The sequence below is a fragment of the Microbacterium tenebrionis genome (assembly GCF_903645325.1).
Lineage (GTDB): Bacteria > Actinomycetota > Actinomycetes > Actinomycetales > Microbacteriaceae > Microbacterium > Microbacterium tenebrionis.
On record NZ_CAHJXQ010000004.1, the window covers coordinates 113,722 to 228,407 of the forward strand.

Sequence of the window (114,686 nt, forward strand, 5' to 3'; positions counted from 1 at the left end):
TGCCGTCGATCCAGCCCGGATGCCGCTCGTACTGGGCGTACGTGTTCTCGAGCACCCTGCCCCATTCGCTCTCCTCGCCGAACAGGATCGCGTAGGGGAGCAGCCGCTCGTACACGTGGATGACGTCCACGCCGCCGTCGCTGCGGCGCTCGGCGCCGGAGTACGACTGCAGCATCCGCAGGCGATCGGCTTCTGCGACGCGGATGAACTCCCGCACGCCCTCGAGGTACTCCAGCTGCAGCGCGCCCTCGCGGGTGAGCACCGTGTGCCGTCGGAACGCGACGACGCTCGAGATGATCACGAAGACGCCGACGAGCAGGGTCGCGAACAGCAGCGGGGCGGCCGAATCCCGTCCCTGGATCGCGCTCCACACGGCCAGCCCGAGCATGCCGGCGAAGGCGATGAGAGCGATCGATGCGATCACGCGCGCCGTCGTGCTCCCGACTTTCTCGGTCCACCCGCGCTTGCCCGCTTCCTTCGACGACGCCTTCAGGAGCGACTGGATCCTGCCGGCGAACGCCTTGCTGTTCTTCGGCATCTTCATGACGATGCCGGTCTCATCGCTGCCGAACAGCGCCTTCAGCGACCGCCCGTCGATCGGATCGGGGATCGGCGCGTCCAGTCGACGCAGGCGCGGGCGCCGCTTCTTCTGGCCCTCCTCCGGGATGTCCTCCAGGCGCAGCATCCCGCGCACCGCCAGATGGATGATCTGCGCCGTCAGCGGGTTCTTCGCCCCCGGGATGATCGTGCTCGCCAGCAGGGGCGGCATGGCGTCGGGCACGTCGTACTGCGCGACGACGATGCCCGTGCCCCGGCGGCGGCGCCGCACCATCATGGCCGTCGCGACCCATCCGCCGATGCCGAGGAGCGCCGCGCCGCCGCCGACGGCGTAGGGGAGGACGTCGGTCGCGGGATTGGGGAGGCGTGCGGGCGGCTGTGTGACGGTGCCCGGTTCGAGAGCGATGGCGACCGTGACCCCCTCGCCGGCAGTCAGCGCGTCGGCGGCGACCGTGAAGGTCTCACCCGAGCGGTCGATGTCGCAGGGATCGGTCGACCCCTGCGGTCCCTGATAGCAGGCGGCATCGCCGGTGAGGTGAGGCGCCAGGCTCTCGTCGAAGCGGACGGTCGCGTCGAACCGGCCGATGTCCTGCGTGCTGTCGAGCGGCAGGAGATCCCAGTAGAACTCGTCGACCTTCGTCTGGGACGCCGCCAGGATCACGTCGCGCATCTCGTACTCGATGACGTAGGTCGTCGAGCCGTGCACGTAGTCGTCGGTGCCGGTGAGGACGTACAGCATGCCGTCGTCCTCCTCCGTCTCGTACGGGACGTCGTCGCCGTTCTCGTCCCGCACCGACAGGATGCGCGTGTCGAGCGACGCGCCCTGGTAGCGCTCCGGGTACCCGGCCACGATGCCGCGGTTCTGGTCGGACTCCGGGAACTCGGCCACGCGGGTCTCGGTCGCGTGGAGGGTGGCGCGCCCGTCGGCATCCATCCCCACCTCGAAGGTCGACTCCCATGACGAGAAGTCGAAGTCGTCGACGTCGGTCTCCGCCGCGGATGCCGCAGCAGCGGATGCCGTGAGCAGGGCGCTCGTCGCAACGATGGTCAGCGTCAGAGACCGGAGGTGCATGTCTTCGAGGCTACTGGCCGCCCTTCGACAGGCTCAGGGATCGGATCGCCGCCCGGTAAACTCGAAGGCGACTTTCAAGGAGCCGCCATGACCACCGCGCCCGACGCGCCCACGCCCGCCCCCGAGACCGAGGAGGACGTCCACGAGCAGAAGGCCGTCCGCCTCGCCAAGCGCGAGCGCCTGATCGAGCAGCGCGCGGGAGCCGGCGGCGGAGCGTTCCCGGTCGGCGTGCCTGTCACCCACGCGATCCCGGCGCTGCGCGCCGAGTACGGTGAGCTCGAAGCGGGTGCGCAGACCGGTGTCGTCGTCGGCATCGCCGGCCGCGTCGTCTTCAGCCGCAACACCGGCAAGCTCTGCTTCGCGACGTTGCAGGCCGGCGACGGATCGCGCATCCAGGCCATGATCTCGCTCGCCGAGGTCGGCGAGGAGTCGCTGGCTCGCTGGAAGGAGTTCGTCGACCTCGGCGACCACGTCTTCGTGCACGGCGAGGTCATCTCCAGCCGCCGCGGCGAGCTGTCGATCATGGCCGACGACTGGGCGATCGCGTCGAAGGCGATCCTGCCGCTGCCGAACGCCTACGCCGAGCTCAGCGAGGAGGGCCGGGTCCGCAGCCGGTACCTCGACCTCATCGTGCGCGAGCAGGCCCGCACCACGGTCCGCGCTCGCGCCGCCGTCAACGCGAGCCTGCGGGCGACGTTCGGATCGCACGACTACCTCGAGGTGGAGACCCCGATGCTGCAGGTGCAGCACGGCGGAGCATCCGCTCGTCCGTTCATCACGCACTCGAACGCGTTCGACACCGAGCTGTACCTGCGCATCGCGCCGGAGCTGTACCTGAAGCGGGCCGTCGTCGGCGGCATCGAGCGGGTGTTCGAGATCAACCGCAACTTCCGCAACGAGGGCGCCGACTCCACGCACAGCCCCGAGTTCGCGATGCTCGAGGCATACCAGGCGTACGGCGACTACGACCAGATGGCCGAGCTCACGCAGGAGCTCGTGCAGCAGGCCGCCATCGCGGTGAGCGGCTCGACCACGGTGACATGGGCCGACGGCACCGAATACGACCTCGGCGGCGAGTGGGACCGCATCTCGATGTACGAGTCGCTGTCGGCTGCCGCCGGACGCACCTTCACGCCGCAGGACCCGGTCGGCGAGCTCATCGCGTTCGCCGAGCAGCACGGCGTCGACGTCCCGCCGCACGCCATCCACGGCAAGCTCATCGAGGAGCTCTGGGAGCACTTCGTGAAGGGCGACCTCGTGCGCCCGACGTTCGTCATGGACTTCCCCGTCGACACCTCGCCGCTCGTGCGCGAGCACCGGTCGATCCCCGGCGTCGTCGAGAAGTGGGATCTGTACGTGCGCGGGTTCGAGCTCGCCACCGGATACTCCGAGCTCGTCGACCCCGTGATCCAGCGCGAGCGCTTCGTCGAGCAGGCGAAGCTCGCAGCCAAGGGCGATGTCGAAGCCATGCGCGTGGACGAGGAGTTCCTGCGCGCGCTCGAGCACGGCATGCCGCCGTCGGGAGGCATGGGCATGGGCATCGACCGTCTGCTCATGGCCATCACCGGGCTCGGCATCCGCGAGACGATCCTGTTCCCGCTGGTCAAGTAGCCCTCGGGCGCCGGAACGCCCAGTCCGGGAGCACCGCGGCGTCGATGAGTGTGCACAGCAGTCGCGCGAGCGAGTAGCCAGGATCGATCGCGGCAGCCTCGTCGAGGTGGTGCTGGGCGTGCGTTGAGCGACCCAGCGCCCACGACAGCCAGGCGGCGAGCGTCAGCGGTGCCGGCCGAGACGCGCGTGGCGCCCGCGCTGCGGCGCCGCGCACGAGCTCGAGCGCTGCACGCAGACGCGCCGGATCCGGACCGTCGCCCTGGCCGATGACCAGCCGACCGAGGTCATCGGGAACCGGGCGCCCGGTCGCAGAGAACGCCAGCTGCGCATCGAAGGCGCGGATGCCGGTCGGCAGATCGGTCGCCCATTGCAGCAGTGCAGCATCGCGCAGCTGCGGACGCTCCAGGCACCACAGCAGGGCAGCCGTCATGAACGGCGGCAGATCGCCCGGGTGCTCGAGCAGGCTCTCGAAGAACATCGGCATGTCGTCGAGGAGCAGCATCGCGGCCAGCGCCTGGGGGTTCTCACGCCCGTCGTGCTGAGCGGCATCGAGCGAGGCCTCATGTGCGAGCACCTCGGTGAGGTCGCGCAGCGCGCGCCCCACCCGCTCCCTCTCGGCGAGGTCGACGTCGGGCAGTTCGCTGCCGGCATCCTGATCGACGGAGACGTCGGCGACGCCGTCGAGATCGGGCACGGGCGGCAGATCGTCGAGCGGCTCGAGCTGCGGGTCGTCGTCGAGGTAGCTCGACCATCCGCACGGCATGACGCACAGCGCGTCGACGATGCGCAGGCCCGATTCGGCGGCCACTCCCAGGAGCTCGTCCATCGCGACGGTCAACGGCAGGATCATGCCGTCGGGCGTGCACTGGGGCACGTCGTCGACGTACGCGACGGCGGCCACGGCATCCACGTCGCCCACACGGGCGAGCAGACCGACCGCGGTGTCGGCGTACTCCTCGATCTCGACGTCGTCGCGCGGAAGGTCGATGCGCATCGCGCCGTGCGCTCGGGAGGACTGGAACGGCACGAGGATGATGCTCTGCCGGGGGGTGAAGCCGGCCAGGGCCGGCACGAGGCCGAGGAAATCGGCGGAGCCATGTGCTTTCAGGACTGTGGTCATGCCGAGAGTGTGGCCGCTGCATCCTGTGCCGGACCGGGACTCACAGGTCGGGCTCCGAATCAGACCTTGTGCAGGAAGAGTGGGTCACGTAACGGGGCCCGGACCGTCGCGTGGAACGCGTACCATGGAGGGATGGACACGTTCTGGGCTGCCGTCGCATGGTCGCTCCTGCCGACCCTCGCCGTCAGCGTCGTGTTCTTCTTCGTGGTGCGGGGAATCATCCGGTTCGACCGGACAGAGCGCAAAGTGCACGCCCGGATCGAGGCCGAGGAGCGCGCAGCGCGCGGCCTCCCGCCCCGGCCCTGACCGGGCGTCCGCACCACCCACTACGCTGAGTGGATGCGCCGGATCCGACGCCGGGCGCTGGATACGGGGTGAAGCGTGGACCAGTGGCCGCTGTGGGTGCTGATCTTCGCCTTCATCGTCGACCTCGCCGTCCGCGTCATTGCGATCATCGTCATCCCGCGCAACCGACGCCCCACCGCGGCCATGGCGTGGCTCCTCGCCGTGTTCTTCATGCCGTACATCGGCGTGCTGCTGTTCCTCGTGATCGGCAACCCGCGTCTGCCTCGGGCGCGCAGGCGCAAACAGGAGCAGATCAACGAGTACATCGCCGAGACGAGCGACCAGTTGCAATTCGGCACGCTCCGCCCGCACGCCCCGCAGTGGCTGAGGTCGGTCGTGGCGATGAACCAGAACCTCGGCGCGCTGCCGATCTCGGGCGACAACGGCGCGCACCTGATCAGCGACTACCAGGAGTCGCTCGATGCCATGGCCGAGGCGATCCGCGCGGCCGAGGAACACGTGCACGTCGAGTTCTACATCCTGCAGTCGGATGCAGCGACCGACAACTTCTTCCGTGCTCTCGAGGAGACCGCCGCGCGCGGCGTCCCCGTGCGCGTGCTGCTCGATCACTGGGCGAACCGCTGGAAGCCGCGCTATCGCGCCACGATCAAGCGGCTGGACGCGATGGGGGCCGACTGGCATCTGCTGCTGCCGATGCAGCCGCTCAAGGGCCGGATGCAGCGTCCCGACCTGCGCAACCACCGCAAGCTCCTCGTCGTGGACAACAAGGTCGGCTACCTGGGCTCGCAGAACGTGACCGACTCGTCCTACAACCTGAAGAAGAACATCAAGCGGGGTCTGCACTGGGTCGACCTCATGGCCCGCGTGGACGGGCCGATCGTGCTCAGCCTCAACGCGATCTTCCTCAGCGACTGGTACAGCGAGACCGATGAGATCCTGAGCGACATCGACATCACCACGCCCGGTGTCGGAACGGGCGACCTGGACTGCCAGATCGTGCCGTCCGGGCCCGGCTACGAGGTCGAGAACAACCTGCGGCTGTTCCTCGCGCTGCTGTACGGCGCGCAGGAGAAGATCATGATCGTCAGCCCCTACTTCGTGCCCGACGAGGCGCTGCTGCTCGCGGTCAGCTCGGCCTGCGATCGCGGCGTGCAGGTCGAGCTGTTCGTCTCGGAGGAGGGCGACCAGGCCGTCGTCTACCACGCGCAGCGCAGCTACTACGAGGCGCTGCTGCGGGCGGGCGTGCGCATCTGGATGTACCGCAAGCCGTTCATCCTGCACACCAAGAGCCTCACGATCGACGACGAGATCGCGGTGATCGGATCGAGCAACATGGACATGCGCTCGTTCGGTCTGAACCTCGAGGTGTCGATGCTCGTCCGCGGCGAGGAGTTCGTCGCCGAGATGCGCGCCGTCGAGGACGAGTACCGGTCGCTCAGCCGCGAGCTGACGCTGGAGGAGTGGATGCAGCAGCCGCTGCGCTCCACCGTGCTCGACAACCTGGCCCGGCTCACCTCGGCGCTGCAGTAGCTGCAGCAGCTGCAGCTGCTGCAGCAGCGGGCGTCGGGCTCAGCCGGCGACGAGCAGCTCGGCACGGCGGCCGCGGAATCAGTGCTCGCACAGCTGCGCGGCGAGGACGCCAGCGCACGCAGCCGGATCCTCGAGTGCCCCGTGGTCTGGCGCGGCTCGGCCTGAGTCGCATCCGCGGTGTCCGAGGGCGCGAAAAGGATTGAGACGATCACCCTCCCGGTGACACCATCAGGTATGCGCCCTCTTCAGATCGTCACCTCCGGGTTCGCGCTCGCAGCGATGACGCTTCTCATCGCCGGATGCGCGAGCGGCCCTGCATCCCCCGAACCGACGAGCAGCGCGGCGCCAGACGGCTCGGGTGCGTCATCGGCCCCGGTCGTGGAGGACGACATCGAGGCAGCGTGGCTCGACGACGGACGCATGGTCGGCATCGTGACCCTGGGCTCGTCCACGTGCATCCCGATCGTCGACGAGATCACCGGGGAAGGCCAGACTGTGAGAGTCTCTCTCGTCGACGCGCCTGCCGTGGAGGGATCCGAACCGATCTGCACCGCCGATCTCGCGCCGCGGGCCACCCTCGCCGCGCTGCCCGAGGGAGTCGACCCGACGAAGGACGTCGAACTCGTCGTGACGCTCGGCGACATCACCGACGACGTCGACCTCGATGGAAACCCGGGGCTCACCGGCGTCCCCGGTGAGACAACCACCTTCGAGCCCAGCGCCGGCTGGTTCGACGACGAGGGCGTCGTGCTGCTCACCTGGGGCTCGTCCACGTGCCCGCCGATCGTCGAGGACATCGACCAGCAGGTCACCGGAGCGACCATCTCGTTCGCGACACAGGACGGTGCCTGCACGATGGACATGGCCCCGCGCGCCACCGTCATCGGACTGAGCGGTGACATCGACGACGACGTTCCGTTCGCGCTCACGCTGACCGGCGGCGGTCTCGAAGCAAAGGTCGACGTCCTCGCCGGCTGACCCTCAGAGACCGTCGACCGGGTGCCCCTCCGGCAGTGCGAGCAGCAGCGCGTCGCGGGCGACGCGGCAACGGATGCGCACCGCGAGTCCGAACTCGTCGCCGTCGAGCTCGATCGCGGTCGGCTCGATCGGAGCAACTTCGGCGGTCTGCCCGCGCAGATACCGCACCGAGGCTTCCTTACCTCGGCGCTGGAGCACGAGGCGTCCGGCGCGGAACCGCCGCAGCACCGAGTTGTCCCACCAGATCTTGCGCCACACGCCCAGCCAGCCGAGAGGTCCGGTGGGCTGGATGATCGCGACGTCCATGACGCCGTCCGCGATCGAGGCGCCCGGGATCAGCGCTATGCCCGCCGGGAGCGTGCCGCAGTTCGCGAAGAGCACGCTGTGCACCTTCGTGGAGTGCAGGCGCGAGTCGTCCATCTGGTAGACGATGCTGAACGGCTTGGCGTTCGGCAGCGAGCGCGCAGCACCGTCGACGTACGCGACCCAGCCGACGGACTTCTTGAGGTCGGGGCGGGTGTTGGCGATCATGTCGGCGTCGAGCCCCATGCCCGCCAGCACCACAAACGCGTGCTCGACCGTCTCGCCGTCTTCGCGGGTGAGCTCGGCCCAGCCGATGTCGATCGGATGCCGGATGCCGCCGAGTGCGGCGCGGATCATGCGGCCGGGGTCCAGCAGCGGCAGACCGAGGTTGCGGGCGAGGAGATTCCCGGTACCGCTCGGGACGATCGCGAGGGGCACGTCGGTGCCGGCCATGGCCTCCGCCACCGCGCGCACCGTGCCGTCGCCACCGGCGACGAGCACCACATCGGCGCCCGCGGCGATCGCATCGCGCGTGGCCTGCTGCCCGGCATCCTCGATCGTCGTCGGATAGAACAGCGGCGGCGCCCACTCGGCGTCCTTCGAATGGCCGCGCAGGGACGCGCGCAGCCTCTTCTCGTCGACTTTGATGGGGTTGAAGACGAGGGCCGCCTGGCGCTGCAACGGTGTGGGCTTCGTCATGGCGTTCACTCTACGACGGTCGCGGATGCCAGCGCCTAAGCTTGAGGCATGATCGACCTCGCACTCCTCCGCGACCAGCCCGAGATCGTCCGCCGTTCCCAGGCGGCGCGCGGCCACGACGTCTCCACCGTCGACGCCGCGATCGAGGCCGATCGATCGCGGCGCGCCGCGCTCACGGCGTTCGAGGATCTCCGCGCCGAGCAGAACGCGTTCGGCAAGCAGGTCGCGAAGGCGCCCAAGGAGGAGAAGGCCGGGCTCGTCGCGCAGGCGAAGGAGCTCGCCGACCGCGTCAAGCAGGCGCAGCAGGCGTCGAACGCGGCAGCGGATGCCGCGGCATCCGCGCTGGCGCTCATCGAGAACGTCGTGATCGACGGTGTTCCCGCCGGTGGCGAGGCCGACTTCGTCGAGCTGCGCCGCGTCGGTGAGACGCCCGTGTTCTCCTTCGAGCCGCGCGACCACCTCGAGATCGGCGAGAAGCTCGGCGCGATCGACATGGAGCGCGGGGCGAAGGTATCCGGTGCGCGGTTCTACTTCCTCAAGGGGATCGGCGCCCGGCTCGAGATCGCGCTGATGAACCTCGCGCTCGACAAGGCGCTTCAGAACGGCTTCACGCCGATGATCGTCCCGACGCTCGTGCGCCCCGAGATCATGCAGGGCACCGGGTTCCTCGGCGAGCACGCCGATGAGGTCTACCACCTCGACAAGGGCGACGACCTCTACCTCGTCGGCACGAGCGAGGTCCCGCTCGCCGGTTACCACAAGGATGAGATCGTCGACCTTTCTGCAGGCCCCCTCCGCTACGCCGGGTGGTCGACGTGCTACCGCCGCGAGGCCGGCTCGTACGGCAAGGACACCCGCGGCATCATCCGCGTGCACCAGTTCAACAAGCTCGAGATGTTCGTTTACACGACACCCGAGGCGGCCGAGCAGGAGCACCTGCGCCTGGTCGCGCTGCAGGAGGAGATGCTGACCGCGCTCGGGCTGTCGTACCGGGTGATCGATGTCGCAGCGGGCGATCTGGGCTCGAGCGCCGCGCGCAAGTACGACATCGAGGCCTGGGTGCCCACGCAGGGAGCGTTCCGCGAGCTGACATCGACCTCCAACTGCACGACGTTCCAGGCGCGCCGGCTCGACATCCGTCACCGTGCCGAGGCCGGCGGGCGGACCGAGCACGTCGCGACGCTGAACGGCACGCTCGCCACCACCCGCTGGATCGTCGCACTGCTCGAGACTCACCAGCAGGAGGACGGCTCGGTGCGGGTGCCGGAGGTGCTGCGGCCGTATCTCGGCGGGCTCGAAGTGCTGGAGCCCGTGGCGTGACCTCCCCCTGGCTCGTCGGGCTCGACGTCGACGGCACGATCATCCTGCAGGACGAGACGATGAGCCCCGGCGTGCCCGAGGCGGTCGCACGCGTGCGGGATGCCGGGCACGTCGTGACCATCGCGACCGGACGCAGCTGGGCGGCCACCGAGCGCTGGGTGGATGAGCTGGGCATCACGGCCGAGTACGTGGTGTGCTCGAACGGCGCCGTCACGATGCGCCGTGTCGGTTCGGGAGAGAGCGGCGGTTGGGAGCGGTGGCACGTGGAGACCTTCGACCCGAGCGCGGTGCTCTCGCTGCTCACCGAGCGACTGCCGGAGGCCCACTACATGGTCGAGCTCGATGACGGCACCCGCCTGTTCACCGGCGAGCTGGCCGATTGGACTCTCGACGGCGGCCGCAAGGTGGCGATCGACGAGCTGGCCGGTGAGCCGGTATCGCGCGTCGTCGTGGTCTCGCCGGGCCACGACGAGGACGACTTCCACCGCATTGTGGCCGAGACTGGTCTCAACGAGGTCTCGTACGCGATCGGCTGGACGGCGTGGCTCGACATCGCCCCGCAGGGCGTCGACAAGGGCAGCGCCTTGGCGCGGGTGCACGCAGAGCTCGGAACGTCGGACGGTCACGTGCTCGTCGTCGGCGACGGCCGCAACGACGTCGGCATGTTCGAATGGGCGCGGGCACAGGGCGGTCGCGCGGTCGCGATGGGCCAGGCGCCGGACGAGGTCAAGGATGCTGCGACCGAGGTGACCGGCGACGTCGAGGCCGGCGGGCTCGCGCACGCCCTGGACTCGCTGCTGTAGCATCCAGGGCGTCCCCAGGTCAGGCCGAGATAATGAATGCGGCTAGACTCGACCACTGATCGGCGGATTTCGTCCGTCGATGGAGGGCTGTCCGAGCGGCCGATGGAGCTGGTCTTGAAAACCAGTGGGCAGAAATGTCTCGTGGGTTCGAATCCCACGCCCTCCGCAGATGTGAAAGGCACCGAGTGAGCGCGAAGATCCGTCGCCGGAAGACCGTGGCGCGCCACGGTCAACTGCGGACCCCGGGTCCGATCGGTCAGCTCCTGAAGATCGTCGGAATCGCCATGGCGGTCGTACTCGTCAGCGGCATGAGCGTCGCCGCCTTCGTGGCGAGCGACCTGCTCAACACGGCCACCGCCGACGCCGTGGAGCTCGAGGGGCAGAAGCCCGTACCGCCGGACCTCGGCGAGCTGAAGGGCGGCTTCAACCTGCTGCTCGTCGGCACGGACAACTGCGAGAGCGAGTATGCGCACCTGTTCGGGGAACGGTGCACGGGCGCGGACTCCGAGGGCACGCTCAACGACGTCAACATCCTCATGCACGTCTCCGAGGAGCCGCGCCGTGTCACGGCGGTCAGCTTCCCCCGCGACCTGATGCTCCCGATCCCGGAGTGCACGCGCGAGGACGGCAGTACGACGTATGCGATGAGCAAGCAGCCGCTCAACAGCGCGTACATGGATGCCGGGCTGAGCTGCGTCGCGAAGACGATCACCGAACTCACCGGGCAGGACATCCAGTTCGCGGCATCCGTCACGTTCGGCGGCGTCATCGAGATCACCGACGCCATCGGCGGCGTGGATGTGTGCCTCGCGAACCCGATCAAGGACCGGTACACCCGTCTCGATCTGGATGCCGGCACCCACACGGTGCAGGGCCTGGAGGCCCTGCAGTTCCTCCGCACGCGCCACGGTGTCGGCGACGGCAGCGACCTCGGCCGCATCGGCAACCAGCAGCAGTACATGTCGAGCCTCGCCCGCAAGCTCATCAGCGGCGAGGTGCTCGGCAACGTGCCGGTCATGCTGCGTCTGGCGCACACGGCGCTGAGCAACCTCGAGGCCAGCACGTCGCTGACGAACCCCACGACGCTCGTTCAGATCGGTCTGGCTGTCAAGGACGTGCCGTTCGAGGACATCGTGTTCCTGCAGTACCCGACCTTCGAGGACCCGGCCGACGCGAACAAGGTCGTGCCCGACTACGAGAGCGCGACGACCATGTGGGACGCGATCGAGGCGAACAAGCAGCTGCAGGTCACGCACCAGAACACGGCGAACGACGGCGTCGTGATCGAGGACCAGCCGTCGACCGAGACGGGCGGCGAGACCACGGCTCCGACACCGACCGACACGGCCACACCGACGGACGACGGCGTGGAGGCGCTGCCGGACAACATCAAGGGCAACTCGGCCGCACAGCAGACCTGCTCGAACGGCAACGTCCGCCAGTAGGCAGATCCGGATTCTGCGTCTGCACCGCGACCCGTTATGCTTGCTGAGTGCGTTCGACGCGTCGGGCGCCTGGAGACGTCGCATAGTCAGGCCTAGTGCACCACCCTGCTAAGGTGGAGTCCCCTCACGGGGACCGAGGGTTCAAATCCCTCCGTCTCCGCCAAAACCCCTGGTCAGAGGGCTAAATCCCGAGTCCGCTCAGACACATGTAACGGGTGCTCCAGCTTCGAGAACCAGTCCCGACACCCCGCGATCCGCCAGGTCCCACCCTGGGTGGTCTCGAACTCGCTGAAATCCAGCTGCCACACCTGGTTCGGCCCGGTCGGGGTTCTCGCGAACGCCGCCTTGCGGTCCTTCGCGAGCTGGCGGCGCTGCTTCTGGTACTCCGAGGGCAGGATCAGCCCGTCATCGCGCAGCAGCCGCAGCACGGTCGCCTGCGACACCCGGTGCCCGTCGTGCCGGGTCAGCGCCCAGATCTTCCGGTGACCCCACTCCGGCTTCGCCAGCGCATGCTTTGTCACCAGCGGCCGGGCGGCGTCCTTCGCCGGCTGCGGCCACGGACCCTTCGGCCTGGCGCCGACGCGAGCCTTCGCCTGCCAGCGGCGATACGACCGCTCGGGCATGCCGATCAGCTTCACGAACCTCGCGGTCGGCATGCCCGCATCCACGCGGATCACCTCGAGGTCCTCGAAGGGCCCAGCCGGCCCTCCGCGCTCTTCTTCCACACCCGGATCTCGACCGCGGCCTCACCGAGAGCCTGGGTCAGCTCCGCGACCTCGTCCTCAAGCTGCTGCTCCCGGGTCGATGGGCCGGACTTGCCCGCGACCAGCGCGGTCTTCCCGCCCTCGAGGAAGTCCAGCTTCCACCGCCCGACCGACTGCTCGGACACCTTCTCACGCCTCGCAGCCTCCGCGATCGTGATCTCATCAGCGAGGACGCTCAGCACGGTCCTCGTCTTCTTCTCCACCGGAATCTGAGGTGGTCTTCCCCTGTCGGACTCTCCGTTCATTACTCAACTAGCAGCCCTGCCACATAGTCTGACGCGCGACATCAGTACACCTAGGCCCCGATCTGCAGCCCGAGGGGAAGCATCGTGGAGTCGGCCGGACGGGTAAGGTATTGGATGCCGCGGGGCGAGAGCACCTGCTCGATGCCCGAGATCATCCCGCCAATAAGTCCGGCCTCGTTTCCGAGCGAGCTATGCGTGATGGAGAGGTCGCGGGTTGCCAGCGGTTGAGCCTGCTGGTACACAACACTCCGGATCTGCGAGAGCACGTCTTCGGTGCACTCGGTGACATCTCCTCCAATCACGATCCGGGCCGGATTGCAGAAGTTCACGAGGTCGGCGATCGCTCGCCCGAGCGTCGCGGCGGTCTCCCGCACGACACTCACGGTCGTGGCGTCGCCAAGCACGAGCCGACTGATGAGATCCTTTGACACGATGGGAGTGGCGAGCGCCTCCGACACGCGATCTGCCATGGCACCGACTGATGCGATCGCCTCGAGGCATCCGCGGTTCCCGCAGCTGCAGAGTACGTCGCTCATGTCTCGCATCTGTATGTGGCCGATGTCTGCGGCCGCCCCATCGGCCCCGTGTAACAGCAGACCGCTTTCACTGACGAATCCGGCGCCGACTCCGGTGCTGATGTTGATCATTAGCAGGGGAAGGTGGGCGCCCCCGTCGGCGCGCGCCTCGCCCAGTGCCATCAGGTTGACATCGTTGTCGACGATGACGTCGCAGACGAAGCGTTCCGCCATGTACTTGCAGACGCTGAAGCCGTCCCACCCCGGCATGAGCGGGGGGCGAACGGCAAAGCCGCGACGCGAATCGACCGGCCCGGGGAGTCCGACGGATATCGCCAAGGCATCGTCGGCGACGAGCGAGTTGGCGTGCAGCATCTCAACGAAGGCGTCGCAGATGGTGTCGAGCAGCACCGTGGGGCCCACTTCGACGTGCACACCGATGTCGCGCCGCTCGACGACCACCTTGTCCAAGGTGGTCAGCGCCAGGCGGGTGACCTCGATCGACACATCGGCCACCAGCACGACCCCCTTGGCTGCACTGATATTGAAAACTTGGGCGGGTCGGCCCCGGAGATTACCCCCGCCAAGACCGCCGACTTCAATGAGGCCATTCTCGAGCAAGACGGCGAGGTGCCCATCGATCGTCGACCGCGCGAGCCCCGTCACTCTTACGATCTCCCGTCGGCTTACCAGTCCGCCGTCTGCGATCATCCGAGCGATGACGCTGCGGGCGGCATGTGCATCGGGTGCGAGGTTGCGGTCCGGCTTTAGAAGCTGAACTTCTGTCCATAGTGTCCCCATTGGCGTAGCTTCAACCCTTCACTAGCCCCGAATTATGCCGAAAAGAAAATAATTCGGGCGCTTTTTTCTGTTTGCGACTCTATCTACAGTAGAAGCAGTCAGCAATAAGACAGTCACGGACGACTGCCGAACGAAAGAGGTCGACGATGACGCTCCGACTTGAGGTGAAAGGGCTCTCAAAGCACTTCCTCGGAGTCCAGGCATTGGACGACGTGAGCTTCGGTATCGAGCCCGGACAGGTAGTCGCTCTGATCGGTGAGAACGGAGCCGGGAAGTCCACGCTGATCCGAATACTTTCAGGTGCCCATGCTCCGGACGCCGGCGAGATCTTCGTCAACGGACGTCGCGCGACGATCAGCGGTCCCGCAGCCGCGGAAAACCTCGGCATTGCGACTGTCTACCAGGAGCTCAGCCTCTTCCCTGACCTCTCGGTCGCCGAGAACCTTCTCTTCGGGGCGTACCCCGGAAAGGGAATCATCAACTGGCGGGCGGCCAACAAGGAAGCTGCCGCGTTCCTGAGCGATCTCGGACTGGCCGTCGACGTCACCATGAAGGTGCGTCAGCTCGGCATCGCGGAGAAGCAGATGCTCGAGATCGCGAAGGCGCTGCACAGGCGGGCGCAGATCGTGATCCTCGACGAGCCCACGGCGGTTCTCGGCGGAGAGGACGTCGACCATCTTCTCGCGCTCGTCCACGGCCTCAAGGAGCGCGGGGTCAGCGTAATCTTCGTCTCGCACCGCCTTGAAGAGGTCTTCGGGCTCGCGGATCGCTACGTCGTGCTGAAGGACGGCAAGCTGACCGGAGCCGGAAAGATCTCCGAGACCGACCATGACGACCTCGTCTCGAAGATGGTCGGCCGGGACTTCACCCGGGCGCCTCGCGCGGTCAACCAGTCCTTCGGGGACGTGGCGCTGGAGGTGAAGAACCTCTCGCGCGCGGGCGTGCTGGATGATATCTCGTTCTCCGTCCGTTCGGGGGAGGTGCTGGGCATCGCGGGCCTGCGCGGCGCGGGACGCACCGAACTCGCGCGCGTTATCTACGGCGCGGATGCCATCACGAGCGGCACGGTCGCCGTTGCCGGCACCAAGACCACGATCAACAGTCCACTGCGGGCGATCCGTGCCGGAATCGGGCTGGTCCCGGAGGAACGGAAGAGCCAGGGCCTGTTCATCGCACTCTCCACAGCCGCCAACATCCCGATCGTGCGGATGCTCAAGCGCGGAGCCGTGCGGTCTCAGCCCGCGGCCGATCGCCGCACCGCGGCCGAGTACGTCACGAAGCTGCGCATCAAGGCCGGCGACGTCGGCGCGCCCGTCGGCACCCTGTCCGGGGGCAATCAGCAGAAGGTCGTGCTTGCGAAGTGGCTGGAGGCGGGGGCCGACGTGCTCATCCTCGATGAGCCGACACGCGGCATCGACATCGGTGCGAAGCAGGAGATCTACGAGCTCATCCAGACGCTCTGCGCGCAGGGTCGTGCGGTGATCGTCATCTCCTCGGAGCTGCCCGAGGTGCTTGCGCTGAGTCACCGGATCCTCGTGATGTATCACGGCGGGATCGCGGCCGAGCTCGACGGCGCGACCGCAACCGAAGAAGAGATCATGTTCCACGCAGTGGGAGGAAACCGATGAACACGTCTACCGCAGGCAACGGCGCCCTGAATACTTTGTCGATGAAGGTACGCGCAAACTGGCTCCCCATCGTGATCTTCATCGGGATCGTCGTGCTCGTCGCGATCTTCGTCCCGGCCTTCTTCCAGCCCAGCAACCTCCTGAACGTCGGCCGTCAGTCGGCCATCGTCGGGGTGATCGCGATCGGGATGACGTTCGTCATCCTGACCGGCGGGATCGACCTGAGCGTCGGATCGATCCTGGCGCTCTCGGGTGTCACGACCGCCATGCTGATCAACAACGGAATGGTCGTCCCCCTCGCCATGATCATCGCGTTGCTGGTCGGCCTCGGCGTCGGCATCCTGAACGGGATCGGCGTCGCGGTTCTGGGCATCCAACCCTTCATCATGACGTTGGCGACGATGGTCGCCATCCAGGGATTGTCGCTGCGGCTGACCAACGGCGGACCCCAGCAGTTCAGCAATGCGGCCGAGATCTTCCGGGTGATCGGCAGCGGAAACGTGCTCGGCATCCCTGGGCCCTTCCTTGTGTTCGTCATCGTCGCGATCGTCGGCATCCTGGTGCTCCGCTATCTCTCCTTCGGGCGCTACATCTACGCGATCGGCGGAAGCCTCGAGGCCGCACGCCTCTCGGGCGTACGCACCAAGCGCACGCTGGTCATGGCGTACGCGATCAGCGGCCTCTGCGCGGGGCTGGCCGGAGTGATGACGGCGTCACGACTCGGCGTCGGCGACCCCACCGCAGGCAGCCTTGCGAACCTCGACGCCATCACCGCGGTCGTCATCGGCGGGACGAGCCTGATGGGCGGCTCCGGCGGCGCTGTCGGGACGGTGTTCGGCGCTCTCCTGCTCGCGGTGCTTTCGAACGTCATGAACCTGATCGGCATCTCGCCCTTCGACCAGCAGATCGTCAAGGGCGTCGTCATCGTCATCGCCGTGCTGGTCGCGGTGCAGGCGACGAGGCGACGAATGAGCGAGAGGAAGGAGTCCGCGCCGAAATCGGGAGCGAAGCCGACCTCGCCCCAGTCCGGTTCAGACGACACGCGCGGCGCCATGGCAGGCACGTAGCGAAGCACTTCCCCGAGCCCCGGGCTCACGAGAAGATCCCCCACCACCGCCAAGAAGAAAGGTGCAACGATGCACGCCCTGAGAAACAACAGAGGAAGTCGGCTCGTCCTAGCGGCGGCCATCGGTTCCATCGCCCTGATGACCGCGGGTTGCACGTCGAGCGGGTCTGCAGAATCCACATCGGAGAACGAGGCGGTCGGTGACGAACTCGCTCCGAGCATCTATTGCGGCGAGGAGTGCCAGGAGCAGCTCGCGCTCGAGGCGGACCCCGCGTCGATCGACTGCTCGGTCGGCGTCTCGTGGAGCAGCGCCTCCTTCCCGTACGGCGCGAAGTCGACGCAGCAGATCCCCGAGTTCGCGGAAGCGTTCTTCCCGGGCATGGACGTCACCGTGAGCGACGGCCAGGGGGATTCCACGGTCCAGTCCGGTCAGGTCGACGACATGATCGCGCAGGGCATCGATGTGCTAATCATCTCCCCGCAGGACGCAGCGGCACTGGCCGGGGCCGTTGACCGAGCGACCGCCGCCGGCATCCAGGTGATCGCGGCCGATCGCGCCGTCGACACCGAGATATCGACCTACATCGGGTCCGACAACGTCGAGGCCGGAATCGTGAGCGGCGAGGCCATCGTCGCCGACTTCCCCGACGGCGCTAGCGTCGTCGAACTCGCGGGCAGCCTGGGCGCATCGCCGACGATCGATCGCGGTGACGGATTCCGCCAGGCCCTCGAGGGCTCGAACGTCGAGATCATCGCCACCCAGACGGCGAACTACGATCGCGCCGAAGGTCTGCAGGTGATGGAGGACTTCCTCCAGCGATACGGCTCCGGCGAGATCGACGCCGTCTTCACGCACAACGACCAGATGTCCTTCGGCGCCATCCAGGCCATCAAGGAGGCCGGTCGCGAGGGCGAGATCAAGGTCTACGGGATCGACGGAGAGTCGGGCGCCCTCGACCTCGTTCAGGCGGGGGAGTACGCGGCGACAGTCGGATACCCGCTCGTCGTGAAGGAGTCGGTCATCGCCGCCGCGAAGCTGTGCGCCGGCGAGCCCATCGACGAGCGCATCGTGCTCGATTCGACCCTCATCAACGCCGACAACGTCGAAGAGTACACGGGGCGCGCTCCCCAGTGATCGCGCCGGGGCCGGATGCGTCGGTGAGCGTCCGGCCCCCACACTTCTCCCTGAAAGGACACACGCAATGAAGATCTCCTACAACACCTGGGCCTACTCCAGCTTCTTCGTCTGGGTTCCGGCCTACACCCTCGACGAGACGATCAAGCGCATCGCGGGACTCGGCTACGACGGAATCGAGATCGGCGCCGCTGCGCCGCACGCCTATCCTCCGCACCTCGGCGCAGACCGGCGCAAGCAGGTGCGGGAACTCCTCGACGAGCACGGCCTCCAGCTCTCCAGCATGCTGCCCGCTCCGTCCGGGGGGCCCGGGAACAACCCCGCCTCGCCGTACATCGAAGAGCGCCGCGCGACGGTGGAACACTATAAGGAGCTCGCCGAGATTACCGCGCAGTGGGGCGGCAAGACCCTCATCTACCTGCCCGGCTGGATCATCTTCGGCACCACGCGTCGTCAGGCCTGGAAATGGAGCCGCGAGGTTCTCACCGAGGTCGCCGACGCGATCGCGCACACCGGGGTGACGCTCGTGATCGAGCCGACCTCGCACGATACCAACCTGTGCATGAGCGCCGACGACGCGATTGAGCTGATGGAAGACGTCGACCGCCCCAACGTGAAGCTCATGTTCGACACTTTCCACATCATGTACAACAAGGAGGTCTTGAGCGACTACGCCTACAAGATGGGCGAGAACCTCAAGCACATCCACATCTCCGACAACGACCGGCTTCCCCCCGGGTCTGGTGTGGGCGACTTCCCGTCCCTGATCGACGCACTGATCGATGTGAAGTTCGACGGGTTCCTGACGATGGAGACCGGATTCCACCGCCGTGGCATCGAGCCCGACGAAGACGCGCGCACCTCCATCGAGTACTTGCGTCCGCTCGTCGAGCAGAAGCTGGCAGCCCGCGCGAACCTAAGCGCGTAGTCCGGACGACGAAAGGCAGTTATGATGACCAGGTCGACGTTTCACCCCGACTTCGCCCTTCTCTTCCTGAATCCGCGGGAAGCCGCGACCATCGACGCGATCGTCGGCCACATCATCCCCTCCGAGGAGGGGTCGCCGGGGGCGCGGGAAGCCGGGGTCACGGAGTACATCGATCGTGCGTTGTCGGGGTTCATGCGCGACCTTCAGCCGGTCTACCGGGAGGGGCTCGCGGAGTTCGAGGCGTTCGCCGTGGAGACCGCGGGAGCCACATATCTCGACCTCGACGGCGAGCAGCAGCTCGCGGTCATCGCAGAGCTCGACGAGCTCAGCGGCGCTCGACCGGACGCCTTCCTCGGGCAGTTCTACCGCATCATCCGCGAACACACGGTGCAGGGGTTCTTCGGCGATCCGGCCTACGGCGGCAATCGTGACGTCGTGGGCTGGAAGCTGGTGGGCTTCCCCGGCGCGCAATGGGGGTATACGCCGGAGCAGATGCACCCCGGGGTGGACTCTACGAGCATCCCCATCCTCACCGTCAAGGATCTGTACTCCCGGATAGGAAGCATGAAATGAGAGCGGAATACGACGCGATCATCGTCGGAATGGGTTCGGCCGGAGGAATCATCGCCGAGCAGCTGACCAAGGCCGGTGCACACGTGCTGGCACTCGAGAAGGGTCCTGACTACACGCAGGAGGACTTCATGGTCAAGCAGGACGAACTGCGCTACTACCAGCGCGGGGCGATCGTGGCCGGCGTGAACGTCGATCCTGTTACGTGGCGTCCGAACGAATCGTCGACCGCGCGTGTGCTGCCCTGGTCGGCGGGCGCGCTCGGCACCGACGAGCCGCTCTACGGCCTGCCCTCGATCGGCACGGGGGGCGGGACCCTGCACTGGGGATGCGCCGCGTACCGGTTCCGCGAGGCGGATTTCCGGATGCGGTCGGCCATCGCGGAGAGGTTTGGGGAGGCCGCGCCGCCGGAGGGGTCCTCGCTCGCCGACTGGCCGATCAGCTATGCCGACCTCGAGCCCTACTACGAGCGGGTCGAGCAGGAGCAGGGCCTCTCCGGGCGGGCAGGGAACGTCGGGGGCGTGCTCCAGGAGGGCGGAAATCCCTTCGACCCGCCCCGTGAGCGCGATTACCCGATGCCGCCTGTCGCACAGGGACCGGGAGACGTGCCGTGGGTGGCGGCGACGGAGCGCCTCGGCTTGCATCCGTTCCGTCAGCCCCTCGCCATCAACTCCGAGGAGTATCGGGGTCGTCCTGCGTGCGTGAACTGCGGGTTCTGCCATGGCTTCCCGTGCCATGTGAAGGCGAAGTCCACGACACAGGTGACGTCGGTGCCCGCGGCCAAGGCCACGGGCAACCTCGAGCTCCGCGCGCGCAGCCGGGTGCTGCGCATCAACCGCTCTCCCGACGGGCGCGAAGTGCGCGGGGTGACCTACGTCGACGCGCTCGGCGAGACGCACGACGTGTTCTCGAACACCGTCGTGCTGACGGCGTACGCGCTCGAGAACGTTCGGCTGATGCTCATCTCCGGCATCAATTCGAACGGTCAGGTCGGTCAGCACTTCATGACACACAATTTCGGCTGGTTCACCTCGGTGCTGCCGGAGGTCACCAATCCGTTCATGGGGACGTTCAACGCGTCCAGCGCGATCGACGACTACACTTCCGAGCTCGTTCCCGACAACGACCTCGGTGTGCTGTGGGGATCGCCGATCATCAGCGTCACCGGTGACCTTCAGCCGATCGAGGCGTATCACAACATCAACCCGGGCGTCGCGAAGTTCGGCCTCGAGTTCAAGCACTGGATGCGCGACAAGTACCGTCACATGCACCGCATGTACTCGCAGACCACCAACTTCCCCTACGCGCGTCACTACGCGGACCTGGACCCGGTGGTCAAGGACCGCTGGGGTCAGCCGGCCCTGCGCATCACGCACGATTGGGAGGACCACGACGCGAACTCCGTGACTCTGATGGGTCGGTACAAGGAGCGCATCGCGAAGGAGATGGGCGCGACGGAGTACTGGATGGACTCGCCGAGGCCGCCGTACCACCTGTCTACCCACGACGTGGGTGTGCACCGCATGGGTCTCGACCCGGCGACATCGGTGACGAACGTGTACGGCGAGGTCCACGAGTGCCGCGGCCTGTTCGCCGTCGGCGGGGGCCAGTTCGTCAGCTACGGCGGATACAACCCGAACCAGACCGTGCAGGCACTCGCGTATCTGAGCGCCGAGGGTCTGCTCGCCTCGAACGGTGTCCGGCTCGCCAGCTCGACGCCGATGGTCGCATAGTGGGCGACCGCTTCAGCGGCCGGGTCGCGTTCGTGACGGGCGCGGGTCGTGGGCAGGGTCGCAGCCACGCGCTTCGGCTCGCCCGCGAAGGAGCGGATGTCGCGCTCGTCGACCTCGGAGGCGCCGGGGCGATCGATCACCCGCCCTATCCGACCGCGACGAGCGCCGACCTCGCCGCAGTGGCCGCGGAGGTGCGCGCGATCGGTCGCTCCGCCGAGGTCTTCGAGGTCGACGTGCGCGATCCCGCCGGGCTCCAAGCGGCCGCCGATGCCGCCGCCGAGAGGCTCGGCGGGATCGACCACCTCGTGGTGAACGCGGGCATCACGGACCGTTTCCACAACACGTGGGAGCTCCCCGTCGAGAACTGGCGCACGATGATCGACGTTACGCTGTCGGGGGCCTTCTACACCTGTCGTGCGGTCGTGCCCCATCTGCTGCAGAGGGCGGAGAACGCATCCATCGTCCTCATCGGCTCAGGGGTCGCGATCAAAGCAGTGCCCGGACTCAGCCACTATGTGGCGGCCAAAGCCGGTCTCGTGGGGCTGGCGGAAGCGCTCGCCGCGGAGCTCGGACCCTACGGCATCCGGTGCAACTCCGTTCACCCCGCCGGGGTCGACACGGACATGACGACCGCGATGGTCGAGCTGAACGGGATTCCGCGTGAGGAACTGCTGAGCGGGTTCCGCGAGCGACAGCTGATCGCGCGGAACGTCGAGATCGAGGACGTCACGGCAGCGGTCACCTGGTTGCTGTCGGACGAGGCACGCCGCGTCACCGGGCTCGCGATGACCGTCGACGCGGGAGAAACGAAGAAGTGAGCAGCTCCGTCGGAGCAGGAAAGGACGAGAACATGGCCATCAAGGACGTGTACCGAGTGGGCATCGTGGGACTGGAATTCGGTGCGGAGTTCATCCCCATCTACCAGCGGCACCCGAATGCCGAGATGTATGCCATCTGCCAGCGCACGCAATCGAAGCTCGACGAGGTCGGGGACCGGTACGGCGTGGAAGTCCGCTACACCGACTACGACCGGATGCTGGCCGACGCATCCATCGACATCATCCACATCAACACCCCGCTGCAGTTCCACGCCGACCATGTTGTCGCCGCTCTGGAGGCGGGCAAGCACGTCGGCTGCACCATTCCGATGGCGATCTCCGTCGAGGACTGCAAGCGCATCGTCGACGCCCAGCGTCGCACGGGCCTGACGTACATGATGATGGAGACGACGGTGTACAGCCGTGAGTTCCTCTTCGTCCAGGACCTCTATCGCTCGGGCGCGCTCGGCAAGCTCCAGTTCCTGCGCGCCTCGCACCACCAGGACATGACCGGGTGGCCGTCGTACTGGGACGGCATGCCGCCGATGTACAACGCGACGCACGCGATCAGCCCCACGCTCGCGCTCGGCCGCCACCAGGCCGAGTACGTCCAGGCGCTCGGATCGGGCTCGGTCTTCGAGCGGATGAAGTCCGCCTACGGCTCGCCGTTCGCGATCGAGTCGACCCACATCAAGTTCCTCGACGCCGATCTGGGCGCGGAGGTCACCCGGCATCTCTGGGCCGTCGCCCGGGAGTACCGGGAGAGCTTCGACGCGTACGGTGCGATCCGTTCCTTCGAGTGGTCGCAGACGGAGGACGGTTCGCACGTCGTCTACCTCGGCGAGCGTGCCGAGCGGATCGAGGTGCCCGACTTCGCGAGCCAGCTGCCCGCCGAGATCCAGTCGTTCACGACCGCGGGCGTCTACACCGATGAGGGCGAGTCGGAGCACCGGTCGTTCGTGCAGGGCGGCGGTCACGGGGGTTCGCACCCGCATCTCGCCCACGCGCTGCTCATGGCGGTCGCCGGCGAGGGGGAGACGTTCCCCAACGCGGTGCAGGCGGCGAACATCACGTGTGCGGGCATCCTGTCGCACGAGTCGGCCGTCAACGGTGGCCAGAAGACCTACCTGCCGGAGTGGACGCTGAGCGATCAGAAGCCGTTCGATGTACCTCTCGACGAGGGACGCGAGCCGGCCTGGGAGGGCGAGACCGAGCTCGTGCCCTCCTAGTAGTACTTGGTTACGTTGGCCCAGCTCGTTGGCAGTAGGGGCAGCATGACATGAGACGGATGATCGCGGTCTGGAGCTCGCGGAGGGTGCGTAGAAGCTCAGGCTGCCCCCGCCGCTTTTGGGTCGGCGGTGAGGCGCTGGGTCGTGATGAAGAGGTGCGCGGCGGTGACGAGGGCGACGTGGTGGTGCCAGCCGGGCCAGGTGCGGCCTTCGAAGTGGTCCAGGCCGAGGCCGTGCTTGAGTTCGCGGTAGTCGTGCTCGATGCGTCACCGGATCTTGCCGAGCCGGACCAGCTCGGCGATCGGTGTGTTCTCCGGGAGGGTGGAGAGCCAGTAGTCGGTCCGCCTCGTGATGAGGCGACGCGGGGGCAGCGGATCAGGTATGCGTGGGTCGAGGCTTCGAGGTGATCTCGCCGCGGACAGCCGCGGTGTTGCCCTCGAACACTATGAAGGTCTTGCCCGGGGTAGGCGGGGTCCTCGAAGGTGAACGGGTCGCGGAAGTTGAAGAACTCGTTCTGCTCGCCGTTCTGGTAGTACTCGCCGTCGGCCTGGAGCATGTCGTGCTGGTCGCGGAATCCAGTCAGCCACACGCCGTCCTCGTCGGCGTAGATGCGTCCTTCGCTCTGCACGATGCGGGGGTCGTAGGGCTTGATGTTCGAGCCGTCGGCGTTGCGGTAGAAGGCGACGTCGGTGTAGAAGATGCGCAGCTTGTTGTTGCCGTCGAAGATGCGCGTCGAACCCGACCATTCGGTCTGGTGGCTGAAGGACTGGTCCTCGAAGATCGCGCCGGATGCGCCGTCTGGGAAGACGTGGCCGCCGTAGGTCCAGCCGCCGTTCTCGGGACGCTCCTCATCGGACACGTCCGCCTTGCGGAAGAAGTACCCGAGGCGCGCGTAGGTGTGGCGGTCGTCGAAGCCGAGGTCCCGGTCGGCGACCAGCGAGAAGACGACTTCCCAGCCCTTGAAGCTCGGCTGGGCGGCCGAGCCGTCGGTGAGGGTCCAGCTGTCCCAGACCCACACCTCGCCGGTGGACATGTCGGGGAAGTCCTGCGACACCGTCGGCATCGTGTACCCCTCCGGCATCGAGTTCTCGCGCGATGCGGCGTCGGGGTCGCTCATCGCCTGCAACTGCATGGCGTCGGCGCGGGTCCACTTCGCGGTGAAGTCTTCCTCGGGGGCGTATGCCTCCTGGGTGTGCTCGGTCGGCGCGGCGAAGCCCGCGCCGGCATCCTCCTCGGCGGCCGATGCCGGCGCCGCGGCGAGGACGCCGCCGTCTGGTCTCGAATCCATCACGACGTGCGGATCGCGTTCCGCATTGAGTGTTGACACCGGTGCGGAGTGTCAGCTAAACATGACCTGTTCAATCGATTTAGCACAAGGAAGTGCATCATGGTCAAGGTCCGCATCTCAGACGTGGCGGCGGCCGCGGGGGTGTCGGCGTCGACCGTTTCCCTGGCGCTCAACAAGTCCGATGCGCGCATCCCCGACAGCACCCGGCAGCGCGTGCGGGAAGCCGCCGAGGCCCTCGGGTACGCGCCGAGCTCGCTCGCCCGGGGGCTGCGCACGCAGCGCACCCGCACCGTCGGCCTCATCTCCGACCAGATCGCGACCACCCCCTTCGCCGGACGCATGCTCGCGGGGGCGCAGGACGCGGCGCGTGAGCAGGGGCACCTCGTCTTCCTCGTCGATACGCAGGGCGACGCCGTGATCGAGCAGGACGCGATCGCGGCGCTCTCCGCCCAGCAGGTCGACGCCATGATCTACGCCTGCATGTGGCACCAGGTGATCCCGGCACCCCAGGGGCTTCCCGCCGGCACCGTGTTCCTGGACTGCCGCCCCGAGGAGGGCGGCTACCGCAGTGTCGTCCCCGACGACCGCGCCGGGGGCATGGCCGCGGTGCGCGAACTCGTCGCCGCCGGCCACCGCCGCATCGCCTATCTCGACACCGACGATTCGCCGATCGCATCCACTCTCCGATACGAGGGCTACCGCGCGGTGCTGGCCGACGCCGGCATCGAACTCGACCCCGCCCTCCACGTCCGGGCCGAGACCTCGGCGATGGGCGGGCGCGCGGGTGCCGAGGCGCTCCTCGACCTCCCCGTCGATCGCCGACCGACGGGAATCTTCTGCTTCAACGACCGCATGGCGATCGGCGTGTACACCGCCGCTCATCACCGCGGCATGGAGATCCTCCGCGACTTGTCCGTCGTCGGCTACGACGACCAACAGCTCGTCGCGGCGGAGCAAGACCCTCCGCTGACCACAATCGCGCTGCCCCATTACGACATGGGACGCTGGGCGATGGAGGTCGCGCTCGGCGTCCGCGCGAGCGGAGAAGAGGACGCCACGCATCTGATGGAGTGTCCCGTCGTGAGGCGGAACTCCGTGGGCCCGCCGCCGGCGCAAGTCGCCAAACCCAGCCGACGACGGGCAACACACAACCGAACGGCCGCCGAGGGCGGCCCCGATCTGTGACCGACGTCGCCGTCGATCACAAGAACAGGAAACCACAATGAAGCGAGCCACTGCGCCGATCTTCGTATCGGCGGGTCTGGTGGGGGCACTCGCCCTGACCGGATGCGGACAGGCCGGCCAGGGGGATCAGACCTCTGCGGACGGCAGGACACAGCTGACGATGTGGACCCACTCGGCGGGAAATCCTGCCGAGCTCGAGGTCTACGAGCGGATCATCTCGGACTTCAACGAGTCGCAGGACGACTACGAGGTCGTCCACGAGTCGTTCCCGCAGGGCGCCTACAACGACGCGATCGTCGCGGCCGCGGCATCCGGAGATCTGCCGTGCCTTCTCGACCTCGATGGTCCGATCATGCCCAACTGGGCCTGGGCTGGCTACCTGCAGCCACTGGGCCTGCCAACCCACATCACCGACACGCTGCTGCCCACAGCTCTAGGTGTGTGGGACGACGAGATCTACTCGGCCGGCTATTGGGATGCCGCGCTCGGCATCTTCGCGCGGAAGTCGGTGCTCGACGCCAACGGCATCCGCATCCCCACGGTCGAGGAGCCATGGACCGCGGACGAGTTCGACGCGGCGCTCGCCACGCTGAAGGACGCAGGCTACGAGACCCCGATCGACATCGGCGCCGAAGACACCGGCGAGTGGTGGCCGTACGCGTACTCGCCGTTCTTGCAGAGCTTCGGCGGCGACCTCATCGATCGCGACACGATGCTCTCGGCCGACGGCGCCCTCAACGGGCCCGAGGCCGTCGCGTGGGGCGACTGGTTCGCCGGGCTGTTCGCCGACGGATACGCCGGCAACGGCGGCACGGTCGGCAACCAGGAGTTCATCGACGACGAGGCGGCGCTCAGCTACACCGGCGTCTGGAACGCCGTCGCTGCGCTCGACGCGGTCGGCGACGACCTGCTGATCCTGCCCCCGCCGGACCTCGGCAACGGCCCGAAGATCGGCGGCGGGTCGTGGCAGTGGGCGATCTCGTCGGAGTGCAACGATGCCGATGGCGCCCGCGCGTACCTCGAGTTCAGCTTCCAGGACAAGTACATCACCGAGTTCGCCGACAAGCAGGTCGTGATTCCGGCAACGGATGCCGCCGCTCAGGCGTCGGTGTACTTCGGCGACGATGGCGCCCTGCGCCCGTTCGTGGAGTTCTCCGAGCAGTACGCGGTGCTGCGCCCCGAGACGCCCGCGTACGCGGTCATCTCGACGACGTTCGAGACGGCCGCGAAGGACATCATGAACGGCGCCGACGTCCAGGACACGCTTGATCGCGCGGTTTCTGAGATCGACGCCAACATCGCCTCGAACGACGGCTACGGCTTCCAGTGATCCACCTTGCCGGCGGGGACCACGCGTCCCCGCCGGCGCACTCTCCGAGAGATCTGTCATGACTGTCACTGCACCGACGGTCGCCGCCGAGGAGCCTCGGCGCGCCTCCCGTCGCTTCCGCTCAATCAAGGGCCGCGAGACCTGGGCAGGGCTGGGGATGATCGCCCCCGCAGGCATCCTCCTCGTGCTGTTCCTCGTCATCCCCGTGATCCTGGCCTTCGGGCTATCGTTCACGAACGCCCGCCTCATCTCGCCGAACCCGCCCAGGTTCGTCGGCTTCGACAACTTCATCCGTGCCTTCACTGCCGACCCTGTGTTCGTGCAGTCGGTGGGAAACACCGCGGTGTTCGCGCTCGTGGTCGTACCGGTGCAGGCCGCGCTCGGACTACTCCTCGCGGTGCTGGTCAACCGGCGCATGCGCGGCGTCACCGCGTTCCGCGTGATCTTCTTCATCCCCGTCGTGACCTCGATCGTCGTGGTCTCGATCCTGTGGAAGTTCATGTACCAGCAGGACGGCCTCATCAACGCGATGTTCGATGCGCTCACCTTCGGAGCGTGGTCGAATGTCGACTGGCTGAACGATCCGAAGACGGCGCTCGGCTCGATCATCGTGCTGTCGATCTGGCAAGCCGTCGGCTTCCACATGATCATCTGGCTCGCGGGACTGCAGACGATCCCCGAAGAGCTGTACGAGGCCGCCAAGATGGACGGCGCGAGCCCGTGGCGCCAGTTCACGAACGTCACCTGGCCGGGCCTTCGGCCCACCATGGTGTTCGTCCTCGTCACGATCACCATCGCCGCCCTCGGACTGTTCGTGCAGATCGACGTCATGACCCAGGGTGGACCCGTGAACTCGACCTCGACCATCGTCTTCCACGCCGTGCGCAAGGGCTACGAGCAGCAGGAGATCGGCTACGCCGCGGCGATCTCGCTGGTCTTCTTCGTCGCGGTCCTCGCCATCGCGCTCATCCAGCGCCGGATCACGCGAGAGAAGGATTGACGTGACCGCTACCAGAACCCTCACCACGGCCCCTTCTGGATCCCGCCGTAGGCAGCCGTCACTGGTTCGCAGCGAGAAGTCTCTGCGCGTCAGAGGCAAGGTGTTCCTCTACATCACGCTGTCACTGTTCGGCATCGTGTTCCTGTTCCCGCTGGTGTTCATGTTCGTGTCGAGCCTCAAGCCCGACAGCCAGATCCTGCAGGACATCGACTCTCCGGCGGCGTTCCTGCCGGTCGGCGACATCAGCCTCGACAACTACTTCGGGGTTTTCGACCGGGTGCCGGTCGCCCAGTTCCTGTTCAACTCCGTGCTCGTCACGGTGCTGACGGTCGGACTCGGCCTCATCGTGAACTCGATGGCCGGCTTCGCGCTCTCGCGGTTGGAGTGGAAGGGCCGGATCGTCGTGCTCGCGCTCATCATCGCGACGCTCATCGTCCCGTTCGAGACGATCGCGGTGCCGATGGTCTACTGGGTCGCGCAGCTTCCCACGCTCGTGATCGAGGGCGGCGTGCTGAAGTACGACTTCGGATGGCTGAACACCTACGAGGTGCAGATCGTGCCGTTCATCGCGAACGCGTTCTCGATCTTCCTGTTCACGCAGTACTTCTCCACAATCCCGAAGTCGCTCGACGAGGCGGCGCGCATCGACGGCGCGAGCTGGTTCACGATCTACCGGCGCATCGTCGTGCCGCTGTCGGGTCCGGCTTTCGCGACCGTGGCGATCCTCACCTTCCTGCCCGCGTGGAACCAGTACCTCTGGCCCCTCATGGTCGTGCAGAAGGAGGAGCTGCGTCCGGTCATGGTCGGCATGCAGTACTTCTTCCAGCTGAACACCGCGTGGGGCGAGGTGATGGCCTACACCTCGCTCATCACGATCCCGGTGCTCATCGTCTTCCTCATCTTCCAGCGGGCGTTCGTCAGCAGTATCGCCGCGAGCGGGGTGAAGGGATGACGGAACGGATGCTGCGCCTCGTGGTCGTCGGCGAGGCCGTAATCGACATCGTCCATCGTGCGGACGACGTTGTGGACGAGGCGCCCGGTGGCAGCCCCGCGAACACCGCGCTGACGCTGGGAAGGCTCGGGAGGCGCCCGACGCTGATCACCCGCCTGGCTGAGGACGTCTGGGGTGCTGGCGTGCGGCGGTGGCTCGAGGAGTCCGACGTCGAGGTGGACGCCGTCCCCGCGCCGCGCACGTCGACGGCCGCCGCCCACGTGGATGCGAACGGCGCCGCCTCCTACGACTTCGACCTCGAGTGGGATCTCGGGGCGGACATCGCCCGTCTCGAGGCGCTCGTGGGCGCCGCCGACGTCGTGCACGTCGGCTCCATCGCCGCGGTGCTCGAACCCGGCGCCGACCATGTCGCCGCGCTCGTGCGGTCCGTGCGCGGACGGGCGATCGTGACCTACGACCCCAACATCCGGCCGTCGCTCGTCGACGACCCCGACCGCGTCCGGCAGTGCGTTGCCGCACTGGTCGAGCTCTCTGACGTCGTGAAAGCGAGCGACGAAGACCTGCGATGGCTCCACACGGGGTGTGATCTCGTGGAGGTCGCCCGGGACTGGGTCGCGCGCGGGCCCCGGCTCGTCGTGGTCACTCTCGGCTCGGACGGTGCGATCGGCGTGACCGCCGACGATGTGGTCGCCGTGCCCGCCGTCGTGACCTCGGTGATCGACACGGTCGGTGCCGGTGACACGTTCATGGGCGTGCTCATCGACAGCATCGCCGGCAGCGATGAACTGCGGGCGTCGCTGTCGACAGCGGGGCACAGCATCCACTCGTCCGCCGTTGAATCGCTCCTCCGGAGATCAGCCCACGCAGCGGCGATCACGGTGTCGCGACCCGGCGCTGATCCGCCCCGAAGTGCCGACCTCGCCACTCCCGCGGCGCACTAGCCGCCGCTTCAGCCATCACCTCCCCGCCCACCGGGCGAGGGGCACAACCATCGCGCGATCCACCGCGCACGACTCTCGAAGGAACTCTCGTGTTCGACCTCCCCGATTCCTGGGTATGGGACTACTGGTTCGCCGACGACGGCGAGCGCTACCACCTCTTCTTCCTGCACGCCTCGCGGGCACTGCACGACCCCGAAGCGCGCCACTACCGTGCCTCCATCGGCCACGCGGTCTCGACGGACCTCGTCGAGTGGACGCAGGTCGCCGATGCGCTGGTGCGCAGCGACGCCCCCGCCTTCGATGAGCTCGCCACGTGGACCGGATCCGTCGTTCGGCATGCGGACGGCACGTGGTTCATGTTCTACACCGGTGCGACTCTCGCCCCCGACGGGCAGAACGTCCAGCGGATCGGCTATGCCACGTCGCCCGACCTGTTCACCTGGACGAAGGCGGGCGCGCCGGTGCTCGAGGCGTCGGGACCATGGTACGAGAAGCTCTCGAGTGGCGCGTGGCACGACGAGGCGTTCCGCGACCCATGGGTGTTCGCCGACCCGGACGGGAACGGCTGGCACATGCTCATCACCGCCCGTGCGCCGGAGGGGCCGATCGAGGGACGGGGAGTCATCGGACACGCCTGGTCGGCGGACCTTCGCACCTGGGAGCTGCGCGAACCGCTTAGCGCACCCAGTATCGACGGGTTCGGGCAGCTCGAGGTGCTGCAGGCCGAGATCGTCGATGGGCGCCCGGTGGTGATCTTCTCGTGCCTGAAGGGGCAGAGCACTCAGTCCCGTCGCGCGGCAGCCGGCGGCACGTGGGTGGTGCCTGCGGAGAGCCTCCTCGGACCGTTCGACATCGACGCCGCATACCCGCTGACCGATGAGCGCCTCTACGTCGGGCGCCTGCTGCAGCGACGCTCGGATGGCGAATGGCTGCTCTTCGCCTTCCGCAACCTCGGCCAGGACGGGCGGTTCCTCGGCGGCGTCACCGACCCGATGCCGGTGCAGTGGGACGGCGATCGACTCGTCCGCCGCGAGGAAGTGGGCACCTCCATCTGACGCCGGCGGCCGGGGCTTCGGGGGTGTTTCCTGATCGGCGCGCGTGGCGGCCCCGCTCAAGCTCAATGGCTACAGCACGGCAGCGTGCGGCAAGTGGCACCAGACCCCCGTGTTCGAGCTGAGCGCTTCCGGTTCCGAATCATGGGAGCGACCCTTGCGAACGGTGGGGTGCAACCGGCGACCGGTGCGCAGGTAGTAAGCGCAGCAGTTAGCCGCGACGTACTCGCCGTCATGGCGACTACCGGCTCGCCGTCAATCCTCTCGGCCGCCTGGCCGCGTGCCCCGAGTATCGGATGGAGGAGCTCAAGTTCCCGTGTCCCGCATCTCTGTATGCTTCCCCCATGTCACGAGCAGGAACAGGAAAAGAAACCATCGGACGATGGATCCGCACCGAATCGGGCTCGGCGGTGCTTCTGGTCCTTGTGGCAGTTGTCGCGCTGGTGTGGGCCAACTCCACCTTGTCGAACACCTATTTCGAACTGTGGCACGTCGAGCTCGGTTTCAATGTCGGCCCGTTCGGGCTACATATGGATCTGCACCACTGGATCAACGATGGCCTGATGGTTGTCTTCTTCTTCGTCGTCGGACTCGAAGTGCGCCAAGAGTTCGCACACGGCTCCCTCCGAGATCGCGCCGCGTCCGTCTAGCCCTCATCGCCGGCGTTGCCGGCGTCGTGCTGCCAGCGGTCGTCTACGTCTCAATCGTCGCGGCGTCAGGTGGGGAGGGACTCGAGGGGTGGGAGCCGTGGTGGGGACAGACACGGCCTTCCTCCTAGGAGCGCTCGCGATCGTCGGTCCACGCCTCTCTGGACAGCTCCGCGTCTTTCTGCTGACGCTGACAGTCGTGGACGACTTCCTCGCAGTGTCCATCATCGGCATCGTATACAGCGAAGAGGTTCGGCTGATACCGCTGCTGATTGCATTTGGGGTGCCTGGTCGCACTTTGGGCGCTGGGACGCACACGTCAGTGGAGGGCAGCACCATACGTATTCATCGTCGTCGTGCTGTGGTTCGCGACGGTGACCTCCGGTGTGCACGCCTCCCTCGCCGGGATGCTCGCAGGGCTCCTGATCCCCGCCTACGCGACGCGGCGACACAAGGTTGTCGAAGCCCGACAGCTGTTCCGGGACTTCTGGCAATCCCCGAGCGCCGCTTCAGCCCGCGCGGTGAACCGTGGCCTCGCCCAAGGTATCTCGGTAAATGAGCGCATGCACGAGGTTCTGCGGCTCCCCACAGCCTTGCTGATTGTTCCCATCTTCGCCCTGGCCAACGCCGGCGTGGACCTGCGAGGAGGTGTGCTTGCGGATTCCTTCAGGTCGCCAGTTACATGGGGCGTCATCGCCGGGCTCGTCCTCGGAAAGCTCTTGGGCATCGGATTGGCGACGTTCTTCGCCGTGAGGCTCGGGGCCGGCCGATTGCCAGAAGGAGTCGGCATGGGAAGCGTCTTCGGTGGTGCGGCGCTCTCAGGGATAGGGTTCACGGTGTCGTTGCTGATCATCAGCCTCGCTTTCGGCTCCACGTCCGAGCTCGGGCGCCTGGCGACCGTTGGCGTGTTGGTGGCCATGGTGCTTGCAACGCTCCTGGGATGGTCGATATTCAAGGTCGCTGCGAAACTGTGGGGGGAGGAAACAGCGGATCTCCCGATGCTTCTTACGCCGCCGGTTGACCCCGAAGTGGATCACATCCGCGGGCCGGAGGACGCTCAGCTCACACTCGTGGAGTTCGTGGACTTCGAGTGTCCGTACTGCGCGCATGCGACTGGGTCCTGGGAGGATCTGCGTGCTCGCTTTGGCGACGACCTTCGTTACGTCGTGCGACAGCTTCCGCACCACCCGCACGGACCCATCGCCGCACGAGCGTCCGAGGCAGCATCGAATCAAGGAATGTTCTGGCCTTGGCTTGACTTCGTCTTCACTCGTCAGCATGCGCTCGAACGTGATGACCTGATCGGTTACGCAACGGATCTCGGACTCGATGTTGACCGTTTCGTCCATGACCTCGACAGTGATGAGGTGAGACAGCGTGTCGAGCGAGACCTGGCGAGTGCAGAGGCCAGCGGTGCGCACGCGACCCCCACGTTCTTCATCCAGGGCCGTCGCCTGCTCGGTAGTTACGACGCGCGAGCTCTCACTGCCGCACTTGAGACCAGTCGCCGTGGTACGCGCACGAAGCAGATTCCATCCTCATCCTGAGCGCGGGAACACCGCGCAACGCCGGCGGTACTCGCCGACGTCCGGATGGTCGTGCACTTGTTGCGCTAGATGTATTGACCTCGACCGTTGTTGATTCGGTCGATGGGGGTGTTGCCTCCGATGCCGAGGTGGGCTCTGTCTAGGTTGTAGTGGTCGAGCCAGGTCGTCAATGCTGCTCTGCGGTCGTCGTTGGAGGCCCAGGGGCGGGCGTAAGCCCATTCGGCGGCGAGGGTGCGGTTGAGGCGCTCGACCTTCCCGTTGGTCCAGGGGCAGTGCGGGCGGATGAACTTCTGCGTGATGCCGTGTGCGTCGATCACGCCTCGGAACGCGGTCGAGTGGCGATAGGCGAAGGCGTTGTCGCTGATCACTCGCTCGACCGTGACGCCGAGGGCCTGGTAGAACGCGATAGCGCGGTCGAGGACACCGGCGGCGGTGGTGCCTTTCTCATCACCGTGGATCTCCGCGTAGGCGACCCGGGAGTGGTCGTCGATGACGGTGTGGACGTAGTCATAGCCCAGTCCCCGTTTGCTCGCGGGGCGTCGCCCGCGGCCGTGGAGACGCCACCCGCCGCCATCAGGGATCCGACCGAGCTTCTTCACATCGACGTGGATCAACGAGCCTGGATGGTCGTGTTCGTAGCGTCTCGCCGACCGGCGGGTCGCGCGGATCACCGTCCCGGTAATCGGGTCCAGCTCCCGCAGCAGCGGCACCTGGTGACGGCGCAGCACCCGCCCCACGGTCGAGGCCTGCAAACCCAGTTTCCCCGCGATGAACACCGGGCCACGACGGGTGAGGTGACGCACGATCCGCACCCGCGTCTCCACGCACGCACCCGTCCTGCGCGGGTGAGAGCGGGCGACGCTCGAACGGTCCTGCAGACCTGCCAGGCCGTGTTCCCGGAACCGACGCCACCACCGCCACGCGGTCGTGCGCGAGATACCCATCTCCGCGGCGACATGCGCAACCGCACGCCCCGACCCGATGCGCTGAACCATGATCAACCTGCCAGCTGGCGTCAGCCGGGCATTAGCGTGGGACACGAGAGACCTCCGTGGACTCGACGGAACCTAGACAGCTCCAACTCGACTACGGAGGTCTCTCCTACGTCAACAACGATCCGGGTCAGTACAGCTAGATAGCGCCGGCTGTCGCTCAGCAGGCCGAAGAAGGGTCGGGCATCGCAATACTCGGAGCCGATTCCCCGCTGGCCGCAGGGTCGGCGAGTCTCCCTGATAGGCTCCGCGGCATGCAGCAGCAGACCGAATCTTCTACCGACATTCAGCCCGACGTTCGGGTGCGCGGAGCCCGCGAACACAATCTGAAGGATGTCGACCTCACAGTCCCCCGCGATGCAATGGTGGTCTTCACGGGTGTGTCGGGATCCGGGAAATCGTCCCTTGCGTTCGGCACCCTGTATGCGGAATCTCAACGTCGATATCTTGAGTCTGTTGCACCCTACGCTCGGCGTCTTATCGATCAGGCGGGGGTGCCGGATGTGGACTCCATTACAGGTATGCCCCCCGCCGTCGCGCTCCAGCAACAGCGTGGTGGCCGAAGCGCCCGGTCGTCAGTCGGCAGCATCACGACGCTGTCGTCTTTGGTGCGGATGCTCTACTCGAGGGCCGGAGATTACCCCGACGGGCAACCGATGCTCTATGCCGAGGATTTCTCTGCCAACACGGTCCAAGGAGCGTGCCCGGAATGTCACGGTATCGGTCGCGTGTATGAAGTGACGGAGCAGCAGATGGTCCCCGATCCATCGCTCACGATCAGGGAACGAGCAATCGCGTCATGGCCGACGGCGTGGCACGGCCAGCAGCTGAGGGACACCCTGGTCTCCCTCGGCTACGACGTCGATGTTCCGTGGAGGGACTTGTCGCGGCAGGACCGGGACTGGATCCTATACACAGAGGAAACTCCGATGGTCCCGGTTTACTCCGGCCTGACCCTGCGAGAGGCGCGAGCGGCCATCCAGAAGGAGATGGAGCCCAGCTACAACGGCACCTTCGTCGGCGCACGGCGCTACATTTTCGACACCTTCGCCAATACGAAAAGCGCATCAATGAAGCGGCGAGTGGCGCAGTTCCTCACCGCCGGGCTGTGCCCGGTGTGCCACGGGAAGCGGCTGAAGCCGGAAGCGCTGACGGTGAGTTTCGAGGGGCTCGACATCGCCGAGTTTTCCGCACTGCCGTTGCGTGAACTGGCCTCGCTGCTGGAGCGAGTCATTACGGAACTTGACTCGGAAACCTCGGCGACCAGCGGAAGCGCACTGGATGAGAACACACGGCAAGAAGCGGTGGAGCAGCGCGCCGCCGCAGATGGTTCTGCCCACTCGGCGGCTCCCGATGTCCGTCGAACGCCCAACAGGTCAGCAGAGAAGCGCGCCGCTGCGGGGCGATTGGGAGCTGAGCTATTGGGCCGATTGCGCCCCATCATCGACCTCGGTTTGGGCTATCTGTCGCTCAGCCGCACGACACCGACACTCTCAGGCGGCGAGCTTCAGCGGTTGCGCCTGGCGACACAACTCACATCGGAGCTTTTTGGAGTCGTCTACGTGTTGGACGAGCCTTCGGCGGGACTGCACCCGCACGACATCGACGCTTTGTTGGGAATCCTCGACGGGCTCAAGAGACGCGGCAACAGCCTCTTCGTCGTGGAACACTCCGTCGACGTGATGCGCCACGCTGACTGGCTCGTCGACATCGGACCGGGGGCAGGAGAGCGCGGCGGCCGCGTGATCTACAGTGGGCCCACCGACGGGCTCGCAGAAGTCGAGGACTCTGTTACACGTGGATACATTTTCGGGGGTAGCGGCCTTGCGCCGCACATCCCCCGCACGCCGAAGGGATGGTTGAGGCTCGAGCACGTCACCCGCAACAACCTACGAGACGTGACAGTCACGCTCCCGACGGGGGCACTCACCGCGGTCACCGGGGTATCAGGATCCGGGAAGTCGAGCCTGGTAAGTCAGGCTCTGCCCGCGTTGGTCGGTGAAAAGCTGGGACGGCCTCCTCTCACGGACGTCGAGGTGCCGGAGACGGAAGATCTGCTTCTCACCGACGAATCCGACGAACTTGACGGTTCAGTTGCTGGTGATCTCGCCGGAGTTCGTCGTGTCGTCAGCATCGACCAGAAGCCGATCGGACGTACCCCGCGTTCGAACGTCGCAACCTACACGGGTCTGTTCGACCACGTTCGGAAGCGGTTCTCTGAGACACCGGAGGCACGTGCACGCGGATACAAGCCAGGGCGATTCTCCTTCAACGTCAATGGCGGTCGTTGCCCGACCTGTGAGGGTGAGGGATCAGTCATGGTCGAGCTGCTCTTCCTGCCCTCGGTCTACACCGTCTGTCCGGATTGTCACGGCACGCGATATCAATCAAGCACCCTGGAGATCACGTGGCGTGGCCGCAACATAGCCGAGATCCTCGCGATGAGCGTCGAGGAAGCCCACGTCTTCTTCGCCGGCGAGTACGACGTCATGCGGTCCCTCACAGCGCTCGTCGACGTCGGCCTCGGATACCTGAGGCTCGGGCAACCGGCGACAGAGCTTTCCGGCGGAGAGGCGCAGCGGGTCAAGCTCGCCAGCGAACTCCAGCGTGCTCAGCGCGGGGACACTTTATACGTTCTTGATGAGCCAACTTCCGGACTGCACTGCGCCGACGCCGACCGACTCGTCACCCATCTGCAGACACTTGTCGATGCGGGAAACACCGTGGTGATGGTCGAGCTGGACATGCGTGTGATCGCTGCCGCAGACCACGTCATCGATCTCGGTCCAGGAGCCGGCGACAACGGCGGGAGCGTGGTCGCATCGGGCACGCCCGCGGAGGTCGCGGCTTCAACCGACAGCGCGTCTGCCCGGTATCTCAGCGTCGCGCTCGAAGCTGCCGCGGGTGTGCCCGCCGTGTCCGAACGGTAACCACAACATGACGCACGGAGATCTCTCCCGCCCCCCGGGGCCGGCCTGGCGGTGGACCCCGAGCGGATCGGCATCGTCGGCTGGTCCCTCGGCGGCTACTACGCGCCGCGCGCGCTCGCGTTCGAGAAGCGCCTGAAGCTCGGAGTCGCGTGGGGCGCCAACCACGACTGGTTCGAGGTGCAGGAAGGGCGTCGCCGCCGCGAGGGGGAGAACCCCGTCCCGCACTACTGGGATCACGTCTTCTGGGTGTGGGGTGCGTCGGACATGGACGACTTCATCGAGAAGACCCGCGGGATGCATCTCAACGGCGGCACGGAGCACATCTCGATCGACAACATGCCGTATGTCGCCGGCATCATCGCCGACTGGGTCGCCGAGACGTTCGACGAGCTCGCGGCTTCTCAATCCGCCTGAGGGTCGCGCGCCGGGGGCGCGGGCGTGGAGCGGGAGATCACCCGTCCCGTCGCGCCCCCTCCCCGGGCGTGACGGGAAACACCCGAGGCGCCGCATACCCCGCCGCAGCGAAAGCCGCAACCGCATCCGCCACAGCCGGCACGGCATCCTGCTCGACGAGCGCGATCGCCGCGCCGCCGAAGCCGCCGCCGGTCATGCGCGCGCCGAGGGCGCCGGCGTCCAGGGCGGACTGCACCGCGGTGTCGAGCTCGGGGACCGAGATCTCGAAGTCATCGCGCATGGACGCGTGCGACGCGGTCAGCAGATCGCCGATCGCGCGGGCACCGTGCTCGCGCAGCGCGCGCACGGTGTCGAGCACGCGCTGGTTCTCGGTGACGATGTGACGGACCCGTCGGAACGTGATGTCGTCCATGAGTCCGTCTGCGCGCGGGAGATCGGCTGTCGACAGATCGCGCAGCGCCGGCACACCCATGATCGCCGCACCCTTCTCGCACGATGCGCGGCGCTCGCGATATCCGCCCGTCGAATGCGCATGGGCGACGCGAGTGTCGATCACGAGCACCGCGAGCCCGGCCTCGGCCATGCCGAGCGGGATGCTCTGCGCCTCGAGCGAGCGGCAGTCCAGGAACAGCGCCGCATCGGCCTCGCCGAGCATGGACGCCATCTGGTCCATGATCCCGGTCGGAGCGCCGACCGCCTCGTTCTCGGCACGGCGTCCGATCGACGCCAGCGCGGTGCGGTCGAGTCCGGCACCCCACAGCTCATTCAGAGCGGACGCCGTGGCGCCCTCGATCGCTGCCGAAGAGGAGAGCCCTGCGCCGACGGGCACGTCCGAGGCGATCGCGATGTCGACGCCGCGCCCGCTCGCGCCGGCCAACAGGAGCGCCCACGCCACGCCCAGCGGGTACGCCGCCCAGGCGTCCTGTTCGGCGGAGATCGGGAACGTCGATTCCAACTCGGAGAGCCCCGCCTCGACCGGCTCCTCCGCGAATGTGGACACGACCCGGATGCGCTCGTCATCGCGCATGCCGAGAGCGGCATACGTGCGATGCGGCGTCGCGAACGGCAGCACGAACCCGTCGTTGTAGTCGGTGTGCTCGCCGATGAGGTTCACACGGCCCGGCGCCGACCAGACGCCGTCGGCATCATGGCCGGTCAGTTCGCGGAACAGCCGGGTCGCGGCATCCTGCGCGCTCACTCCGCGGGCTCCTCGGCGCGGGCGATCGCGTCGCGCAGCCGCTGTGCACCGAGCTCGGGCGTCACCTCGGTCGCCCAGGCGCCCATCGCTGCCTCGGACCCCGCGAGGAACTTCAGCTTGTCGGCTGCCCGGCGCGGGCTCGTCAGCTGCAGGTGCAGCCGGACGGCATCCCGGCCGACGTTCACCGGCGCCTGATGCCACGCGGCGATGTACGGCGTGGGGGTGTCGTAGAGCGCGTCCACGCCCCGCAGCAGCCGAAGGTACAGGGGCGCGAGTTCATCGCGCTCGGCGGACGTGGTCTCGGCGAGGTCGGGGACGTGCCGGTGCGGCATCAGGTGCACCTCGAGCGGCCAGCGCGCGGCGAACGGCACGAACGCCGTCCAGTGCTCGCCGCGGAGCACGACGCGCTCGGATCCCTGCTCCTCGTCGAGGAGGTGCTGGAAGAGCTCCGGCGCCGTGCGGTCGATGCTCTCGAGCACCCGCCGCGTGCGGGGCGTGACGTACGGGTAGGCGTAGATCTGCCCGTGCGGGTGGGGGAGCGTGACCCCGATCGCCTCGCCGCGGTTCTCGAACGGGAAGACCTGCTCGATGCCCGGCAGCTGCGACAGCGCGGCGGTGCGGTCGGCCCAGGCCTCGATCACGGTGCGTGCGCGCGTGACGGTCTGCGTGCCGAATGAGCCGGAGTGGTCGGGGCTGAAACACACGACCTCGCAGCGCCCCGTCGCCGTGCGCGTACGGCCGAGACCCAGTGCGTCGAGGTCGTCGAGCCCGCGCGGAGCGTTGGCCGCCGCCGGAGCATCTCCGGTCGCCTGCGCGAGAGCGGGGCCGAAAGCGGGCGAGCGGTTCTCGAACACGGCGACGTCGTAGCGCGACGGCACCTCGGACGGATTCTCCGGCGTCTGCGGCGCCAGTGGGTCGGCGTCGGCACCCGGCATCATCACCCGGTTCTGGCGGTTCGACGCGACCGTGATCCAGTCGCCGGTGAGCACGTCGAGGCGCATGCTCGCCGTCTCGGGACGCGGGTCGAGGGAGCGCGCATCGACGGCCCGGTCGGGACCGAGCGCGGTATCGGTGTCGTCGTAGTAGATCAGCTCTCGCCCGTCGGCGAGGCGCGTGGATCGCTTGACCACGCCCGCACCGAGCTCGACGGTGTCGGCGGGGCGCAACTCCGGAGATTCGTGCATGTTCACGTAAACACGGTAGCTCCACCGCGGTGATAACGTCAACACTCAGGAGTTGTGAACACTGCGGAGTCGTCAACACTGCGCGGAGTCGTCAACACGGAGCAGAAGCGAGGGATGCCGGTGACCGATGACCTTTCCGGCCTGATGCCTGCGCGGCGGCCCCGCCGCGGCGCGCCGTCCGGTCGCGTCTCGATGGCGATGGTCGCCAGCCGCGCCGGGGTGTCCGGGCAGACCGTCTCGCGCGTCGTCAACGACAGCCCGCGCGTCGACCCGGAGACGCGTGCACGGGTCGAGCAGGCCATGGCCGAGCTCGGTTACCGCCCCCATCGCGCGGCCAGAGCGCTCCGCACCGGGCGTTCGCTCACCCTCGGTATCGTCGCCACCACGCTCGCGACCACCGGCAATTCGCGGATGCTGCAGGCCACGGCCGAGGCCGCGGCCGAGCGCGGCTACGCGCTCACCGTCGTCACCGCGGCGGACGGCATCGGTGAGGCGTTCGCACGCCTGCGCGACCAGGGCGTCGACGGAGCCGTCGTCCTGAACGAGGCATCCGCCCTCACTCACGCCTCGGACCAGCTCGAGGGGCTGAGGGTCGTCGTCGTCGACGCCGCAGCCGACAGCGGACTGCGGACGGTGTGCAGCGACCACGCCGGCGGTGCGATGGCCGCCACCCGGCATCTGCTCGACCGCGGCCACCGGACGGTCTACCATGTCGCCGGTCCGGCCGATTCCTTCGCCGCAGCCGAGCGGGAACGAGGATGGCGCGAGGCCCTCCATGCGGCGGGCGCCGACGTGCCGGAGGTCGTGCGCGGCGACTGGAGCGCAGCGTCCGGGCACGACGCGGCCGGGCGTCTGAGCGGCGCGACCGCCGTCTTCGCCGCCAACGACCAGATGGCGCTCGGGGTGCTCAGGGCGCTCGCCGAACGCGGCGACCGCGTACCCGACGACACCGAGGTGATCGGGTTCGACGACGTCCCCGAAGCCGCCGACTACCTGCCCCCGCTGACGACCGTGCGCCAGGACTTCACCGCGCTCGCCGAGGCCGCCGTGACCGCACTCGTCGCGGACCCGTCGACGCCGCTGGGCGACGAAGCCACGATCATCCCGACACGGCTGATCGTGCGGTCGAGCAGCCCGGAGCGATCGGGCCTGATCACCCCGCGAACACGGCCCCCGGGTTCATGATCCCCTGCGGGTCCAGCGCCTTCTTGATCCGCTCGTTCAGTTCGAGCACGTCGTCGCCCAGGTAGTCGCCGAGCCACGGCCGCTTGAGCCGTCCGACGCCGTGCTCGCCGGTGATCGTCCCGCCGAGCGCGATCGCGAGCGCCATGACCTCGCCGTACGCGAGGTGCGCGCGCTCCCGTTGCGCGTCATCGGCCGGATCGAACACGAGCACCGGATGCGTGTTGCCGTCGCCGGCGTGTGCGAGCACCGCGATTGTCTGTGCTGCGGCATCCGCATGTCCGTCCGACTGGATGACGAGCATCGCCGCCGCGTCGACATCGAGCCCCGTCCGCGTCGCCGCCTCGACCGCGCGGATCGTCGGGTTGTCCATGAACTCCAGCATCTACGGGCGAGCGCTGCGGGTCGCCTCGATGACGGCGCCGGTGGCGCCCTCGAGAGTCGGGACGACCGCCACCAGCGTCGTGGGCGGTAATTGCGGCGGCACGAGGCGAAGGATCACCTCGGTGATCACCCCGAGCGTCCCCTCGCTGCCGACGAACAGCTTCGTCAGCGACAGCCCCGCGACATCCTTCACCCGCGGGCCGCCCAGGCGCACGGCCCGCCCGTCAGCGAGCACGACCGTCATGCCGAGCACGTCGTCCGTCGTCACCCCGTACTTCACGCAGCACAGCCCGCCGGCGTTCGTCGCGACGTTCCCGCCGATCGAGCAGAACTCGAACGATGACGGGTCGGGCGGGTACCAGAGGCCGTGCGCGGATGCCGCGGCCTTGACCTCTGCGTTGAATGCACCGGGCTGGACGACGGCCATCCGCGTGTCCGCATCGACCGAGATCGACCGCATCCGATCCAGAGACAGCACGATCGCGCCGTCCACGGCCGTGCTCCCGCCGGACAGCCCCGAGCCCGCGCCGCGCGGGATCACCGCGGTGCCGGTCTCGGCCGCCAGTCGCACGACGGCCTGCACGTCCTCGGTCGAGGTCGCGCGCACCACCGCGAGCGGAACCCCGGCGGCAGGATCGTTCGCACGATCCCAGCGGTACGCGTCCATCGACCCTGGATCGGTGATGACCGCCCCGTCGGGGAGAGAGGTCTTGAGCCGCTCGATCACGGAGCCGGTCGCCTCTGACATGCGTGTCCTTCCTGACAGCGATCACCCTACGCGAACACCGATCCGAGGCGTTCCGGTAAGGTCGGCTGACATGAGTACGGCAACGACGCGCGCACCGAAACGCGAGGCCTTCGGCTCTCGCAACGTCTTCATCCTCTCGGCCATCGGCTCGGCCGTCGGCCTCGGAAACATCTGGCGCTTCCCGTATGTCGCATACGAGGGCGGCGGCGGCGCCTTCCTCATCCCGTACCTGTGCGCGCTGCTGACCGCCGGCATCCCGCTGCTGTTCTTCGACTACGCGATCGGACACCGCTTCCGCGGCTCTGCACCGCTCGCATTCCGCCGCCTGCACCGCGCGGCCGAGCCGCTCGGCTGGTGGCAGGTGCTCATCTGCGTCGTGATCTCGGTCTACTACGCGGTCATCATCGCGTGGGCGGCGATGTACACCTGGTTCTCGGCGCAGCTCAGCTGGGGCCCCGGTAACGAGAACGACTTCTTCTTCGGCGACTTCCTCAACATGGGCGATGTAGCCGGGGGCATCTCGCTCGAATTCGTCCCGCAGGTCGGCATCCCGTTGCTCGTGGTCTGGGTCGTGACGATCGTGATCATGGGCTTCGGCGTCAAGCGCGGCATCGGCGCGGCGAACTCGGTGCTGCTGCCGCTGCTGACGGTCATGTTCATCGTCCTCGTGGTGCAGTCGCTGTTCCTCCCGGGGGCCATGGACGGGCTCAACGCGTTCTTCACGCCCAACTGGCAGGCTCTCGGCGACCCCGCCGTGTGGGCCAGTGCGTACGGGCACATCTTCTTCTCGCTGTCCGTGGCGTTCGGCATCATGGTGACGTACTCGTCGTACCTGAAGCGCAAGACCGACCTGACCGGCTCCGGCCTCGTGGTCGGCTTCGCGAACTCGGGATTCGAGATCCTCGCCGGCATCGGCGTCTTCGCCGCCCTCGGCTTCATGGCACAGGCGCAGTCGGCCCAGGTGTCCGACGTCGCCTCTGCCGGCATCGGCCTTGCCTTCGTCGCCTTCCCGACGATCGTCTCCCAGGCCGCCGGTGGCCCGCTCATCGGCGTTCTCTTCTTCGGCGCGCTGACGTTCGCAGGGCTCACCTCGATGATCTCGATCCTCGAGGTCATCGTCGCCGCGATCCAGGACAAGCTCGGCTGGGGTCGCATACGCGCGACGCTCATCGTCACGATCCCGCTGGCGGTCATCTCGATGGCGTTCTTCTCGACGACCACCGCGCTGGCGGTGCTGGACACGACGGATGCCTTCGTCAACGCCTTCGGCATCATGGCGGTCGCGCTCGTGGCGGTCATCGTGGTCGCCTGGCTGCTGCACAAGCTCCCCGTCTTGAGCGAGCACCTGAACCGCCGCTCGAGCTTCCGCACCGGCCTGACCTGGAAGCTGCTGGTGGGGCTGCTCGCCCCGATCGTGCTCGGCTACCTGTTCATCAGCGAGCTCGTCGCCAAGATCAACACCCCGTACGAGGGCTATCCGGACTGGTTCCTCTCGATCTTCGGGTGGGGGATGGTGATTTCGCTCGTGATCCTCGCCGTAATCCTGTCGCTCGTACCGTGGAGCAGGCGTTCGCACGCCAAGGACGACCCCGAGTACGACGAATTCCTCGTCGAGGAGAGCTACGAGCCGGATGCCGAGACCGGAACGATCCGGACGGCCGAGGGGGCGGGAGCATGACGACGCCGGCAATCATCTTCATGATCATCGCGATGGTCACGGTGTGGGGCGGCCTCGTCGCCGCGATCGTGAACCTCGTGCGTCACCCCGAGCAGGTCGACGACGAACCGGCGCCGCCGGTCGAACTCTGATCCGCAAGGGGGTTTCCCGCCTCGGCATCCCCGGCGCATACTGGGGTCTTCACCGAACCGTGAGGAGACATCCATGTCGTACAAGGTGGGCTATTTCATCGGAAGCCTCTCATCCACGTCCATCAACCGCACCCTGTCGAAGGCGCTCATCCGACTCGCGCCCGACGACCTGGAGTTCACCGAGATCCCCATCGGCGGCCTTCCGCTGTACAGCCCCGACGCCGACGACGACTACCCGGCCGAGGCGCGCGAACTGAAGACGTCGATCGAGGCGACCGACGCTGTGCTGTTCATCTCGCCGGAGTACAACCGCTCGATCCCGGGCGCGCTCAAGAACGCGATCGACTGGGCGTCGCGCCCGTACGGCGAGAACTCCTTCGACCACCTGCCGGCCGCGATGATCGGCGCCTCCATCGGCGCCATCGGCACGGCCGTCTCTCAGCAGGCGCTGCGCTCGGTCCTCGCCTTCTGCAACACCCGCCTCATGACTGCCCCCGAGGCCTACATCCACTTCACGAAGGACGTGTTCCAGGAGGACGGCACGATAACCAAGCCCGAGACGGAGGAGTTCCTCCGTGACTACATGGCGGAGTTCCGCGAGCACATCGTGCGCGTACTCACGGTTCTTCCGCGTCGTTGACGCCGGTCGCGGATGCGGCCAAGGTCACGTGCACGCTGTACGGGACGATGCCTCCGGACCGCCGAGCCGATGCGCACGGCATCCGCGGTCAGGGCGAACGTGAACCGATCGCCATCGCGCGTGACGGTCAGGTGCGGATCGCCCGCACCCCACTCGGCATGCGTGGTGGTCGGCTCGTAGGGGGCGTCATCGTGAGAATTCATCGCGGTGTCCTCTCGTCGCTCGGATGAACTCACGCTAGGGGAGACGCGCCGGGGCGGAAGAGGGGTTGACCGGTGCGACGGCGCGTGTCTGATGCGTACGCTACGACCATGGGCAGATTCATCTACGAGGGCGGGGTCAAGGTCGAGGTCGACGACCGCGCACTGACGCATCTGCAGCTCGTCATCAGCGCCAAGCTGCGCCGCGGCGAGCCCTTCGCGTTCAGCTGGCGAGACGACGCCAGCGTCGGCGGCGGACGCACGACCGTCTGGGTGCACCCGGGCAGCTCGATCGTCTACAAGTACTACGGCGGCCGTCAGCCCACGATCAACCGCGCCTGGGTCGACGCCCTCGCGTTCACCGCCAACGCGCGGACCGGTCTCTACCTCGTTCCCGAGCCGCCCGAGCCCGGCGGCGAGCCGGCCTCGTCGGAGCTGCCCGGCTGAGCCCCGAGCCCGAGCGGCCGCTCGATGATCGAGTCGATGCCGGTCACGGTGATCCAGCCGTCTGCGAGGTTCGCCGCATCGCTGTGGGCAGTGGGGACGTTGGGCAGCTCTTCGACGGCGAGCCGAAGGTAGCTCTCCTCGCTCTCGGCCACCGTCATCTGGACGATGCCGAACGGCGCGAGCGTCGATTCGCGGATACCGCGGGCGCTCTCGCTGTTGGGAACGTTGACGTTCATCACCGTGCCCTCCTCGCGGGCCAGCAGTTCCGGGATCAGGGCGATCGCGGCATCCGCCCCGCTCTTCCAGTGGAACCGTCCGGGATTCATCCCGACATCCAGCGACACGGCCATCGCGCGCGCGCCGTTGAGCCCGCCGGTCAGGGCGGCGCCGACGGTACCGGAGTGCAGGATGGCGCGGCCGACGTTCGCGCCGTGGTTCACGCCCGACAGCACGACATCGGCGGGATCGCCGAACGCCCCGCGCGCGGCGATCAACGCGATCAGGCCCGGTCCGCCCTGGATGGCGAACGCCTTCACCTCGGGGATCGGCGCCAGCGTGCGGTGCTCCACGCCGATCCGGCCGTTGGTCTCGGCCGCCACGATCGACGCGCTCGAACCGCTCGACTGCACGGCGGGTGCGGCGACGGTGACGTCGAACCCGGCGCCGAGTGCGGCCTCGGCCAGCGCGCACAGCCCCGGCGCGTCGATGCCGTCGTCGTTGGTGATGAGTACGCGGGTCATCGCTCGTCCTCCTCCGGCTCGGCGAGTGCAGCCAGCCCGTCGGGGCTCACCCTTCCCTCGGGTTCACGGTCATCGGCGTCCCCGGAGGGAAGCTCGCGGACGGCGACCTTCTCGCGCAAGCTCTCGATCACGTCGGCATCGCCGGTGCCCAGTCCGTGCCGGGTCACGTTGAGCGCCCCGGCCGCCGCGCCCAGGGTGATCGCGTCCCGCAACGGTTCATCGCGGGTGAGCGCCGCGATCACTCCCGCGGTGAGGGAGTCGCCGGCGCCGCGGGTCTCGTTCTCCTCGAACGGGGGCGGGGTCACCTCGAGGATGCCGTCGGCATCGGCCAGTAGCAGCGGGTCGCCCGCTCGCGTGACGATCACCGCGCCTGCGCCCTCGGCGCGGAGCCGCTGCATCGCGGTGACGATCTCCTCATCGGTCGTCTCGGCGACCAGGCCGTCGGCCTTGAGCTCCTCGTGGCTGACCTTGAGCACGTCGACCGCGCCGGCTACCACCGCCTCGAGCCGTTCGCCGGCCAGGTCGGCGACGACGGTCTTGCCGGCCGCGCGCAGATCGATCGTGAGGCGCCGGTAGAAGTCGGCGGGGATCGTGTGTTCGCCGGCGGGGCCGCTGAGCACCACGACGGACGCGTCCTCACTGCTGCGCAGCATCGCCGCGTAGAGATCGTCGAGGTCGTGCCGCCCGATCGGGTCGCCGTCCTCCTCGTCGACGACGATCCGCTCGCCGCCGCGCCGGTCGTGCACGTACGCCGAGCCGCGCCCGTCGCGGGTGAGCGCGTGGACGGTGACGTCCTCGTCCTCCAGCAGGTGCTGCATCGTGCGCCCGACCTCGCCGGTGAGCAGGCAGCACACGGTCACCGGCACCTGCAGGCGCCGCAGCATCCTCGCCTGCCAGACGCCCTGACCGCCGGCGTGCACATGGATCTCCGAACCCTGCGGATGGTCTTCGACCGTGACCGTCAACGTGGGCGACGGGGCAAGAATCGTGACGCTCATGTCGACTCGCTTTCGTCCGGTGGCTCAGCTCTCTCGTTCGATCCTCCAGTGTCTGCCGCCGGGACGGGGAGGTGTCAACCCCCTTGGTCAGAAGCATCCCGTAGAAGAAGGTGGAACCACACCCCCTGACGCTGAAGGAGCGGCCCGCATGGCAGAGAGCACCGCCGACCCCCGACACGCACATGAGGACGACGGGTTCCCGGCCCAGACCCAGCGCCAGCCCGGGCAGACCGAGCAGATGCGCCCGGAGCCCGATCACGGCGAGACGAGCTACGTCGGCCACGGCCGGCTCGAGGGGCGCAAGGCCCTGATCACCGGCGGCGACTCCGGCATCGGTCGCGCCGTCGCCATCGCCTTCGCCCGCGAGGGCGCCGACGTCGCGATCGCGCACATGGCCGAGGAGCAGGGGGATGCCGATACCACCCTCGAATTCGTACGGGATGCCGGCCGCACCGGGCTCAGCCTCGCCGGCGATCTGCGCGACGAGGGCTTCGCCACTGAGGCCGTGCACCAGACGCGCGAGGGCCTCGGCGGCCTCGACATCCTTGTGCTCAATGCCGGCTACCAGCACGACATCGACGGGTTCGAGAACCTGCGCACCGACGAGATGCGCCGGGTGTTCCAGACCAACCTCGAGGGGCTGATCTTCTCAGCACGGGCCGCGTTCCCCGGGCTCGAGGCCGGCGCGAGCATCATCGTCACGGCATCCATTCAGTCGTTCAACCCGTCGGCCGGCCTCATCGACTATGCGATGACGAAGGCCGCCCAGGTCGCCTTCGTGCGTGCGCTCGCCGACGAGGCAGGGCCTCGCGGCATCCGCGTGAACGCCGTCGCGCCGGGGCCGATCTGGACACCGCTCATCCCGGCGACCGGCTGGGACGACGAGAAGGTCCAGAACTTCGGCAGCGACACTCCGCTCGGCCGGGCGGGTCAGCCCGCCGAGCTCGCCGGCGCCTACGTCTACCTCGCATCAGGGGAATCGTCTTACACCTCGGGGACCGTCCTCGCGGTGACCGGGGGGAAATCACTATGACAATGACAGCACCGGAGCCTCCGCGACCCGCATCGGTCTGGGAGGTCATCCCGATCGCCCGCACCGCGTGGCGCATCTGCGACAGCGCGCTCACCGAGACCGACGCCTCGCGCCTGGTCGCGTACGTCGACCGCAACGAGACGGGAACCTACGACGTGCTGTGGCTGCGCAGCCCCTGCCCGACCCGGTCGCGCTACCGCGACCTCGACGAGCTGCTCGCCGATCTGGATGCCGCGGACGCCGCCGGCCCGGTTTCGCGCGCCACACGGCCGAACAGCATCCCGCACTTCCCGCCGAGGTTGTAAGCGGCTCACCCGAGGATCACGAGCTCCGCACGTCCTCACCGCGGCGGTGAATGGATGTGCGGGAGGATGGAGGCATGGCCTCTCCCACCCCGCAGATGCAGCGCAACGCACTGGCCCCCGGGCTCCTCGCCGCGATCGCCCTGTTCCTGTCGCCGCTGTTCAACGGTGACAACATCGTCGCGACGATCATCTTCTACCTCGTCCCGATCCTCGCGCTGATCGTCGCGTGGTTCGCCTGGCAGGCGCGGCAGTGGTGGTGGACCATCGTGTTCGTCGCGATCGCGGTGATCTGGAACCCGGTGTTCCCGTTCGGCTTCACCGGCCAGGTGTGGACGGCCGCGCAGTTCGTGGCCGCGCTGCTGTTCATCGCGGCCGGCATCCTCATCCGGAACGAGCGCGAGGCGTAGCGCCGGAGCGCGGTTGGGCGTAGCGTGCGGGTATGGATGATCGCCTACCCGACCCCGCAGAAGAGATCCGCCCCGACGAGACGGCGGAGGCCCTCGTGGGCGGCTCCGACGGCGCGCCGGTCGGTGGTGACAAGACGACCGAAGATCAGCTGGATGCCGACAACGCGGTCGAAGAGGATCAGTTGAAGTCCCTCGACCCCGACGACACTCCCGCCTGAGCCGGTCGTCTGCGGCGCGACCCCGCGTAGCCCGGCAGATGAGAAGCTTGAAGGATGAGTTCGACCGCGGCACAGACGGATGCACCCCTGACGGATGCCGAGGTCCTCCGCATCCGCGAGGACTTCCCGATCCTGCACACCGAGGTGAACGGGCATCCGCTCGTGTACCTCGACTCCGGGGCGACCTCGCAGCGTCCGATCGCCGTGCTCGACGCCGAACGCGACTTCGCGACGACCCTGAACTCCGCCGTGCACCGCGGCGCGCACACCCTCGCCGCCGAGGCGACGGAGGCCTTCGAGGACGCGCGGGGCGCGCTCGCGCGCTTCGTCGGAGCCGAGGAGGACGAGATCGTCTGGACGTCCAACGCCACCGAGGCGATCAACCTCGTCGCCTACGCCTTCTCGAACGCCTCGGTCGGCCGTGGGGGAGCGGAAGCCGAGCGCTTCCGGCTCGGCGCGGGCGACGAGATCGTCACGACCGAGATGGAGCACCACGCGAACCTCATCCCGTGGCAGGAGCTCGCCGCCCGCACCGGCGCGACGCTGCGGGTCATCCCGCTCGACGATGACGGTGCGCTGCGTCTCGACGAGCTCGAGTCGCACATCACCGAGCGGGCGAAGATCGTCGCGTTCACCCACGTGTCCAACGTGCTCGGCGTGATCAATCCCGTCGCCGCGCTCGTCGACCGCGCTCGCGCTGTCGGAGCGCTCGTGCTGCTCGACGCGTGCCAGTCGGCGCCGCACCTGCCGCTGGACGTGAAGCAGCTCGACGTCGACTTCGCGGTGCTGTCCGGTCACAAGATGCTCGGACCCACAGGCATCGGGGCGCTCTACGGCCGCCGTGAGCTGCTCGCCGCGATGCCGCCGTTCCTCACCGGCGGGTCGATGATCACGACCGTCACGACGACCGAGGCGGAGTACCTGCCGCCGCCGCAGCGCTTCGAAGCGGGTACGCAACGCGTGTCGCAGGCCGTCGCGCTCGCCGCCGCCGTGCGCTACCTCGACGAGGTCGGGATGCCGCGGATCGCCGCCCATGAAGAGATCCTCGGTCGCCGGCTCCTCGCCGGGCTCGCCGCGATCGACGGCGTCCGCGTCCTCGGCGCAGGCATCGACCTGCCCCGGGTGGGGCTGGCCAGCTTCGACATCCCCGGCATCCACTCGCACGACGTCGGCCAGTTCCTCGACGACCGCGGTATCGCCGTGCGCGTCGGGCACCACTGCGCCCAGCCGCTGCACCGCAGGCTCGGCGTCACGTCGTCCACGAGGGCGAGCACCTACCTCTATTCGACCGAGGCCGAGATCGACGCGTTCCTCGATGGCGTCGCCGCGACCATCGACTTCTTCCTCGGCGGCGTCGCCGCCACTCGCGACATCGGAGTGCGCTCATGACCTCCCAGGACCTGCAGAACCTGTATCAGGAGCTCATCCTCGACCACTCGCGCACGCCGCACGGCTTCGGGCTGCGCGACGAGGTCGCATCCCAGTCGCACCAGCTCAACCCCACCTGCGGCGACGAGATCACCCTTCAGGTGCATCCCGCCGGCGACGGCACGATCGAGGCGATCGCATGGGAGGGGCACGGCTGCGCCATCTCGCAGGCCTCGGCCTCGCTGTTCGCCGACCTCGTCGAGGGCATGACGGTCGCCGAGATCCAGCAGCGCATCGACGTGTTCCGCGAGGCGATGCGCTCGCGCGGAAAGATCGAGCCCGACGAGGAGCTCCTCGGTGATGCCGCAGCCCTCGGCAGCGTCTCGCGCTACGTCGCCCGGGTGAAGTGCGCGATGCTCGCGTGGGTGGCCGCCGAGGATGCTCTGCGCAAGCTCGACTGACGGAATACCGCCGCACCGACGGCGTTGCATCTCGGCATGACAACACTCGGAATCATCGGTGCAGGACACATCGGCAGCCAGATCGCACGCGCCGCGGTCGCGACCGGCTACGACGTCGTGATCGCGAACTCGCGAGGACCGGAGACGCTCGGCGATCTCGTCGCAGAGCTCGGGCCGAAGGCGCGCGCGGCGACGCCCGCCGAAGCAGGAGAGGCCGGAGATGTCGTCGTCGTGACCGTGCCGCTGCACGCCCTGTCGCAGGTGCCCGTCGAGCCGCTCGCCGGCAAGATCGTGCTCGACACCAACAATTACTACTTCGAGCGCGACGGACACATCGACGCCCTCGATGCCGGTGAGACCACGACCTCGCAGATGCTGCAGGAGCACCTGCCGACCTCGAAGGTCGTGAAGGCCTTCAACCACATCCGCTCCGGCGAGATCACCACCGACGGCGCGCCCGCCGACACGGAGAACCGCCGCGCACTCGCGATCGCCAGCGACTTCGACGACGCCGCCGCGTTCGCGACGAGGTTCTACGACGAGGTCGGCTTCGACGCCGTCAACGTCGGGCCCCTGACCGAGTCGTGGCGGGTCGAGCGCGACCGCCCGGCGTACGTCGTCCGGCAGAACGCCGCCGAGCTCACCGAGAACCTGGCGAAGGCGAACCGCCTGCCCTGATCGACCACCGCGGCGCTGTCGCGGCGGCAGAATCTGCGCCGCCGCGGCATCGACGCCGTCATACCACGTTCTGTGCGATTGCCCCGTTGGGTGGCACAATTGCTCGAATGGGGGAGAAATCTGGGGAATTGGAGTCCGCACGCGTCGCGCGCGTGCTGCGGGATGACATCGTGACGGGGCGCAGGAAACCGGGGTCCAAGCTCGTCGAGCGCGACATCGCCGCGAGGCTGAACGTCTCGCGGCTTCCCGTCCGGGAAGCCATCCGCGCACTCGTCACCGAGGGGCTCGTCGTCTCGCGTCCACGCACCTATGCCGTCGTCCGCGAGTACACCCGGGACGACGTCCGCGAATTCGCCGAGGTGCGAGGCCCGCTCGAGACGATGCTCTTCACCTACGCCGCCGAGCGTCATGACGAAGCCGGTCTCGCAGGACTCCTGCGAGTGCTGGAGCGCGAGGAGCAGGCCGCGCGCGACGGCGATCTTCTCGCGGCGCAGAACGCGGCGGTCGACTTCCACGCCTATATGACCGTCCTCGCGCGCAACGCCGTGCTCGTCGAGCTGGTGGGCGTGTTCGGTACGCGCCTGAAGTGGATCTTCGGGCTGTACGAGGAGCCCGACACGATGGCCGTGTCGCATCGCGAGCTGTACACGGCGATCGCCGCCCGCGACGTGGAGCTGGTGCGCAGCCTCGTGGCTGCCCATCTCGCCGAAGGATTCGTGGCGGCCGAGCGCCGCTTCGGACTGCCGGACGAGGCATCCGCCGGCTGAGACCGCTCCGGGCTCACCGTACCGGCGTCGTCGTGTCGGTGACGTCGCGCAGCTGACCGCGCATCGCCCGCCAATAGCCCGAGGGCGCCGCGCGCACGATGAGGTCGATCAGTCGCGCCTCGCGGCCGACCATGGTCCTCGCGCGGCGCATTTCCGTCGCGCGGATGATCCGCGCCGCGGCATCCGCCGGTTCGGTGTGGTGCATCGCGGCCTGTGCCGACGCCGCACGCGCCGCGACCGCCGGGTCGATCGCGGCGGCGTACCGGCCGTGCAGGATGATGCCGGTCCGCACGCCCGCCGGATAGACGGCGCCGACCGTGACCGGGCTGTCCTCGAGCTCATGCCGGAGGGCCTCCGAGAACCCGCGCACGGCGAATTTGCTCATCGCGTACGGGATGCGCCCGGCCGGGGCGGCCAGCGCGTAGACGCTCGCGAGGTGGGTGATGTGCGCGGCCGGCTGTGCGCGCAGCGCCGGCAGCAGGGCCTTGGTGATCGACACGGTGCCCCACAGGTTGACGTCGAGGAGCCATCGCATCTCCTCCATGGTGAGCTGCTCGATGCTGCCGAGCATCGACGACCCCGCGCATGTGATCAGGGCGTTGATGCGCGGATGCGCTGCGATGATCTGCGTCGCGGCATCCGCCACGGCGGTGTCCTCGCGCAGGTCGACCACGTGCGTCGTGACGCGGCCGGGAAGGCCCGCGGCGAGGGATGCAAGCGCCTCGGCGTCGCGGTCGATCAGTGCGAGATCGACGCGTGCCGCCGCGAGCAGACGCGCGATCTCTGCGCCCATTCCGCTGGCGGCACCGGTGATCACGGTCGTGTTTCCGGCCAGGGTCAGCCGTCGCATCGCATCCTCCTCCAGCACTCGGGTCGTGCTGTTCGCGTCATTGCAGGTGGGGAGAACCTGTCGGTTTCCATTGTGGCCCCAGTCGCGTCGGTTGGTGACGATACGATCGGGAGAGAGGAGGCCGAGGTGGGAAAGACAGCGGATGCGATCGCCGAAGGGGTCGCGATCGCCACTGCCGCCGCACGGCTCGCCGTGAAGAACCACATTCTCGTCGGAACGATCGCTCAGGGCGGGGCGTTCGACGCCGAGCAGTACGTCGACGACGCCCGCGAGGCGCTGCTGGCCATGGCCCGCGAATCGGAGCATGGAGCAGAGGCCATGACGCGCCTGCGCAAGCGCGCCAGGGGACGCTATTCCGACCCGGCCGGAACGCACGACTACCGTGACCGCGATGTGCGCAATCTGCGCAGGCGCGCCAAGCAGTATGCCGCCGTCGCCGAGCGGCTGACGGCCATGGCTGCCGATTCCGACGCTCTCGGCTCGCTCGTCGAGGCCGCCCGCGAGGCGGCATGGGCAGACGTGCGCAGCAACCTCGACCGCCGGCTCATCGTCGAGGGCATGCGCCCCGATCAGGACCCGGACTACGACACCATGCGCGAGGCGCGGATGCAGGCGCTGCGCCTCGTCGACCTCCAGGCGCTGTCGTCGCAGCAGCGGGCCAAGCGCAAGCGCGAGACGGCGTCCTGACGCCCGGTTTCGCGTTCGCGTGCTCCGTCATGTATTCTTGCTGAGGCCCGTTTCGCCGAAACAGGCCGCGAAATGCGCCACTAGCTCAATGGATAGAGCATCTGACTACGGATCAGAAGGTTAGGGGTTCGAGTCCCTTGTGGCGCACACTGTGTTGAGACAGTAGTCGAGCCCCGTCGCGAAAGCGGCGGGGCTCTTTTCTTCCCTGCGTTTCGACGTCGCCAGCGTAGCCTGGAGGAGTGACTGCGTACGTCTCGGCCTTCGACCTGTTCTCCATCGGCGTTGGACCGTCCAGTTCCCACACCGTCGGCCCCATGCGCGCCGCGCTCGACTTCGCACAGCGGCTGCGTGCGGACGGGGCGCTCGCGGATGCCGCCAGGGTCACGTGCACGCTGTACGGGTCGCTGGGCGCCACCGGGATCGGGCACGGCACCCCGGATGCCGTCATCGCTGGGCTCCGCGGACTGGCGCCGGAGACCTGCGACCCGGCCGAGGTCCGTTCGGCGTGGTCCGCGTACCCGGAGGGCGCTCCGCTGCTGCTGGCCGGCGAGCATCCCGTGCCGTTCGTGAAGGACGACATCGAGTTCGCCCCGCGCACGCGACTGCCCGGCCACCCGAACGCCATGACGCTACGCCTGCACGACGCCGCCGGCGACGTGATCGCCGAGCACACGTACTATTCGATCGGCGGCGGGTTCATCCGGCGCGACGGCGAGGAGGCGCAGATCGCCGCCGGGGGATTCCCGCTCGACTACACGGATGCTGCGACGCTGCTCGCGCTGTGCGACGAGCGCGGCATCACGATCGCCGACGTCGCCCGCGAGAACGAGATGGCGCTGCGCTCCGAGCAGGAGGTCGCGGCCGGTCTCGACGCGATCTGGGATGCTATGGCCGGCTGCGTGGATGCCGGACTCCACACGGTCGGCGTGCTGCCCGGCATCCTCAAGGTCAAGCGCAGGGCCGGGGCCATCCGCGAGCAGCTGGATGCGATCGAGGCGGACGGCTCGCCCGCGATCCCGGGGGAGTGGCTGGGCGCGTTCGCGCTCGCCGTGAACGAGGAGACCGCGGCGGGCGGACGGGTCGTCACCGCTCCCACCAACGGCGCCGCCGGCATCCTCCCCGCCGTCGCGATGTATTGGTGGCGGTTCCTCGCCGACTCCGGGCTCGGCTCCGGTAACGCCGTCACCCCGTACGGCGAACTCGTCGGCAGCGCCCTCCTCGGCTTCTGCGGGGGCGACGCGCGTGCCCTTGACGGGTCGTTGAGCGCCCTTCGACTCGCTCCGCTCGCTCACGAACCGCTACGTGAGACGAAACGGCTTGAGCGACCGGAGGGACCCGAAAGCGAACCGTCCCCCGAGCAGATCGCCGAGGCGAACCGGCGCCGCGGAATCCGCCGGTTCCTCCTCACGGCGACCGCGCTCGGTTCGCTCTTCAAAGCGAACGCGTCGATCTCGGGTGCAGAGGGCGGTTGCCAGGCCGAGGTCGGCTCGGCGTGCGCGATGGCGGCGGGCGGTCTCACGGCTGTCATGGGCGGCACGAACCGGCAGATCGAGAACGCCGCCGAGATCGCGATGGAGCATCACCTCGGCCTCACCTGCGACCCGATCGGCGGGCTCGTGCAGATCCCCTGCATCGAGCGCAACGCGATCGCGGCATCCACCGCCGTCACGGCGTCGCGGCTCGCGCTGCGCGGCGACGGCGAGCACTACGTCTCACTGGACGCCGTCGTCGAGACGATGCGGCAGACCGGCGCCGACATGTCGACGAAGTACAAGGAGACCAGCGAGGGCGGTCTCGCGGTCAACGTCATCGAGTGCTGACCGCGGTGAACTCCGGCGGTCGTAGGCTGTCGGCATGGTGAGCAGACGCGGCAGGGGGCGCCCTCCGGGCGACTCGGATGCCCGCGAACGGATCGCGGCTGCGACGATGCACGAGTTCGGTGAGCACGGCTACGACGGCGCGACGATGCGCGTCATCGCAGCACTGGCTGCCGCTGAGCTACACGATCGACGCGATCGACGCGATCGGCGCCGTCGCGGCGGGCGACGAGGGCTGGGACGTCTACGGGCCGCTGCTCGTCGTGCTCGCCTTCGCCGTCGGGCGCCCTGCTGCTCGCCTCGCTGACGCGGCGGCGGCGGACGCGATAGGCGGCTTCGACACGTCGCCTCCGGCTCCCCGCTCAGCGCGTCGAAGCATCCCGTTTCTTCGTATGCCGGGTCGGTGCCGCCGCCCACGGATCCTCCGGCCACGGATGCTTCGGGTACCGGCCGCGCATCTCGGCGCGCACCTGTGCGTACGCACCCGACCAGAACGAGGCGAGGTCGTCCGTGACGGCGAGAGGCCTGCCGGCAGGAGAGAGCAGGTGGAACAGCACCGGCACGCGGCCGCCGACGATGCGAGGCGTCTGCGCCCAACCGAAGCACTCCTGCAGCTTCACGGCGACGACGGGCCGCGCATCCGGGTCGTCGAAAGGCGGATAGGCGATGCGGACCCGCGACCCGCTCGGCACCTCCAGACGCTCCGGCGCGAGCGCGTCGAACTCCGAGGCGGCCGGCCACGGCAGCAGCCGGCGCAGCGCCGGCGCGAGGTCGAGGCGAGCGACCGGTGCGCCGCCTGCGAGCGCTGCGAGCTCCGGACCGAGCCAGGTGTCGAGCGCCGCGAGGAGCCCGCGATCCGAGACGTCCGGCCAGGGGTCGCCCAGCTGACGGTGCAGCAGCGCGAGCCGGCGGCGCAGGTCGTCGGCGGCATCCGACCAGGTGAGGATGCCCAGTCCGCCCGACTCGACGGCCCGGCGCACAGCATTCTGGCCGTCCTGCGCACTCACCCGCACCGGGACGGATGAGCGGACGATCGCGCCGATGCGTCGCTCGCGGCGCGCGACGACGCGGCCGTCCGCGAACTCCGCCTCGACGCGGTCGGTGATGAGGTGGCTCGCCGCCTGCTCTATGTGCCGCTCGTCGATCACCGCCGCCGAGCGGATGATCGCGCCGGTGCCGGCGGCTGCACGCCCTGAGGCGCGGGCGACATCGGCGACGGCCAACCACTCGGCGTCGGCGAGCGGTCCCGTGATCCCGGCGCGCGTGCCGGATGCGAGCAGGAACGTCGCGCCATCGGCACCGCGCGTCACGCGGCGGGCGATCCGCTCGGGGAACGCGAGCGCGATGACGAGGCCGACGTCATCCGTCCCGCGATGTGCGGAGTCCTCGGAGGCCGTGAACCGCTGCAATCGGCGGGTCTCCTGCTCCCAGGCGCGATGGTCGCCGCCTCGCCGTCCGCGCAGAGTCACGAGGGCGGCAGCGGCGTCGGCATCCGCGATGCGCGCCTGCCCGCCCAGCAGCGCGACGACCTCGGCGGCGAGGCGCCCGCCGACCAGGGAACCGCCGTCGCGCAGCGCGCGGGCGAGGCGGGGATCGGCAGGAATGCGGGCGAGCTGGCGCCCCTCGTCGGTCGCCCGCCCGTCGTCGTCGATCGCGCCGAGACCGCGGAGCACGGATGCGGATCCGGCCAGGCTGTCGGCGGGGAGCGGGTCGAGCAGCCGGAGGCCGGTTCCGCCCGGCGTGCCCCAGCACGCGAGCAGCAGCGCGGCCTCGGTCAGGTCGGTCGTCGCGATCTCGGGTGCGGGCCGCGCGGGGGCGGCGGCGTAGGTCCGTTCGTCGACGCAGCGGACCACGGTGCCGGGTCCTTCGCGGGTCGCGCGTCCGGCGCGCTGCACGGCCGAGGAGCGCGAGGTCGGGACGGTCACGAGGCCGCTCATCCCGCGGGCCGCGTCGCGCTGCGGCTGCCGCGACAGGCAGGTGTCGACGACGACCCGGACGCCGGGAACAGTGAGGGAGGATTCGGCGAGAGAGGTCGTCACGATGATGCGGGGCGGGTCTGTGGCTTCGCGGCCGCGGATCACGGCATCCTGATCGGCGGCGGGAAGCTGGCCGTGCAGTTCACGGATGTCGAAGTCGCCGCCGGCACCGCGCAGACGTCGCGCGATCTCGGCGACCTCGCGCGCGCCGGGTGCGAAGACCAGGGTGTCGGCAGAGGCGCCGGCGTCTCGTGCGGCGGATGTCGCGACCTGCGCGACGTGGTCGAGGAAGCTCCGCGTGACGCCCCGCTCGTCCAGCCGTGGCGCGGCGCTCGGCGCCCAGCGCTCGGTGAGCGGATGCTGTGGCACGGTCTGTGCGACGATCGGTGCGGGGGAGTCCGTCGTCCCGACGGCGGCGGCGACCGCGTCGGCGTCGAGCGTCGCGGACATCGCGATCAGGGCGAGGTCGTCACGGAGCTCTCGCACCTCGCCGAGCAGGCCGATGAGCAGGTCGGTCTCCAGAGCCCGCTCGTGCACCTCGTCGATCACGACGGCGCCGACGCCGTCGAGTGCAGGATCGGCGAGCAGGCGGCGCAACAGGATGCCGGCCGTGACGACCTCGATACGAGCGGTGTCGCGGATCTGCCGATCGCCGCGCACCGTGAAGCCGACGCGCTCGCCGAGCGGCGAGCCGTCGAGGTCTGCGAGTCGGCGCGCTGCCGCGCGGGCGGCGACGCGGCGGGGCTGGGTGACGATCACCCGTCCGCTCGTGCGGTTCGCGAGCATCGGGGGAACCAGCGTCGTCTTGCCGGTGCCGGGCGGGGCGCTGACGACGGCGCCGTCGCTGCGATCGAGTGCTGCGTCGAGGTCGCCGACCGCTGCCGCGAACGCCAGGCCGTCGCCGATGCGGGCGAGGTCGAACGGCGCGGTCTTCACTCGTCTATTGTCGCTGGCCGCTGCGACTGGCGGGCTGAGCGACCGGAGGGAGTCGAAGCCTACTCTCCGGCTGCGGCCGCCTCGTCGCCGGCATCCTGCACTCCGGCATCCTTCGCCGCAGCCCGCGTGCGCGGAGTCTCCGGAGCCGTCGCAGCGGGGGCGGGGGTGTTCGCGGTCTGAGCGTTCGCGAGGCTTTCACCGATGCCGCGTCCGACGGCCTGGCCCTGGATGATCGCGGCGAGGTCGAGGCCGGTCGCCGAGCTGACGCTGTCGAACACCGACTTCATCGCCTTGGCGCTGTCGGCTCCGACGACGTTCGATGCGCCGTCCTCGCCGCTGCCGCCGATGATCGAGACGCGCCGATCGCCGCGTAGCCCTTGGCGAACTCGCCCATGACCGTCGGCAGCACCTCGAGCACGCGCTGCGAGAGGAACGCCTCCTGGTTCGATGCGATGGCCTTGGCCTCAGCCTCGACGGCGGCGGCGCGGGCCTCGCCCTCGGCGCGGATGGCATCGGCTTCGGCGCTGGCGCGCAGACGTCGTGCTTCGGCCTCGGCGTCCGCAAGCGCACGGAGCGCGTTCGCCTCACCGGTCGCCTTGGCCTCGGCGGCAGCTGCTTCACCGGCGGCACGGGCGCGGTCGGCCTCGGCCTGCTGCTCGGCGATGCGGGTGCGGGCCTCGGCCTGCTTGACCTGCTCGATCGCGGCGGCCTCCGCGGCGCGCTCTCGGGTGTACAGGTCGGCCTGTGCGCGGGTCTCGGCCTCGTAGCGCTGGGCATCGGCGACGCGCTTGACGTCGGCATCCAGCTGGGCCTGGCGGTTCTCGGCCTGCTGCTGGAGGACGGCCTGCTCGGCCTGGGCGCGGGCGAGGTGCTCGGCCTGCTCGGCCTCGGCGCGGGCGCGGCCGATGCCGGCGTTCGCGTTGGCCGTGTTCGTGTCGAGCGCGGTCTGCTCGACCAGGTTCGACTCCTGGTTGGCGATGTTCTTCTGGTTGATCGCGCGGTCGGCGTTGGTCTGCGAGATCTCGGCGGCCTGACGCTTCGACTGGATCTCGGGGGCACCGAGTGACTGGATATAGCCGACCTTGTCGGTGATGCCCTTGATCTGGAACGAGTCGAGGATGAGGCCCTGTTCGGCGAGCTCCTGCGAGACGTCGGCGGCGATCTGGTCGGAGAACTTCTTGCGCTCGCGCATGAGCTCGACAACCGACAGAGTCGCGACGATGCCGCGCAGCGCTCCTTCGAGCTGCTCGGTGGTGAACTGCTCGATGGCCTTGTCCTGCGAGGCGAAGCGCTCGGCGGCCCGGCGCACGTAGAGCGGGTCGGATCCGATCTTCACGATCGCGACTCCATCGACGTTGAGCGTGACGCTGTCGAGCGACTGCGCTTCGGCGTTCAGCGACACCTGGCGCGAACGCAGCGAGATGATCTCGTGGCGCTGCGTGATCGGGTTGACGAGCGACTTGCCGTTGACGATGACGGTCACGGGGGAGTCGACGATCTCGGAACTGCTCGTGCCGTCGGCGCTGACGATTGCGCGCTGCACTTTCTGCTTGCGTCCCGAGATGACCAGCGCCTCGTCCGCCCTGGCGACCTTGATCCAGCTCCGGGCGAACAGAAGAATCACCAGACCGATGACGATCAGAACGACGACCGCTATGCCGACGAGAACCAGAATGCCGACGAGTCCGGCGATCTCCATGTGACTACCCCCTAATGAGTGCGCTCCGAGCGGAGCAGGCACCCCCGACTATGCCAGAGATGGCATGTATCGCGTCAGGGCAGGGGCGGGTGCCGTGGAGTCAGTGCCCGCGCAGCTTGTCGGTCAGCGTGCGAAGCTGACGGAGCTCGTCCTCGTCGAGCGCTGACATGCGGTCGATGATCGAGCGGCTGTGCACGGTGGCGACCTCGCGGAAGCCTCGCGCCCCGGCATCCGTCGCCTTCAGGACGGCGCCGCGGCCATCGGCCGGGTCGCCGGTCTTCGTGAGCAGTCCGCGGGCGACCATCCGGTCGACCAGTCGCGAGACGCTCGGCTGGCTGATGAGCATGTGCGTCGTGACGTCGCGCAGACGCGCGGTCATCTCCGGTGCTCGCGTGACCGTGAGGAGCACGTCGTACTCGGCCTGCGTGATCGGGGTGCCCACGAAGTCGGCGCTCATCGCTTCGAAGAGCTCGTGCTGGGCGCGGAACAGGCCCTCCCATGCTTCGAGCGCGAGCTTCCGGTTTGACATGGATACAGAGTAACGGAACGGTGAAGGGCCGGTCGGAGAGGCTCCCGACCGGCCCTTGTCCCTTGCACCAAGAGTGTCCTGCAATCACATGAGGTGGATGCCACAGCAAACATTCACCGTGCGATCACTCTATAACGGCGAGGTAACGAATGCAACGGTTTGATCACGAATGTTCTGGGGCGACTTGTCCTGTCCGATTGTCCGTTGACAGTGATTCGGCACTCCGTGCCATTGATCTTGTTCCTGCGTCGTTGATTCGATGTTCCCTGCCGGTGATTCTGTGACACGCGGGCGCGGCCTTCGCGGTTGCCGACGGCCCCGGTCGTACTCTGGCGGCGTCAGGTTCATGTTCTCGTTCTCCAACTAAACACTCGTCACGGAGATTGGAGAGAGCATGACGCGGGCCACGCAGCTGGCCGAGGTTTCGGTGACGGGTCTGCATGCGCAGATCGAGTTCACATGCGATGGTGACTTGAGCCGGCTGGATGCCTCCGATGTGCTTGAGGTCGCGTTCGAGTCCGTAGGTCGTGTGCGCACTCCGGCGTCGTGGAAGCACAAGCGGAACTACCAAGGCCTCTACTGGGCGGCGACGATCGAGGGGCATGTCTGGTTCGAGTCGTTGTACGAGCGTGCGGCGGTGATGAGGCTTGATCGGGACCGGGATATCGTCGGGATCGCGGCGCAGCCGATGTGGATCCACTGGGCGCTGGGAGGCAAGCACGCTCCGGACTACTTCGTGCGCTACCGCGACGGGCGTGGCCTGCTGATCGACGTGAAGCCCGACCGCAATATAGGCGATGACGATGCGAGGACCTTCGCGCTCACCGCCGACCTTTGTGACCGACTGGGCTGGGGCTACACGGTGGTCAGCGACATCTCGATAGCGGAACATCGGAATCTGCGTTTCCTCTCCGGCTACCGGTATCGACGGTGGGCGCCGGAGCTGGTGAGGAGCCGTCTCTATGAGCGCACGGGAGAAGGTCGTTCTCTGGCGGAGTGGGCGGATTTATTCGAGGATGCCTGCGAGCAGCCGCTCGGTGCGGTGTATTCCGCAATGTGGTGGGGAGACCTGGACTTCGACGTCCGGGTGCCGCTTTCGTTGAGTTCCAGGGTGGCGGCGGCGTAGTCATGCGGGCCGGGATCGGGACGAGGTTGACCTGGGGAGATCAGGATTTCGTGGTGATCGCGGTCGACTATCGGCTTGCCGTGCTGCGATCGCTGGCAGAGGACAGCGTCCGGGAAGTGGCGATCGAGGAGCTGCTGCGCATGCCAGACGTTGTCTGGCATGACCTCCGTCCTCCGGCCACGGCGCCTGCTGACGTGCAGCTGCTTGACGGGCTTCCGAAGAAGGAACGGCGCATCGTCGAGGCATGGGCGGAGCAGATCGAGATCGTGAAGACGCGGGTCGAATCGGGGGAGGATGCCGGGCCTCTGCTTGAGGAGGTCCGAGTCGCGATGTCATCGCTTGTCGAGGTTGGCTCGATCCAGACCGTGCGCCGCAAGCTCCGGCGGTATCGGGAGGAGGGCCTGCTCGGTCTCATCGACAAGCGTCTGTACAACGGACGCAAGCCGGCACTGGACCCGCGGGTCGCTTCCGCGTTGAGCGAACTGGGCGCGGCGGGCAAGCTGCGATCGTCGGGCACCCGTCGCCGCACGGTCGATCAGGTGAAGTGGATGCTGGAGGAGGAATACGGGGAGCAGTTGGACCTGCCGAGTGATCGGACACTATACCGGCGGATCGCGGAGCATCCGACCGCGGGCAAGCTGAGCGGTTCGGCGCGGGCGAGGGCGGTCGAGGCGAACAAGCCTGCTCGGGCGTTCGGCTTTCATGGGTCGATGCGGCCGGGGGAACACGTTCAGATCGACTCCACCGTGATCGACGTGCCGTCGCGGCTGCTGGACGGCCGGCTCAACCGTGCCGAGCTGACGATCATCCACGACGTGGCCACTCGCTCGATCCTTGCCGCTGTCGTGCGTGCGATTGCGACGAACAGTGCCGATCTCGCGGGCGTTCTGGCCCGGGCGCTGGTCCCTTACGAGCACCGTCCACCTGGTGCGCGGGAGCAGCGGCGGAGGATGTCGGCGACCTGGGCGGGACAGTTCATGATCGATCAGGAGCGTCTGGACCGGCATCGGCTGGCGCAGCCGTACGTCTTCCCGGAGAACATCACCACGGACAACGGCAAGATCTTCCGATCTCGGGCCTTCAGTCGCGGTTGCGCCCGCCTGGGGATCTCACTCACGTTCGCGGCGCGACAGACGCCGACGGACAAACCGCACGTCGAGCGCACGTTCGAGACCATCGCGACCCGCTTCGTGCAGTATCTCGAGGGTTTCACGGGCGGGAGCGTTGAACGGCGCGGGCGGGAGGAGCCCACCGACGACACACTTGCACTGGCCCAACTGCAGGAGCTGTTGGAGGACTGGGTCGCCATCGAGTGGCAGAACCGTCCGCACGCCGGACTCATCGACCCGCTGCTCCCGGGCAGGACATTGACGCCGAACGAGATGTTCCGCGCATACCGCCGTGTCGCCCCGGAGATCCACGTGCCCTTCGAGCTGGACGACTTCATTGGCCTGCTCCCGGCGAAGACGTGCACGCTGCAGGATTACGGCATCAACCACGCCCGCCGGGTCTACAGATCGAACCGCCTCACCGAGCTACGCGCCGTCGGCGCAGGGGGCGAAGGGGCGACCCGTCCGTGCACGATCCGTTACGACCCGCACAACCCGCTGTTCGTCTGGGTCGAGCACGACGGGGAGTTCGTCCCGTTCCGGGCTGCCCGAGACAGTCTCGACGACCCGATGGGCGGCGACGTGTGGCGCGAGGCATGGGCAGGTGACGTGGATGGGGAGCGGGAAACACGCGAGGACGCCGAGTACCTGTCCGATCGGATGAAACGTGCCCAGTGGGTGCGCCCCGGTTCGAAGCGCAATCGCGCGGTGCGTGCCGCCGAGGTCGATCTCGACCCGCTGCACCTGACGGGCATCACGAAGTCGGTGTCTCGCGAGGAGCCTGCGGAGGAGCCGGACGATGATGAGGTGATCTGGGAGCGCGGCGGAGGCTTCTCGCTCCTCTCCGACGACGACGGTGTCTGGGACCGGTTGACATGACTCGGGCCATGAATACCAAGCAGGGTTGGGCCGGATTCGTCGACGAGATCCTCGACCGGCCGGTGCCGATGCGCCGGGAGGAGTTGGAAGCGCTGTCGCCAGGAGACCGGGCGCTGAACCGGGAGGCGCGTAAGCAGTTCATGATCCGCGGGAGCGTGGTGCACACCGCACAGTTCAAGGCGATCGAAACGGAGATCCTGCGTCGGTTGATGCTGAACCGGTACAAGTCGCACGGCAAGCTCGGAGTGATCGTGTCGGGGGAGCCGAACATCGGCAAGACGACCACGATCACGCAGATCGCCCGCCGCTTCGAACGCCGCCGCCGGGGCATCGGCGCGGTCGGGAGCAACGCGATCCCGGTGATCTACGTGTCCGTGCCGCCGTCGTGCACACCGAAGCTGATGCTCGGGGAGTTCGCTCATTTCCTGGGACTACCCGAGCGTGCCAGATACAACACAGGCGAGCTGATGAACACGATCGCCACCCTGATCGGGACGTGCGGGACAGAGTTGATCGTCGTGGACGAGATCCACAACCTGAACCAGAGGTACCGGCAGATGGCGGAGGCATCCGACACGCTCAAGCAGCTGTCCGAGAAGTGCCCCGGGACCTTCGTCTACGCCGGCGTCAACGTGGAGGCCAGCGGCTTGCTAGACGGGACCCGTGGCCGACAGATCAGCAGCCGCTTCCAGATCATGAACCTGCAGAAGTTCCCTCGCACAGGGAAGGCGAAGAGGTCCTGGGCGGATCTGCTGCTTGCCGTCGAGGGATCCCTCGGACTGCTCGAGCAAGAACCCGGCGCGATCCTCCGCCACGAACGCGAGCTGCATGACGTCACCGGCGGGATCATCGGGGACCTGACGAGCACGCTGCACATGCTCGCCATCGACGCGATCGACTCCGGCGCCGAGCGCCTCGATCTGGACGTAGTGTTCGGCACCAAACCGGCAACTGCGGCTGCGGCATTGGCATGAGCAGGACGCCGGTCTCGCCGGACCAGGTGCGGCCGCTCCCAGTCACAGTGCGACCGCTGGCAGGGGAGACGGTCACCGGATATCTTCCGCGACTGGCGGTCGCGAACGCCCTCACACCGACGCTGTTGCGGATCCACACGACCCGGATCTCCGGGATCCCTCCGTACCGGCCTGATCTGGAGCGCGCGGCGGCGTGGGCGGAGCGCCTTGGAGGGCTGCCCGCCGGGCATTTCGATAGGGATGCACGACGCAACGCGATGTATGTCCGCTGCCACCACCACGACTGGGCGCCGCACCCGTGCCGGCACTGCGGATACACGCAGCAGCCGCGGGTTGCGTGCCGGCGCTGCGCGCAGGGGGAGGAGACGACCGTACGCAGCCGCGGCGGGGCCGTCTGCAACCGGCACCGCCGCTGGCATCTCGACGGCGCCGACATCGACCTGACCGGGTTCCCCGAATACACCCGTGCCGAGCGGTGCCTGTCCGGATCGCTCTGGAAACGCGGCGTCGGCCTGGCGACCGGGGAGTTGCAGCTGGCCGCGACCCTGATCCGGTACTGGGCCGCCGACGCGGACCTCCCGCCGCGGTTCCACGAGCGCATGACCGCGTTCGGCATCGATGCGGTGGACCAGGACAATGTGTTCCTGACCGCGTATCCGGAGATCGTCCGTCTCGCCACGGTGCTCACCGACCTGTCCTTCGCCAGTTACCTCCTCACTCCGCGGTTCCGGCTGGCACAGCAGGTCTGGGTCCTCGAGGCCGCCGTGGTCACAATCATGAACAGTTCCACGACCGACCAGCTCCATCGAGTCGCCGAACGTATCGTCGCCCAAGGGAAAGCGGCGGTTGAGACGGCGAATGGGATGCGTCAGAGCAAGAAGAATCAACGGCCGGCGAGGTTGGAGAAGGCTCTTGTCGCCTCATCACAACGCCACCGCAGCTGCTTGCTGCGCCACCTCAGCACCGTCCGCATCCAAGTGCAGCCCTATGTACCCGGCGTCGCCGCACCTGCCAACCGCGTCCTCGACCGTCGTCGGCCGATGCCCGACACCCTGCTCCACGGATGACGCGGGCGGCGTTAGGCTGGCTCGATGTCGCCCGCTGAGGTGTCGAGGGCGTCGAGGAGTTTGCCGAGAACGATGCGGAACTCGTTATATCCCTGCTCGTAGATGACTGCGTCCATGCCCGGCCGCTCCTCGTTGTCGAAGCCGGTGATCACCTGGCGGGCTTCATCGATAGCGGCCTCGAGGCGGGTCTGGATGCCGGGGATGGTGTGGATCCACTCGTCGATGACCGTGAACGGAATCGGGGCGTAGCCGTGGGCGTCGACGCCCACGGGGAACTGGTGCCCGTTAGCGCCGTGGTCGCGGGCGTGGGTGTGCCCGTGCAGCAGCGGAACACCGTCATCCCAACGGGGCCGGTGTGCCGTGTGCCGGTCTGCGTCTTGCGAGTCCCCGGCGTAGGGGTAGTGGGAGGCCAGCACCCGATACCCACGACGGGTGCCTTCGATCACCTCGGGGAGGATCGTCCACCCTGCCGCCTCGTACAGCGGCCGAAACCGTTCGATCGCTCGTTTCGACTGCGTCGCCGGCGAGACCCGGTCATGATTACCCGGCACCAGGAATCGGCGCCCGTTCAGCTGGGCCGTCAGGGCCATGGACTGCTCGAGCGGGCCGAGCGCCAGATCCCCGAGGTGCAGCACGACATCATCAGGACCGACCGCGGCGTTCCACCGGGCGATCAGTTCCGCATCCATATCCTCCACCGTGCCGAACGGGCGGCCGGCGAGCTCGTTGATCCGGCCATGACCGAAGTGCGTATCGGAGGTGACACAGTCGACCTGATCGAAGTCGAACCAGGGATAGTCACTCATCGCGGCCCACCAGTTCGTCGAGGTCGATCCCGAACCGGCGAGCGACATCCGCCAGCGGGACGCTTTCCCCGGACGCCGTGCGCTCCCGCACGATCTGCGCGATCTCCGCTTCCTCGGCGGCGGCGTCCGTCTCATCGACGCTCGCGGCGAGCTCGGCCAGCAGCACCGCCGGGTCGACACCGTGCTCCTCCGCCCGGCGGCGGATCTCGACGGCCGCGATACTGAGCATGCACACCCGCTTCCACGTATGCTCTCCATTCCTCACGGCCATCCACTGTTCGCTTGACAAAGAACCCTACTTAGGTGACGCTTACCAAGTAATTTCTTCCGTCGTCGCGCCCTGGCAGTGGCGATCCCAACTCGTGGAAAGGGCCACCGTCAATGCGTCTGCCAAGAACTACCAGTAAGACTGTTCTCTCGTTGTTCGCGATTGTTGCGGCATTTGCTTTGGTAACCACTTCCCCTGCGACCGCGTCCGAGTATGGTGCACCGGCTGACGCGACCGTCGATGATGATGAGGGCGTGATCTTTTCGGTTCTCGGTGACGTCGGAGACGGCGTTGGTTCGGTTGTTACGGATGCAGATCTCGCGGAACTCGGGATCGAGGTGATCCCAGGTACAGCCTCAAGCGCACCGAAGGTGCAGGTTGAGGCTGCGCCCACCGCGCAAGCAGCGGCAACCAACAACGTACTCTTCCGGTGGAATGACTTCGGTAACCGCAAAGTTGTGTTGCGTTCCCTTCCTTACAACAAGATCCTCACCAAGCACAACTTGACGTACCGCACCCCACGCGTCGTCACCCAGAAGGCCTCGACACGAACCCCCGACGGTGGCACATCATGGCGATACCGACTTGCGGCCAAGGAGGTCAAGTGTGATTTCTGGGGGAATAACTGCAAGGTCGTGCGCACGGTCTGGGTGCGAACCGTCGTGGACTTCCGTTCGTATCAGGGGGATACATACGGAGTGGTGACCGCGTACTGTGAGGGCATTAACGGCAAGTGCCCCGATTTCGTGAAGAACGCCCTGAACCAGTGACGACGACGCACCGACAGCCGGATGACGTCGCGCTCTGGCGCGACGCCATCCGGGAAGCTTCGACCTTAGAGAACCTTCGCCCGGACGACGGTCTCATCCGGCAGATCCTGCTCGGCCCAGAAACGCTCGAGTTCACCCTCGTCGGCGGTGAGGTATTCACCGTTCCGGCCTCGGCAGATCGAAACGTGATCGCATCCGCAGCCTCGAACGCGCTGGGCCGTAGTGTCATCGCCAACCAGGCCGCGGAGTGGGAGCCCCCGGCGCAGACGGTGAACTATTGGTGGGCAGAGACTCTCTACAACTTCGGCATGCTCGCTCCCGAGGGAATCGTCATGAATCCCACGGTCGTGTTCGCCCGGATCTGGCGCGAAGGGACGGTCGCAAAGATCGAGGCCTACGACGCCGACCGGACCGCCGTTGCAGAGTTCGATCTAGAAGCAGATCACCCGCCGGTAGACACTGTCACCGACGTGCTCGAGGCCCTTCGCGCATAGGGGCAGAGAGCACCGTCACGACGGACATCGTGCCAACACGGCACACAAGAAGACTTGACCCCCTCTGCCCCTGCTTGTCCGGCGGACTGCAGAATTGATGGCACTGAGTCCGAGATCAGCGGCATCGGTGGTGAGGCTGAGTAAGCGAGAACTCGCGGATCTCGATCACAACATCATTGGCACGAACTACAGAATCACTGTCACCGGACACCGATCTCACGAAAGGTGGCGGAATCTCACGAAGTTGGCGGATCGTCTCACGAAACCTGTCGGAATCTCACGGAGAGTGTCGGACGGTGATCGGCGGCACCGCCATCGGTACCTGCCGAAAATGATCGTTTCCGGCGAGCTCGCATCCCACGTCCTTAGACGCCTGCCGCTAGTGCTCGCCGGTACCTGCTTTCGGCAGGCGTTTCTGGCTTGTCCCCCCATCGGGCATTATCCACTCGGAGCCTCGAGGGCTCGAATGGCGATCCATCGACTCGGAACCCGTCATCGCCGCTACGCCAATACGTTGAGTCCCAGCCCGATCGTGAAGGCTGCGAGGAGCACGACAGCCACGATGCCCGCGAGAGTCCGGGTGCTAAACGTGGTGCGCAGGAGAGCGAGCATTTTGACGTCGACGAGGGGGCCGACGAGGAGGAGGGCGACGACTGATCCTGCGGAGAAGAATGACGCGAACGACAGGGCAAAGAACGCATCCACGTTCGAACAGATCGATACGACCATCGCGATCAAGATCATTGCCACGATCGACATGACTGGATTGGATCCGACAGACAGGAGAACCTCACGGGGGATTAGCACCTGAATGGCACCGGCTAGTGCGCAGCCGATCACGAGTGCGGGCATGACTGCGCGGAACTCGACGACGAACTGGGTGAGGCTGCGCCGACCGCGGCCACGGCTGCCTGACTCGTGGGCGGCTCTGTCGCATGTATCACGGAACTGGTCAGTGAGTAGAGTTCCCGGATCGGGGTGACGGCTGTACAGCCAGCCGATGAGGTTGGCGATCGCGTAGCCGCCGAGAAGGCGCGCAATCAGGATGCCGTCATCGAATCCGAAGGCTTGGTGGGTCGTGAGAATGACGATCGGGTTGACGATCGGGGCTGCGATCAAGAATGTGAGCGCATCCGGGACAGTGAAGCCGCGCATCAGCAGTCCCCGAGCAAACGGCACGTTGCCGCATTCGCAGACCGGGACGAACATGCCCAGGAGCGAGAGCACCATCCGACGCAGCCATGCCCATCGCGGCATCCAACGTTCGAGCACCCCGGCGGGAATCCACACCTGCACGATGATCGACAAGACCACGCCGAGCGTGACGAATGGCATCGACTCAATGAGGACGCTGACAGCGAGTGTGAGGCCGTCCTGCGCGCGGGTCGGGAGGGAAACCGGGAAGAACGTCGGCGCGAAAATTTCGATCAGCAATAGTGCCGCAATCACGCACACGCCGACACCGACCATCGCCCACGCAGCACGCGAGCGAGCAGCAGGAGGTGCCCCGCTGCTCGCCCTGGTGGTCACCTGCTCCGGGTCAGGCAACCGCGTCACTCGTGCTCGACTCATCGCAGCCCGAATGCGCCACCGCTAACCAGGATGAAGATGCCCAGACCGATCAGAACGAGCGGGAACAGCACGTGTTCCCAACGTTCCAGGATCTCCGCGATCGGTCGACGAGTAGCGATGAACTTTGCGACAACGACCAGGACCGCAACGAGGGCCAGGAACACCACGCAGTACGCGACGACCGCGGCGGGACCCACGCTGAGGAACACGGGGACGTAGACGCCGATGTTGTCACCGCCGTTGGCGAAGGTGACCCCGGCCACAGCCCAGACCGCGACCTTTTTTCCTTCGATCTTGCCCTCGTCGTCATCGTCGTCGTCGCGATTGCGCCACGCCTGCCATGCCGCCCAGAGACCCAAACCCAGGGGGATGAGGCCGAAGTAGGGAATGACTTCAGGAGGGAGGAACGCTCCTGCGCCGAGAGCAACGAGTACGGCGGCGCCGAGGATGCCAGCGAACCCCAAATACTGTCCGAGCAGAATCCGGGTCGTTGTACCTCGTTGGCCCGCACCTCGGGCGAAGAACAGCGAGAGCACGATGATGTCGTCGATGTTCGTTACCAGGAACAGACCAACTGCTTGCAGGATGGAGAGGAAGATCATGCGCTGACCTCCATCGTGCAGCAGTCCGCAACTGTGCACGTGGGGTCGATGCACTCGGCCTCGTGATCCACGGCCAGGGTCGTATCCAGTAGAGCGGTCAGCGCCGTGGTCAGCCGAGGATCTGCGACCTCGTATCGAGTGCGCCGCCCCTCGGGCTCTGCCACGACGATGCCGCAGTCACGGAGGCACGTGAGATGGTTGGAGACGTTCGATGGGCTCAGGCCCAGCTCGCGGGCGAGCGCCGCCGGATAGATCGGGCCGTCAAGCAGCGACATAAGAATGCGTGATCGCGTCGAGTCGGCCATAGCGCGGCCGAGGCGATTCATCACGTCCAAGCGAGTAGTAATAGTCAGCACTCAATGAATATACACGCTTGGATGTATTATCGAGTGCGGCGCCAGATCCTCCGAATGGGCGCGATCCGAAGCGTCTGGACTACAAACGCTCAACGTCAGGAATCCCCTCGTGCACACCTCATCACTCCTACCGGAGCACCGTGCTGGCGCCCGCCATACCTACCGCATGAGTGGCGCCTGGTGAGGCGGGATCGAGGTCGGAGGCTGGTTGTTGCGCTCCTGGTCGCATTCAGCATGACGGTGATCGACCAGGGTTCGAAGGCTCTAGCCCTGACCCGGCTCAGCGAGCACGAGCGCATTCCCCTAGTTGGTGACCTGTTGGGCCTCCAGCTGGCATTCAATCCCGGCACAGTCATGTCGCTCGGGTCGGGGAGCACGTGGGTGTTTACTGTGATCGGAACCACAGCGACGATCGCACTCCTCTACGCTGCGTGGCGATCCAAGTCGATCGTGTGGGCGGTCGCTATCGGATTCGTCTGGGGCGGAGCAGTGGGCAACCTCATCGATCGCCTCCTTGCCCCGCCGGGATTCGGCGTCGGTCACGTGACCGATTTCCTCGCCTACGGCAACCTCTTCATTGGCAACATCGCGGATATCTCCATCGGCATCGGCGTCGGCCTGGGCCTCATTCAGATCATCCTGAATCCCCGCCCTGAGCTTCCCCGTGGACAGTCTCCTGGTGCCTGACCTCCGCAAACTCATCTCGTCTTTACCGTAGTCATCTGTTTGCCATGTCCGCGTGAATCTCCTCCCCGTGCTGGGACGCTCGCGCTGCATGGGTCACGCGAATATGGCTTCAGCGCCCGCCGAAATCGATCGTTTCCGGCGGGCCCGCCGAGGTCGCCAGCTGACTGCACGACACGCCGGCTCGCGCACCTGCCGAAACACCCTGCCGGAACCTGTTGCGCCGAAACAGTCCGCCCGACCTTTTAGGTAGGGGTGAGAGCGAAACGCGATTACCGACAAGTTTCGTGAGACAACCGGCAGTATCGGCAGCGCACCACTCACCCGTCTTTCCGGGGATGCGCTGTCTCACCAACCGACAACTCTCGTGAGATCGGACATGTCCTGTCCGATCTCACGAAAGGTGGCGGAATCTCACGAAGTTGGCGGATCGTCTCACGAAACCTGTCGGAATCTCACGGAGAGTGTCGGACGGTGATCGGCGGCACCACCATCGGTACCTGCCGAAAATGATCGTTTCCGGCGGGGTTCAGGACTAGTGCTCAAACGACCGCCGCAACCGCCCGCCATAATCGGAAACGGGCAGGGGCCTTCGGCTGGCAGATCTGTTCCGCGGCGCGCCCGGTGGACACGGGAAGAGTCTCGTATCGCATTGGTTTGCGGACACCGAAGTTACGAGACGCTCACGTCAGCGGAGGGGTCAACTGAGGTTAGAGATCGTGCGAGCTCTCGCCGGGCCGTCTGGTATTGGGTTCGCGCTGTCGATGAGGGGATGCCGACAATGCTGGCTGCGTCGGAGATGCTGAATCCGTCCCAGTGGATGAGGCCGATCAGTTCGCGAAGCTCCGGAGCGAGACGGCTCACGGCGTCGCGTACTTCGATCGTGCGCTGGGAGTCGTCCGGAGGCGCAGCGGTGGTGAGGTGGGCACGAAGTTTGTCTGCGAGCCTCCAACGTCGTTGTGCTGCCCGCTCTGCGTTCGCGAGGACGTTGCGGGCGATCACGAACAGCCACATCCGTGCTTCTATGGTGGCGTCGGGCATGGCATCGATTCGACGCCATGCTGTTGCCATCGTCTCTGACAACAGGTCGGCCGCTTCGGCGCCGCGGGCCCGGTGCTCGAAGTACGCGAGGAGATCTGCGGCGTTCAGTGAGATGTTGTCGACGCCCCGGGACTGACGGTCGGTCAAACTACGACGGCTCACGGGATGTCCTCTCCGCAAAGAGCCTGGCCTTGGGCCGAGATCATGTTGCGCTCATCGGACATATCGAACCCTCTCTGGACGAGTTCCTGATCCACGGTCTCGAGCACCGCCCCGCGCAGCGCCATCCCGTAGATCACGTCCTCGATAGTGCCGAAACCGGGCGACTCGCTGTCGTCAACCGTGGCCTGCGCATATTCGAGTGCGGATTCCTCAGTGAGTAGTTGCTCGTTCCGCGTGGTGACATCCGACTCGGCGACGACGTCCATTGTGGTGAAGATCTCTTGGACAGCGGGCTGGATGTCGGGATTCTCTGCGTGAAGATTGCCGACGCGCTGCTCACAAACCACGCCACTGGGCAATGTGTAGGTGAACGTGCCGTCGGGTGTTTGCGCCCATGGTGCCCATAGGCCCGTTGCCATAGCAGCGGTGCCGATCCCAAATACCGCTACGACTGGGACCCCCGCAGTCAGGGAGAGCCGCCAGGCGCGCTTTCGCGCAACCGGGCGCGTTGCTCGCAACGAGGCGATCGTCAAAGATGCAAGCTCGTCTTCGATTGCCGGGGTGATCTGCGTCGTCGGAAACGCGAGATGCCGCAACGCCTGATCAAGCTCATCGTGATCTCTGGTGTCCATGTCAGTCCTTCCTCAAAGAAGCTCTCAACTTGTACATGTCCAGCAACGGTCAAAACGTCTGTCACCCGAGGATGTCGACGACAGAGGATTCGATGTGAGTCCGGTCCTGGTGTCGAGACATGCAGCGCACCACACCGTATTTAGCGGTAATGGCGCTTAAGAGGTTTGTGTCTCGTGGGCGCTCCGAATCTGACAATGAGGGCGCGATATGGGGCTAAGGCGTCGAACCGTCGTGTTGACCGTTGTTGTCAGAGTTGCTTCCGCGCCGTCATCCCATACGCAAGTATGGGGGCTGTGCGGATTGAAGCGCCCTGGCTTTGTTGGAGACTCCTGACTTTGGAAACGAGGATGGGGTCATGGTGTCGAATGAGGGATCTGGGAAGCCGACCATGCGTCGGTATTCGCCGGAGGAGAAGGCCGCAGCGGTCCGGATGGTGCGAATCCTGCGAGCGGAGCTGGGGACCGAGCACGGGACGGTCCAGCGGGTCGCGACGCAGCTTGGATACGGGATCGAGTCCGTCAGGACGTGGGTCAAGCAGGCCGATATCGACGACGGCAACGTGGCTGGCGTGACCACGGCCGAATCGCGGAAGCTGCGGGAGCTGGAGCAAGAGGTCCGTGAGCTTCGTCGGGCTAACGAGATTCTGAAGAGGGCTGCGTCTTTCTTCGGGGCGGAGCTCGACCGCCAACATCGGAAGTAGTCGCGTTCATCGACGCGAACAAGAACGACGTCGTCGAAGGCCGCCGCCTCGGAGTCGAGCCCATCTGCAGCCTGTTGCAGGTGGCTCCGAGCACCTATTACGCCGCGAAAGACCGCGCCCCCTCGGCGCGCGCGGTGAGCGACGCGGTCTTGATGCCTGAGCTGGTCACGCTCTGGAACGCGAACTACTGCGTCTATGGGGTCCGCAAGCTCTGGAAGACCGCCCGCCGCGCCGGGATCGATATCGGCCGGGACCAGACGGGCCGGCTGATGCGGGCTGCCGGCATCGAGGGCGCGATCCGGAGCAAGCGGGTCAAGACGACCCGGCCGGATCCGACGTCGACGCGGCACCCGGACCTCGTGAAACGGGAGTTCACCGCGACCGCGCCGAACAGGCTCTGGGTCACCGATCTGACGTTCGTGCCGACGTGGGCGGGCGTCGCGTATGTCTGCTTCATCATCGACGCGTACTCACGGATGATCGTCGGGTGGCGGTGCGCGTCTCACATGCGCACCGAGATGGTCCTCGACGCGATCGAGATGGCCCGCTGGTCGAGAGGTCGTCACCACGAGGATCTGAGGTGACACAGCGACGCGGGGTCTCAATTCACGTCGATTCGCTACGGCGAACGACTCGCGGAGATCGGAGCGACGCTGTCGATCGGGACCGTCGGCGACAGCTATGACAACGCCCTGGCCGAGACCGTGAACGGGTACTACAAGACCGAACTCGTCCGTGGACCCGCACGCCCAGGCCCCTGGAAGACCGTCGAGGACCTCGAGCTCGCGACCCTCGGATGGGTGCACTGGCACAACACGCAGCGCCTGCACGGCTACCTCAGCGACGTCCCACCCGCCGAGTTCGAGCAGACGTTCTATGCTGGCCAAACCACCACCGATCACCTGGTGGGAATCAAATAGCGCGAGTCTCCATCAGACCCAGGGCGCTTCAGTATCGACACTCTGCCAACGTCACGCGACCGAGGCGAGAGGTGACGTGCTCGACCCAGATCCGCCGCCTTCGGCAGCCTGACTTGACCTCGCTGGCCGACACAGATTCGCACTCCTGCCGAGCCGTAGACTCGACTGCATGTCCTCTCAACCCGGAGCCAAGCCGCGCGTGGGCGCTGCTTTGGATCGGGGAGCCGCTGAAGAATTGGCACGCACGCTGAGAGCGGTCGCTGACCCCACACGTCTGCAGATCCTCAGCATCATTCTCGGATCCGTTGACGAGCGCGCGACCGTCGGTCAGCTTGCAGATTCGCTGGGATTGCGGCAGCCGACCGTCACACACCACGTCCGAATCCTGCTCGACGACGAATTCCTCACCCGGCAGCAGGATGGAAAGCTCGGCTGGCTGTCAGTGAGCCCTTCGCGACGCAGCGCAGTTGAGGACTTCCTCCGGTGAATGATCGCTCGGCACACCGCGTCGGTCGACCACTGGACGAGCAGGCAGCGCGAGATCGCGCGGCGCAGGTCTCGGTGCTGGGCAACCCCGACACCCTGCGGGTCCTCAGTGCCATCGTGTCCGAAGTGCCGATCGGTGACGTCCCTGTCGAACTGGCGCTCGATGCTGGGGTAGTCGATGCGGCGCTCACGTCGCTGCGGATGACAGGGCTGATCCGTGACTCCGACGGAGTGACGACGCCGACGGTCGATGCCTGGGTGAGATTCGGGCGTCTGCTGGCGAGCGAGTCGATACAGCCAGCCGCCCCGGCGCCTGCAGCCACCGCGCTCCCACCCGGCGTAGCCACGATCGTCTCTGATCTCGCCTATCGGTTCAATTCGACTTTCAGTCGTGAGACGGTCGCCAGCTACGTGGCACAGAGCTTTCTGCTTCTGAGCCAGCGGGCTCGTGTGCGCGAACATTTGCTGACGATGACGGCACGGTATGCGGCTGATCGCCTCGATGCTCTCGCGACCGCGCAAGGGTTGATTCTCAGGGACACTCCGGAAGTGCTCTTCGTCTGTGTGCAGAATGCCGGTCGTTCGCAGATGGCCGGGGCGTTCCTCCGGCATCTCTCGGGCGGGAAGGTGCACGTACGGACGGCAGGTTCGTCGCCTGCGGAGACCTCTCATCCGCGGGTCGAGGCGGCACTGGCCGAGGTGGGTGTCGAGCTCTGGGGTGAGTTCCCTAAGCCGCTCACGGAGGACGTGGTGCGCGCCGCTGACTACGTCATCACGATGGGTTGCGGGGATGCGTGCCCGGTTTTTCCGGGCCGCCGATACATGGAGTGGGACCTCGCAGACCCGCTCGAGCTCGATGACCAAGGGCTTCGCGTCGTGCGCGACGATATCCGCAGGCGCGTACTGGGGCTTCTCGTTGAGCTGAGTATTGAGCCTCAGGACGCGAGCCGGTAGCCGGCGACGCGGACCGTCTCGATGAGCGCCTGCGCAGGAGCAAAGTTCGCCAGACGCGCACGCAACTTCGTCATCGCAACCCGCACTGAGGCGTGAGGGTCCTCCAGATCGGATCCGAAGGCGAGAGCAAGCGTGTCGATGCTCACGCTCTCCGGATAGGCGCGGACGATCTGATGCAGCAGCTCGAACTCCCTCGGCGGAAGCAGGAGTGCATGGTCCCGCCAGCGGAGACTCCGGTGCGGGACATCGAGGGTCAGTTCTCCGAAGCGGAGCGAGCGATCCTGCGGTCCCGTTCTCGGGTGCAGACGAGCCACTTCGCGCAGGCGATCAGGCGTGATGGGAAGGCGAACGGTGCCGCGCAATCCGGCCCGGATCGCGACTTCAATCGTTGCAGTTTCGGTGCTGTCGGAGACGCCGAGAAAGATCGAACCTCCACAAACCGGCTCAGCGATCTGCACGATGGCGGCAAGCCTCTCGAACGACTCACCACCGGCGAGGATGAGAGAGGACTCGTAGTCGTGCGCCAGATCGGCGAGTGCGTCAACGATCTCGGTGTGCACCGTAATGGGAACGCCAGCATGTCGGAACTCAGCGAAACTCCCGCGGAGGATATCCACGCTGCGCCCGTGTAGAACGAACCGCGGATCACCGCCAGAGGGAGAACTCATCCGAACCGTCCGCTGATGTAGTCCTCGGTGCGCTGGTCCTGTGGCTGTTCGAAGATGTTCTTGGTCAGGTCGTACTCGACGAGGACTCCGGTGCGGTCTCCGGTGGTCTCGTCTGCTAGGGCGGTGAAGAAGGCGGTGCGGTCTGCCACGCGTGCTGCTTGCTGCATGTTGTGCGTGACGATGATGATCGTGTAGTCCTTGCGCAGCTCGTGCATGAGGTCTTCGATCCGCGAGGTAGCGATCGGATCGAGCGCGGAACACGGCTCGTCCATGAGGATCACGTCTGGTTGCACCGCGATGGTGCGCGCGATGCAGAGGCGCTGCTGCTGACCGCCGGAGAGACCGAATGCCGACTGCTTGAGCTTGTCTTTCACCTCACCCCAGAGCGCTGAGCGGGTCAGCGCTTCCTCGACGAGATCGTCCATGTTGTCGACCTTCATCCCGGTGACGCGAGGGCCGTAGGCGATGTTGTCGTAGATCGATTTCGGGAACGGGTTGGGCTTCTGGAACACCATGCCGATGCGTCGTCGAACCTCGATGGGGTCGACACCCTTCGCGTAGATGTCCTCCTCCTGGAAGATGACATTTCCTTCGACGCGTGCGCCGTCGACGAGGTCGTTCATGCGGTTCAGGGACCGCAGAAGGGTGGATTTGCCGCAACCCGAGGGGCCGATGAGCGCGGTGATCTCGTTGCGTCCGAACTCGAGGTTCACGCCGGTGACGGCGCGGAAGTCGCCGTAGTAGACGTTGACGTCTTCGCAGCGGATGAGTCCGCTGGGCGTTTCGGCAACCCGACGCGATTCCGCGGCGTGGAAGTGTGTGTGCGCTGCCGGTGCGGCGTCGCCCGTGGAGGTGCTCATGGGTTTACCACCGTTTCTGGAACTTGTTGCGGATGAAGATGGCGAGGGCGTTCATCAGGATGAGGACGGCGAGCAGGAGCAGGCTCGTGGCGCCGGCGAGCTCATGGAATCCCTCCTGCGGGCGTCCGGTCCAGTTAAAGATCTGGATGGGGAGCGTGGTGTAGCCGCTGAGCAGACCGTTCGGATCGAAGGTGATGTAGACGAGCGCACCGAGGACGAGCAATGGGGCTGCTTCGCCGAGGGCTCGCGAGAGGGCGAGGATCGAGCCGGTGGCGATACCCGGGACCGATGCCGGCAGCACCTGCCGCCACGTCGTCTGCCATTGCGTGGCCCCCAACGCCAGCGACCCATCGCGAATCTCGCGGGGCACCGCACGCAGCGCCTCCCGGGTGGCAATGATGATGACCGGGAGGATGAGGAGCGTCAGCGCGAACGCGCCGCCGATGACGATGTTCTTGTTGGTGACTCCGAGCATCGACAGGAACGCGAGAGCGAGGAGGCCGTAGACGATCGACGGGACGGCGGCCAGGTTCTGCACGTTGAGTTCGACGAACTTGTTGAACCAGCGTTTCCGGTCGGCGAACTCCTCGAGGTGCACGGCGGCCGCGATACCCAGAGGTAGCGTCATCACCGCCGTGGTGCCGATCGCCCAGACCGAACCGAGGATCGCCGGACGAGCACCCGCCTCCTCCGGGTCCGCGGAGGGGAAGTTCGTCACGAGGTTCCAGGTGAGCTTGTTCTGGCCGGTGACGAAGATCGTGATCAGCAGGGTGATGAGCACCGCGAACGCGATGAAGAGCGACAGCCACAGGAGCATGAGGAAGATCAGCGCCGTGGGGCGCATCTCGCCGTTTCGTCCGGTATTCAGCGGCCGTGTCGCTTGAATGACGCGCCCTGGAGCGTGGGTCGATGCGGACATCAGTAGGCCTCCCGGAATCGGCGAACGAAGCGGATGCTGATGAAGTTGATGAGCAGGGTGATCAGGAACAGCAGTAGCCCGACCGCGAACAGGGTGTTGTACTCCAGGCTTCCTACACGGGAGTCTCCGAGTGCGGCGTTGGCGATGAAGCCTGTCATCGTCTGGCCTTGCTCGAGTGGATTGCTCACCAGCTGCGCCTGGCTACCGGCCGCGATCGCGACGATCATCGTTTCTCCGACAGCGCGGGAGATTCCGAGAACAACAGCGGCGACGATTCCCGACAGCGCGGCGGGGAACACGATGCGCAGAGTGGTCTGCATCCGGTTGGCGCCGAGAGCGGCGCTTCCCTGACGGAGTGCGCCCGGTACGGCGGACATGGCGTCTTCGGCGATCGAGGCGATGGTGGGGATGATCATGACTCCCATGACGAGTCCGGCGGCGAGGACGCTGAATGCGCCGGTGGGGAGCTGCAGCCAGTCTCGGAGTACGGTGCCTTGCACGAACTGGAGGGCGAAGAACCCGTAGACCACGGTCGGGATGCCCGCGAGGATCTCGAGCAACGGCTTCAGGACTTTCCGGACCCGTGGTTTCGCGTACTCGGCCAGGAGGATGGCCGCTCCGAGGCCGAAGGGCACGGCGACGAGGAGGGCGATGACCGTGGTCCACAGGGTTGCGGTGACCAGGGGCAGGACGCCGAAGGAGGCGTCGGCGAACCGGGGAGCCCAGCGTGTTCCGAAGAGGAACTCGAACGGTGAGACTTCGGCGAAGAAGCTCAGCGAGGGGACCAGGAGCGCGATGACGATGCCCACGGTGGTGATGACCGTGATGGCCGCGGCGAGGCGCAGGCCGAGCTTGATGAGGAACTCGCCGGGTCTGCGGCGTCCCGCGAAGGAGGAGGAGGAGGAGGGTGAGGGGGCCCGGCCGATTGCCGGGCCCCCCTGCCGCTCAGCGACGGTGGTCATGAGCTGCTTTCTTTGATCGAGCGTGTTCAGCCGAGCGAGGCGAGCTCGTCCGCGGCGGTGGTGACCTGCTCCTCGGTGAGGGGCACGAACAGGGCGCGCTCGGCGATGTCGAGGGAGTTGTCGACGTAGAAGTCGACGAATGCCTTCACCGGCTCCTTGTCGACGTAGGAGGCGTTGTTGACATAGATGAACAGCGGGCGGCCGAGGGGGGTATAAGTGCCGTCCTGGACGGTTTCGGTGCTCGGCATCACGCCGTCGACCGCGACAGCCTTGATGACGCCCTCGTTCTCTTCGACGTAGCTGAGGCCAAGGAATCCGATGGCCCCGACATCGCCGGCGACGCCCTGGATGGTGATGTTGTCATCCTCGGACGGGCTGTAGTCGGTGCGAATCGCGCCCTCTTCGCCGTTGATTGCGTCGGTGAAGTAGTCGAACGTTCCCGAGTCGGTGCCTGCGCCGAACAGCGTGATCGCCTGGTCGGGGAAGCTGGAGTCGACCTGGTTCCAGTTCGTGATCTCGCCTTCGGCTTCCGGGCCCCAGATCATGTTCAGCTGCTCGACCGAGAGGTCTTCGGCCCAGTCGTTCTCCGGGTTGACGATGACGGAAAGCCCGTCGTTGGCTGCGATGATCTCGGTGTATTCGATGCCGGCGGCCTCGCACTCGGCGGCCTCTTCGTCCTTGATGGCGCGGGAGGCGTTGGAAATATCCGTCTCTCCTGCGCAGAAGACCTTGAATCCTCCGCCGGTGCCCGATGTGGCGACGGAGACGTTCACTCCGGCCTCCGCGTCGCGGAACAGGTCAGCTGCGGCTTCCGTGAGCGGGGCGACTGTCGACGATCCGTCGGTGTTCACGGAGCCGGTCATCCCGCCCGATCCTTCACCGGAGCCGGCGGACTCGCCTGCGCTCGGCTGGCCACCACAGGCGCTCAGCGCGAGAGCGCCGATGACGACTAGTGCAGTGGACGCGAAGATCTTTGCTGTGGTCTTTCGCACGATTGCTTCCATTCATCTCAGGTGTTCGGGTGCCAGGCAGCCGATAAACCGCCTCGAATAGATGGTTGTCTATCCGACGTATTGATAGAAGGTCATCTATGTGAACGTGAGGTGAACGGACGCGGAAGAACTCCCGCAGCTTGCGGGCGTCAGGGGCCGGAGACTAACCATGGGGGCCCGGGAACTAGCGCCAGGAGTGCGAGTGAAGCAACGCTGAGGCCAGCGGTGGCGGTGAGGGGAACCCAGGGTGCGGCAGTGTGCGGGATGGCGACGTAGAGCAGCCGTCCGATCACCTGGCCCGCCCCGAGGAGCCCGAGGGCCCAGGCGGCGAGTTCATAGCTCATGCCCTTCTCGGTGAACAGCGGGATGAGGGCGAGGGTGACGCTGAACAGCGCGGCCGCGAGGGTGAGCATGGACAGCTCGAGCATCCAGAAGCGGCGGGTGCGCACCACGGTGCTTACCGTGTGCACCTCTGTGGTGTTGTTATGCGGGGCGGGTGACCAGGAGCGCTCGAGGCTGAACCAGTGCAGGGGCACGGTGGTGAGGAGCAGAAAGCCGGCAAGGATCAGGAACATGGCGCGCCAGTCGATGACCCCGAGAAGGCCGGCGACGATGGGAGCGAAGATGGTGGACGCGAGCCCGCCGGCTAACGTCAGAATCGTCATCGCGCCGGGGCGAGTCACCCCGTGCCGACGGGCGATGACGGTGAACGCGGCCTGGTAGAGCACCGCCGATTGCGCAACACCTGCGATCACCCACCCGATCGTGAAGACCGCCAGATCTGGTGCGAAGGCGACGACCAGGAGCCCGATGGGGCCGACGATGCTGCCGACGGTCATGGTGAGGCGGGGGTCTCGCTCGTCGAGCCACTTACCCACGAACACCCCAGCGGCGGCGGATGCGACCAAACCCGAGGAGAACGACAGGGTCACCAGGGCGACGGGCCAGCCCGTGTCATCCGCGATCGCGGGGGACGCAACGATCAGCGCATAGAACAGGATTCCCCAGCTGATGACCTGCCCCACCGAAAGCGCAGCCAATCGTCCGCCCAGGCGGGGCGGAGCACCCACTGCACTCACACCGCGCGGAGGGCGTCGGCAGCGGCATCCATCGCGTCGACGTTGAGAGCGAAGTACGCCCACTTGCCGCGCTGTTCGCGCGTGACAAGTCCAGCATCCGCCAGGAGCTTCATGTGGTGCGAGACGGTGCCCTGCGAGAGGCCGACCGGCTCGGTCAAGTCGCAGATGCATGCCTCCCCGCCTGCTCCGGCGGCAATGAGGGACAGTAGCCTGACGCGCGTGGGGTCACCGAGTGCTTTGAACACACGCGCGACGCGGTCGGCCTCCTCGGCGGTCAGCGCGGACGTGATTCGCGGGACGCAGCAGGCGGTCGCTTCGATTGTCGTTGGCAGGCTCACGGGTCTAGTCTGGCACGTATTGACAATCTTCGATAGATCGGCGACAGTCGTCATATTGAAGATTCTCGATTTGAGGAGATGTGATGTCTGAGCTTCCTGTCGTCGTCATCGGAGCAGGCCCGCAGGGTCTGGCCGCCGCGGCGCATCTTGTCGAACGCGACGAGAACGTCGTCGTTATCGAGCGCGGGCACGGTCCTGCGGCTGCCGTCTCCGAGTGGGGGCACGTGCGCCTGTTCTCGGCGTGGCCGGAGCTCACGGACGCAGCTGCGCGCCGCCTGCTCGAGCGGACGGGGTGGAGCGCACCTGCGTCGGGGTACCCGACCGGATCAGAGTGGGTCAGCGAGTACCTAATGCCGCTCGCAGACGCCCTCGGTGCGCGGATCCACTACGCGACGACCGTTACCGGAGTTGCCCGTCAGGGCCGCGACAAGGTCGTCGACGCAGGCCGCAAGAGCCAGCCGTTCGTCGTGCACACCGTCGATGCCGGCGGCACCGAATCCCGACTCCTCGCCCGTGCCGTCGTCGACGCGAGCGGCACCTGGAGTCTTCCCAATCCTGCCGGGGCAGACGGCTTCCCGGCCCTCGGCGAAACCGCAGCGTCCGAGTTGATCTCGTACCGTATCCCGGCCGATGTGTCGGACCTCGCCGGTTCGCATGTCGTGGTCGTCGGAGCGGGGCACTCCGCCACGCACGCCGTGCTGCGTCTGAGCGAGCTCGCCCGCCGGTCGCCGGGAACCCGCGTGACCTGGCTGCTGCGCAGAGGGAGCGCCGCGAACGTCTTCGGTGGCGGCATCGGGGACGAGCTGCCAGAGCGCGCCGCGCTCGGCTCCCGCGCACGCAAGGTGATCGACGACGGGGTCGTCGACCTGGTGACAGGATTCCGCGTCGCCGAGTTCCAGCAGGGCGCCGACGGTCTGACAGTCGTCGCCGAAGATGGGCGCGAGGTGCCGAATGTCGGGCGCGTCTTCGCACTCACGGGCTTCCGCCCTGACACCGGGATGCTGCGAGAACTCAGGATCGACCTCGATCCCACTCTCGAGGCGGTCGCAGGAATCGCATCCGAGATCGATCCGAACATCCACTCCTGCGGATCGGTGTCGGCAACCGGCGCGAGAGAGCTCGCGCAGCCGGAACAAGGGTTCTTCATCGTCGGAGTGAAGTCCTACGGCCGAGCCCCGACCTTCCTCGCCCTGACCGGCTTCGAGCAGGTCCGTAGTGTCGCCGCGCACCTCGTGGGCGATCACGAGGCAGCCGGCCGGAACGAACTCACCCTCCCCGACACCGGTGTGTGTGGCGGATCCGGTGACTTCGATGACAACGCAGGTAGCTGTTGTGCTGCCCCCGCGACCCTCCAAATCGGGGCGCGGCCCGTCGCCGTCGGCTGATTGCAACTCCTGAGGGGTGGGGTTCCGAGTGGAGCCCCACCCCTCAGTGTCCAGGGCGTGTCTCCTAATAGGCGGGCCCAGGTGAGGATGGCGCAGAGGGTGACGCCGGCGCGGTAGGTGATGGCGAGTTTGTCGAAGCGGGTGGCGATGCCTCGCCATTGCTTGGCGAGGGCGAAGTACCGCTCGATCACGTTGCGGCCGCGATAAGCGTCCGTGTCGAGCCCGTAGGGTCTCCCACCACGACTGCCGCGGCGTCTGCGTGCGGCGATCTGGTCCTTCTTGTCTGGGATGACGGCCTTGATCCCACGGCGGCGCAGTTCCGTCCGGATGACCCCGGTCGCGTAGGCACGGTCGGCGATCACGGCATCCGGTCGGGTCCGCGGCCGGCCCTGACCGATTCGGGGAACCCGGATCTCGCCGAGCACGTCGGCGAGCATCGCACCGTCGTTGCGCTGCCCGCCGGTGACGATCATCGCCAGCGGGCGGCCGTGCCCGTCGACGGCCTGGTGGATCTTCGTGGTCAGCCCGCTGCGGGAGCGGCCGATGCCGTGACCGGGCGGCTCAACCGCGAACCACGGCAGGTTCTTGTGATTCGATCCCGCCCCCTGTGTCCTGCTCCGGACGGGTCGTGTTCGTCGCATGCTGATGCGCACGTGCGATCGTCGCGTCGATCGACACCGCCCAATCTACCTTCCCGGCCGCGTCGGCGTCTGCGAGGATCCGCACGAGAACGCGATCCCAAGTCCCGTCGCCGGCATACCGACGGTGTCGTTTCCACACCGTCTGCCACGGACCGAACGGCTCACGCGGCAGATCGCGCCAGGGAATCCCGGTACGGAAACGGTAGGCGATGCCCTCCACGACGCGGCGATTGTCACCGAACGGGCGGCCACGACGACCCGAGTTCGACGGCAGCAACGGCTCGATCCGCTCCCACTGCTCGTCCGTGAACACCCGATACCGCGACCCCGTCGACCTCACCCCACCAGCATCCCGCGCGCCTCACCAAACATATAGGAGACACGCCCTAGCTGACGATCCGAGCCGCCAGACCGCGCACCTTCGCGTCGATAGCGTCGCGGAGCTCGCGCACGCCGTCGGCTTCCCAGTTCGACGGATCCGGGAACGACCACTCGACCAGATCTCCGCGAACCGCGCCCGGCAGCGGGAGGTTCGGCTTCATCAGGACCACGACATCGGCCGCCTCAAGATCGTCTGTCGTCACCGCGCGCGGCGTGGCCGCCGACGTGTCAATTCCGAGTTCGTGCAGTGATTCCGCGATGGCCGGGTTGATAGTCTCCGCTGGGCTGATTCCCGCACTCGTCGCTATCAGCCGCTCATCACCGACGTGCCCGAGGAGGTGAGCACCGAGTTGGGAGCGCCCCGCATTGTGCTTGCATATGAACAGAACCGTCTTGGGCTGGGTCATCTCTCGTCCTCTGGTTTCTCGACTGTTTCGGCTGCGTCACCCGCATGATCTGTTCATCAGATGACGAGCAGGTGAACTCCTTCAACGAAGGTTGCGGTCGGTATCGATAAATGTCAATATAGACACATGTCGATTCAAGCGGTTGAACTGGTCATCATCGGATCAGGCCCTGCGGGATACACCGCGGCCGTCTACGCCGCGCGGGCAGGTCTCGCCCCCGTGGTCCTTGCCGGTTCCGTGACTGCCGGCGGCGCGCTGATGACCACGACGGAGGTGGAGAACTTCCCCGGTTTCGTTGACGGCGTGCAGGGGCCCGAGCTGATGGAGTCGATGCGCGCACAGGCGGAGCGCTTCGGCGCCCGCATCCTCCTCGACGACGCGGTTTTGGTCGATCTCGACGGCCCGACCAAGACGATTGAGACGGGCTCTGGAGAGACGTTCCTCGCGCGCGCCGTGATCTTGACGATGGGCTCCGCGTATCGCAAGCTCGGCATTGCCGACGAGGAACGCCTTACCGGCCGCGGCGTCTCCTGGTGCGCCACCTGCGACGGCTTCTTCTTCCGTGAGCAGGAGATCGTCGTGGTCGGTGGCGGAGACTCTGCGATGGAGGAGGCACTGTTCCTCACCCGCTTCGCGTCGAAGGTCACCGTCGTACACCGCCGCGGTGAGTTCCGCGCCTCGAAGATCATGGCGCAGCGCGTATTCGACCACCCGAAGATCGAAGTCGTCTGGAACAGCGAAGTCGCAGGGCTCGTCGGCGCCGAGAAGGTCGAAGCAGTCACACTGCGCAACACCGTCACCGGCAACGAGCAGCAGCTGCCAGCCACCGGAGTTTTCGTCGCCATCGGCCACGACCCGCGCTCCGAGATCGTCACCGGCCTCGTCGACACAGATGCCGATGGCTACGTCCTCGTCGATCACCCCTCCACCCGCACGAACCTCGCAGGAGTCTTCGCCGCCGGCGATCTCGTCGATCACACCTACCGGCAGGCGATCACCGCCGCAGGCACCGGGTGCGCCGCAGCACAAGATGCCCAGCACTACCTCGCCGCGCTTGACGAGGCCGCACCAGTCTTGACCGAGGCTGAGGAGGTCTTCGCATGAGCGCGCCCATCACCGTCACCGATGCCACCTTCCAGGCCGAGGTCCTCGACTCCGAGATCCCCGTCGTCGTCGACATCTGGGCCACCTGGTGCGGGCCCTGCAAGCAGGTCGCACCCATCCTTGACCAGCTCGCCGCCGAATACGACGGGCGCGTGAAGATCGTCAAGCTCGACGCCGACCAGAACCCCGAGACCGTGACTGCGGTCGGAGTCACCTCCATCCCCACCCTCGGCTTCTACACGGGAGGCACGCGCGTCGACATGCTCATCGGCGCCCACCCGAAGCCCGCCATCGCAGAGAAGTTGGAGGCGCTCGTCGCATGAGCACCGCAACCGTACCCACCACCGCCCCGACCACGCGCCGCCTGTCGACCCTCGACCGGTGGCTGCCACTCTGGATCGGCCTGGCCATGGTCTGCGGCATCCTCATCGGCCGCTTCATCCCCGGCGTCTCCGACCTCCTGGCCAGCCTCGAAGTCGGCGGCATCTCGGTGCCGATCGCACTGGGGCTGCTGGTGATGATGTACCCGGTCCTGGCGAAGGTTCGCTACGACAAGGTCGCCGCCGTCACCGGAGACAAGAGACTCCTCATCTCCTCCCTGGCACTCAACTGGCTCGTCGGCCCCGCACTGATGTTCGCCCTCGCCTGGGCGTTCCTGCCCGACCTGCCCGAGTACCGCACCGGCCTCATCATCGTCGGCCTCGCTCGCTGCATCGCGATGGTCGTCATCTGGAACGACCTCGCCTGCGGCGACCGCGAAGCCGCAGCAGTGCTCGTCGCCATCAACTCCGTCTTCCAGGTCATCGCGTTCTCGCTCCTCGGCTGGTTCTACCTCACCGTCCTCCCCGGCTGGCTCGGACTCGACTCGCAGGGCCTGGACATCTCGATCGGGCAGATCGCACTGAACGTGTTGATCTTCCTCGGGATACCCCTCATCGCCGGATTCGCCTCCCGTTTCATCGGGGAGCGCACGAAGGGACGCGACTGGTACGAGGACCGTTTCCTGCCGAAGATCGGCCCCTGGGCCCTCTACGGTCTCCTGTTCACCATCGTGCTGTTGTTCGCTCTTCAGGGCGAACAGGTCACCAGCCGCCCCTGGGACGTCGCTCGGATCGCACTCCCATTGCTGGCGTACTTCTCGATCATGTGGTTCATCGGCCTCTTCACCGGCAAAGCGCTGGGGCTCGGATACGCCCGCTCGTCGACGCTCGCGTTCACCGCAGCGGGCAACAACTTCGAACTCGCCATCGCCGTCGCCATCGGCACATTCGGCGCCACATCCGGCCAGGCCCTCGCCGGAGTCGTCGGCCCGCTCATCGAAGTACCGGTTCTCGTCGGACTCGTCTATGTCTCTCTCTGGGCAGCCCGCCGCTGGTTCCACACCGATCCATTCACCGCCGAAAGGATGTAGACATGAACGCCATGCTCACCACCGAAGGCGACACCTGCAGTCCCGTCGCCAGCCACGCCATAGGCGTCGACGCGGCCACCTCGGTCGCCTCGACTCTGAAGGCGTTGTCGGATCCGCTCCGTCTTCGAATGCTGTCCGCCATCGCGTCGGACCCCCGCGGGGAGTCCTGCGTCTGCGACCTCGCCGAACTCGCCGACGTCGCCCAGCCGACGGTCTCTCACCATCTGAAGGTGCTCAAGGACGTCGATGTCCTCACCTCTGAGAGGCGTGGAACCTGGGTCTGGTATCGGATCAACCCGAACCGCCGCAGCGCCGTCACGGCCTTGCTGGAATCCTTTGCGCCCGCGACGCTCGCCCCATGGAGTGTCGCCGATGACCACCACGATGAGCCACGGCCAGACTTCGACGCGCGCGTGACCCACCTCGCGGATGAACTCGCCGCGGAAGTCACCGAGCTGGATCCCGACGTCGTGCTCACCATTGTCCGTGAGTCCTACATAGCCCTCGCGCGGACCGCACGAGTCACGTCAGCACTCGTGCCTTTGACCGAGCGCTTCGCGCGTCAACGACTCGCCGACCTCACCCGCGACCGCGATGCATCGGTCCCGCAGGTGCTCTTCGTCTGCGTTGCCAACGCCGGACGTTCGCAGCTCGCCGCCGCGCTCGTCAACAAGCTCGCTGCCGGCAAGGTCATCGCTCGCTCGGCGGGGTCTGCTCCCGCCGACGTCATGCACCCGCACGTCCGTTCGATCCTCGCTGAAATCGAAGGCGACCTGGCCGCTGAGCGCTTCCCGAAACCACTCACAGACGATGCCGTCCGCGCGGCCGACGTCGTCATCACGATGGGCTGCGGCGACGTCTGCCCAATCATCCCCGGGGTCCGTTACGACGACTGGGCCGTCGGAGACCCGGCCCTCGCCTCGCGCGACGGCGTCGCAGCCATCCGCGACGACATCGCCGGACGCGTGCGCGCGCTCGTCGACGATCTCCTCCCTTGACCAACCCTTCTCACCAGGAGCAACCATGACTGACACGACCACCAAGCCTTCCGTCCTCTTCGTCTGCGTGCACAACGCCGGACGCTCGCAGATGGCCGCAGGATTCCTGCGCGACATCGCCGGAGACCGTGTTGAAGTCCGCTCCGCCGGCTCCATGCCCGCCGACCAGATCAACCCAACCGCCGTCGAGGCAATGCAGGAACTCGGCATCGACATCACCGCCGAGCAGCCCAAGGTGCTCACGACCGAGGCCGTGCAGGCATCCGACGTCGTCATCACGATGGGATGCGGTGACGCATGCCCGTTCTTCCCCGGTAAGCGCTACGAGGACTGGAAGCTCGACGACCCGGCCGGCCAGGGTATCGACGCTGTACGCCCCATCCGCGACGACATCCGCGCGCGCATCGAGCAGCTGGTCAGCGAACTGGTCTGAATCAGACCGGTGCCTGCCGGGGAGGGGGTCGCCTCATGGCAGCCCCCTCCCTCTCCCGCTTCAGGGGCTCAGTGCCCGGCGCCGAGATTGCCGGTGAGGCGGCCGTGGAAGGCTGCCGCGGTGTCATTCAGGCCTTCAATGGTGACGTTTTTCCCGTGGTGTTCGTACTTGGTGACGATCGCATCGAGGGCAGCGACCGTGGAGGCATCCCAGACGTGAGATCGGCTCATGTCAATGACCACGGTGTCAGGGTCCTCGGCGTACTCGAATTGCGTGGTGAGGTCGTTGCTGGAGGCGAAGAACAGTTCTCCGTCGACGGCGTAATGCGCTGCGTCACCCTCGTCGCTGAGCACGCGGGTGACGCTCACGAAGTGAGCGACGCGACGCGCGAACATGATCATCGCAGCGATCACACCGAGGATGACGCCGACCGCGAGATTGTGCGTCCAAACGGTCGCAATGACGGTGATGAGCATCACGGCGGTCTCGCTCTTGGGCATCCGCTTGAGAGTGCCCCAGCGGATGCTGTGCCAGTCGAACGTGGCGATCGAGACGACAACCATGACGGCAACAAGCGCCGCCATGGGGATGATCGCAACGACGTCGCCGAGAGCGAGGATCAGCACGAGCAGGAAGACTCCGGCGAGGAAGGTCGAGATGCGGGTCCGGGCGCCGGAGGCCTTGACGTTGATCATGGTCTGGCCGATCATCGCGCAACCCCCCATGCCGCCGAACGCTCCCGAGAGGATGTTCGCGGCTCCCTGGCCGAGTGCCTCGCGGGTCTTGCGCGAGTGGGTGTCGGTGATGTCGTCGACGAGCTTCGCGGTCATGAGCGACTCGAGAAGGCCGACGACGGCCATGGCGAGAGCGTAGGGGGCGATGATCTGCAGAGTCTCCAAGTTCAGCGGCACGTTCGGGATGAACAGCTCCGGAAGGCTCTGGGGGAGCTCGCCCTGATCGCCCACGTTTGGGACGTTCCAAGCGAAGACGACGACGGCAGCGGTGAGCAGCACGATCGCGACGAGCGGCGCCGGGACGACCTTCGTGATGCGCGGCATGAGGAACATCACCAGGAGTCCGACTGCCACGAGCGGGTAGACCAGCCAGGGCACGTCGAAGAGCTGGGGAAGTTGGGACGTGAAGATCAGGATCGCCAGGGCGTTCACGAACCCGACCATCACCGAGCGCGGGATGAAGCGCATCAGCTTGGCGACGCCGAGGAGGGCGAGGACGATCTGGATGAGCCCGCCGAGAAGAACAGTGGCGATGAAGTAGTCCATGCCGTACTCGCGGGCCACCGGCGCGATGACGAGCGCGATCGCGCCGGTCGCTGCGGTGATCATTGCGGGGCGGCCACCGAGGAACGCGATCGCGACCGCCATGATGAACGACGAGAACAGGCCTACGCGCGGGTCGACGCCCGCGATGATCGAGAACGCGATCGCCTCCGGGATTAGGGCGAGTGCGACGACGAGACCAGCGAGGACCTCACGGGTGAGGAGGCGCGGGCTGCGCAGCGCCTGCATGACGGTGGGTTCGATGCGATAACGCGACGCGGAGTCGCGGGTGGGGGTGACGGCAGTCATGTGCCCTCCGGGTGGTGGGCTCTCTCGTGAGAGCGCGGGAAACGAATGGGAGCGCAGCGGTGCGCAGGCGTCGGTCAGGCCGACGCGAGAAGATGAGGGGTGGCGGCGCGAGAACCGCGCCGCGTGCAACTCTAACGTGACGTGAGTGTTGCGAGGAAATCGATTGAAGGTGGCCGTTGGGCAACGACGAAACCATGCGCATCGGTGAGGTCACCGAACGTACATCCCTGTCTCTCCGTACCCTCCGGCACTGGGAAGATGCCGGCCTCGTCGCGCCATCCGCGCGCACCGAAGGAAATTTCCGGCTCTACACGGAGAAGGATGTCGAACGACTGCTGCTCATTCGTAGGATGAAGCCTCTCGGGTACACCCTCGACGAGATGCGCGAGTTACTGGACGTCGTCGATGCTCTGGCCGTGACCCCCGACAGTTCTTCTCTGCGTGCCCGTCTCGACGACATCAGAGAGGGTGCGCGGGTTCGACGAGAGAAGCTCACTGAACAACTCGCAATGGCCGACGAGTTCGTGGGATTGCTCGGTCGCCTGTCGTTAGGAACGCCACTTCCTTAGCCCACGTTCACCTGAGTTCGGAAGCAGCCGGCTCGGACGGTGAGGATTTTCAAGCGCGGCCAAGATCGTCAATCTGAGAACCCTCGACGAGCCTGTCGAGTGCATCGACCACTTCATCATCAACGCTCATCCACGAACGCCAACCCGGCTCGTCTTTATGCAGAACGCGCTCTTCGTCGCGGTAGATCCGAGAGACAGTTCCGTCGACATCGAGGACGAGAAGTCCGCGTCCGGATTGCCGGTCTGACGATGGCACTGCTGTCGGCTCCTTCGGGTCATCGTGGGCTCAGGGCGGAGCCGTCTCAGAGCGAAGCTTCCCAGGTTGTGATTGTGAGCTCAAGCCGGTCATCCTTATTTCGAGCAGCGGTGCCTATGGCACCGTTGCGGGCGTTTCATTCCGCGTCGATCCATTGCTCGGACAACCTCACGTGAACCCCTGGATGGCGCAAGATGTAAACGGGAGGCGATGACGATGAATCTCTACCTGGTGAGGAACCCTGACGGCGTACCTGTCTGGGTTGCATTCGAGTCACGCACACGTGCCCGCAGGCGGGCTTGTCGATACGAAGTATCTGCAGGTCGTGAACTACTCATCGCTGAAGGTGGGGCAGCGGATCGTCGTGACCGCAGACGACGCCCGAAACGCAATCCGACAGGCGATGATCCTTTGCTCTATCTTGGCTGGAGAGGACCCCTCGGATCTCGCCTGACCGAAACACCGAGACACGCTCGTCGCAGATTCTGACAACTCGGGTGAGACAAATTGGCGGCGGGTCGCGCTAGAGATTTCGCGTAATTCCGGTGATCGTTCGTCTCATCTCATGACAACTCTCGCGAGATCGGACAATCCCGATTCCTCTCATGGTCGTGCCTCCTGCGCGGTACTCTACGGGTGGATCTCGGCGGTGGACATGGCGGAGGCGTGATGAATGAGTCGGACAAGGACGTGACCGACCCCGAGCTCGCGCCGCGCCTCACGGACGAGCAGTGGCACAGGCTCTGCGCCCGCGGCGCGATCCGTTACGTCGACGACAGCGAGATCCTCTTCACCACCGGGCAGCGCGACTACCCGATGATCCTCGTCGAGGACGGCGAGATCGAGGTCGTCCGAGACTCGCCCGCCTGGATGGACGAAGAGGTGATCGCCGTCATGGACCCGCGATCCTTCGCCGGCGAGCTCGGGCTTCTCAACGGTCAGCGCGCGTTCCTCACCGCCCGCGCGATCGGGCCCGGTCGGGTCCGGGAGGTCTCACGCAGCGACCTTCGCCGACTCCTCGCCGAGGACGACGAGCTCGGCGACATCATCCTGCACGCGCTGTGGGCGCGCCGTGAGTCGCTGCGCCGCGGCTCGGCCGCGATGACCCTCAAGATCGTCGGCGCCGCCGGCTCGCCGGGGTTCCTCTCGCTGCGCCGCTTCGCGAATCGCCTCGACCTCGTGCACATGGCCGTCGAGCTCGACCTGGATGCTCCGGCCCATCCGCTGCACGCGCGATATGCACCGGGCGACCTCCCGATCGTCTTCCTCGAGGGGCAGCCCATCGTGCGCGCCACACCGGGCATGCTCGCCGAGCAGCTCGGGCTGAGCTACGAACCGGGCGATGAGGACGTCGTCGACCTCGTCGTCATCGGCGGCGGCCCCGCCGGCCTCGCGTCGGCGATCTACGCGGCATCCGAGGGGCTGAGCACCGTGCTCGTCGACGCCGTCGCCCCGGGCGGGCAGGCCGCGTCGACCTCGCGGATCGAGAACTACCTCGGATTCCCGTTCGGAGTCAGCGGCGACAGCCTCACCGGACAGGCGGTCCTGCAGGCCATCAAGTTCGGCGTCCGGGTGTGCGCGCCGTGCGAGGCGGTCAGCCTGCGCAGCCTCGGCGACGACCTTGGCGCGCGGATGTCGTCCTATCTCGTGCGGCGCATCCGCGAGGAGTCGCGCATCCGGGTGCATCTCGGCGCGAACGTCACCGGTCTCGACGGCGACGCCGGTCTGTCGACGGTCGTCATCGACACCGTGGGGCCCGTGCAGGCCCGCGGCCTGTTCTGCTTCATCGGCGCCGAGCCCGCCACGGAGTGGCTCGCCGAGCTCGATCGCGACGATGCCGGATTCATCCGCACCGGAACCGACGTCACCCGGCAGTCGCTCGAACGCTGGCAGACGATGGGGCGCGAGCCGCTGCCGTTCGAGACCTCGGTCCCGCGGGTCTTCGCCGCCGGCGACGTGCGCCGCGGATCCATGAAGCGGGTCGCCGCCGCCGTGGGCGAGGGGTCGAGCGCGGTCGCATCCGTGCACCGTGCGCTCGCAGCGCATCCGGTCGCCTGAACGAGAGCGGCACGACGAAGGGGCCGCGGCTGCGCCGCGACCCCTTCTCCCCCGATCTGATTCAGCTGAACTGGTTCATCGTGTTGTCCTTGCCGCCGGCCTTGAGCGCGGCATCCCCGGCGAAGTACTCCTTGTGGTTGTCGCCGATGTCCGAGCCCGCCATGTTCTGGTGCTTGACCGTCGCGATCCCCTCTCGGATCTCGCGGCGCTGCACGCCGCGGACGTAAGCGAGCATCCCCTCGTCGCCGAAGTAGCCCTTGGCCAGGTCATCGGTCGAGAGAGCCGCCGTGTGGTAGGTCGGCAGCGTGATGAGGTGGTGGAAGATGCCCGCGCGAGCCGAGCCGTCCTTCTGGAACGAGCGGATCTTCTCGTCGGCCAGGCGCCCCAGCTCCGTGTCATCGTAGGAGACGTTCATCAGGTCGCCGCGATCGTATGCCGAGACGTCCGCGCCATCCTTCTCGAGCTGGTCGAACGCCTGCTGGCGGAAGTTGAGCGTCCAGTTGAACGACGGGCTGTTGTTGTAGACGAGCTTGGCGTTGGGGATCTGCTCGCGGATCGCGTCGACCATGCCGGCGATCTGCTCGACGTGCGGCTTCTCGGTCTCGATCCAGAGCAGGTCGGCGCCGTTGCGCAGCGACGTGATGCAGTCGAGCACGCAGCGCTCCTCGCCCGTGCCGGCGCGGAACTGGTACAGGTTGCTCGCCAGTCGCTTCGGGCGCAGCAGCTTGCCGTCGCGCTTGATGATGACGTCGCCGTTGCCGAGCTCGGCCTCCGAGATCTCCTCGACGTCCAGGAACGCGTTGTACTGGTCGCCCAGGTCGCCGGGCTCCGTCGAGACCGCGAGCTTCTGGGTGAGGCCGGCGCCGAGCGAGTCGGTGCGGGCGACGATCACGCCGTTGTCGATCCCCAGCTCGAGGAACGCGTAGCGCACCGCGTTGAGCTTCGCGATGAAGTCCTCGTGCGGAACCGTGACCTTGCCGTCCTGGTGGCCGCACTGCTTCTCGTCGGAGACCTGGTTCTCGATCTGGATCGCGCAGGCGCCCGCCTCGATCATCTTCTTCGCGAGCAGGTACGTGGCCTCGGGGTTTCCGAACCCGGCGTCGATGTCGGCGATGATCGGTACGACGTGGGTCTCGTGGTTGTCGATCTGCGACTGGATGAACTCCACCGCGGTCTCGTCGCCGGCGACGCGCGCCTCGTCGAGCTTCGTGAACAGCAGGTCGAGCTCGCGGGCGTCGGCCTGGCGGAGGAACGTGTAGAGCTCCTCGATCAGCGCGGGCACCGAAGTCTTCTCGTGCATCGACTGATCGGGGAGCGGGCCGAACTCCGAACGGAGAGCGGCGACCATCCAGCCCGAGAGGTAGAGGTAGCGCTTGTTCGTGGACTTCAGGTGCTTCTTGATCGAGATCAGCTTCTGCTGGCCGATGAACCCGTGCCAGACGCCGAGCGACTGGGTGTACAGCGACGGGTCGCCGTCGTACTCGGTCATGTCGCGGCGCATGATGTCGGCCGTGTACTGGGCGATCTCGAGACCGGTCCGGAACCGGTTCTGCGCCCGCATGCGGGCGACGTACTCGGGGTTGATCGCGTCCCAGCTCGAGCCGTTCTGCTCCTTGAGAGCCTGGATCTTCTCGATGTCGTCGGTGTACGCAGTCATTTCGACTCCTTCGTGGATGCTGACGTTGGCTGAGGTCGTTGCATCCACTCTGGGCCAAGAAAACTGCGTCTTCATGCCATTCGGGGTGTGAAGAAAAGCAATCCTTCTGCGTTCTGGAAGAAGAATCCCCGTGCGAGGCACGCGCGACGCCGGTCGGGTCTCGCGCACCGCGGAGCCGGTGCCCGCGGTCGACTGACGCTCAGCGCCGGCATCCGCATCTTCGACGTCCCGGGGGCGCCGCTACGACGGGGAGATCGTCGGGATGTACGAGGGTGCCGAGCGGAGCTTCGGCCGCATCTACCGGCCGAAGCTCTCCGGGCTCAGTACCAGTTGACGGCCTGCGAGTGGCCCCACGCGGCGCACGGGGTGCCGTAGACGCTCTTGATGTAACCGAGGCCCCAGCGGATCTGCGTGGTGGCGTTGGTCTGCCAGTCGGATCCGGCGCTGGCCATCTTGCTGCCGGGAAGCGCCTGGGGGATGCCGGTCGCTCCGGAGGGGTTGTAGGCCTGGTAGTTCCAGCCGGACTCCTTGGTCCACAGCGAGTTCAGGCAGGAGAACTGCTCGGCGCCCCACCCGTATTCGTCGGCGGCGATGAGGGCGGCGGCGTCGCGCGCGCCGTCCGGCGTGTTCGCGGCGGCGATGGCCGCGGCCTCGGCTGCCGCTTCGGCGGCGGCGGCCTCTTCGGCCTTCTTCTTCGCCACGGCATCGTCCAGGCGCTTCTGCAGCGCCGTGGTCTGCGCGGCGACCATCTGGGCCTGCGCGACGGTGGTGTCGGTGAGCATCGAGCGGACCACGCCGATCGCATCCTCGTCGGCCAGCGCGGTCGCAGCGTCTTCGAGACCCGCCGTGTCGATCGACGCGTCGATGTCGAAGCCGGACTCCTCCACGCCGGCCGCCGTGTCCGACGCGGTCTTCAGGGCGGCTTGGGCGGACTCGAGCGCCGCGTCCGCCTCAATCAGCTGTGCACGCAGATCGCCGCGATCGCTCACCGCGGCGCGGCCGGTGACGTCGGCGGCGGCCGGGGCCGCGGCGGTGAGGCCGGCGGTCGCGGCGAGGCCGAGAGCGGCGCCGGCGACCACAGTCAGGGCGACGACGCGGCGGTGGGCGCGAGCCGTTCGGCGATGGGCGCGGGTGACGATTCGGGTTTCAGGCATGACGAACGTAACGATCCTTTGACGTGAGAGGGCCGCTTCGGGGCGGCCGGTGCACCCTCGGTCGAGCGCACAAGGTAACGATTCTGTATCACGGACCCTGAGCGAGACCTCCGCAGGGCCTGAATGCGCGGTGTGAGCGGCGTCTCGGCATCCTGATCGTCGCCTACGGCTTCGCCGTGGTGGTGTACCGCAAGAAGCTGCGCTGAGACGTCCGGGCGCGATGCCGTATCACCACGGTCGGTTCTGAGCGCTGAGAGCCGGCCGAAGTGATACCGCACGGGCGCCGGGTCAGGCGAACGAGTCCTCGATCGCGACCATCCACGAGATGCCGAAGCGGTCGACGAGCATCCCGAACTCGCCGCCCCACGGGGCCTCACCGAGAGGCATGATGGCGGTCCCGCGGTCGACGAGCCCGTCCCAGGCGCGGTGCAGGTAGTCGGTGTCGACGGATCCGCCGCTGAGCGACACCGAGATCCCGGCCGGCTCGCGGTACTCCATGCCGGTCGGTGTGTCGGACGCCATGAGCACGAGCCCGCCCGGTGCGTTCAGCTGCGCGTGCATGATGAGGTTCTCCTCGCCCTCGGCGGTGCCGCTGTCGGGCATGTCGCCGAAGGTGCTGACCTCGAGATCGCCGCCGAGGACGCCCTGGTAGAACTCCATCGCCTCGCGGGCGTTGTCCTTGAACGAGAGGTAGGGGTTGAGGTTGGTCATGGTCACTCCTTCGTCGGCGGGTGCGGGTTCTGGTGCCACCAGTGTGCGCTCCGCGTGCGGTGACCTCAACCCCTTTCAGGCGCTGTTCACTCGACGAGCTTGCCCTCGCTCGAGACGTCGCGGATGAGCGTGGCGATCTCCTTCGGCACCGGCGGGATCTCCTCCCGAGTCACGCCCGTCGTGGGTGACCACACCAGGTTCACCTGCAGGGCGGGATCGGTGTCGGGGTGGTCATGCGTTCCACGCTCGGAACCTGTTCTTCATAACTCCAATGCATTATGCGCATTATCACGATAGACTGCGGGCATGAATTTGGAGCAGTTGCGGGGATTCGTCGCTGTCGCTGAACTCGGCCACTTCACCCGCGCATCCGAGAAGCTGCATCTGGCGCAGCCGTCGCTCAGCCGCCAGATCTCCACGCTCGAGCAGGAGCTCGGCGCCGAGCTGTTCCACCGGGCACGCGGCAACATCTCGCTCACCGCCGCCGGCGAGACCCTCCTGCCCCGCGCTCGCCGCATGCTCACCGACGCCGACACGATCCGCGACGAGATGGCGGAGCTCGCGGGGCTTCAGCGCGGGCGCGTACGCCTGGGGGCGACCCCGACCCTGTGCATCAGCCTGGTCGCCGAGGTTCTGCGCGCGTTCCACGACGGGCATCCCGGGGTCGAGTTGCAGCTCGTCGAGGGCGGGTCGAACATGCTCATCGATCAGCTGGCCGCCGGCGCCGTCGACATGGCGCTCGTCACGATCTCGGAGGGGCGCCCGGTCGCCGGCACCGCCCTCGTGCGCACGCCGCTGCTGACCGAAGAGCTCGTCGTCGTCTCATCGGCCGACCAGCCGCCGATCGCGGACTCGGCGATCGATCTCGCGCACCTCGCCGAGCTGCCGATGGTCGCGCTCGCCGAGAGCTACGACCTGCGCGACGCTACGGATGCCGCGTTCCGCACAGCGGGTCTCACGCCGTCGCTCGTCGTCGAGGGCGCCGAGATGGATGCCGTCCTGCGGTTCGTCGAGCGGGGGATCGGCGTCGCCGTGGTGCCCGCCACCGTGCCGGTCGACCGGCCGACGCTGCGGTCGGTGCGGCTGACGGATCCGCAGCTCGAGCGGACGATCGTGCTCGCGCACCGCAACGACGTGAATCCCACCCGCGCGGCTGCGGCGATGCGCGACGTCATCACGCACACGGCCGACTACCTCGCCGCGCGCTCTCCCGAGACCCTGCACGCCGTCTGACTGTTCCGACGCGTTCGCCGGCGCGTCAGTCAGTCCGTCGCGGGTGCAGGAGTCCGGATGCCGCACCCAGAGCCGAGCCGACGACCGTGTCGATCACGCGCTCGACGGCGACGTCCATCGCGCCGATCTGACCGGTCGCGGCTCCCGTGAGCAGCAGCACGAGCGGGGTGATGAGCATGAGCGCGAGGGCGTAGTGCCGCACGACGACGAGTTCGACGCTGAACTGCAGGATGCCCAGCAGCAGGGCGATCCACAGTCCCTGGGGGTGCAGCAGCGCGATCAGAGCGTAGACGCCGACGCCGAGCACGGTGCCCAGCATCCGGTGCAGGCCGCGCTGGAAGGCGGCCCGGCGCTCGGCGGCGAGTCCGATCACGGCGACGCCGGCGCCGACGATCCAGTAGCTGCGGGTGGGGTCCACGAACGCGCCGATCAGCACACCGAGCACCGCCACGATCGACACGCGCAGCACGAGCATGCGCGACGCATCGTCGAACGAGGGGCCCGGCATGAGCTGCGACAGCGGTCGCGGCTCGTGCGAGCGCACGCGGGGGATGAGCAGCGGCGTGATCGCGACGAGATACGAGAACGCGCAGCCGCCCGCGAAGGCGGCGACATAGGCGAGCGGCGAGATCGCGCCGGTGCTGGTGATCTGCGCCGAGAGACCGAACACGAGGACGAAGAAGATCGGACCTGGCGGGCCGAGCCGGAACCCGAAGCACAGCCCCGCCGTGACGACCGCGATGACGATGGTGCCGATGCCTGACAGCCAGTGGTCGCCGCCGGCGATCGTCCCCAGGGCGGCGCAGGCGACGAGGGCCGCGGCGATCAGGGGCAGCGCTCTCGCGCGGTCGACGACGGGGGAGGCGCCGAAGAAGAGCACCGTGAATGCGCCGGCGCCGGCGATGAATCCGAGCGTGGGCAGCCCTGCGAGCGTCATGACCGCGACCGGTATCGAGATGCCCAGGGCCGCCTGCAGGCCGAGCTGCCAGCGCGGACCTCTGGACGGGGCGAAGGCGAACAGGCTCACCGATCCATTCTGCCGTGCCGGTCGGCTGCCCCCGGCGCCCGGAGGTCAGGGATGCTGCTGCGCGACCCACTCCGCGTGACCGAGGTGGATGCCGCACTGAGGTGATCGACGGGCCGCGTGGGCCTCCGCTCTCGCGGATGCCGCCGACATCGCACCAGGCGCGATTTCAGGTTCTTCGCAGGTTCACGCTAGCCTGATCTCGAGTCGCACAGGTAAGCCTTACCTAATTCGGAATCACCTCACCGCAGAACAGGAGTCCCTCCATGTCCATGCCCAGAACTCTCGCGGCAGCAGCCTTCGGCGCCGTATCCCTCCTCGCGCTCGCCGGATGCAGCAGTGCGCCGGCCGACGCTGAAGCGCCCGAGACCGCAGCCGAGGACTACTACCCGATCACGGTGACGGACATGGCGGGCAACGAGGTGACGATCGAGAGCGCCGAGAGCGTCGCGATCACCGACAACCGCTTCTTCCAGCTGGCCGCCGACTGGGACCTGCCGATCTCGGTCGCCCCGCGCGACCTGATGAGCCCCGAGAACCCGCTTGCCGACGACGAGGAGATCCTCAACATCGGCACGCACAGCGAGCCGGACTTCGAGCAGATCGTCGCAGCCGACCCCGACCTCGTCATCAACGGCTACCGGTTCAGCGGCGAGGAGAACGCACAGGGCGTGCAGGATGCCGCCCCCGACGCCGCCTTCGTCGAGATGACCGGCCCTGAGGATCAGTCGGTCGACGAGTACGTCGCGGAGAGCCTCACTCTCATGGGCGAGGTCTTCGACCGGAAGGACGAGGCAGCCGCGCTCATCGAGGAGTTCCAGGCCGCCGTCGACGGCGCGAAGGCGGCCTACGACGCCGACAGCACCGTCATGGGCCTGATCACCTCGGGTGGCGAGATCAACTACGCCAACCCCATCGACGGTCGCGGATCGAGCATCTTCTTCGATCTGCTCGACCTCACCCCGGCGCTGGATGCCGAAGGCTCCGAGAACCACACCGGTGACAGCGTCTCGCTCGAAGCGCTCGCCGGCGCGAACGCCGACCACCTCATCGTCCTCGACCGCGACGCCGCGGTCGGCGAGGGCGAGGTCACGCCCGCGCTCGACCTCATCAACAGCTCGGCCGCGCTCGCGAACGTCCCGGCCGTGACGAACGAGAGCATCTATGTCTTCCCCGCGGACTACTACCTCACCGAGGACGTGTTCGCCTACACCACGGTGCTGAACGGCCTCGCAGACCTCTTCGCCCAGAAGTGACCTGCTGAGACTCGACGGACGGGTCGCCTCCGCTACCGCGCAGCGGCGCGGAGGCGACCCGTCATCGGAACGGTGAACATGGCCTCCTCGGCATCCCCTTCGCGCCGCGTCACCGCGGTCGACGTGCTCGCGCCCGCCCGCGCCCGTCCGGGAGCGCGCACGCGCGCGCTGCCCCTCGTCGTCGCGATCGTCCTGACGATCGGGCTCATCGTGCTGTCCCTGTTCGTCGGGGTCGCCGACATCACCGCAGGCCAGGGAGGCGGCACGGAGTTCCTGTGGATCACGCGCGTGCCGCGCACGGCATCCCTCGTCCTCGCGGGGGCGAGCATGGCGATGGCGGGCCTCGTCATGCAGCTGATGACCCAGAACCGGTTCGTCGAGCCGACCACCGTAGGCACCACCGAATGGGCCGGGCTCGGTCTGCTCGTGACCTACATCGTGCTGCCGGCATCCGGCGTCTTCGTGAAGATGGTCGTCGCGATCGGATTCGCCTTCGTCGGCACCCTGATCTTCTTCGCGTTCCTGAGGCGCGTCACGCTGAAGTCGTCGCTCATCGTGCCGATCGTCGGCATCATGTTCGGCGCCGTCGTCAGCGCGATCACGACCTTCCTCGCGTTGCGATTCGATCTGCTGCAGGTGCTCGGCGGGTGGTTCATGGGGCGCTTCACCGGCGTCGAGGTCGGACGCTACGAACTGCTCTGGATCGTCCTGGCCGTGGCGATCGCCGTGATGGTCCTCGCCGACCGCTTCACGGTCGCGGGCCTCGGCAAGGACGTCGCGACGAACGTCGGCATGAACTACGAGCGCGTCGTGCTGCTCGGCGTCGGGCTCATCTCGCTCACCACCGGTGTCGTGACCGTCGTGATCGGGATGCTGCCCTTCCTCGGACTCATCGTGCCCAACCTCGTCTCGATGGTGCGCGGCGACGACCTGCGCTCCAACCTGCCGTGGGTTCTGCTGACCGGCATCTGGATCGTGACGGTGTGCGACATCATCGGACGCGTCGTCATCATGCCCTTCGAGATCCCGGTGTCCCTGGTACTCGGCGTCGTCGGGTCCGCCGTGTTCATGCTCCTGCTCCTGCGCACGAGGAGGACCAATGCTCGCTGACTCTCAGCTCTCCGCGCCTGCCGGCGCGGGCATCGGCCGCCGGGGCTCCGGGCCTTACGCGAGTCCGCAGCACCGCATCCGGTACCTCGTCATCCTCGTCGCGCTGATCGTCGCCGCGGTCACGATCACCGTTCTGCTGCTCACCTGGGGCAACCAGTTCGAGCCGTTCAGCGAGAAGTGGTGGCGGATCTCGCGCATGCGCGTCACGACGCTCGTCGTCATCGCCGTCGTCACCTTCTGCCAGGCGATGGCGACCGTGACGTTCCAGACCGTGACGAACAACCGGATCATCACGCCGTCGATCGTGGGGTTCGAGTCGCTGTACGTGCTCATCCAGACGGCGATCGTGTTCTTCTTCGGCACGGCGGGCATCGCCGAGATCGGCCCGCTCGGCCGGTTCCTGCTGCAGAGCGCGATGATGGTGCTGTTCGCCCTGCTGCTGTACTCCTGGCTGTTGTCGGGGCGGTTCGGCAACCTGCACGTGATGCTGCTGATCGGCATCGTCATCGGCGCCGGCATGGGGGCGCTGTCGACGTTCATGCAGCAGATGCTCGACCCGAACGAGTTCGACGTGCTCGCCGCGCGGCTGTTCGGCAGCGTCGGGCACGCCAGCACCGACTTCCTCTGGATCGTGATCCCTGTGGCAGCGTTGGCGGGCGGTGCGATCTGGTTCCTCGCCAGGCGTCTCGATGTGCTCTCCCTCGGCGGGGAGATCAGCGCCAATCTCGGGCTTCGCCACCGGCGTCAGACCATGCTGATGCTGACCCTGGTCTCGGTTCTCATGGCGATGACGACCTCGCTCGTCGGACCGATGACCTTCCTCGGCTTCCTCATGGCCACGCTCGCGTACTCGATCACGAGCACGTACGACCATCGCCGCATCCTGCCGGTGGCGTGGCTGCTCGGCTACGTCATCCTCACCCTCGCCTACTTCCTGCTGCGGCACGTGTTCCCGATCGTCGACGCCGTGACGATCGTCGTCGAGCTGATCGGCGGGCTGCTGTTCCTCATCGTCGTCTTCCGGAAGGGACGCCTGTGATCCGTCTCACCCATGTCACCAAGCGCTACAGCAGCGATGTCGAGATCGGGCCCGTCTCGATCGACATCCCCGCCGGCGGCATCATCGCCCTCGTCGGGCCGAACGGCGCGGGCAAGTCCACCGTGCTCACGATGATCGGGCGGCTGCTCGCCCCCGACGAGGGGACGATCGAGGTCGCGGGACTCGACGTGCACCGCACGCCGTCGAAGACCGTCGCGAAGACGGTGTCGATCCTGCGCCAGGAGAACCACTTCGTCACCCGGCTCACGGTGCGTCAGCTCGTCTCGTTCGGGCGGTACCCGTACAGCGGCGGGCGGCTCACGCAGGCCGACGAGGACAAGATCTCCGAGGCGATCGACTTCCTCGATCTCACCGACCTCGAGCAGCGCTTCCTCGATCAGCTCTCGGGCGGACAGCGGCAGCGCGCGTACGTCGCGATGGTCCTCGCACAGGACACCGACTACCTGCTCCTGGACGAACCGCTCAACAACCTCGACGCGCAGCACTCCGTGCAGATGATGGGGCAGCTGCGCCGGGCCGCCGACGAGCTCGGGCGCACGATCGTCATCGTGCTGCATGACATCAACTTCGCGGCCGCCTACAGCGACTACATCATCGCCATGGAGAACGGACGCATCGCCGAGCACGGGACGCCGGACGAGATCATCCGCGACGACGTGCTGACCCGTGTGTTCCGCACGCCGGTGACCGTGATCGACGGCCCGAACGGACGGTTCGCCGCGTACCACCGGTGATCCCGGGCGCCGCGTGCAGCGGGGGAATCGACGTTCGCAAACTCGCCATGGCGGATGCGCTTCGTGGAGGTTAGGATGGAAACCTCCGGCCTGAACGGCTGGCGACGCCTCGGAGAGGGGCCGTCGATTTGCGGGGAGAGTTATGAACGCGGAGACGACTGCGCCCCGTCGTCGACGGTGGCGTTCGCTCATCGCGATGACGACTGCGGCGACTCTCGCCGTCGTCGGGCTCACGGTCATCGCGCCGCCCGCTCCTGAGCCGGCGGAAGCCGCGGTCGTGCAGTGGGGCACGAACTCGGGAAGCGCACCGAACTACCAGGCCAACGTGAACGGCGACTTCCTGATGTCGGGAAACGGCGTGCTCGGCTGCACAGGCTCGGGTGTTACGGGCAGCGGCACGTGCACCGACCTGCACGCGGCCTCCAGCACCAACACGAACAACGTCAACGACAACTTCACGATGGCGAACGTCAACGCGGTCACGGGTTTCACGACGAACTCGTCCAGCGCGACCGTGAACATCCCGGCCGGCGCCGCGGTGATCAAGGCGTTCCTCAACTGGAGCGCGAACACCGGCGTCTTCACCGGCGATTCGCGCGTGCTGTGCACGACGTGGAGTGCCGCGCGCGGCACCGCGACCCTGCCGTCGGGGTCGGCCACCGGCTACACGTCGCGTGCCGTGCAGTTCAAGGTCGGCAGCGGTGCGATTGCGAACGTGGCACCGCAGAGCATGATCGAGGATCCGACGTCGCAGGCGACCTACCGCAGCTACTCGGCGACAGCCGATGTCACCAGCGCCTTCGCGGGAGTCGCCACAGGTTCTGACGTCACCGTCTCGGCCGGCAACATCTGGACCCCGACCGGACCGGGTTGCTACGCGGGCTGGTCCGTCACCGTGATCTACGACTACGGCACCTACATTCCCGGGAACACCGCGTCCATCCAGCGCAACATCATCTACTACCAGGGTCACGTCCGGCAGGGAGCGTCCGATCCCGCGCTCACGGTCGCGTTCAACGGATTCACCGCGGTCGACACCGGTACGCGCGTGGGCTTCACGCTGTACGAGGGCGATCGCAACATCACGGGTGATTCGGCATCCTATTCGCGGAACACGTCGACGTCATACACACCGATCGCCAATCCTGCCGGCGCGACCAACAACATCGGCATCGGCCGTGCCGAGAACTCGATCCGATACACCGGAGCCGCGGGCACCGCCTTCACGAACCAGAGCGTCGACGTCGACACGGCACCGCTCACGAACATCGTGGCGGGGGACTCTCGCGTCAACCTGCAGCTCGGCACGAGCGGTGACTCCTACCTCCTCACCAACGCCGTGCTCTCGGTGCCGACGGCAGGGCTCCAGCTCGTCAAGTCGTTCGACGGCACGAAGGACACACAGTCGCGCACCGCCGGCGAGAACGCGACATTCACGATCCGGGTCACGAACACGGGTGCGGGCACCCTGCGCAACATCGTGATCCAGGACGACCAGTCCGACTGCAGCCGGACCCTCACCGGCGTGCAGCTCGCACCGCAGGAGTCCTACACCTTCACCTGCACCGCCAACGCGCCATCCTCGACGGGGTACGTGTCGACGGCGAAGGCGACGGCGAACACCGTGGTCGGCAACTTCCTCGCGCAGGACGAGGATTCGACCACCGTGCTGCTGTCCGCGATCGCGCTGACGAAGACGAGCACTCTGGCCGCAGGAGCCACTGGCAGGGCTGGTGATGTCATCACCTACACCTTCACCGTCACCAACAGCGGGCAGTCGACGCTGACCGGCGTCACGATCACGGACCCGCTGCCCGGGTTGTCGACCATCGTGTTCGGCGCGTGGCCCGGCTCCCCGGGAACCCTGGCCCCCGGCCAGTCGGTCACCGCGACCGCGACGTACACGCTCACCCAGACCGACGTGGATGCCGGCGCGGTCGCGAACACCGCGACTGCGACCGGAACGGATGACGACGGCGGAGCGAAGCCGACGGCCCCGGCCAACAGGGTGACGCCGATCGCTGCGGCCGCCGCGATCACGGTCACCAAGACGGGAGCGCTCGCATCGGGAGCGACCGGTCGCGTCGGCGAACGCATCAACTACACCTTCACGTTCACGAACACGGGCAACGTGACGCTCGCGAACGCGACTCTGGCAGATCCGCTCTCGGGGCTCTCGCCCCCGGTCATCACCTGGCCCACCGCGACCGCAGGCGTGCTCCCGGTCGGCCAGAAGGCGACGGCCACCGCGTTCTACACCATCACCCAGGCGGACGTGGACGCAGGATTCGTCCGCAACACCGCCACCGTCTCCGCCCGCACCCCCGCAGGCAGCACCATCTCGGCCTCTTCTCCTCAGGTCCAGGTCAACACGATCGCGTCCGCCCCGGCGCTCACGACGACGAAGTCGGGAGCCATCACCTCGGGCAGCGGCGGCGTCGGCAGCGTGATCACGTACAGCTTCACGGCCCGCAACGCGGGCAACACCACCCTGACGGGCGTCTCGATCTCCGATCCGCTCACAGGTCTGTCCGCACTCACGTACTCGTGGCCGGGCACCGCAGGAACGCTCGCTCCCGGTCAGACCGTCACGGCGACCGCCACGTACACCGTCAAGCAGGCGGACGTCGATGCGGGCTCGGTCAAGAACACCGCCACAGGCAAGGCGACGACCCCGGCCGGCGCGACCCTGACGGTGCCGAGCAGTCAGTCGACGGTGTCGACGGCGCCGGCGAACCCGGCCGTCACCCTCACCAAGACCGGTGCCCTCGCTCCCGGAAGCGCTGGGCGCGCCGGGGATGTGGTCACCTACTCGTTCGCCCTGGCCAACACCGGCAACGTGACGCTGACGCAGGTGGGCATCACCGACCCGCTCTCCGGCCTCTCAGCGCTCACCTATTCGTGGCCGGGCACCGCGGGGACTCTGGCCCCCGGTCAGAGCGTCACAGCGACCGCCACCTACACGCTCAAGCAGAGCGATGTGGATGCCGGTGCCGTGGCGAACACGGCGACGGCGAGCGCCCGGCCCCCGTCCGGTGCCGCGCTGACGCAGTCGCGCTCGGCGACCGTGCCGATCGCGCCCGCCAGCACGCTGTCCGTCCTCAAGTCCGGCTCGATCACCTCGGGCAGCGGCGGCGTGGGCAGCGTCGTCACCTACGACTTCTCCGCCACGAACACGGGCAACGTCACGCTCACGCAGGTCGCCCTGAGCGACCCGTTGGCAGGACTGTCGGCCATCACGTACACCTGGCCGGGAACCGCGGGAACGCTCGCGCCCGGTCAGGTCGTGACGGGGCGCGCGACGTACACGATCAAGCAGAGCGATGTGGATGCCGGGGTCGTGACCAACACGGCGACGGCGACCGGGCGCACTCCCGGCGGTCAGACCGTGACCGGAAGCTCGCCGACCAACCGTGTCAACACGGCCGCGGCCGCCCCGGCGTCCACGACGACGAAGGCCGCCGCGGTCTCCGGCACCGGCCGCGTCGGCGATGTCATCACCTACACCGTGCGCACGACCAACACGGGCAACGTCACGCTCACGGGCGTCTCCGTCTCCGATCCGCTGGCCGGTCTGTCCGCATTCACGTACTCGTGGCCCAGCACCGCGGGAACACTCGCACCGGGCCAGACCGTCACGGCCGTCGCGACCTACACGATCAAGCAGACCGACGTCGACGCGGGCGCGGTGCGCAACACGGCCGGCTCGACCGGGGTCTACGGCACGACACCCGTGACGAGCAGCTCCCCGCAGGTCGTGACGCCGACGGTCGCGGCGGCGCCGGCGATCGTGACGACCAAGAGCGGTGCGCTCCCCGGCGGCTCGGTGGGGCGCGCCGGCGACACCATCACCTGGACGATGACGCTGCGCAACAGCGGGAACGTCACGCTCACGGGAGTCGCCGTCAGCGACGCGCTGCCCGGCATCTCGCAGCCCGTCTACGGCCCCTGGCCCAGCGGCACCGCCGGTACGCTCGCACCGGGGCAGACCGTTGCGGCCACCGCGACGTCGGTGATCTCCCAGACCGATGTGAACTCGGGCGCAGTGAGCAACACGGCGACCGGCACCGGTCGTCCGCCCTCCGGCGACGCGGTCACGAGCTCGGCACCGGCCACGGTGTCGCTGGCCTCGACACCCGACCTGACGATGGTCAAGACCGGCGCGGTCACCTCGGGCAGCGGCGGTGTCGGCAGCACGATCACGTACACGTTCCGCTCGACCAACACCGGCAACGTGACGCTGAGCGGTGTCGCGTTCGCCGACCCGCATGCGGGGCTCTCCGCCATCTCGAGCGTGTGGCCGGGGGCGGCCGGCACGCTGGAGCCGGGGCAGACCGTCACCGGTACGGCGACGTACACGATCCGGCAGTCCGACGTCGACGCGGGCGTCGTCAAGAACACCGCCTCGGTGAGCGGTACCCGCCGACCGGCGCGCCCATCACCAAGACGTCGAGCGAGGTCTCGGTCGCGACGGTGGCGGCACCGTCGATCACCACGACGAAGTCCGCGGCGGGAGCCGGGGAGGCGTAGGCGAGACGATCACGTACACCTTCCGTGCCACCAACAGCGGCAACGTCACGCTCACCGGCGTCGCCATCACAGACCCCTCGTCGGCCTCTCGGCCCTGAGCTACAGCTGGCCCGGCGCGAACGGCACGCTCGCTCCCGGCCAGAGCGTCACGGCGACCGCGACCTACACGCTCACTCAGCGCGACGTGGATGCCGGTTCCGTGACGAACACGGCGACCGCCCGCGGCACCGGCGGCGGCACGACGGTGAGCGCCGGCTCCAGCGCTGTCGTGACCCCCACGGCGACGAGCTCGCCCGCCATCACCGTGGGCAAGACGGGGACGCTGAACGGCAGTGGTGTCGCAGGCGACACCATCACCTACGCGTTCACCGTGCGCAACACCGGGAACGTGACCCTCACGGGCGTCGGGCTGACCGACCCGCTTCTCGGAGCGGACCCGATCGCGCTTTCGGGATGGCCGGGCGCGGCAGACACGCTGGCGCCGGGACAGAGTGTCACCGGCAGGGCGACCTACACGCTCACGCAGACGGACGTCGACGCCGGTTCGGTCATGAACACGGCGACCGCCGTGGGCACGCCGCCACGGGGAGCGGCCGTGAGCGGCACGGGAAATTCCGCAGTGCCGATCGCCGCCGCGCCGTCGATCGTCGTGAACAAGACGGGTGCGCTGACCAGCGGCAACGGCGGTGTCGGCAGCACCATCACGTTCTCTTTCACGATCCGCAACTCGGGCAACGTGAGCCTGGCCGACATCGTCCTGACCGACACGCTGCCCGGTCTCCCCCGCCCGAGCCTGACCTGGCCGGGTGCGGCGGGATCGCTGGCGCCGGGCGAAACCGCGACGGGAACGGCTGCGTACACCGTGCGCCAGAGCGATGTCGACGCGGGAGCGGTGCCCAACACCGCATCCGTGAGCGGTCGCCCGCCTGCAGGCGCGCTCGTGTCGTCGTTATCCACGACGACGGTCCCGACGATCACTCCGTCGCCTGAACTCACGGTCACCAAGACCGCGAGCTCGACGACCGGCAACGTCGGCGACGTGATCGAATACACGATCCGGGTCGAGAACTCCGGCAACCAGACACTCACCGGCGTCACCGTGCGCGACGCGCTGCCGGGGATGTCCGTCCTGGCAGTCACGTGGCCGGGCGCCGCGGGGACCCTGGCACCGGGGCAGGCCGCGACCGCTCGTGGCACGTACGCCATCACGCAGGCCGATGTGAACGCGAGCACGATCCGGAACACCGCGACCGCTGAGGGACGAGCGCCCGGGGATGCTCCGGTCACGGCCAGCGCCACGAGAGACACCCCCACGGCCGCAGCCGCACCGCAGCTCGCGCTGAGCAAGAGCGCATCCCTCGCGTCGGGCGCCAGGGGCGTCGCCGGCGATGTCGTCACGTACACGTTCACGATCCGAAACGCCGGCAACGTCACCATGACCTCGGTCGGCGTGAGCGACCAGATGCCGGGTCTGTCCGACATCGCCTACTCGGCATGGCCGGGTGCGTCCGGCACGCTTCAGCCGGGGCAGAGCGTTGTCGCGACCGCGACGAAGACTCTGACCCAGGCGGACGTGGATGCCGGGTCCATCGTCAACACCGCCACTGCGAGCGGCACCCCGCCGAGCGGTCCGGCTGTCCAGCAGTCGGCGTCCGCCACGCTTCCGCTCGCGCCCAGTCCGTCACTGACCCTCGCCAAGAGCGGCGGCTATACGAGCGGCTCCGGCGCCGTCGGCGCGTCATCACGTATCAGTTCACCGCGCGCAACACCGGCAACGTCACGCTGACGAACGTCTCGATCGCCGACCCGCACGACGGCCTGAGCGCGATCACGCCGTCGTGGCCCGGCACGCCGGGGACACTCCCTCCCGGCCAGGCCGTGACCGCGAGCGCGACATACACTCTGGTGCAGGCGGATGTCGACCGGGGCTCGGTCTCGAACCGGGCACGCGTGACGGCCACTCCGCCCACCGGCCCGCCGGTCGGTGCGAACTCGCCGGCGGTCGTGCTGCCGACTGCCGCCGCCGGCCCCGGGCTCGTCACGACGAAGTCCGCCTCGGTCAGCGGTACGGGCGCGGTGGGCGACGTGATCTCGTACACGATCACGACGCGAAACTCGGGCAACGTGACCCTGAGCGGCGTCACGATCGACGATCCGCTTCCCGGCATCACTCCGCTGCAGTACACCTGGCCCGGCCCGGAGAACACGCTCGCCCCGGCGCAGACCGTGACGGCGACGACGTCCTACACGATCACCCAGGCCGATGTGGACGCCGGCAGCGTGACGAACACCGCAACCGGGCAGGCGACGGCGCCCAACGGCGCATCGGTCGCGAGCCCGCCCGCGTCGGTCACGTCGCCGACGGTCGGAGCGGCGCCGCGGATCCAGGTCGTGAAGACCGGCTCGCTCCCGGGCGGTGCGGAGGGCGTCGCCGGCGAGACCATCACCTGGACTCTGACGATCACCAACACCGGCAACGTGACCCTCACGGGAGTCGGCGCCACAGACTCGGCACCCGGCGTCAGCGCACTGATCTACGGTCCCTGGCCGGGCGGAACGGCCGGCACGCTCGCCCCGGGTGCTTCGGTCACGGCGACCGCCACCTCCGTGGTGCGGCAGAGCGATGTGAACGCCGGATCCGTCGCGAACACGGCGACGGCGACGGGAACTCCCGCACGCGGTCAGGCCGCGACTGCCATGGGATCGGCCACGGTGCCGCTCGCAGCCGCCCCCGCCCTGACGATCGACAAGGCCGGCGCGTACACGAACGGCACCGGCGCTGTCGGCGACACCATCACGTACACGTACACGGTGCGCAACACCGGCAACGTGACCCTGACCGGCATCACGATCGCCGACCCTCACAACGGGCTGTCGGCCATCAGTTACGGCGCATGGCCGGGCGGCACGGCCGGAACCCTCGATCCGACGCAGACGGTGACCGCGACCGCGACGTATGTCGTGCGTCAGAGCGATGTGAACGCAGGCAGCATCAGCGACACCGCCACCGTGTCCGGGCGGCCCCCGGCGGGCGCTGCGGTGAATGCGACCTCGCAGACGGTCGTGCTCCCGACGGCGGACGCGGCTCCTGCGATCGAGACGAACAAGACCTCGTCCGTCTCGGGCACCGGTGCCGTCGGCGACCTGGTGACCTACACCATCACGGCGCGCAACACCGGCAACGTCACGCTCACCGGCGTCACGATCTCGGACCCGCTCCCCGGGCTCAACGCGCCGGTCTACGGACAGTGGCCGGGCCCCGCCCGCACGCTGCAGCCGGGTCAGACCGTCACGGCCACCGCGACGTACCGCATCACTCAGGCCGACCTCGATGCCGGCAGCATCACCAACACGGCGACGGCGACCGGCAAGCCGCCGACCGGCGCCGACGTGAGCGACCCCGATTCGATCACGACGCCGGTCGCACCGCAGACCCCCGCGTACACGCTCACCAAGACCGGGGCGCTCGCGCCTGGAACGACCGGGCATGAAGGCGACACCGTCAACTTCTCCTTCACCGTGCGCAACACCGGCAACGTCACTCTCAACGCGGTGAGGCTGAGCGATCAGCTCGATGGCATCTCGCAGCTGGCGTACGTCTGGCCCGGTGCCGAGGGCAGGCTGGTGCCCGGTCAGACCATGACCGCGACGGCGACCTACGCGCTCACCCAGGCGGATGTGGATGCCGGAGTCGTCACGAACACGGTGAACGGCACGGCGACGCCTCCCACCGGCGCCGCCGTGACACGCACGGCGGAAGTCGACGTCTCGATCGCCGGCGCACCCTCGATGACGCTCGAGAAGACGGGCACCGTGCTCGGTGCGGGTGAAGCCGGCGACACCATCCGCTTCGGGTTCACGATCGTGAACACCGGAAACGTCACGATCGACGCGATCGCCCTCACCGACAGCATCCCCGGCGTCTCGCCCGATGTCACCTGGCCGGGAGCCGAGGGCGTCCTCTCGCCGGGTCAGCAGGCGACTGCGACTGCCGACTACGAGATCACGCAGGACGACGTCGACGCCGGCAGCGTCGTCAACAGCGCAGCGGCTGAGGGGCGATCGCGGGCCGATCAGCCTGTGAGAGCGGCCGACGAGGTCACGGTGTCGACCGGAACGCAGCGAGCCGAGCTCACCCTCGAGAAGTCCGCGTCGCCCACGACGGGCGTCGCCGTCGGGGATGTCGTGACGTTCACCTTCGATGTGACGAACTCCGGCAACGTGACGATCGACTCGATCGCCCTGGCCGACGAGCTCCCCGGGCTGTCCTCCATCACGTTCGGTCCCTGGCCGAGCGCGACCGGAACCCTCGCACCTCGTGACACCGTGACCGCGACCGCGACCTACACCGTCACGCAGGCCGACGTCGACGCCGGCGGTTTCTCGAACAGTGCCACCCTCACCGGTGAGAGTCGTGGCGGCGTGGATGTATCCGACACCTCTGCCGTCGACATCGCGACGGTGGAGGCCGCGCCCGCCATCACTCTCACGAAGACGACCGGCGCCGACGCGGTGAAGCGCGGCGACACGATCGAGTACGCCTTCAGGGCGACGAACTCGGGCAACACGACCCTGACCGGCGTGAGCATCGCGGATGAACTCGACGGTGTGTCCGCGATCGACTACGGCTCCTGGCCGAGCGGCGAGGCCGGTGTGCTGGCGCCCGGGCAGTCCGTCACGGCTACGGCGCAGTACGTCGTGACGCAGGCGGATGTCGACGCCGGGGTCGTCACGAACCGGGCGACCGCGAGCGGCGCACCGCCCACCGGCCCGGCGGTGACGGGGTCCGACAGCATCGACACGGCCGCCGCGCCCTCCGCGCCCGCCCTCCTGGTCGAGAAGTCCGGCGCCCTCGCGGCCGGATCCACCGGGCGTGCCGGAGACACCGTCGAGTACGGGTTCGTGATCCAGAACACCGGCGATGTCACCATCTCGAATGTCGTGCTCGGCGACCCGCTCCCCGGTATCAGCACCATCCAGATCACCTGGCCGCAGGCCGAGGGCGTGCTCGCCCCCGGACAGCGCGCCACGGGCACGGCGACGTACGCGCTGACGCAGAACGACGTGGACGCGGGGGCGGTCGTCAACACCGCGACGGTGACCGCAACGCCCTCGCGCGGGTCTGAGCTGACCCGGCAGGCCAGCGAGACGGTCGCGATCGCACCCGGAGCCGGACTCTCGGCGGTCAAGAGCGGGGCGCTGCTCGGCGACGGCATCGGCGAGGTCGGCGACGTGATCCAGTACGCGGTCCGTGCGACGAACACCGGAAACGTCACGATCACGGGCGGCCAGCTGATCGACCCGATGCCGGGTCTGTACGACGTCTCGATCACGTGGCCGGGGGCCGACGGACGGCTCGACGTGGGGCAATCCGTGACCGGCCAGGGCAAGCACCGGATCACCCAGGCCGACGTCGATCGCGGCTACGTCGAGAACACCGCCACGGTGGGCGGCCAGACGCCCCAGGGGCAGATTGTCAAGACCGACACGAACACCGTCCGCATCAGCACGGTCCAGCACGCACCGGCGATCGCCGTGGCCAAGTCCGGCACCGCGAGCGGTACCGGCGCGGTCGGCGACACGATCGAGTACTCCTTCGAGATCATCAACTCCGGCAACGTGACACTCACCGGGGTCACGCTGTCGGACCCGCTGCCCGGCGTCGAGCTGTCGTCCATCGCCTGGCCTGCAGCAGACGCGCCAGGGCGACTGGAGCCGGGACAGAAGGCGACCGCGACGGGTGTGCTCGAGATCACTCAGGAGCACCTGGATGCCGGACGCGTCATCAACACGGCCACGGCGACCGGCACACCGCCCGCGGGGGCCGATGTCTCGGGCGCTTCGCCCGAGAACGTGGTCACCACGGCCGCTGGCCGCCCGGCGCTGACCGTGACCAACAGCGGCGCCCTCGCGCCAGGCGCCGCCGGTCGTGCCGGTGACGTCGTCACCTGGACGTACGTGCTGACGAACTCCGGGAACGTGACGCTGAGCGGGGTCGCGCTGAGCGATGCCGTCGCCGGCATCAGCGATCCCGCGTACACGTGGACGACTCCGGTCGGCGTCCTCGCCCCGGGAGACTCGGTCACGGCGACCGCGACCTACGCACTGACCCAGGCCGACGTGGACGCCGGATCGGTGTCGAGCCTCGTGACCGGTTCCGGAAAGCCCGCGGTGGGCGATCGGGTGTCATCGACGGCCCCGGCCACCCTTGCCGTCGCGCCGGACCCCGCGCTCGTCCTGACGAAGACCGCCCGGCCGGCGCCTGCGCCGAGCGTCGGCGACACCATCACGTACGACTTCACGATCGACAACCCCGGCAACGTCACCATCTCGGTCGTGAGGCTGATGGACGAGCTGACCGGTCTCAGCGACCCGGTGTTCGCGTGGCCGGGTGCCCCGCGCATCCTCGCGCCGGGACAGCAGGCCACCGCCACGGCCACCTACGTCGTCACGCAGGCGGACGTCGATCGCGGTGGCGTGGTCAACTCGGCCACTGCCGTGGGCGCGGCGCCCGGTGGAGTCCCCGTGGAGTCCGCCGAGGTCGAGATCACCACGGCGACCGTTGCAGCCGCTCCCGCCATCACCACCCGCAAGTCGACGGTGGGCGAGACCGAGGGACGCGTGGGCGACCGCGTGACCTACCTCATCGAGGTCGAGAACACCGGCAACGTCACGCTGCACGACGTGCAGGTCGCCGACCCGCTTCCGGGTCTCTCCTCGCTGTCGCTGGTGTGGCCGGACGAGGAGGGCGTGATCGCGCCCGGCGAGATTGTCACCGCCCAGGCCACCTACCAGATCACGCAGACCGACGTCGACCGCGGGACGATCGCCAACACCGCAACGGGAACCGG

General features: G+C 67.4%; 104 protein-coding genes, 3 tRNA genes, 6 pseudogenes and 1 other annotated feature (2 of these 114 only partly in view). Of the genes and pseudogenes, 71 read left to right on the forward strand and 42 right to left on the reverse strand.

Annotated elements, in window-relative coordinates; translation table 11 throughout:
• Positions 1-1,630, reverse strand: partial view of a DUF2207 domain-containing protein gene (locus tag HWX58_RS08245; RefSeq protein ID WP_175986870.1) — the 5' portion only. It extends 164 nt beyond the left edge of the window; 1,630 of the gene's 1,794 nt are visible here — the first part of the coding sequence; its start codon is at positions 1,628-1,630; its stop codon lies beyond the left edge, outside the window.
• Between the two features lie 87 nt (positions 1,631-1,717).
• On the opposite strand from HWX58_RS08245, the gene lysS reads away from it, so the two are divergent.
• Positions 1,718-3,241, forward strand: a complete 1,524-nt coding sequence (lysS, locus tag HWX58_RS08250; protein ID WP_175986872.1) for a lysine--tRNA ligase — start codon at positions 1,718-1,720, stop codon at positions 3,239-3,241.
• Here the strand turns inward: lysS and HWX58_RS08255 are convergent.
• Positions 3,234-4,361: a DUF4192 family protein gene (locus tag HWX58_RS08255; RefSeq protein ID WP_175986874.1), complete on the reverse strand. Its 1,128-nt coding sequence runs from the start codon at positions 4,359-4,361 to the stop codon at positions 3,234-3,236. The two genes, lysS and HWX58_RS08255, sit on opposite strands and share 8 nt — an antisense overlap.
• 132 nt (positions 4,362-4,493) lie before the next feature.
• On the opposite strand from HWX58_RS08255, the gene HWX58_RS08260 reads away from it, so the two are divergent.
• The 3 genes from HWX58_RS08260 (at position 4,494) to HWX58_RS08270 (ending at position 7,175) form a co-directional block, all read left to right on the forward strand.
• Complete coding sequence (locus tag HWX58_RS08260; protein WP_175986876.1) at positions 4,494-4,667, forward strand: hypothetical protein; 174 nt, start codon at positions 4,494-4,496, stop codon at positions 4,665-4,667.
• 75 nt (positions 4,668-4,742) lie between these two features.
• Positions 4,743-6,197: a cardiolipin synthase gene (cls, locus tag HWX58_RS08265; RefSeq protein ID WP_175986878.1), complete on the forward strand. Its 1,455-nt coding sequence runs from the start codon at positions 4,743-4,745 to the stop codon at positions 6,195-6,197.
• Positions 6,198-6,431: 234 nt separating this feature from the next.
• A complete protein-coding gene (locus HWX58_RS08270; protein WP_175986880.1) occupies positions 6,432-7,175 on the forward strand; it encodes a hypothetical protein in 744 nt (247 codons plus the stop codon).
• 3 nt (positions 7,176-7,178) lie between these two features.
• On the opposite strand, the gene HWX58_RS08275 is transcribed toward HWX58_RS08270, so the two are convergent.
• Entirely contained in the window at positions 7,179-8,177 is a 999-nt protein-coding gene (locus tag HWX58_RS08275; RefSeq protein ID WP_175986882.1) for a diacylglycerol/lipid kinase family protein, read from the reverse strand.
• Positions 8,178-8,225: 48 nt separating this feature from the next.
• On the opposite strand from HWX58_RS08275, the gene serS reads away from it, so the two are divergent.
• From serS to HWX58_RS08300, 5 genes are all read left to right on the forward strand, one after another.
• Entirely contained in the window at positions 8,226-9,497 is a 1,272-nt protein-coding gene (gene serS / locus HWX58_RS08280; protein WP_175986885.1) for a serine--tRNA ligase, read from the forward strand.
• Entirely contained in the window at positions 9,494-10,300 is an 807-nt protein-coding gene (locus tag HWX58_RS08285) for an HAD family hydrolase (RefSeq protein WP_175986887.1), read from the forward strand. Before serS ends, HWX58_RS08285 begins: the two co-directional genes overlap by 4 nt.
• Positions 10,301-10,381: 81 nt before the next feature.
• Positions 10,382-10,466 (forward strand) — tRNA-Ser (locus HWX58_RS08290).
• Positions 10,467-10,485: 19 nt separating this feature from the next.
• Entirely contained in the window at positions 10,486-11,745 is a 1,260-nt protein-coding gene (locus tag HWX58_RS08295) for an LCP family protein (RefSeq protein ID WP_250646156.1), read from the forward strand.
• Positions 11,746-11,816: 71 nt separating this feature from the next.
• A tRNA-Ser gene (locus HWX58_RS08300) sits at positions 11,817-11,908 on the forward strand.
• Between the two features lie 10 nt (positions 11,909-11,918).
• Here HWX58_RS08300 and HWX58_RS08305 read toward each other — a convergent pair.
• The 3 genes from HWX58_RS08305 to HWX58_RS08315 form a co-directional block, all read right to left on the reverse strand.
• Positions 11,919-12,401, reverse strand: a complete 483-nt coding sequence (locus HWX58_RS08305; protein ID WP_250646157.1) for an IS3 family transposase — start codon at positions 12,399-12,401, stop codon at positions 11,919-11,921.
• 17 nt (positions 12,402-12,418) lie between these two features.
• Complete coding sequence (locus HWX58_RS08310; protein ID WP_250646158.1) at positions 12,419-12,712, reverse strand: transposase; 294 nt, start codon at positions 12,710-12,712, stop codon at positions 12,419-12,421.
• Positions 12,713-12,804: 92 nt separating this feature from the next.
• A complete protein-coding gene (locus HWX58_RS08315; protein ID WP_175986892.1) occupies positions 12,805-14,070 on the reverse strand; it encodes an ROK family transcriptional regulator in 1,266 nt (421 codons plus the stop codon).
• Positions 14,071-14,216: 146 nt separating this feature from the next.
• Here HWX58_RS08315 and HWX58_RS08320 point away from each other — a divergent pair, with 146 nt between their 5' ends.
• From HWX58_RS08320 to HWX58_RS08355, 8 genes are all read left to right on the forward strand, one after another.
• The gene (locus HWX58_RS08320) at positions 14,217-15,698 is read left to right on the forward strand and encodes a sugar ABC transporter ATP-binding protein (RefSeq protein WP_175986894.1); all 1,482 of its coding nucleotides are present in this window, start codon (positions 14,217-14,219) and stop codon (positions 15,696-15,698) included.
• A 41-nt stretch (positions 15,699-15,739) separates the two neighbouring features.
• Positions 15,740-16,765, forward strand: a complete 1,026-nt coding sequence (locus tag HWX58_RS08325) for an ABC transporter permease (RefSeq protein WP_175986896.1) — start codon at positions 15,740-15,742, stop codon at positions 16,763-16,765.
• Between the two features lie 138 nt (positions 16,766-16,903).
• On the forward strand, positions 16,904-17,899 hold the full coding sequence (locus tag HWX58_RS08330) for a substrate-binding domain-containing protein (protein ID WP_175986899.1): 996 nt from the start codon (positions 16,904-16,906) through the stop codon (positions 17,897-17,899).
• 67 nt (positions 17,900-17,966) lie between these two features.
• A complete protein-coding gene (locus tag HWX58_RS08335) occupies positions 17,967-18,827 on the forward strand; it encodes a sugar phosphate isomerase/epimerase family protein (RefSeq protein ID WP_175986901.1) in 861 nt (286 codons plus the stop codon).
• Positions 18,828-18,851: 24 nt separating this feature from the next.
• Positions 18,852-19,400 (forward strand): gluconate 2-dehydrogenase subunit 3 family protein, encoded by a 549-nt coding sequence (locus tag HWX58_RS08340; protein ID WP_217702962.1) that lies wholly within the window; start codon positions 18,852-18,854, stop codon positions 19,398-19,400.
• Positions 19,397-21,130 carry a GMC family oxidoreductase gene (locus tag HWX58_RS08345; protein WP_175986905.1) on the forward strand — a complete coding sequence of 578 codons (1,734 nt, stop codon included), beginning with the start codon at positions 19,397-19,399 and terminating at the stop codon, positions 21,128-21,130. Before HWX58_RS08340 ends, HWX58_RS08345 begins: the two co-directional genes overlap by 4 nt.
• Entirely contained in the window at positions 21,130-21,948 is an 819-nt protein-coding gene (locus HWX58_RS08350) for an SDR family oxidoreductase (RefSeq protein WP_156242283.1), read from the forward strand. The genes HWX58_RS08345 and HWX58_RS08350 overlap by 1 nt, the downstream gene beginning before the upstream one ends.
• On the forward strand, positions 21,945-23,177 hold the full coding sequence (locus HWX58_RS08355) for a Gfo/Idh/MocA family protein (protein WP_250646159.1): 1,233 nt from the start codon (positions 21,945-21,947) through the stop codon (positions 23,175-23,177). Before HWX58_RS08350 ends, HWX58_RS08355 begins: the two co-directional genes overlap by 4 nt.
• A 98-nt stretch (positions 23,178-23,275) precedes the next feature.
• Here HWX58_RS08355 and HWX58_RS08360 read toward each other — a convergent pair.
• Both HWX58_RS08360 and HWX58_RS08365 read right to left on the reverse strand, forming a co-directional pair.
• Positions 23,276-23,518, reverse strand: a pseudogene (locus HWX58_RS08360) (IS701 family transposase); the annotation flags it as partial.
• A gap of 173 nt (positions 23,519-23,691) precedes the next feature.
• Positions 23,692-24,465 (reverse strand): annotated as a pseudogene (locus tag HWX58_RS08365) (glycoside hydrolase family 68 protein); the annotation flags it as partial.
• A 99-nt stretch (positions 24,466-24,564) separates the two neighbouring features.
• On the opposite strand from HWX58_RS08365, the gene HWX58_RS08370 reads away from it, so the two are divergent.
• From HWX58_RS08370 to HWX58_RS08405, 9 genes and pseudogenes are all read left to right on the forward strand, one after another.
• Positions 24,565-25,650, forward strand: a complete 1,086-nt coding sequence (locus HWX58_RS08370) for a LacI family DNA-binding transcriptional regulator (RefSeq protein WP_175986907.1) — start codon at positions 24,565-24,567, stop codon at positions 25,648-25,650.
• A 37-nt stretch (positions 25,651-25,687) separates the two neighbouring features.
• Complete coding sequence (locus tag HWX58_RS08375; RefSeq protein ID WP_175986909.1) at positions 25,688-26,980, forward strand: sugar ABC transporter substrate-binding protein; 1,293 nt, start codon at positions 25,688-25,690, stop codon at positions 26,978-26,980.
• Between the two features lie 58 nt (positions 26,981-27,038).
• On the forward strand, positions 27,039-27,980 hold the full coding sequence (locus HWX58_RS08380) for a carbohydrate ABC transporter permease (RefSeq protein WP_175986911.1): 942 nt from the start codon (positions 27,039-27,041) through the stop codon (positions 27,978-27,980).
• Between the two features lies 1 nt (position 27,981).
• The gene (locus tag HWX58_RS08385; RefSeq protein WP_217702963.1) at positions 27,982-28,932 is read left to right on the forward strand and encodes a carbohydrate ABC transporter permease; all 951 of its coding nucleotides are present in this window, start codon (positions 27,982-27,984) and stop codon (positions 28,930-28,932) included.
• Positions 28,929-29,873, forward strand: a complete 945-nt coding sequence (locus tag HWX58_RS08390; RefSeq protein WP_250646160.1) for a carbohydrate kinase family protein — start codon at positions 28,929-28,931, stop codon at positions 29,871-29,873. Before HWX58_RS08385 ends, HWX58_RS08390 begins: the two co-directional genes overlap by 4 nt.
• 89 nt (positions 29,874-29,962) lie before the next feature.
• Positions 29,963-30,928 carry a family 43 glycosylhydrolase gene (locus tag HWX58_RS08395; RefSeq protein ID WP_175986913.1) on the forward strand — a complete coding sequence of 322 codons (966 nt, stop codon included), beginning with the start codon at positions 29,963-29,965 and terminating at the stop codon, positions 30,926-30,928.
• A gap of 341 nt (positions 30,929-31,269) precedes the next feature.
• Entirely contained in the window at positions 31,270-31,575 is a 306-nt protein-coding gene (locus HWX58_RS15505; protein WP_250646161.1) for a Na+/H+ antiporter NhaA, read from the forward strand.
• A gap of 100 nt (positions 31,576-31,675) precedes the next feature.
• Positions 31,676-31,789: pseudogene (locus HWX58_RS15510) on the forward strand (Na+/H+ antiporter NhaA); the annotation flags it as partial.
• Between the two features lie 61 nt (positions 31,790-31,850).
• Positions 31,851-33,119: a Na+/H+ antiporter NhaA gene (locus HWX58_RS08405; RefSeq protein ID WP_250646162.1), complete on the forward strand. Its 1,269-nt coding sequence runs from the start codon at positions 31,851-31,853 to the stop codon at positions 33,117-33,119.
• 65 nt (positions 33,120-33,184) lie between these two features.
• Here the strand turns inward: HWX58_RS08405 and HWX58_RS08410 are convergent, their stop codons facing one another.
• On the reverse strand, positions 33,185-34,159 hold the full coding sequence (locus HWX58_RS08410) for an IS481 family transposase (protein ID WP_175986915.1): 975 nt from the start codon (positions 34,157-34,159) through the stop codon (positions 33,185-33,187).
• Positions 34,160-34,365: 206 nt separating this feature from the next.
• Here HWX58_RS08410 and HWX58_RS08415 point away from each other — a divergent pair, with 206 nt between their 5' ends.
• Positions 34,366-37,041, forward strand: a complete 2,676-nt coding sequence (locus HWX58_RS08415; RefSeq protein WP_175986918.1) for an excinuclease ABC subunit UvrA — start codon at positions 34,366-34,368, stop codon at positions 37,039-37,041.
• A gap of 51 nt (positions 37,042-37,092) precedes the next feature.
• Positions 37,093-37,455, forward strand: coding sequence for an alpha/beta hydrolase family protein (locus tag HWX58_RS08420; protein ID WP_175986920.1), 363 nt, complete (start codon positions 37,093-37,095; stop codon positions 37,453-37,455).
• 37 nt (positions 37,456-37,492) lie between these two features.
• Here HWX58_RS08420 and galK read toward each other — a convergent pair whose 3' ends face one another.
• Positions 37,493-38,653 (reverse strand): galactokinase, encoded by a 1,161-nt coding sequence (gene galK / locus HWX58_RS08425; RefSeq protein ID WP_175986922.1) that lies wholly within the window; start codon positions 38,651-38,653, stop codon positions 37,493-37,495.
• A complete protein-coding gene (gene galT / locus HWX58_RS08430) occupies positions 38,650-39,837 on the reverse strand; it encodes a galactose-1-phosphate uridylyltransferase (protein ID WP_175987074.1) in 1,188 nt (395 codons plus the stop codon). Before galT ends, galK begins: the two co-directional genes overlap by 4 nt.
• Positions 39,838-40,029: 192 nt before the next feature.
• Between galT and HWX58_RS08435 the strand changes: the two genes are divergently transcribed.
• Positions 40,030-41,022 (forward strand): LacI family DNA-binding transcriptional regulator, encoded by a 993-nt coding sequence (locus HWX58_RS08435; protein WP_175987077.1) that lies wholly within the window; start codon positions 40,030-40,032, stop codon positions 41,020-41,022.
• Here the strand turns inward: HWX58_RS08435 and HWX58_RS15395 are convergent.
• Both HWX58_RS15395 and HWX58_RS15400 read right to left on the reverse strand, forming a co-directional pair.
• A complete protein-coding gene (locus HWX58_RS15395; protein ID WP_368356417.1) occupies positions 40,991-41,392 on the reverse strand; it encodes an FAD-linked oxidase C-terminal domain-containing protein in 402 nt (133 codons plus the stop codon). The two genes, HWX58_RS08435 and HWX58_RS15395, sit on opposite strands and share 32 nt — an antisense overlap.
• A 12-nt stretch (positions 41,393-41,404) precedes the next feature.
• Positions 41,405-42,151 (reverse strand): FAD-binding protein, encoded by a 747-nt coding sequence (locus HWX58_RS15400; RefSeq protein WP_368356418.1) that lies wholly within the window; start codon positions 42,149-42,151, stop codon positions 41,405-41,407.
• Between the two features lie 70 nt (positions 42,152-42,221).
• Between HWX58_RS15400 and HWX58_RS08445 the strand changes: the two genes are divergently transcribed.
• The 4 genes from HWX58_RS08445 to HWX58_RS08460 all read left to right on the forward strand — a co-directional run bounded on the left by HWX58_RS08445 (position 42,222) and on the right by HWX58_RS08460 (position 45,247).
• The gene (locus tag HWX58_RS08445) at positions 42,222-43,829 is read left to right on the forward strand and encodes a sodium-dependent transporter (protein WP_175986924.1); all 1,608 of its coding nucleotides are present in this window, start codon (positions 42,222-42,224) and stop codon (positions 43,827-43,829) included.
• Complete coding sequence (locus tag HWX58_RS08450; protein ID WP_175986926.1) at positions 43,826-43,960, forward strand: methionine/alanine import family NSS transporter small subunit; 135 nt, start codon at positions 43,826-43,828, stop codon at positions 43,958-43,960. The genes HWX58_RS08445 and HWX58_RS08450 overlap by 4 nt, the downstream gene beginning before the upstream one ends.
• A gap of 73 nt (positions 43,961-44,033) precedes the next feature.
• Positions 44,034-44,600 carry an NADPH-dependent FMN reductase gene (locus HWX58_RS08455; protein WP_175986928.1) on the forward strand — a complete coding sequence of 189 codons (567 nt, stop codon included), beginning with the start codon at positions 44,034-44,036 and terminating at the stop codon, positions 44,598-44,600.
• A 311-nt stretch (positions 44,601-44,911) separates the two neighbouring features.
• Positions 44,912-45,247: a DUF7882 family protein gene (locus HWX58_RS08460; protein WP_175986930.1), complete on the forward strand. Its 336-nt coding sequence runs from the start codon at positions 44,912-44,914 to the stop codon at positions 45,245-45,247.
• On the opposite strand, the gene surE is transcribed toward HWX58_RS08460, so the two are convergent.
• Together surE and HWX58_RS08470 are read right to left on the reverse strand one after the other, a co-directional pair.
• Entirely contained in the window at positions 45,184-45,987 is an 804-nt protein-coding gene (surE, locus tag HWX58_RS08465) for a 5'/3'-nucleotidase SurE (protein WP_175986932.1), read from the reverse strand. The genes HWX58_RS08460 and surE overlap by 64 nt on opposite strands.
• On the reverse strand, positions 45,984-46,985 hold the full coding sequence (locus tag HWX58_RS08470; RefSeq protein WP_175986934.1) for a 1-phosphofructokinase family hexose kinase: 1,002 nt from the start codon (positions 46,983-46,985) through the stop codon (positions 45,984-45,986). The genes surE and HWX58_RS08470 overlap by 4 nt, the downstream gene beginning before the upstream one ends.
• 148 nt (positions 46,986-47,133) lie before the next feature.
• Here HWX58_RS08470 and HWX58_RS08475 point away from each other — a divergent pair, with 148 nt between their 5' ends.
• From HWX58_RS08475 to HWX58_RS08510, 8 genes are all read left to right on the forward strand, one after another.
• Positions 47,134-48,018, forward strand: coding sequence for an SDR family oxidoreductase (locus HWX58_RS08475; protein WP_175986936.1), 885 nt, complete (start codon positions 47,134-47,136; stop codon positions 48,016-48,018).
• Positions 48,015-48,323: a hypothetical protein gene (locus tag HWX58_RS08480; protein WP_175986939.1), complete on the forward strand. Its 309-nt coding sequence runs from the start codon at positions 48,015-48,017 to the stop codon at positions 48,321-48,323. The genes HWX58_RS08475 and HWX58_RS08480 overlap by 4 nt, the downstream gene beginning before the upstream one ends.
• Before the next feature lie 74 nt (positions 48,324-48,397).
• Positions 48,398-48,730, forward strand: coding sequence for a DUF6804 family protein (locus tag HWX58_RS08485; RefSeq protein WP_175986942.1), 333 nt, complete (start codon positions 48,398-48,400; stop codon positions 48,728-48,730).
• A gap of 32 nt (positions 48,731-48,762) precedes the next feature.
• On the forward strand, positions 48,763-48,948 hold the full coding sequence (locus tag HWX58_RS08490; protein WP_175986648.1) for a hypothetical protein: 186 nt from the start codon (positions 48,763-48,765) through the stop codon (positions 48,946-48,948).
• A 54-nt stretch (positions 48,949-49,002) separates the two neighbouring features.
• Positions 49,003-50,337: a cysteine desulfurase gene (locus tag HWX58_RS08495; RefSeq protein WP_175986945.1), complete on the forward strand. Its 1,335-nt coding sequence runs from the start codon at positions 49,003-49,005 to the stop codon at positions 50,335-50,337.
• On the forward strand, positions 50,334-50,777 hold the full coding sequence (sufU, locus tag HWX58_RS08500; protein ID WP_175986947.1) for a Fe-S cluster assembly sulfur transfer protein SufU: 444 nt from the start codon (positions 50,334-50,336) through the stop codon (positions 50,775-50,777). Before HWX58_RS08495 ends, sufU begins: the two co-directional genes overlap by 4 nt.
• Before the next feature lie 36 nt (positions 50,778-50,813).
• Positions 50,814-51,455 (forward strand): NADPH-dependent F420 reductase, encoded by a 642-nt coding sequence (locus HWX58_RS08505; protein ID WP_175986949.1) that lies wholly within the window; start codon positions 50,814-50,816, stop codon positions 51,453-51,455.
• Positions 51,456-51,583: 128 nt separating this feature from the next.
• Positions 51,584-52,222: a GntR family transcriptional regulator gene (locus HWX58_RS08510; RefSeq protein WP_227530105.1), complete on the forward strand. Its 639-nt coding sequence runs from the start codon at positions 51,584-51,586 to the stop codon at positions 52,220-52,222.
• Between the two features lie 13 nt (positions 52,223-52,235).
• Here the strand turns inward: HWX58_RS08510 and HWX58_RS08515 are convergent, their stop codons facing one another.
• Positions 52,236-53,072, reverse strand: a complete 837-nt coding sequence (locus tag HWX58_RS08515; protein WP_175986954.1) for an SDR family NAD(P)-dependent oxidoreductase — start codon at positions 53,070-53,072, stop codon at positions 52,236-52,238.
• A gap of 126 nt (positions 53,073-53,198) precedes the next feature.
• Here HWX58_RS08515 and HWX58_RS08520 point away from each other — a divergent pair, with 126 nt between their 5' ends.
• The 3 genes from HWX58_RS08520 to HWX58_RS08530 all read left to right on the forward strand — a co-directional run bounded on the left by HWX58_RS08520 (position 53,199) and on the right by HWX58_RS08530 (position 55,579).
• A complete protein-coding gene (locus HWX58_RS08520) occupies positions 53,199-53,759 on the forward strand; it encodes an asparagine synthase (protein WP_175986956.1) in 561 nt (186 codons plus the stop codon).
• 74 nt (positions 53,760-53,833) lie between these two features.
• Positions 53,834-53,906, forward strand: a tRNA-Arg gene (locus HWX58_RS08525).
• A 92-nt stretch (positions 53,907-53,998) separates the two neighbouring features.
• Positions 53,999-55,579, forward strand: coding sequence for an L-serine ammonia-lyase, iron-sulfur-dependent, subunit alpha (locus tag HWX58_RS08530; RefSeq protein WP_175986958.1), 1,581 nt, complete (start codon positions 53,999-54,001; stop codon positions 55,577-55,579).
• Between the two features lie 359 nt (positions 55,580-55,938).
• On the opposite strand, the gene hrpB is transcribed toward HWX58_RS08530, so the two are convergent.
• The 4 genes from hrpB to HWX58_RS08545 form a co-directional block, all read right to left on the reverse strand.
• Complete coding sequence (gene hrpB, locus HWX58_RS08535; protein WP_175986961.1) at positions 55,939-58,488, reverse strand: ATP-dependent helicase HrpB; 2,550 nt, start codon at positions 58,486-58,488, stop codon at positions 55,939-55,941.
• A 59-nt stretch (positions 58,489-58,547) separates the two neighbouring features.
• Positions 58,548-58,775, reverse strand: coding sequence for a hypothetical protein (locus HWX58_RS15080; protein WP_250646163.1), 228 nt, complete (start codon positions 58,773-58,775; stop codon positions 58,548-58,550).
• A complete protein-coding gene (locus HWX58_RS08540; protein WP_250646164.1) occupies positions 58,772-60,187 on the reverse strand; it encodes an SPFH domain-containing protein in 1,416 nt (471 codons plus the stop codon). The genes HWX58_RS15080 and HWX58_RS08540 overlap by 4 nt, the downstream gene beginning before the upstream one ends.
• Positions 60,188-60,287: 100 nt before the next feature.
• Positions 60,288-60,716 carry a MarR family winged helix-turn-helix transcriptional regulator gene (locus HWX58_RS08545; RefSeq protein ID WP_175986963.1) on the reverse strand — a complete coding sequence of 143 codons (429 nt, stop codon included), beginning with the start codon at positions 60,714-60,716 and terminating at the stop codon, positions 60,288-60,290.
• A 394-nt stretch (positions 60,717-61,110) separates the two neighbouring features.
• Here HWX58_RS08545 and HWX58_RS08550 point away from each other — a divergent pair, with 394 nt between their 5' ends.
• From HWX58_RS08550 to HWX58_RS08565, 4 genes are read left to right on the forward strand one after another with little or no spacing between them, the layout of a single operon-like run.
• On the forward strand, positions 61,111-61,842 hold the full coding sequence (locus HWX58_RS08550; protein ID WP_175986965.1) for a TnsA-like heteromeric transposase endonuclease subunit: 732 nt from the start codon (positions 61,111-61,113) through the stop codon (positions 61,840-61,842).
• A gap of 53 nt (positions 61,843-61,895) precedes the next feature.
• Complete coding sequence (locus HWX58_RS08555; RefSeq protein ID WP_175986967.1) at positions 61,896-63,830, forward strand: TnsB C-terminal domain-containing protein; 1,935 nt, start codon at positions 61,896-61,898, stop codon at positions 63,828-63,830.
• An 8-nt stretch (positions 63,831-63,838) separates the two neighbouring features.
• Positions 63,839-64,804 (forward strand): TniB family NTP-binding protein, encoded by a 966-nt coding sequence (locus HWX58_RS08560; protein WP_175986969.1) that lies wholly within the window; start codon positions 63,839-63,841, stop codon positions 64,802-64,804.
• On the forward strand, positions 64,801-65,871 hold the full coding sequence (locus tag HWX58_RS08565; protein ID WP_175986971.1) for a TniQ family protein: 1,071 nt from the start codon (positions 64,801-64,803) through the stop codon (positions 65,869-65,871). The genes HWX58_RS08560 and HWX58_RS08565 overlap by 4 nt, the downstream gene beginning before the upstream one ends.
• Positions 65,872-65,882: 11 nt before the next feature.
• Here the strand turns inward: HWX58_RS08565 and HWX58_RS08570 are convergent, their stop codons facing one another.
• Positions 65,883-66,677 (reverse strand): metallophosphoesterase, encoded by a 795-nt coding sequence (locus tag HWX58_RS08570; RefSeq protein ID WP_175986973.1) that lies wholly within the window; start codon positions 66,675-66,677, stop codon positions 65,883-65,885.
• Complete coding sequence (locus tag HWX58_RS08575; protein ID WP_175986976.1) at positions 66,670-66,906, reverse strand: hypothetical protein; 237 nt, start codon at positions 66,904-66,906, stop codon at positions 66,670-66,672. Before HWX58_RS08575 ends, HWX58_RS08570 begins: the two co-directional genes overlap by 8 nt.
• Positions 66,907-67,097: 191 nt before the next feature.
• Between HWX58_RS08575 and HWX58_RS08580 the strand changes: the two genes are divergently transcribed.
• Positions 67,098-67,715 carry a hypothetical protein gene (locus HWX58_RS08580; RefSeq protein ID WP_175986978.1) on the forward strand — a complete coding sequence of 206 codons (618 nt, stop codon included), beginning with the start codon at positions 67,098-67,100 and terminating at the stop codon, positions 67,713-67,715.
• Complete coding sequence (locus HWX58_RS08585; RefSeq protein ID WP_175986980.1) at positions 67,712-68,209, forward strand: hypothetical protein; 498 nt, start codon at positions 67,712-67,714, stop codon at positions 68,207-68,209. Before HWX58_RS08580 ends, HWX58_RS08585 begins: the two co-directional genes overlap by 4 nt.
• A 501-nt stretch (positions 68,210-68,710) precedes the next feature.
• Here the strand turns inward: HWX58_RS08585 and HWX58_RS08590 are convergent.
• The 3 genes from HWX58_RS08590 to cmtR form a co-directional block, all read right to left on the reverse strand.
• The gene (locus HWX58_RS08590; RefSeq protein WP_250646165.1) at positions 68,711-69,679 is read right to left on the reverse strand and encodes a permease; all 969 of its coding nucleotides are present in this window, start codon (positions 69,677-69,679) and stop codon (positions 68,711-68,713) included.
• A gap of 98 nt (positions 69,680-69,777) precedes the next feature.
• On the reverse strand, positions 69,778-70,383 hold the full coding sequence (locus HWX58_RS08595; protein ID WP_025103726.1) for a cadmium resistance transporter: 606 nt from the start codon (positions 70,381-70,383) through the stop codon (positions 69,778-69,780).
• Positions 70,380-70,739: a Cd(II)/Pb(II)-sensing metalloregulatory transcriptional regulator CmtR gene (gene cmtR / locus HWX58_RS08600; RefSeq protein WP_061018111.1), complete on the reverse strand. Its 360-nt coding sequence runs from the start codon at positions 70,737-70,739 to the stop codon at positions 70,380-70,382. Before cmtR ends, HWX58_RS08595 begins: the two co-directional genes overlap by 4 nt.
• A 234-nt stretch (positions 70,740-70,973) precedes the next feature.
• Here cmtR and HWX58_RS08605 point away from each other — a divergent pair, with 234 nt between their 5' ends.
• Positions 70,974-71,426: a signal peptidase II gene (locus HWX58_RS08605; protein ID WP_227530113.1), complete on the forward strand. Its 453-nt coding sequence runs from the start codon at positions 70,974-70,976 to the stop codon at positions 71,424-71,426.
• Between the two features lie 669 nt (positions 71,427-72,095).
• Here HWX58_RS08605 and HWX58_RS08610 read toward each other — a convergent pair.
• Entirely contained in the window at positions 72,096-72,626 is a 531-nt protein-coding gene (locus HWX58_RS08610) for an RNA polymerase sigma factor (protein ID WP_217702964.1), read from the reverse strand.
• The gene (locus HWX58_RS08615; RefSeq protein WP_175986984.1) at positions 72,623-73,258 is read right to left on the reverse strand and encodes a hypothetical protein; all 636 of its coding nucleotides are present in this window, start codon (positions 73,256-73,258) and stop codon (positions 72,623-72,625) included. The genes HWX58_RS08610 and HWX58_RS08615 overlap by 4 nt, the downstream gene beginning before the upstream one ends.
• A 356-nt stretch (positions 73,259-73,614) precedes the next feature.
• On the opposite strand from HWX58_RS08615, the pseudogene HWX58_RS08620 reads away from it, so the two are divergent.
• The 3 genes and pseudogenes from HWX58_RS08620 to HWX58_RS08630 all read left to right on the forward strand — a co-directional run bounded on the left by HWX58_RS08620 (position 73,615) and on the right by HWX58_RS08630 (position 76,319).
• Positions 73,615-74,879: pseudogene (locus tag HWX58_RS08620) on the forward strand (IS3 family transposase).
• Positions 73,914-74,048 (forward strand) — a sequence feature (AL1L pseudoknot). (Overlaps the previous pseudogene by 135 nt.)
• A 169-nt stretch (positions 74,880-75,048) precedes the next feature.
• Complete coding sequence (locus HWX58_RS08625) at positions 75,049-75,366, forward strand: ArsR/SmtB family transcription factor (RefSeq protein ID WP_175986986.1); 318 nt, start codon at positions 75,049-75,051, stop codon at positions 75,364-75,366.
• Positions 75,363-76,319, forward strand: coding sequence for an arsenate reductase/protein-tyrosine-phosphatase family protein (locus HWX58_RS08630; RefSeq protein WP_250646166.1), 957 nt, complete (start codon positions 75,363-75,365; stop codon positions 76,317-76,319). The genes HWX58_RS08625 and HWX58_RS08630 overlap by 4 nt, the downstream gene beginning before the upstream one ends.
• On the opposite strand, the gene HWX58_RS08635 is transcribed toward HWX58_RS08630, so the two are convergent.
• Positions 76,301-76,633 (reverse strand): winged helix-turn-helix domain-containing protein, encoded by a 333-nt coding sequence (locus tag HWX58_RS08635; protein ID WP_175986988.1) that lies wholly within the window; start codon positions 76,631-76,633, stop codon positions 76,301-76,303. The genes HWX58_RS08630 and HWX58_RS08635 overlap by 19 nt on opposite strands.
• Here HWX58_RS08635 and HWX58_RS08640 point away from each other — a divergent pair.
• Positions 76,556-76,951, forward strand: coding sequence for a hypothetical protein (locus HWX58_RS08640; protein WP_175986651.1), 396 nt, complete (start codon positions 76,556-76,558; stop codon positions 76,949-76,951). The two genes, HWX58_RS08635 and HWX58_RS08640, sit on opposite strands and share 78 nt — an antisense overlap.
• A 32-nt stretch (positions 76,952-76,983) precedes the next feature.
• Here HWX58_RS08640 and pstB read toward each other — a convergent pair whose 3' ends face one another.
• The 6 genes from pstB to HWX58_RS08670 all read right to left on the reverse strand — a co-directional run bounded on the left by pstB (position 76,984) and on the right by HWX58_RS08670 (position 82,137).
• Positions 76,984-77,754, reverse strand: a complete 771-nt coding sequence (gene pstB / locus HWX58_RS08645) for a phosphate ABC transporter ATP-binding protein PstB (protein ID WP_120776991.1) — start codon at positions 77,752-77,754, stop codon at positions 76,984-76,986.
• A 97-nt stretch (positions 77,755-77,851) separates the two neighbouring features.
• A complete protein-coding gene (gene pstA, locus HWX58_RS08650) occupies positions 77,852-78,691 on the reverse strand; it encodes a phosphate ABC transporter permease PstA (RefSeq protein WP_250646167.1) in 840 nt (279 codons plus the stop codon).
• A 74-nt stretch (positions 78,692-78,765) separates the two neighbouring features.
• Positions 78,766-79,728, reverse strand: coding sequence for a phosphate ABC transporter permease subunit PstC (gene pstC, locus HWX58_RS08655; RefSeq protein ID WP_217702965.1), 963 nt, complete (start codon positions 79,726-79,728; stop codon positions 78,766-78,768).
• Positions 79,729-79,754: 26 nt separating this feature from the next.
• Positions 79,755-80,720 carry a PstS family phosphate ABC transporter substrate-binding protein gene (locus HWX58_RS08660; RefSeq protein ID WP_250646168.1) on the reverse strand — a complete coding sequence of 322 codons (966 nt, stop codon included), beginning with the start codon at positions 80,718-80,720 and terminating at the stop codon, positions 79,755-79,757.
• A 149-nt stretch (positions 80,721-80,869) separates the two neighbouring features.
• Positions 80,870-81,760, reverse strand: a complete 891-nt coding sequence (locus tag HWX58_RS08665; RefSeq protein WP_175986995.1) for an MFS transporter — start codon at positions 81,758-81,760, stop codon at positions 80,870-80,872.
• Between the two features lie 35 nt (positions 81,761-81,795).
• Positions 81,796-82,137 carry an ArsR/SmtB family transcription factor gene (locus HWX58_RS08670; protein ID WP_250646169.1) on the reverse strand — a complete coding sequence of 114 codons (342 nt, stop codon included), beginning with the start codon at positions 82,135-82,137 and terminating at the stop codon, positions 81,796-81,798.
• 83 nt (positions 82,138-82,220) lie between these two features.
• On the opposite strand from HWX58_RS08670, the gene HWX58_RS08675 reads away from it, so the two are divergent.
• Positions 82,221-83,522, forward strand: a complete 1,302-nt coding sequence (locus HWX58_RS08675; protein ID WP_217702966.1) for an FAD-dependent oxidoreductase — start codon at positions 82,221-82,223, stop codon at positions 83,520-83,522.
• 68 nt (positions 83,523-83,590) lie between these two features.
• Here the strand turns inward: HWX58_RS08675 and HWX58_RS08680 are convergent.
• Positions 83,591-84,503 (reverse strand): annotated as a pseudogene (locus HWX58_RS08680) (IS5 family transposase); the annotation flags it as partial.
• A 46-nt stretch (positions 84,504-84,549) separates the two neighbouring features.
• The gene (locus tag HWX58_RS08685; RefSeq protein WP_175987002.1) at positions 84,550-84,951 is read right to left on the reverse strand and encodes an arsenate-mycothiol transferase ArsC; all 402 of its coding nucleotides are present in this window, start codon (positions 84,949-84,951) and stop codon (positions 84,550-84,552) included.
• A gap of 126 nt (positions 84,952-85,077) precedes the next feature.
• Here HWX58_RS08685 and trxB point away from each other — a divergent pair, with 126 nt between their 5' ends.
• Genes trxB through HWX58_RS08710 form a run of 5 tightly spaced genes read left to right on the forward strand, consistent with a single transcriptional unit; the run spans position 85,078 to position 88,897 of the window.
• The gene (gene trxB, locus HWX58_RS08690; RefSeq protein WP_175987004.1) at positions 85,078-86,055 is read left to right on the forward strand and encodes a thioredoxin-disulfide reductase; all 978 of its coding nucleotides are present in this window, start codon (positions 85,078-85,080) and stop codon (positions 86,053-86,055) included.
• Positions 86,052-86,378 carry a thioredoxin gene (gene trxA / locus HWX58_RS08695; RefSeq protein ID WP_175987006.1) on the forward strand — a complete coding sequence of 109 codons (327 nt, stop codon included), beginning with the start codon at positions 86,052-86,054 and terminating at the stop codon, positions 86,376-86,378. The genes trxB and trxA overlap by 4 nt, the downstream gene beginning before the upstream one ends.
• Positions 86,375-87,466, forward strand: coding sequence for an ACR3 family arsenite efflux transporter (gene arsB / locus HWX58_RS08700; protein ID WP_175987008.1), 1,092 nt, complete (start codon positions 86,375-86,377; stop codon positions 87,464-87,466). The genes trxA and arsB overlap by 4 nt, the downstream gene beginning before the upstream one ends.
• 2 nt (positions 87,467-87,468) lie before the next feature.
• On the forward strand, positions 87,469-88,464 hold the full coding sequence (locus HWX58_RS08705; RefSeq protein ID WP_175987011.1) for a metalloregulator ArsR/SmtB family transcription factor: 996 nt from the start codon (positions 87,469-87,471) through the stop codon (positions 88,462-88,464).
• 25 nt (positions 88,465-88,489) lie between these two features.
• Positions 88,490-88,897, forward strand: coding sequence for an arsenate reductase ArsC (locus HWX58_RS08710; RefSeq protein ID WP_175987014.1), 408 nt, complete (start codon positions 88,490-88,492; stop codon positions 88,895-88,897).
• A 68-nt stretch (positions 88,898-88,965) separates the two neighbouring features.
• Here the strand turns inward: HWX58_RS08710 and HWX58_RS08715 are convergent, their stop codons facing one another.
• Entirely contained in the window at positions 88,966-90,483 is a 1,518-nt protein-coding gene (locus tag HWX58_RS08715) for a SulP family inorganic anion transporter (protein WP_175987016.1), read from the reverse strand.
• Between the two features lie 194 nt (positions 90,484-90,677).
• Here HWX58_RS08715 and HWX58_RS08720 point away from each other — a divergent pair, with 194 nt between their 5' ends.
• Positions 90,678-91,052 carry a MerR family transcriptional regulator gene (locus HWX58_RS08720; RefSeq protein ID WP_175987085.1) on the forward strand — a complete coding sequence of 125 codons (375 nt, stop codon included), beginning with the start codon at positions 90,678-90,680 and terminating at the stop codon, positions 91,050-91,052.
• A gap of 49 nt (positions 91,053-91,101) precedes the next feature.
• Here the strand turns inward: HWX58_RS08720 and HWX58_RS08725 are convergent, their stop codons facing one another.
• Positions 91,102-91,308 (reverse strand): hypothetical protein, encoded by a 207-nt coding sequence (locus HWX58_RS08725; RefSeq protein ID WP_175987019.1) that lies wholly within the window; start codon positions 91,306-91,308, stop codon positions 91,102-91,104.
• Positions 91,309-91,977: 669 nt separating this feature from the next.
• On the opposite strand from HWX58_RS08725, the gene HWX58_RS08730 reads away from it, so the two are divergent.
• Positions 91,978-93,366, forward strand: coding sequence for an FAD-dependent oxidoreductase (locus tag HWX58_RS08730; RefSeq protein ID WP_175987021.1), 1,389 nt, complete (start codon positions 91,978-91,980; stop codon positions 93,364-93,366).
• A 61-nt stretch (positions 93,367-93,427) separates the two neighbouring features.
• Here HWX58_RS08730 and HWX58_RS08735 read toward each other — a convergent pair whose 3' ends face one another.
• The 3 genes from HWX58_RS08735 to HWX58_RS08745 form a co-directional block, all read right to left on the reverse strand.
• The gene (locus HWX58_RS08735) at positions 93,428-95,023 is read right to left on the reverse strand and encodes an isocitrate lyase (RefSeq protein WP_175987024.1); all 1,596 of its coding nucleotides are present in this window, start codon (positions 95,021-95,023) and stop codon (positions 93,428-93,430) included.
• A gap of 320 nt (positions 95,024-95,343) precedes the next feature.
• Positions 95,344-96,177, reverse strand: a complete 834-nt coding sequence (locus tag HWX58_RS08740; protein ID WP_250646170.1) for an aggregation-promoting factor C-terminal-like domain-containing protein — start codon at positions 96,175-96,177, stop codon at positions 95,344-95,346.
• Between the two features lie 288 nt (positions 96,178-96,465).
• Positions 96,466-96,888: a VOC family protein gene (locus HWX58_RS08745; protein WP_175987026.1), complete on the reverse strand. Its 423-nt coding sequence runs from the start codon at positions 96,886-96,888 to the stop codon at positions 96,466-96,468.
• Positions 96,889-97,194: 306 nt separating this feature from the next.
• Here HWX58_RS08745 and HWX58_RS08750 point away from each other — a divergent pair, with 306 nt between their 5' ends.
• Entirely contained in the window at positions 97,195-98,121 is a 927-nt protein-coding gene (locus HWX58_RS08750; RefSeq protein ID WP_175987029.1) for a LysR family transcriptional regulator, read from the forward strand.
• Between the two features lie 25 nt (positions 98,122-98,146).
• Here HWX58_RS08750 and HWX58_RS08755 read toward each other — a convergent pair whose 3' ends face one another.
• Positions 98,147-99,148, reverse strand: a complete 1,002-nt coding sequence (locus HWX58_RS08755; RefSeq protein ID WP_175987031.1) for an FUSC family protein — start codon at positions 99,146-99,148, stop codon at positions 98,147-98,149.
• Positions 99,149-99,411: 263 nt separating this feature from the next.
• Between HWX58_RS08755 and HWX58_RS08760 the strand changes: the two genes are divergently transcribed.
• From HWX58_RS08760 to HWX58_RS15085, 7 genes and pseudogenes are all read left to right on the forward strand, one after another.
• A complete protein-coding gene (locus HWX58_RS08760) occupies positions 99,412-100,401 on the forward strand; it encodes an ABC transporter substrate-binding protein (protein ID WP_175987033.1) in 990 nt (329 codons plus the stop codon).
• A gap of 78 nt (positions 100,402-100,479) precedes the next feature.
• Entirely contained in the window at positions 100,480-101,511 is a 1,032-nt protein-coding gene (locus HWX58_RS08765) for an ABC transporter permease (RefSeq protein ID WP_175987036.1), read from the forward strand.
• The gene (locus tag HWX58_RS08770; protein WP_175987038.1) at positions 101,501-102,550 is read left to right on the forward strand and encodes an iron chelate uptake ABC transporter family permease subunit; all 1,050 of its coding nucleotides are present in this window, start codon (positions 101,501-101,503) and stop codon (positions 102,548-102,550) included. The genes HWX58_RS08765 and HWX58_RS08770 overlap by 11 nt, the downstream gene beginning before the upstream one ends.
• The gene (locus tag HWX58_RS08775; RefSeq protein WP_175987040.1) at positions 102,547-103,305 is read left to right on the forward strand and encodes an iron ABC transporter ATP-binding protein; all 759 of its coding nucleotides are present in this window, start codon (positions 102,547-102,549) and stop codon (positions 103,303-103,305) included. The genes HWX58_RS08770 and HWX58_RS08775 overlap by 4 nt, the downstream gene beginning before the upstream one ends.
• A gap of 196 nt (positions 103,306-103,501) precedes the next feature.
• Complete coding sequence (locus HWX58_RS15515) at positions 103,502-109,621, forward strand: CLIPPER-2 domain-containing protein (protein WP_175987042.1); 6,120 nt, start codon at positions 103,502-103,504, stop codon at positions 109,619-109,621.
• A pseudogene (locus HWX58_RS15520) lies at positions 109,576-109,761 on the forward strand (CLIPPER-2 domain-containing protein); the annotation flags it as partial. The gene HWX58_RS15515 and the pseudogene HWX58_RS15520, both read left to right, overlap by 46 nt.
• Before the next feature lie 24 nt (positions 109,762-109,785).
• Positions 109,786-114,686: part of a CLIPPER-2 domain-containing protein coding region (locus HWX58_RS15085; protein ID WP_250646171.1), annotated on the forward strand (this coding region is incomplete at its 3' end). Its footprint extends 2,633 nt past the window's final position; the window shows 4,901 of its 7,534 annotated nt.

Bases quoted from the DNA above. Each gene is read 5' to 3' on its own strand.
- pstC (WP_217702965.1), bottom strand. From the start codon at position 79,728: ATGACCACCGTCGCTGAGCGGCAGGGGGGCCCGGCAATCGGCCGGGCC.
- HWX58_RS08710 (WP_175987014.1), top strand. From the start codon at position 88,490: ATGACTGACACGACCACCAAGCCTTCCGTCCTCTTCGTCTGCGTGCAC.
- sufU (WP_175986947.1), top strand. From the start codon at position 50,334: ATGACCTCCCAGGACCTGCAGAACCTGTATCAGGAGCTCATCCTCGAC.
- HWX58_RS08735 (WP_175987024.1), bottom strand. From the start codon at position 95,023: ATGACTGCGTACACCGACGACATCGAGAAGATCCAGGCTCTCAAGGAG.
- HWX58_RS08270 (WP_175986880.1), top strand. From the start codon at position 6,432: ATGCGCCCTCTTCAGATCGTCACCTCCGGGTTCGCGCTCGCAGCGATG.
- galT (WP_175987074.1), bottom strand. From the start codon at position 39,837: ATGCACGAATCTCCGGAGTTGCGCCCCGCCGACACCGTCGAGCTCGGT.
- HWX58_RS08260 (WP_175986876.1), top strand. From the start codon at position 4,494: ATGGACACGTTCTGGGCTGCCGTCGCATGGTCGCTCCTGCCGACCCTC.
- HWX58_RS08515 (WP_175986954.1), bottom strand. From the start codon at position 53,072: ATGCGACGGCTGACCCTGGCCGGAAACACGACCGTGATCACCGGTGCC.
- HWX58_RS08335 (WP_175986901.1), top strand. From the start codon at position 17,967: ATGAAGATCTCCTACAACACCTGGGCCTACTCCAGCTTCTTCGTCTGG.
- HWX58_RS08315 (WP_175986892.1), bottom strand. From the start codon at position 14,070: ATGGGGACACTATGGACAGAAGTTCAGCTTCTAAAGCCGGACCGCAAC.
- HWX58_RS08330 (WP_175986899.1), top strand. From the start codon at position 16,904: ATGACCGCGGGTTGCACGTCGAGCGGGTCTGCAGAATCCACATCGGAG.
- HWX58_RS08305 (WP_250646157.1), bottom strand. From the start codon at position 12,401: ATGCCGACCGCGAGGTTCGTGAAGCTGATCGGCATGCCCGAGCGGTCG.
- HWX58_RS15515 (WP_175987042.1), top strand. From the start codon at position 103,502: ATGACGACTGCGGCGACTCTCGCCGTCGTCGGGCTCACGGTCATCGCG.
- HWX58_RS08480 (WP_175986939.1), top strand. From the start codon at position 48,015: ATGACAATGACAGCACCGGAGCCTCCGCGACCCGCATCGGTCTGGGAG.
- HWX58_RS08445 (WP_175986924.1), top strand. From the start codon at position 42,222: ATGAGTACGGCAACGACGCGCGCACCGAAACGCGAGGCCTTCGGCTCT.
- HWX58_RS08740 (WP_250646170.1), bottom strand. From the start codon at position 96,177: ATGCCTGAAACCCGAATCGTCACCCGCGCCCATCGCCGAACGGCTCGC.
- HWX58_RS08475 (WP_175986936.1), top strand. From the start codon at position 47,134: ATGGCAGAGAGCACCGCCGACCCCCGACACGCACATGAGGACGACGGG.
- HWX58_RS08415 (WP_175986918.1), top strand. From the start codon at position 34,366: ATGCAGCAGCAGACCGAATCTTCTACCGACATTCAGCCCGACGTTCGG.
- HWX58_RS15400 (WP_368356418.1), bottom strand. From the start codon at position 42,151: ATGTCAGAGGCGACCGGCTCCGTGATCGAGCGGCTCAAGACCTCTCTC.
- HWX58_RS08325 (WP_175986896.1), top strand. From the start codon at position 15,740: ATGAAGGTACGCGCAAACTGGCTCCCCATCGTGATCTTCATCGGGATC.
- HWX58_RS08715 (WP_175987016.1), bottom strand. From the start codon at position 90,483: ATGACTGCCGTCACCCCCACCCGCGACTCCGCGTCGCGTTATCGCATC.
- HWX58_RS08570 (WP_175986973.1), bottom strand. From the start codon at position 66,677: ATGAGTGACTATCCCTGGTTCGACTTCGATCAGGTCGACTGTGTCACC.
- HWX58_RS08615 (WP_175986984.1), bottom strand. From the start codon at position 73,258: ATGGACACCAGAGATCACGATGAGCTTGATCAGGCGTTGCGGCATCTC.
- HWX58_RS08495 (WP_175986945.1), top strand. From the start codon at position 49,003: ATGAGTTCGACCGCGGCACAGACGGATGCACCCCTGACGGATGCCGAG.
- HWX58_RS08595 (WP_025103726.1), bottom strand. From the start codon at position 70,383: ATGATCTTCCTCTCCATCCTGCAAGCAGTTGGTCTGTTCCTGGTAACG.
- pstA (WP_250646167.1), bottom strand. From the start codon at position 78,691: ATGCGCCCCACGGCGCTGATCTTCCTCATGCTCCTGTGGCTGTCGCTC.
- HWX58_RS08750 (WP_175987029.1), top strand. From the start codon at position 97,195: ATGAATTTGGAGCAGTTGCGGGGATTCGTCGCTGTCGCTGAACTCGGC.
- HWX58_RS08625 (WP_175986986.1), top strand. From the start codon at position 75,049: ATGTCCTCTCAACCCGGAGCCAAGCCGCGCGTGGGCGCTGCTTTGGAT.
- HWX58_RS08730 (WP_175987021.1), top strand. From the start codon at position 91,978: ATGAATGAGTCGGACAAGGACGTGACCGACCCCGAGCTCGCGCCGCGC.
- HWX58_RS08605 (WP_227530113.1), top strand. From the start codon at position 70,974: ATGACGGTGATCGACCAGGGTTCGAAGGCTCTAGCCCTGACCCGGCTC.
- HWX58_RS08255 (WP_175986874.1), bottom strand. From the start codon at position 4,361: ATGACCACAGTCCTGAAAGCACATGGCTCCGCCGATTTCCTCGGCCTC.
- HWX58_RS08435 (WP_175987077.1), top strand. From the start codon at position 40,030: ATGGCGATGGTCGCCAGCCGCGCCGGGGTGTCCGGGCAGACCGTCTCG.
- arsB (WP_175987008.1), top strand. From the start codon at position 86,375: ATGAGCACCGCAACCGTACCCACCACCGCCCCGACCACGCGCCGCCTG.
- HWX58_RS08470 (WP_175986934.1), bottom strand. From the start codon at position 46,985: ATGAGCGTCACGATTCTTGCCCCGTCGCCCACGTTGACGGTCACGGTC.
- HWX58_RS08320 (WP_175986894.1), top strand. From the start codon at position 14,217: ATGACGCTCCGACTTGAGGTGAAAGGGCTCTCAAAGCACTTCCTCGGA.
- HWX58_RS08460 (WP_175986930.1), top strand. From the start codon at position 44,912: ATGGGCAGATTCATCTACGAGGGCGGGGTCAAGGTCGAGGTCGACGAC.
- HWX58_RS08545 (WP_175986963.1), bottom strand. From the start codon at position 60,716: ATGTCAAACCGGAAGCTCGCGCTCGAAGCATGGGAGGGCCTGTTCCGC.
- trxA (WP_175987006.1), top strand. From the start codon at position 86,052: ATGAGCGCGCCCATCACCGTCACCGATGCCACCTTCCAGGCCGAGGTC.
- HWX58_RS08760 (WP_175987033.1), top strand. From the start codon at position 99,412: ATGTCCATGCCCAGAACTCTCGCGGCAGCAGCCTTCGGCGCCGTATCC.
- HWX58_RS15080 (WP_250646163.1), bottom strand. From the start codon at position 58,775: ATGAAGTCGGTGTTCGACAGCGTCAGCTCGGCGACCGGCCTCGACCTC.
- HWX58_RS08275 (WP_175986882.1), bottom strand. From the start codon at position 8,177: ATGACGAAGCCCACACCGTTGCAGCGCCAGGCGGCCCTCGTCTTCAAC.
- serS (WP_175986885.1), top strand. From the start codon at position 8,226: ATGATCGACCTCGCACTCCTCCGCGACCAGCCCGAGATCGTCCGCCGT.
- HWX58_RS08490 (WP_175986648.1), top strand. From the start codon at position 48,763: ATGGATGATCGCCTACCCGACCCCGCAGAAGAGATCCGCCCCGACGAG.
- HWX58_RS08765 (WP_175987036.1), top strand. From the start codon at position 100,480: ATGGCCTCCTCGGCATCCCCTTCGCGCCGCGTCACCGCGGTCGACGTG.
- HWX58_RS08540 (WP_250646164.1), bottom strand. From the start codon at position 60,187: ATGGAGATCGCCGGACTCGTCGGCATTCTGGTTCTCGTCGGCATAGCG.
- HWX58_RS08705 (WP_175987011.1), top strand. From the start codon at position 87,469: ATGAACGCCATGCTCACCACCGAAGGCGACACCTGCAGTCCCGTCGCC.
- HWX58_RS08550 (WP_175986965.1), top strand. From the start codon at position 61,111: ATGACGCGGGCCACGCAGCTGGCCGAGGTTTCGGTGACGGGTCTGCAT.
- HWX58_RS15505 (WP_250646161.1), top strand. From the start codon at position 31,270: ATGTCACGAGCAGGAACAGGAAAAGAAACCATCGGACGATGGATCCGC.
- HWX58_RS08685 (WP_175987002.1), bottom strand. From the start codon at position 84,951: ATGACCCAGCCCAAGACGGTTCTGTTCATATGCAAGCACAATGCGGGG.
- HWX58_RS08345 (WP_175986905.1), top strand. From the start codon at position 19,397: ATGAGAGCGGAATACGACGCGATCATCGTCGGAATGGGTTCGGCCGGA.
- HWX58_RS08565 (WP_175986971.1), top strand. From the start codon at position 64,801: ATGAGCAGGACGCCGGTCTCGCCGGACCAGGTGCGGCCGCTCCCAGTC.
- HWX58_RS08575 (WP_175986976.1), bottom strand. From the start codon at position 66,906: ATGCTCAGTATCGCGGCCGTCGAGATCCGCCGCCGGGCGGAGGAGCAC.
- HWX58_RS15395 (WP_368356417.1), bottom strand. From the start codon at position 41,392: ATGGACAACCCGACGATCCGCGCGGTCGAGGCGGCGACGCGGACGGGG.
- HWX58_RS08340 (WP_217702962.1), top strand. From the start codon at position 18,852: ATGACCAGGTCGACGTTTCACCCCGACTTCGCCCTTCTCTTCCTGAAT.
- HWX58_RS08505 (WP_175986949.1), top strand. From the start codon at position 50,814: ATGACAACACTCGGAATCATCGGTGCAGGACACATCGGCAGCCAGATC.
- HWX58_RS08675 (WP_217702966.1), top strand. From the start codon at position 82,221: ATGTCTGAGCTTCCTGTCGTCGTCATCGGAGCAGGCCCGCAGGGTCTG.
- HWX58_RS08370 (WP_175986907.1), top strand. From the start codon at position 24,565: ATGGTCAAGGTCCGCATCTCAGACGTGGCGGCGGCCGCGGGGGTGTCG.
- HWX58_RS08560 (WP_175986969.1), top strand. From the start codon at position 63,839: ATGAATACCAAGCAGGGTTGGGCCGGATTCGTCGACGAGATCCTCGAC.
- HWX58_RS08590 (WP_250646165.1), bottom strand. From the start codon at position 69,679: ATGGTCGGTGTCGGCGTGTGCGTGATTGCGGCACTATTGCTGATCGAA.
- HWX58_RS08450 (WP_175986926.1), top strand. From the start codon at position 43,826: ATGACGACGCCGGCAATCATCTTCATGATCATCGCGATGGTCACGGTG.
- surE (WP_175986932.1), bottom strand. From the start codon at position 45,987: ATGACCCGCGTACTCATCACCAACGACGACGGCATCGACGCGCCGGGG.
- HWX58_RS08770 (WP_175987038.1), top strand. From the start codon at position 101,501: ATGCTCGCTGACTCTCAGCTCTCCGCGCCTGCCGGCGCGGGCATCGGC.
- HWX58_RS08390 (WP_250646160.1), top strand. From the start codon at position 28,929: ATGACGGAACGGATGCTGCGCCTCGTGGTCGTCGGCGAGGCCGTAATC.
- HWX58_RS08745 (WP_175987026.1), bottom strand. From the start codon at position 96,888: ATGACCAACCTCAACCCCTACCTCTCGTTCAAGGACAACGCCCGCGAG.
- HWX58_RS08455 (WP_175986928.1), top strand. From the start codon at position 44,034: ATGTCGTACAAGGTGGGCTATTTCATCGGAAGCCTCTCATCCACGTCC.
- HWX58_RS08485 (WP_175986942.1), top strand. From the start codon at position 48,398: ATGGCCTCTCCCACCCCGCAGATGCAGCGCAACGCACTGGCCCCCGGG.
- HWX58_RS08380 (WP_175986911.1), top strand. From the start codon at position 27,039: ATGACTGTCACTGCACCGACGGTCGCCGCCGAGGAGCCTCGGCGCGCC.
- trxB (WP_175987004.1), top strand. From the start codon at position 85,078: ATGTCGATTCAAGCGGTTGAACTGGTCATCATCGGATCAGGCCCTGCG.
- HWX58_RS08720 (WP_175987085.1), top strand. From the start codon at position 90,678: ATGCGCATCGGTGAGGTCACCGAACGTACATCCCTGTCTCTCCGTACC.
- HWX58_RS08375 (WP_175986909.1), top strand. From the start codon at position 25,688: ATGAAGCGAGCCACTGCGCCGATCTTCGTATCGGCGGGTCTGGTGGGG.
- lysS (WP_175986872.1), top strand. From the start codon at position 1,718: ATGACCACCGCGCCCGACGCGCCCACGCCCGCCCCCGAGACCGAGGAG.